Annotated in this window: 114 protein-coding genes, 1 tRNA gene and 1 pseudogene (2 of these 116 only partly in view); 57 read left to right on the top strand and 59 right to left on the bottom strand. The window is 67.6% G+C overall.

Annotated features, from left to right (window positions below; translation table 11 throughout):
* On the bottom strand, window positions 1-241 hold the 5' portion of the coding sequence (purF, locus tag V4U86_RS03605; protein ID WP_395309928.1) for an amidophosphoribosyltransferase. 1,310 nt of this gene lie to the left of the window's left edge; only the first 241 of its 1,551 coding nucleotides appear in the window; the start codon lies at window positions 239-241; the stop codon falls past the left edge of the window.
* Between the two features lie 160 nt (window positions 242-401).
* Entirely contained in the window at window positions 402-791 is a 390-nt protein-coding gene (locus tag V4U86_RS03600) for a sterol carrier family protein (RefSeq protein ID WP_395309927.1), read from the bottom strand.
* A 17-nt stretch (window positions 792-808) separates the two neighbouring features.
* Here V4U86_RS03600 and V4U86_RS03595 point away from each other — a divergent pair, with 17 nt between their 5' ends.
* Window positions 809-2,011 (top strand): MCE family protein, encoded by a 1,203-nt coding sequence (locus V4U86_RS03595; RefSeq protein WP_395309926.1) that lies wholly within the window; start codon window positions 809-811, stop codon window positions 2,009-2,011.
* A gap of 5 nt (window positions 2,012-2,016) precedes the next feature.
* Here V4U86_RS03595 and V4U86_RS03590 read toward each other — a convergent pair whose 3' ends face one another.
* The 3 genes from V4U86_RS03590 to V4U86_RS03580 all read right to left on the bottom strand — a co-directional run bounded on the left by V4U86_RS03590 (window position 2,017) and on the right by V4U86_RS03580 (window position 6,460).
* On the bottom strand, window positions 2,017-3,741 hold the full coding sequence (locus tag V4U86_RS03590) for an alpha/beta hydrolase (protein ID WP_395309925.1): 1,725 nt from the start codon (window positions 3,739-3,741) through the stop codon (window positions 2,017-2,019).
* On the bottom strand, window positions 3,738-6,035 hold the full coding sequence (gene purL / locus V4U86_RS03585; RefSeq protein WP_395309924.1) for a phosphoribosylformylglycinamidine synthase subunit PurL: 2,298 nt from the start codon (window positions 6,033-6,035) through the stop codon (window positions 3,738-3,740). The genes V4U86_RS03590 and purL overlap by 4 nt, the downstream gene beginning before the upstream one ends.
* An 83-nt stretch (window positions 6,036-6,118) precedes the next feature.
* Window positions 6,119-6,460, bottom strand: coding sequence for a VOC family protein (locus tag V4U86_RS03580; protein ID WP_395309923.1), 342 nt, complete (start codon window positions 6,458-6,460; stop codon window positions 6,119-6,121).
* Window positions 6,461-6,535: 75 nt separating this feature from the next.
* Between V4U86_RS03580 and V4U86_RS03575 the strand changes: the two genes are divergently transcribed.
* Window positions 6,536-6,916: a nuclear transport factor 2 family protein gene (locus V4U86_RS03575; protein WP_395309922.1), complete on the top strand. Its 381-nt coding sequence runs from the start codon at window positions 6,536-6,538 to the stop codon at window positions 6,914-6,916.
* Window positions 6,917-6,955: 39 nt separating this feature from the next.
* Here V4U86_RS03575 and V4U86_RS03570 read toward each other — a convergent pair whose 3' ends face one another.
* Window positions 6,956-8,206 (bottom strand): M18 family aminopeptidase, encoded by a 1,251-nt coding sequence (locus tag V4U86_RS03570; protein ID WP_395309921.1) that lies wholly within the window; start codon window positions 8,204-8,206, stop codon window positions 6,956-6,958.
* A 52-nt stretch (window positions 8,207-8,258) separates the two neighbouring features.
* Between V4U86_RS03570 and V4U86_RS03565 the strand changes: the two genes are divergently transcribed.
* Window positions 8,259-9,269: a Dyp-type peroxidase gene (locus tag V4U86_RS03565; RefSeq protein ID WP_395309920.1), complete on the top strand. Its 1,011-nt coding sequence runs from the start codon at window positions 8,259-8,261 to the stop codon at window positions 9,267-9,269.
* Entirely contained in the window at window positions 9,266-10,063 is a 798-nt protein-coding gene (locus V4U86_RS03560) for a family 1 encapsulin nanocompartment shell protein (protein ID WP_395309919.1), read from the top strand. The genes V4U86_RS03565 and V4U86_RS03560 overlap by 4 nt, the downstream gene beginning before the upstream one ends.
* A 78-nt stretch (window positions 10,064-10,141) precedes the next feature.
* On the opposite strand, the gene V4U86_RS03555 is transcribed toward V4U86_RS03560, so the two are convergent.
* From V4U86_RS03555 to purS, 6 genes are all read right to left on the bottom strand, one after another.
* The gene (locus tag V4U86_RS03555) at window positions 10,142-11,467 is read right to left on the bottom strand and encodes a hypothetical protein (protein WP_395309918.1); all 1,326 of its coding nucleotides are present in this window, start codon (window positions 11,465-11,467) and stop codon (window positions 10,142-10,144) included.
* On the bottom strand, window positions 11,464-12,201 hold the full coding sequence (locus V4U86_RS03550; RefSeq protein WP_395309917.1) for a hypothetical protein: 738 nt from the start codon (window positions 12,199-12,201) through the stop codon (window positions 11,464-11,466). Before V4U86_RS03550 ends, V4U86_RS03555 begins: the two co-directional genes overlap by 4 nt.
* Window positions 12,198-13,355 carry a hypothetical protein gene (locus tag V4U86_RS03545; RefSeq protein WP_395309916.1) on the bottom strand — a complete coding sequence of 386 codons (1,158 nt, stop codon included), beginning with the start codon at window positions 13,353-13,355 and terminating at the stop codon, window positions 12,198-12,200. The genes V4U86_RS03550 and V4U86_RS03545 overlap by 4 nt, the downstream gene beginning before the upstream one ends.
* A 182-nt stretch (window positions 13,356-13,537) precedes the next feature.
* Window positions 13,538-13,822 (bottom strand): type VII secretion target, encoded by a 285-nt coding sequence (locus V4U86_RS03540; RefSeq protein WP_395309915.1) that lies wholly within the window; start codon window positions 13,820-13,822, stop codon window positions 13,538-13,540.
* Between the two features lie 167 nt (window positions 13,823-13,989).
* A complete protein-coding gene (gene purQ, locus V4U86_RS03535) occupies window positions 13,990-14,670 on the bottom strand; it encodes a phosphoribosylformylglycinamidine synthase subunit PurQ (RefSeq protein WP_395309914.1) in 681 nt (226 codons plus the stop codon).
* Window positions 14,667-14,906, bottom strand: a complete 240-nt coding sequence (gene purS, locus V4U86_RS03530) for a phosphoribosylformylglycinamidine synthase subunit PurS (protein ID WP_395309913.1) — start codon at window positions 14,904-14,906, stop codon at window positions 14,667-14,669. Before purS ends, purQ begins: the two co-directional genes overlap by 4 nt.
* A 74-nt stretch (window positions 14,907-14,980) precedes the next feature.
* Between purS and V4U86_RS03525 the strand changes: the two genes are divergently transcribed.
* Both V4U86_RS03525 and V4U86_RS03520 read left to right on the top strand, forming a co-directional pair.
* Window positions 14,981-15,631: an MBL fold metallo-hydrolase gene (locus V4U86_RS03525; RefSeq protein ID WP_395309912.1), complete on the top strand. Its 651-nt coding sequence runs from the start codon at window positions 14,981-14,983 to the stop codon at window positions 15,629-15,631.
* Window positions 15,632-15,678: 47 nt separating this feature from the next.
* A complete protein-coding gene (locus tag V4U86_RS03520) occupies window positions 15,679-16,260 on the top strand; it encodes a phosphatase PAP2 family protein (protein WP_395309911.1) in 582 nt (193 codons plus the stop codon).
* On the opposite strand, the gene V4U86_RS03515 is transcribed toward V4U86_RS03520, so the two are convergent.
* From V4U86_RS03515 to V4U86_RS03490, 6 genes are all read right to left on the bottom strand, one after another.
* Window positions 16,173-17,816 carry an FAD-binding dehydrogenase gene (locus V4U86_RS03515; protein WP_395309910.1) on the bottom strand — a complete coding sequence of 548 codons (1,644 nt, stop codon included), beginning with the start codon at window positions 17,814-17,816 and terminating at the stop codon, window positions 16,173-16,175. The genes V4U86_RS03520 and V4U86_RS03515 overlap by 88 nt on opposite strands.
* 15 nt (window positions 17,817-17,831) lie before the next feature.
* Complete coding sequence (locus V4U86_RS03510; protein WP_395309909.1) at window positions 17,832-18,536, bottom strand: DUF2334 domain-containing protein; 705 nt, start codon at window positions 18,534-18,536, stop codon at window positions 17,832-17,834.
* A 61-nt stretch (window positions 18,537-18,597) separates the two neighbouring features.
* Entirely contained in the window at window positions 18,598-19,086 is a 489-nt protein-coding gene (locus V4U86_RS03505) for a glutathione peroxidase (RefSeq protein WP_395309908.1), read from the bottom strand.
* A gap of 10 nt (window positions 19,087-19,096) precedes the next feature.
* The gene (locus tag V4U86_RS03500) at window positions 19,097-19,651 is read right to left on the bottom strand and encodes a TetR/AcrR family transcriptional regulator (RefSeq protein WP_395309907.1); all 555 of its coding nucleotides are present in this window, start codon (window positions 19,649-19,651) and stop codon (window positions 19,097-19,099) included.
* A 45-nt stretch (window positions 19,652-19,696) separates the two neighbouring features.
* Window positions 19,697-21,850 carry a S9 family peptidase gene (locus tag V4U86_RS03495; protein ID WP_395309906.1) on the bottom strand — a complete coding sequence of 718 codons (2,154 nt, stop codon included), beginning with the start codon at window positions 21,848-21,850 and terminating at the stop codon, window positions 19,697-19,699.
* The gene (locus tag V4U86_RS03490; RefSeq protein ID WP_395309905.1) at window positions 21,847-22,734 is read right to left on the bottom strand and encodes a phosphoribosylaminoimidazolesuccinocarboxamide synthase; all 888 of its coding nucleotides are present in this window, start codon (window positions 22,732-22,734) and stop codon (window positions 21,847-21,849) included. Before V4U86_RS03490 ends, V4U86_RS03495 begins: the two co-directional genes overlap by 4 nt.
* Window positions 22,735-22,764: 30 nt before the next feature.
* On the opposite strand from V4U86_RS03490, the gene V4U86_RS03485 reads away from it, so the two are divergent.
* Both V4U86_RS03485 and V4U86_RS03480 read left to right on the top strand, forming a co-directional pair.
* Entirely contained in the window at window positions 22,765-23,376 is a 612-nt protein-coding gene (locus V4U86_RS03485; protein ID WP_395309904.1) for a hypothetical protein, read from the top strand.
* A 94-nt stretch (window positions 23,377-23,470) separates the two neighbouring features.
* Window positions 23,471-24,373, top strand: a complete 903-nt coding sequence (locus V4U86_RS03480) for a DUF559 domain-containing protein (RefSeq protein ID WP_395309903.1) — start codon at window positions 23,471-23,473, stop codon at window positions 24,371-24,373.
* Here V4U86_RS03480 and V4U86_RS03475 read toward each other — a convergent pair.
* From V4U86_RS03475 to V4U86_RS03455, 5 genes are all read right to left on the bottom strand, one after another.
* On the bottom strand, window positions 24,318-24,917 hold the full coding sequence (locus V4U86_RS03475; protein ID WP_395309902.1) for a DUF1707 SHOCT-like domain-containing protein: 600 nt from the start codon (window positions 24,915-24,917) through the stop codon (window positions 24,318-24,320). The two genes, V4U86_RS03480 and V4U86_RS03475, sit on opposite strands and share 56 nt — an antisense overlap.
* Window positions 24,918-24,934: 17 nt before the next feature.
* The gene (locus V4U86_RS03470; protein ID WP_395309901.1) at window positions 24,935-26,152 is read right to left on the bottom strand and encodes a cytochrome P450; all 1,218 of its coding nucleotides are present in this window, start codon (window positions 26,150-26,152) and stop codon (window positions 24,935-24,937) included.
* A complete protein-coding gene (purB, locus tag V4U86_RS03465) occupies window positions 26,149-27,567 on the bottom strand; it encodes an adenylosuccinate lyase (protein ID WP_395309900.1) in 1,419 nt (472 codons plus the stop codon). Before purB ends, V4U86_RS03470 begins: the two co-directional genes overlap by 4 nt.
* 11 nt (window positions 27,568-27,578) lie before the next feature.
* The gene (locus V4U86_RS03460) at window positions 27,579-28,955 is read right to left on the bottom strand and encodes an APC family permease (protein ID WP_395311903.1); all 1,377 of its coding nucleotides are present in this window, start codon (window positions 28,953-28,955) and stop codon (window positions 27,579-27,581) included.
* A 76-nt stretch (window positions 28,956-29,031) separates the two neighbouring features.
* Window positions 29,032-29,661 carry a TetR/AcrR family transcriptional regulator gene (locus tag V4U86_RS03455; RefSeq protein WP_395311902.1) on the bottom strand — a complete coding sequence of 210 codons (630 nt, stop codon included), beginning with the start codon at window positions 29,659-29,661 and terminating at the stop codon, window positions 29,032-29,034.
* A gap of 84 nt (window positions 29,662-29,745) precedes the next feature.
* Between V4U86_RS03455 and V4U86_RS03450 the strand changes: the two genes are divergently transcribed.
* Entirely contained in the window at window positions 29,746-30,582 is an 837-nt protein-coding gene (locus V4U86_RS03450; RefSeq protein WP_395309899.1) for an alpha/beta hydrolase, read from the top strand.
* Between the two features lie 3 nt (window positions 30,583-30,585).
* Here V4U86_RS03450 and purD read toward each other — a convergent pair whose 3' ends face one another.
* A complete protein-coding gene (gene purD / locus V4U86_RS03445; protein ID WP_395309898.1) occupies window positions 30,586-31,854 on the bottom strand; it encodes a phosphoribosylamine--glycine ligase in 1,269 nt (422 codons plus the stop codon).
* A gap of 99 nt (window positions 31,855-31,953) precedes the next feature.
* On the opposite strand from purD, the gene V4U86_RS03440 reads away from it, so the two are divergent.
* The 3 genes from V4U86_RS03440 to V4U86_RS03430 are packed head-to-tail and all read left to right on the top strand — an operon-like array spanning window position 31,954 to window position 34,308.
* Window positions 31,954-33,153 (top strand): cytochrome P450, encoded by a 1,200-nt coding sequence (locus V4U86_RS03440; protein WP_395309897.1) that lies wholly within the window; start codon window positions 31,954-31,956, stop codon window positions 33,151-33,153.
* Window positions 33,154-33,170: 17 nt separating this feature from the next.
* A complete protein-coding gene (locus V4U86_RS03435) occupies window positions 33,171-33,770 on the top strand; it encodes a TetR/AcrR family transcriptional regulator (RefSeq protein ID WP_395309896.1) in 600 nt (199 codons plus the stop codon).
* Window positions 33,771-33,801: 31 nt separating this feature from the next.
* Window positions 33,802-34,308 (top strand): EspA/EspE family type VII secretion system effector, encoded by a 507-nt coding sequence (locus V4U86_RS03430; RefSeq protein ID WP_395309895.1) that lies wholly within the window; start codon window positions 33,802-33,804, stop codon window positions 34,306-34,308.
* Window positions 34,309-34,347: 39 nt separating this feature from the next.
* Here V4U86_RS03430 and V4U86_RS03425 read toward each other — a convergent pair whose 3' ends face one another.
* The 5 genes from V4U86_RS03425 to V4U86_RS03405 are packed head-to-tail and all read right to left on the bottom strand — an operon-like array spanning window position 34,348 to window position 39,097.
* The gene (locus V4U86_RS03425) at window positions 34,348-35,574 is read right to left on the bottom strand and encodes a hypothetical protein (protein WP_395309894.1); all 1,227 of its coding nucleotides are present in this window, start codon (window positions 35,572-35,574) and stop codon (window positions 34,348-34,350) included.
* A complete protein-coding gene (locus V4U86_RS03420; protein WP_395309893.1) occupies window positions 35,564-36,007 on the bottom strand; it encodes a carboxymuconolactone decarboxylase family protein in 444 nt (147 codons plus the stop codon). The genes V4U86_RS03425 and V4U86_RS03420 overlap by 11 nt, the downstream gene beginning before the upstream one ends.
* A 2-nt stretch (window positions 36,008-36,009) precedes the next feature.
* Window positions 36,010-36,867, bottom strand: a complete 858-nt coding sequence (locus V4U86_RS03415) for an NAD(P)-dependent oxidoreductase (protein ID WP_395309892.1) — start codon at window positions 36,865-36,867, stop codon at window positions 36,010-36,012.
* Entirely contained in the window at window positions 36,864-37,616 is a 753-nt protein-coding gene (locus tag V4U86_RS03410; RefSeq protein ID WP_395309891.1) for an SDR family oxidoreductase, read from the bottom strand. The genes V4U86_RS03415 and V4U86_RS03410 overlap by 4 nt, the downstream gene beginning before the upstream one ends.
* A gap of 11 nt (window positions 37,617-37,627) precedes the next feature.
* Window positions 37,628-39,097: an aldehyde dehydrogenase gene (locus tag V4U86_RS03405; RefSeq protein ID WP_395309890.1), complete on the bottom strand. Its 1,470-nt coding sequence runs from the start codon at window positions 39,095-39,097 to the stop codon at window positions 37,628-37,630.
* A 198-nt stretch (window positions 39,098-39,295) separates the two neighbouring features.
* On the opposite strand from V4U86_RS03405, the gene V4U86_RS03400 reads away from it, so the two are divergent.
* From V4U86_RS03400 to V4U86_RS03360, 9 genes are all read left to right on the top strand, one after another.
* On the top strand, window positions 39,296-39,910 hold the full coding sequence (locus V4U86_RS03400) for a TetR family transcriptional regulator (protein WP_395309889.1): 615 nt from the start codon (window positions 39,296-39,298) through the stop codon (window positions 39,908-39,910).
* Window positions 39,907-41,109, top strand: coding sequence for a cytochrome P450 (locus V4U86_RS03395; RefSeq protein ID WP_395309888.1), 1,203 nt, complete (start codon window positions 39,907-39,909; stop codon window positions 41,107-41,109). Before V4U86_RS03400 ends, V4U86_RS03395 begins: the two co-directional genes overlap by 4 nt.
* 19 nt (window positions 41,110-41,128) lie before the next feature.
* Window positions 41,129-41,956, top strand: coding sequence for an SDR family oxidoreductase (locus tag V4U86_RS03390; protein ID WP_395309887.1), 828 nt, complete (start codon window positions 41,129-41,131; stop codon window positions 41,954-41,956).
* The gene (locus V4U86_RS03385; protein ID WP_395309886.1) at window positions 41,953-43,314 is read left to right on the top strand and encodes a cytochrome P450; all 1,362 of its coding nucleotides are present in this window, start codon (window positions 41,953-41,955) and stop codon (window positions 43,312-43,314) included. The genes V4U86_RS03390 and V4U86_RS03385 overlap by 4 nt, the downstream gene beginning before the upstream one ends.
* Before the next feature lie 5 nt (window positions 43,315-43,319).
* On the top strand, window positions 43,320-43,526 hold the full coding sequence (locus V4U86_RS03380; protein ID WP_395309885.1) for a ferredoxin: 207 nt from the start codon (window positions 43,320-43,322) through the stop codon (window positions 43,524-43,526).
* A 2-nt stretch (window positions 43,527-43,528) separates the two neighbouring features.
* On the top strand, window positions 43,529-44,068 hold the full coding sequence (locus V4U86_RS03375; protein ID WP_395309884.1) for a nuclear transport factor 2 family protein: 540 nt from the start codon (window positions 43,529-43,531) through the stop codon (window positions 44,066-44,068).
* A gap of 92 nt (window positions 44,069-44,160) precedes the next feature.
* Entirely contained in the window at window positions 44,161-45,291 is a 1,131-nt protein-coding gene (locus V4U86_RS03370) for an NDMA-dependent alcohol dehydrogenase (RefSeq protein WP_395309883.1), read from the top strand.
* Window positions 45,292-45,357: 66 nt separating this feature from the next.
* Window positions 45,358-45,777 carry a nuclear transport factor 2 family protein gene (locus V4U86_RS03365; RefSeq protein WP_395309882.1) on the top strand — a complete coding sequence of 140 codons (420 nt, stop codon included), beginning with the start codon at window positions 45,358-45,360 and terminating at the stop codon, window positions 45,775-45,777.
* Window positions 45,778-45,781: 4 nt separating this feature from the next.
* Entirely contained in the window at window positions 45,782-46,630 is an 849-nt protein-coding gene (locus V4U86_RS03360; protein WP_395309881.1) for an SDR family NAD(P)-dependent oxidoreductase, read from the top strand.
* Here V4U86_RS03360 and V4U86_RS03355 read toward each other — a convergent pair.
* On the bottom strand, window positions 46,618-47,586 hold the full coding sequence (locus tag V4U86_RS03355; RefSeq protein WP_395309880.1) for an acyl-ACP desaturase: 969 nt from the start codon (window positions 47,584-47,586) through the stop codon (window positions 46,618-46,620). The genes V4U86_RS03360 and V4U86_RS03355 overlap by 13 nt on opposite strands.
* A gap of 169 nt (window positions 47,587-47,755) precedes the next feature.
* On the opposite strand from V4U86_RS03355, the gene V4U86_RS03350 reads away from it, so the two are divergent.
* Window positions 47,756-48,160: an HIT family protein gene (locus tag V4U86_RS03350; protein WP_395309879.1), complete on the top strand. Its 405-nt coding sequence runs from the start codon at window positions 47,756-47,758 to the stop codon at window positions 48,158-48,160.
* Here the strand turns inward: V4U86_RS03350 and V4U86_RS03345 are convergent.
* Entirely contained in the window at window positions 48,148-49,596 is a 1,449-nt protein-coding gene (locus V4U86_RS03345) for a sensor histidine kinase (RefSeq protein ID WP_395309878.1), read from the bottom strand. The genes V4U86_RS03350 and V4U86_RS03345 overlap by 13 nt on opposite strands.
* Window positions 49,597-49,604: 8 nt before the next feature.
* On the bottom strand, window positions 49,605-50,333 hold the full coding sequence (locus tag V4U86_RS03340; protein WP_395309877.1) for a response regulator transcription factor: 729 nt from the start codon (window positions 50,331-50,333) through the stop codon (window positions 49,605-49,607).
* Window positions 50,334-50,425: 92 nt separating this feature from the next.
* Here V4U86_RS03340 and V4U86_RS03335 point away from each other — a divergent pair, with 92 nt between their 5' ends.
* The 4 genes and pseudogenes from V4U86_RS03335 (at window position 50,426) to V4U86_RS03320 (ending at window position 52,361) form a co-directional block, all read left to right on the top strand.
* Window positions 50,426-51,367: a hypothetical protein gene (locus tag V4U86_RS03335; protein ID WP_395309876.1), complete on the top strand. Its 942-nt coding sequence runs from the start codon at window positions 50,426-50,428 to the stop codon at window positions 51,365-51,367.
* 19 nt (window positions 51,368-51,386) lie between these two features.
* Window positions 51,387-51,461, top strand: a tRNA-Thr gene (locus tag V4U86_RS03330).
* A gap of 42 nt (window positions 51,462-51,503) precedes the next feature.
* Entirely contained in the window at window positions 51,504-51,908 is a 405-nt protein-coding gene (locus V4U86_RS03325) for an HNH endonuclease (RefSeq protein ID WP_395309875.1), read from the top strand.
* A 52-nt stretch (window positions 51,909-51,960) separates the two neighbouring features.
* Window positions 51,961-52,361, top strand: a pseudogene (locus V4U86_RS03320) (HNH endonuclease).
* Window positions 52,362-52,368: 7 nt separating this feature from the next.
* On the opposite strand, the gene V4U86_RS03315 reads toward V4U86_RS03320, so the two are convergent.
* Entirely contained in the window at window positions 52,369-53,853 is a 1,485-nt protein-coding gene (locus V4U86_RS03315; protein WP_395309874.1) for a hypothetical protein, read from the bottom strand.
* Window positions 53,854-54,221: 368 nt separating this feature from the next.
* Window positions 54,222-54,935 (bottom strand): GntR family transcriptional regulator, encoded by a 714-nt coding sequence (locus V4U86_RS03310; protein ID WP_395309873.1) that lies wholly within the window; start codon window positions 54,933-54,935, stop codon window positions 54,222-54,224.
* A gap of 124 nt (window positions 54,936-55,059) precedes the next feature.
* Here V4U86_RS03310 and V4U86_RS03305 point away from each other — a divergent pair, with 124 nt between their 5' ends.
* The 8 genes from V4U86_RS03305 to V4U86_RS03270 all read left to right on the top strand — a co-directional run bounded on the left by V4U86_RS03305 (window position 55,060) and on the right by V4U86_RS03270 (window position 63,152).
* The gene (locus tag V4U86_RS03305; RefSeq protein ID WP_395309872.1) at window positions 55,060-55,734 is read left to right on the top strand and encodes a phosphonatase-like hydrolase; all 675 of its coding nucleotides are present in this window, start codon (window positions 55,060-55,062) and stop codon (window positions 55,732-55,734) included.
* Between the two features lie 21 nt (window positions 55,735-55,755).
* Entirely contained in the window at window positions 55,756-56,721 is a 966-nt protein-coding gene (locus V4U86_RS03300; protein WP_395309871.1) for a phosphate/phosphite/phosphonate ABC transporter substrate-binding protein, read from the top strand.
* A gap of 5 nt (window positions 56,722-56,726) precedes the next feature.
* Window positions 56,727-57,545, top strand: coding sequence for a phosphonate ABC transporter ATP-binding protein (gene phnC, locus V4U86_RS03295; RefSeq protein ID WP_395309870.1), 819 nt, complete (start codon window positions 56,727-56,729; stop codon window positions 57,543-57,545).
* A complete protein-coding gene (phnE, locus tag V4U86_RS03290) occupies window positions 57,542-59,128 on the top strand; it encodes a phosphonate ABC transporter, permease protein PhnE (RefSeq protein WP_395309869.1) in 1,587 nt (528 codons plus the stop codon). Before phnC ends, phnE begins: the two co-directional genes overlap by 4 nt.
* Complete coding sequence (locus tag V4U86_RS03285; RefSeq protein ID WP_395309868.1) at window positions 59,104-60,120, top strand: zinc-binding dehydrogenase; 1,017 nt, start codon at window positions 59,104-59,106, stop codon at window positions 60,118-60,120. Before phnE ends, V4U86_RS03285 begins: the two co-directional genes overlap by 25 nt.
* A gap of 20 nt (window positions 60,121-60,140) precedes the next feature.
* Window positions 60,141-60,506 carry a hypothetical protein gene (locus tag V4U86_RS03280; protein ID WP_395309867.1) on the top strand — a complete coding sequence of 122 codons (366 nt, stop codon included), beginning with the start codon at window positions 60,141-60,143 and terminating at the stop codon, window positions 60,504-60,506.
* 121 nt (window positions 60,507-60,627) lie between these two features.
* Window positions 60,628-62,682 carry a DUF4185 domain-containing protein gene (locus V4U86_RS03275; protein WP_395309866.1) on the top strand — a complete coding sequence of 685 codons (2,055 nt, stop codon included), beginning with the start codon at window positions 60,628-60,630 and terminating at the stop codon, window positions 62,680-62,682.
* A gap of 2 nt (window positions 62,683-62,684) precedes the next feature.
* Complete coding sequence (locus tag V4U86_RS03270; RefSeq protein ID WP_395309865.1) at window positions 62,685-63,152, top strand: hypothetical protein; 468 nt, start codon at window positions 62,685-62,687, stop codon at window positions 63,150-63,152.
* Here V4U86_RS03270 and V4U86_RS03265 read toward each other — a convergent pair.
* Window positions 63,149-63,430, bottom strand: a complete 282-nt coding sequence (locus V4U86_RS03265; RefSeq protein ID WP_395309864.1) for a hypothetical protein — start codon at window positions 63,428-63,430, stop codon at window positions 63,149-63,151. The genes V4U86_RS03270 and V4U86_RS03265 overlap by 4 nt on opposite strands.
* A 158-nt stretch (window positions 63,431-63,588) precedes the next feature.
* On the opposite strand from V4U86_RS03265, the gene V4U86_RS03260 reads away from it, so the two are divergent.
* From V4U86_RS03260 to V4U86_RS03235, 6 genes are all read left to right on the top strand, one after another.
* Complete coding sequence (locus tag V4U86_RS03260; protein ID WP_395309863.1) at window positions 63,589-64,767, top strand: XdhC family protein; 1,179 nt, start codon at window positions 63,589-63,591, stop codon at window positions 64,765-64,767.
* 112 nt (window positions 64,768-64,879) lie between these two features.
* A complete protein-coding gene (locus V4U86_RS03255) occupies window positions 64,880-67,255 on the top strand; it encodes a xanthine dehydrogenase family protein molybdopterin-binding subunit (protein WP_395309862.1) in 2,376 nt (791 codons plus the stop codon).
* A 3-nt stretch (window positions 67,256-67,258) separates the two neighbouring features.
* Window positions 67,259-67,951, top strand: coding sequence for an SRPBCC family protein (locus V4U86_RS03250; RefSeq protein ID WP_395309861.1), 693 nt, complete (start codon window positions 67,259-67,261; stop codon window positions 67,949-67,951).
* Window positions 67,948-68,823: an FAD binding domain-containing protein gene (locus V4U86_RS03245; protein ID WP_395309860.1), complete on the top strand. Its 876-nt coding sequence runs from the start codon at window positions 67,948-67,950 to the stop codon at window positions 68,821-68,823. Before V4U86_RS03250 ends, V4U86_RS03245 begins: the two co-directional genes overlap by 4 nt.
* Window positions 68,816-69,289, top strand: coding sequence for a (2Fe-2S)-binding protein (locus V4U86_RS03240; protein WP_395309859.1), 474 nt, complete (start codon window positions 68,816-68,818; stop codon window positions 69,287-69,289). Before V4U86_RS03245 ends, V4U86_RS03240 begins: the two co-directional genes overlap by 8 nt.
* Before the next feature lie 28 nt (window positions 69,290-69,317).
* Window positions 69,318-69,659, top strand: coding sequence for a DUF732 domain-containing protein (locus V4U86_RS03235; RefSeq protein ID WP_395309858.1), 342 nt, complete (start codon window positions 69,318-69,320; stop codon window positions 69,657-69,659).
* On the opposite strand, the gene V4U86_RS03230 is transcribed toward V4U86_RS03235, so the two are convergent.
* Window positions 69,656-70,492 (bottom strand): SDR family oxidoreductase, encoded by an 837-nt coding sequence (locus V4U86_RS03230; RefSeq protein WP_395309857.1) that lies wholly within the window; start codon window positions 70,490-70,492, stop codon window positions 69,656-69,658. The genes V4U86_RS03235 and V4U86_RS03230 overlap by 4 nt on opposite strands.
* Before the next feature lie 59 nt (window positions 70,493-70,551).
* On the opposite strand from V4U86_RS03230, the gene V4U86_RS03225 reads away from it, so the two are divergent.
* Together V4U86_RS03225 and V4U86_RS03220 are read left to right on the top strand one after the other, a co-directional pair.
* Window positions 70,552-70,719: a hypothetical protein gene (locus V4U86_RS03225; protein WP_395309856.1), complete on the top strand. Its 168-nt coding sequence runs from the start codon at window positions 70,552-70,554 to the stop codon at window positions 70,717-70,719.
* The gene (locus V4U86_RS03220) at window positions 70,720-72,183 is read left to right on the top strand and encodes an alpha,alpha-trehalose-phosphate synthase (UDP-forming) (RefSeq protein WP_395309855.1); all 1,464 of its coding nucleotides are present in this window, start codon (window positions 70,720-70,722) and stop codon (window positions 72,181-72,183) included.
* A 79-nt stretch (window positions 72,184-72,262) separates the two neighbouring features.
* On the opposite strand, the gene V4U86_RS03215 is transcribed toward V4U86_RS03220, so the two are convergent.
* The 12 genes from V4U86_RS03215 to V4U86_RS03160 form a co-directional block, all read right to left on the bottom strand.
* Entirely contained in the window at window positions 72,263-72,748 is a 486-nt protein-coding gene (locus V4U86_RS03215) for a mammalian cell entry protein (protein WP_395309854.1), read from the bottom strand.
* On the bottom strand, window positions 72,748-73,443 hold the full coding sequence (locus V4U86_RS03210) for a mammalian cell entry protein (RefSeq protein ID WP_395309853.1): 696 nt from the start codon (window positions 73,441-73,443) through the stop codon (window positions 72,748-72,750). Before V4U86_RS03210 ends, V4U86_RS03215 begins: the two co-directional genes overlap by 1 nt.
* Entirely contained in the window at window positions 73,444-75,222 is a 1,779-nt protein-coding gene (locus V4U86_RS03205; RefSeq protein WP_395309852.1) for a virulence factor Mce family protein, read from the bottom strand.
* Complete coding sequence (locus tag V4U86_RS03200) at window positions 75,222-76,385, bottom strand: MCE family protein (protein WP_395309851.1); 1,164 nt, start codon at window positions 76,383-76,385, stop codon at window positions 75,222-75,224. Before V4U86_RS03200 ends, V4U86_RS03205 begins: the two co-directional genes overlap by 1 nt.
* A complete protein-coding gene (locus V4U86_RS03195) occupies window positions 76,382-77,782 on the bottom strand; it encodes an MCE family protein (protein ID WP_395309850.1) in 1,401 nt (466 codons plus the stop codon). Before V4U86_RS03195 ends, V4U86_RS03200 begins: the two co-directional genes overlap by 4 nt.
* Entirely contained in the window at window positions 77,779-78,837 is a 1,059-nt protein-coding gene (locus tag V4U86_RS03190; RefSeq protein ID WP_395309849.1) for an MCE family protein, read from the bottom strand. Before V4U86_RS03190 ends, V4U86_RS03195 begins: the two co-directional genes overlap by 4 nt.
* The gene (locus tag V4U86_RS03185) at window positions 78,830-79,867 is read right to left on the bottom strand and encodes an MCE family protein (RefSeq protein ID WP_395309848.1); all 1,038 of its coding nucleotides are present in this window, start codon (window positions 79,865-79,867) and stop codon (window positions 78,830-78,832) included. The genes V4U86_RS03190 and V4U86_RS03185 overlap by 8 nt, the downstream gene beginning before the upstream one ends.
* A gap of 37 nt (window positions 79,868-79,904) precedes the next feature.
* The gene (locus V4U86_RS03180; RefSeq protein WP_395309847.1) at window positions 79,905-81,107 is read right to left on the bottom strand and encodes an MCE family protein; all 1,203 of its coding nucleotides are present in this window, start codon (window positions 81,105-81,107) and stop codon (window positions 79,905-79,907) included.
* A gap of 6 nt (window positions 81,108-81,113) precedes the next feature.
* A complete protein-coding gene (locus V4U86_RS03175; RefSeq protein ID WP_395309846.1) occupies window positions 81,114-81,956 on the bottom strand; it encodes an MlaE family ABC transporter permease in 843 nt (280 codons plus the stop codon).
* 6 nt (window positions 81,957-81,962) lie between these two features.
* Complete coding sequence (locus tag V4U86_RS03170; protein ID WP_395309845.1) at window positions 81,963-82,727, bottom strand: MlaE family ABC transporter permease; 765 nt, start codon at window positions 82,725-82,727, stop codon at window positions 81,963-81,965.
* A 273-nt stretch (window positions 82,728-83,000) separates the two neighbouring features.
* Window positions 83,001-83,927: a 3-oxoacyl-ACP reductase gene (locus V4U86_RS03165; RefSeq protein ID WP_395309844.1), complete on the bottom strand. Its 927-nt coding sequence runs from the start codon at window positions 83,925-83,927 to the stop codon at window positions 83,001-83,003.
* 14 nt (window positions 83,928-83,941) lie between these two features.
* A complete protein-coding gene (locus tag V4U86_RS03160; RefSeq protein ID WP_395309843.1) occupies window positions 83,942-84,133 on the bottom strand; it encodes a ferredoxin in 192 nt (63 codons plus the stop codon).
* 161 nt (window positions 84,134-84,294) lie between these two features.
* Between V4U86_RS03160 and V4U86_RS03155 the strand changes: the two genes are divergently transcribed.
* From V4U86_RS03155 to V4U86_RS03130, 6 genes are all read left to right on the top strand, one after another.
* Entirely contained in the window at window positions 84,295-85,476 is a 1,182-nt protein-coding gene (locus V4U86_RS03155) for an acyl-CoA dehydrogenase family protein (RefSeq protein ID WP_395311901.1), read from the top strand.
* Between the two features lie 13 nt (window positions 85,477-85,489).
* The gene (locus V4U86_RS03150) at window positions 85,490-86,587 is read left to right on the top strand and encodes an acyl-CoA dehydrogenase family protein (protein WP_395309842.1); all 1,098 of its coding nucleotides are present in this window, start codon (window positions 85,490-85,492) and stop codon (window positions 86,585-86,587) included.
* A 3-nt stretch (window positions 86,588-86,590) separates the two neighbouring features.
* Window positions 86,591-88,102 carry a long-chain-fatty-acid--CoA ligase FadD17 gene (gene fadD17 / locus V4U86_RS03145; RefSeq protein WP_395309841.1) on the top strand — a complete coding sequence of 504 codons (1,512 nt, stop codon included), beginning with the start codon at window positions 86,591-86,593 and terminating at the stop codon, window positions 88,100-88,102.
* Window positions 88,102-88,920 (top strand): SDR family NAD(P)-dependent oxidoreductase, encoded by an 819-nt coding sequence (locus V4U86_RS03140; RefSeq protein WP_395309840.1) that lies wholly within the window; start codon window positions 88,102-88,104, stop codon window positions 88,918-88,920. The genes fadD17 and V4U86_RS03140 overlap by 1 nt, the downstream gene beginning before the upstream one ends.
* 103 nt (window positions 88,921-89,023) lie before the next feature.
* Window positions 89,024-89,737 (top strand): LpqN/LpqT family lipoprotein, encoded by a 714-nt coding sequence (locus V4U86_RS03135; RefSeq protein WP_395309839.1) that lies wholly within the window; start codon window positions 89,024-89,026, stop codon window positions 89,735-89,737.
* Between the two features lie 249 nt (window positions 89,738-89,986).
* Window positions 89,987-90,955, top strand: a complete 969-nt coding sequence (locus V4U86_RS03130; protein ID WP_395309838.1) for an NAD-dependent epimerase/dehydratase family protein — start codon at window positions 89,987-89,989, stop codon at window positions 90,953-90,955.
* Here the strand turns inward: V4U86_RS03130 and V4U86_RS03125 are convergent.
* The 3 genes from V4U86_RS03125 to V4U86_RS03115 all read right to left on the bottom strand — a co-directional run bounded on the left by V4U86_RS03125 (window position 90,941) and on the right by V4U86_RS03115 (window position 94,424).
* Window positions 90,941-91,495, bottom strand: coding sequence for a helix-turn-helix domain-containing protein (locus V4U86_RS03125; RefSeq protein WP_395309837.1), 555 nt, complete (start codon window positions 91,493-91,495; stop codon window positions 90,941-90,943). The genes V4U86_RS03130 and V4U86_RS03125 overlap by 15 nt on opposite strands.
* An 85-nt stretch (window positions 91,496-91,580) precedes the next feature.
* Entirely contained in the window at window positions 91,581-92,702 is a 1,122-nt protein-coding gene (locus tag V4U86_RS03120) for an NAD(P)H-dependent flavin oxidoreductase (protein WP_395309836.1), read from the bottom strand.
* A gap of 36 nt (window positions 92,703-92,738) precedes the next feature.
* Window positions 92,739-94,424 carry an acyl-CoA synthetase gene (locus V4U86_RS03115; RefSeq protein WP_395311900.1) on the bottom strand — a complete coding sequence of 562 codons (1,686 nt, stop codon included), beginning with the start codon at window positions 94,422-94,424 and terminating at the stop codon, window positions 92,739-92,741.
* 34 nt (window positions 94,425-94,458) lie between these two features.
* Here V4U86_RS03115 and V4U86_RS03110 point away from each other — a divergent pair, with 34 nt between their 5' ends.
* Window positions 94,459-95,268: a crotonase/enoyl-CoA hydratase family protein gene (locus V4U86_RS03110; protein ID WP_395309835.1), complete on the top strand. Its 810-nt coding sequence runs from the start codon at window positions 94,459-94,461 to the stop codon at window positions 95,266-95,268.
* A gap of 48 nt (window positions 95,269-95,316) precedes the next feature.
* Here V4U86_RS03110 and V4U86_RS03105 read toward each other — a convergent pair whose 3' ends face one another.
* The 4 genes from V4U86_RS03105 to V4U86_RS03090 form a co-directional block, all read right to left on the bottom strand.
* The gene (locus V4U86_RS03105; protein ID WP_395309834.1) at window positions 95,317-96,651 is read right to left on the bottom strand and encodes an MFS transporter; all 1,335 of its coding nucleotides are present in this window, start codon (window positions 96,649-96,651) and stop codon (window positions 95,317-95,319) included.
* A gap of 27 nt (window positions 96,652-96,678) precedes the next feature.
* Window positions 96,679-97,890 (bottom strand): cytochrome P450, encoded by a 1,212-nt coding sequence (locus V4U86_RS03100; RefSeq protein WP_395309833.1) that lies wholly within the window; start codon window positions 97,888-97,890, stop codon window positions 96,679-96,681.
* Complete coding sequence (locus tag V4U86_RS03095; protein WP_395311899.1) at window positions 97,887-98,594, bottom strand: acetoacetate decarboxylase family protein; 708 nt, start codon at window positions 98,592-98,594, stop codon at window positions 97,887-97,889. Before V4U86_RS03095 ends, V4U86_RS03100 begins: the two co-directional genes overlap by 4 nt.
* A 105-nt stretch (window positions 98,595-98,699) precedes the next feature.
* Entirely contained in the window at window positions 98,700-99,731 is a 1,032-nt protein-coding gene (locus V4U86_RS03090; RefSeq protein ID WP_395309832.1) for an LLM class F420-dependent oxidoreductase, read from the bottom strand.
* Window positions 99,732-99,789: 58 nt separating this feature from the next.
* Here V4U86_RS03090 and V4U86_RS03085 point away from each other — a divergent pair, with 58 nt between their 5' ends.
* The 6 genes from V4U86_RS03085 to V4U86_RS03060 all read left to right on the top strand — a co-directional run bounded on the left by V4U86_RS03085 (window position 99,790) and on the right by V4U86_RS03060 (window position 105,678).
* A complete protein-coding gene (locus tag V4U86_RS03085) occupies window positions 99,790-100,803 on the top strand; it encodes a Zn-ribbon domain-containing OB-fold protein (RefSeq protein WP_395309831.1) in 1,014 nt (337 codons plus the stop codon).
* Between the two features lie 15 nt (window positions 100,804-100,818).
* Window positions 100,819-101,874, top strand: coding sequence for a thiolase domain-containing protein (locus V4U86_RS03080; protein ID WP_395309830.1), 1,056 nt, complete (start codon window positions 100,819-100,821; stop codon window positions 101,872-101,874).
* 4 nt (window positions 101,875-101,878) lie between these two features.
* Window positions 101,879-103,072 (top strand): thiolase domain-containing protein, encoded by a 1,194-nt coding sequence (locus V4U86_RS03075; protein WP_395309829.1) that lies wholly within the window; start codon window positions 101,879-101,881, stop codon window positions 103,070-103,072.
* Between the two features lie 121 nt (window positions 103,073-103,193).
* On the top strand, window positions 103,194-103,820 hold the full coding sequence (locus V4U86_RS03070) for a hypothetical protein (protein WP_395309828.1): 627 nt from the start codon (window positions 103,194-103,196) through the stop codon (window positions 103,818-103,820).
* A gap of 236 nt (window positions 103,821-104,056) precedes the next feature.
* Window positions 104,057-105,208 carry a Rieske 2Fe-2S domain-containing protein gene (locus V4U86_RS03065; RefSeq protein WP_395309827.1) on the top strand — a complete coding sequence of 384 codons (1,152 nt, stop codon included), beginning with the start codon at window positions 104,057-104,059 and terminating at the stop codon, window positions 105,206-105,208.
* On the top strand, window positions 105,208-105,678 hold the full coding sequence (locus V4U86_RS03060) for a hypothetical protein (RefSeq protein ID WP_395309826.1): 471 nt from the start codon (window positions 105,208-105,210) through the stop codon (window positions 105,676-105,678). Before V4U86_RS03065 ends, V4U86_RS03060 begins: the two co-directional genes overlap by 1 nt.
* 15 nt (window positions 105,679-105,693) lie before the next feature.
* Here the strand turns inward: V4U86_RS03060 and V4U86_RS03055 are convergent, their stop codons facing one another.
* The 3 genes from V4U86_RS03055 to V4U86_RS03045 form a co-directional block, all read right to left on the bottom strand.
* A complete protein-coding gene (locus V4U86_RS03055) occupies window positions 105,694-106,842 on the bottom strand; it encodes a sulfotransferase family protein (protein ID WP_395309825.1) in 1,149 nt (382 codons plus the stop codon).
* Window positions 106,843-106,921: 79 nt separating this feature from the next.
* On the bottom strand, window positions 106,922-107,701 hold the full coding sequence (locus V4U86_RS03050; RefSeq protein ID WP_395309824.1) for an SDR family oxidoreductase: 780 nt from the start codon (window positions 107,699-107,701) through the stop codon (window positions 106,922-106,924).
* Window positions 107,702-107,703: 2 nt separating this feature from the next.
* Window positions 107,704-108,831 (bottom strand): hypothetical protein, encoded by a 1,128-nt coding sequence (locus tag V4U86_RS03045; protein WP_395309823.1) that lies wholly within the window; start codon window positions 108,829-108,831, stop codon window positions 107,704-107,706.
* Window positions 108,832-108,914: 83 nt separating this feature from the next.
* Between V4U86_RS03045 and V4U86_RS03040 the strand changes: the two genes are divergently transcribed.
* Entirely contained in the window at window positions 108,915-109,844 is a 930-nt protein-coding gene (locus tag V4U86_RS03040) for an IclR family transcriptional regulator (RefSeq protein WP_395309822.1), read from the top strand.
* A gap of 160 nt (window positions 109,845-110,004) precedes the next feature.
* Here the strand turns inward: V4U86_RS03040 and V4U86_RS03035 are convergent, their stop codons facing one another.
* Complete coding sequence (locus V4U86_RS03035) at window positions 110,005-112,092, bottom strand: RecQ family ATP-dependent DNA helicase (protein WP_395309821.1); 2,088 nt, start codon at window positions 112,090-112,092, stop codon at window positions 110,005-110,007.
* A 66-nt stretch (window positions 112,093-112,158) separates the two neighbouring features.
* Between V4U86_RS03035 and V4U86_RS03030 the strand changes: the two genes are divergently transcribed.
* A protein-coding gene (locus V4U86_RS03030) for a class I SAM-dependent methyltransferase (protein ID WP_395309820.1) crosses the window boundary here: on the top strand, window positions 112,159-112,562 show its start. Its footprint extends 418 nt past the window's final position; the window shows 404 of its 822 coding nt (coding positions 1-404); it begins with the start codon at window positions 112,159-112,161; the stop codon falls past the right edge of the window.

Here is a 112,562-nt window from a genome sequence, read left to right as displayed (position 1 = left end):
CGTGCATGGCGGCCAGCGTCTGCTCGTCGAAAACCTGGCTCACCAGACCGAGATCTTTGAAGACGAGGATCTGGGAGCCGTCGGCAACCGCGATACCTGCGGCTTCCTGGCCACGGTGTTGCAGCGCATAGAGGCCGTAGTACGTGAGCTTGGCCACATCCTCCCCGGGTGACCAGACGCCGAAGACGCCGCATTCCTCTTTCGGCTCTGTCTCTTCAGGCTCGACCGGCGAGAAGGTCACGATGGCTGCTCCCTGGGGGCTGGGGGTGACGCGGCCCAGTCTACGGTGATCCGGCCCCGATAATTCAATACGCGAGCCGGATTTCGTTGTATCTCACACTTCGCCCGGCACCGATTGCGCATGCCGTGAACGGCATTTGGCACCCGCTGACAGCATGGTTCTAGGAGCGCCGATCGTCGAGTGTCAGCAGTGGAAGCCACTGCGCGATCTCGGGCGCGCGCGATCCCGACATGTGCAGGGCCGGCGCCTCGATCCCGATCAGACCGGTGACCAGGAGCAGCCAGCTGCGCGGATCGGTCTCCACCACGTTGGGCGGTGTCCCCCGGGTGTGCTTGGGCCCGGTGATGCACTGCACCGCGACGAATGGCGGCACCCGCACCTCGACACTCGCTCCCGGCGCCATCGCCGCCAGGGTGCGCGCGGTCAGCCGGACGGCGGCGGCCAGTTCGTCCCGAGCCGGTTCGGGCCGTGACCCGTCCTGCAGCCAGTCGGCCACCGCGAGCACCGCGGCGCGCGTCGCTGCCGGATCAGCGGTTCGACGAGCCATCATCGGTTTAGTGTCGCAAAGTGACCGTCCTCGACCGTCCGGCACCGCCGTACAAGACCGCCGGCGCCGTCGCCCTGGTACTGCTCGCAGTCGGCGCGGTCCTGATCTACCAGCAGTTCCGCGGCGAATTCGCCTCCCGGGTGGACCTGCATCTGGTGGCTCCGCGGGCCGGGCTGGTGGTCGATCCCGGGACCAAGGTCACCCTCAACGGGGTGGAGATCGGCCGGGTGTCCACCATCGTGGCCGAGCCGGCCGGAGCCCGGCTGACGCTGCGGGTCGACCCGAAGTATCTGGGCCTCATCCCGGCGAACGTAGCGGCCGACATCAACGCCAGCACCGTCTTCGGCAACAAGTACGTCGCGCTGCGCGCACCAGAAGACCCTGTGGCACAACGCTTGTCGCCGGGCGACGAGATCACCGCGGGGTGGGTCAGCACCGAATTCAACACGCTCTTCGAAACCGTGCTGGCCATCTCCGACCAGGTGGACCCGGTGCGCCTGAACCAGACGCTGACCGCCGCGGCCCAGGCGTTGGACGGCAACGGCGCCCGGTTCGGCGAATCGTTGGCCGATGGCAACACCATCCTGGCGAGCCTCAATGCCCAGATGCCGCAGTTCCTGCGGGATGTGCGCGGCGTGGATGCCCTTGCCGACGTCTACGCCGACGCGGCACCGGAGCTGTTCGACGGTCTCACCGCGGCATCGGTGACCGCGACGACCCTGCACGCCCGGCGCGGTGCGGTGGATGCGGCGCTGATGGCGGCCGTCGGGTTCGGCGGCACCGCCGGGGATGTCCTCGATCGCGGGGGCCGCTATCTGGTGCGCGGAGCGCAAGATCTGCTGCCCACCGCGAAACTCTTCGACTCCTACAGCCCGCAGTTGTTGTGCACCATCCGTAACTACCACGACGCGGCCCCGTTGATGGCGCAGGTATTCGGCGGCGACAACGGGTACTCACTGGCCATCGCGGGCACCATCTTCGGCATGGGCGTGCCGAATCCTTATGTGTATCCGGACAATCTTCCCCGGGTGAACGCACGAGGCGGGCCGGGCGGGCGGCCGGGTTGTTGGCAGAAGATCACCCGCGACCTCTGGCCGGCACCGTATCTGGTGATGGACACCGGCCTGTCGATCGCGCCCTACAACCACTTCGAGTTGGGCTCGCCGATCTTCTCCGAGTACGTATGGGGCCGGCAGATCGGGGCGCCCACCATCAACCCGTGACCGAATCAGACGGGCGGCCCGTCGACGCCGGCCTTGGCCTCCAGGTCCGCCCGAATCCGCTCGGTGTCATCCGGTGTCCAGCCAGCCGGCGGGGCGACGGCCACCCACCCGTCCAGCACGGAATCCCCGTAGTTGTGCCCATGTCCCTCGGGCATCCCGGACGCATTCGTGATGTCGGCGCTGACCTGCCAGAACGTCACGATCGGATACCAGCGCATGGATTCTGTCCGGCCGGCGCCGGGCGGCTCCCTGAGCCAATCGGGCCGGGAGAACAGCAGATTCGGCGACCACCAGACGATCGGATCGGAGGCGTGCTGCAGGAACAGCACCCGGGTGCCCTCCCAGGGCGGGGCGGCGACCCGCTGGACGTCGGCCGGGCCGGCGGCCTGCGAGAACCGCACCGTACGGCCGTTGTCGTAGCGGGGTTCCACCTCCGGGGTTCCCGGGTCACGGCGCACCACCAGCCCACTCCACAGCGAACTCTCGTGCGGCGGGCCCACCCAGAGCACCCCCGAGAAACCCATCTCCGCGATATCGGGCAACCAGCCGAACGCGCCCTGGCCGGCGAAGGAACCCAAACTCTCGCCGTAGAGCGCCAATTCGGGCCGGTCGGCCTCCGGCAGCGCCGCCCACCGCCGATGGATCCCGTCGATCATCAGGCGGGCCGCATCGACGGACTTCTCCCGGTCGCCGAGGAACGAAATCCAGCTCGGCAGATAGGAGTACTGCATGCCGACCAACGCGGTGTCCCCGTTGTACATGGACTCCACCGCGCGGGCCGCCACCGGGTTCACCCAGCCCGTGCCGGTGGTGGGGATGATGACGAGCAGTTCGCGCTCGAAGGCCCCGGTGCGCTCCAGCTCGCTGAGCAGGACCGCCATCCGGGCCTCGTCGGTGTCGGCGGTCTGCAGTCCGGCGTACACCCGGATCGGCTCCCGGGCCGGCCGGCCGTTCAGCCGGGTCAGTTCGGCGGCGTCCGGTCCGCCCGACACGAAATTGCGGCCCTGGTAACCGAGCGAATCCCAGGGCGCGAACGAGGTTGGGCTGCCGGATTTCTCGGGTTCCATGGGCTGGGCCACGCCGGCCGCACTGGTCGAATTCTGGGGCTGGAAGACCTGGCTGGCGCCGAGCAGGAAGCCGCGGTAGAGCACCCCGTTGACGAGCATCACGATCAGGACCGCGGTGATGGCGGTGCCGATGAAGAACGCCACCTCGCTCTGCAGTCGCCACCGCCGGATCAGGATCCGGGCGATCAGCTTGACCAGGTCCACCAGCACCCGCCAGCCCGCGATGCACGCCGCGCCCACCAGAACCGCGAGCACCAGGGTGCGCATGTGGGTCAGCGTGTCGGGGCCGTCGATACCCATCAGCGCCGAGACCTGACGCTGCCAGCGGGCCGCCGGGATCATCATCAGCACCGGGACCGTCAGCGCGCCGGCCACCACGACGATCTTGGCGGTGCGCAGCAGCGCGGGTTTCGGCGGCCACCAGGACCGGCCGCGTAACACGAACCGCTGCAGGAACTTACGGATCAGGACGCCGATCCCGTAGCCGATGGCGGCGTTGATGCCACCGATCAGCCCGGCGAACAGCCAGTCCCTGGGCAGCAGGGACGGGGTCAGCGACAGACAGAAGAACAGCGCGCCGAACGGTATCCCGACGAAGTCGAGCCGGACCAGGCTCCAGGCCCACTGCAGTAGCGGATGCCCGAGCCTGGTCCGATCGATCACCCGAACAACCCGGGCAACACGCCCTCGGAGGTGGCTCGCAGTTCGGCGAGCGTGACGGTGAACTGGCCCTGCACTTCCAGCGCCTGGCTGCCGTCGTCGGACACGCCCACCCGGGTCACCGGCAGGTCGCGGGCCTCGCACATGGACCGGAACCGGCTCTCCTCGGTGCGCGGCACCGCCACCAGCACCCGGCCGGCCGACTCGGAGAACAGGAACACGAACGGGTCGACACCTTCGGGCAGCACCAGACGGGCACCGGTCTCACCGGCCAGCGACGCCTCGATGACGGCCTGGATCAGCCCGCCCTCGCTGAGATCGTGTGCGGCCGAGACCAGTCCGTCGCGCGACGCCGCGGTCAGCACCTCGGCAAGCAGCTTCTCCCGGGCCAGGTCCACCTTCGGTGGCACACCGCCGAGGTGGTCACCGGTGACCTGTGCCCAGATCGATCCGTCGAACTCGTCGTGGGTGTCGCCGAGCAGCAGCAGCGTCTCGCCGGGTTCGTTGCCCAGTCCGGTCGGGATCCGGCGGGCCACATCGTCGATCACACCGAGCACGCCGACCACCGGGGTCGGCAGGATCGGGGTGCTGCCGGTCTGGTTGTAGAAGCTGACGTTGCCACCGGTGACCGGGATGCCCAACTCCGCGCAGCCGTCGGCCAGTCCGCGGACCGCCTGGGAGAACTGCCACATGACGCCCGGATCCTCCGGGGAACCGAAGTTCAGGCAGTTGGTCACCGCGACCGGGGTGGCCCCGGTGACCGCCACGTTGCGGTAGGCCTCGGCCAGCGCGAGCCGGGCCCCGGTGTAGGGGTCGAGCTGGGTGTAGCGGCCCGACGCGTCGGTGGACACCGCGATGCCGCGGCCGGTCTCCTCGTCGATGCGCAGCACACCGCCGTCGGCGTGCTCGGCGAGCACGGTGTTGCCGCGCACATACCGGTCGTACTGCTCGGTGATGAACGCCCGGCTGCACAGGTGCGGGCTGCCCAGCAGCGCGAGTGCGGTGGCCTTGAGCTCGTCACCGGTCGCCGGTCGGGCGATCTTGGCCGAGGTGTCGGCGATCAGCGCGTCCTGGGTGTCCGGGCGGGCCAGCGGGCGCTGGTAGACGGGGCCCTCGTGGGCGACGGTGCGCGGCGGCACATCCACCACGGTCTCCCCGTGCCAGGTGATCTCCAGCCGGTCGCCGTCGGTGACCTCGCCGATCACGCTGGCCAGCACGTCCCACTTGCGGCACACCGCGAGGAACTTGTCCACGTTCTCCGGGGTGACCACCGCGCACATGCGTTCCTGCGACTCCGAGGACAGGATCTCCGCGGGGGTCATGTCGGCGGCGCGCTGCGGCACCGCATCCAACTCGACACGCATCCCGCCGTCACCTGCGGAGGCGAGTTCGGAAGTGGCGCAGGACAATCCGGCGCCACCGAGGTCCTGGATGCCCACCACCAGGTCGGCCGCATAGAGCTCCAGGCAGCATTCGATGAGCACCTTCTCCATGAAGGGGTCACCGACCTGCACCGAGGGCAGCTTCTTACGGCCGGGGCCGGAACCCTCGTCGCCGCCGAACGTCTCGCTCGCCAGCACCGACACACCGCCGATACCGTCCAGGCCGGTGCGCGCGCCGAACAGGATGATCTTGTTGCCGGTGCCGGACGCGAAGGCCAGGTGCAGGTCCTCCTTGCGCAGCACGCCGACGCACAGCGCGTTCACCAGCGGGTTGCCCGCATAGGAGGCGTCGAAGACGGTCTCGCCGCCGATGTTGGGCAGGCCCAGCGAGTTGCCGTAGCCGCCGATGCCGCGGACCACGCCGTCGAGCACCCGGCGGGTGTCCGGGGCATCGGCCGCGCCGAAGCGCAACTGATCCATGACCGCGACCGGGCGGGCGCCCATCGCCATGATGTCGCGCACGATGCCACCCACGCCGGTGGCCGCGCCCTGGTAGGGCTCCACGTAGGACGGGTGGTTGTGCGATTCCACCTTGAAGGTGACCGCCCAGCCGTCGCCGATGTCCACCACGCCCGCGTTCTCGCCGATGCCGGCGAGCATGCCCGCCCGCATCTCGTCGGTGGTGGTCTCACCGAAGTAGCGCAGGTGCACCTTGGAGGACTTGTACGAGCAGTGCTCGCTCCACATCACCGAATACATCGCCAGTTCGGCGTCGGTGGGGCGGCGGCCCAGGATCTCGCGGATGCGCTGGTACTCGTCGTCCTTCAGCCCCAATTCGCGATACGGCTGGGGATGATCGGGGGTGGCGGCTGCCCGCTCGACGGTATCTGTCTGATGAGTGAGCTCCGACGTCACGCAGACAGTCTAAGCGGGCCCGCAAAACGGATCCGACCAGCTAGCCCGGGTGTGCCAGGTCACCCTCGTCCAGGCTCCTCCGTTCAGGCGATGCAGAACGCGTTGCCCTCCGGGTCGGCCAGCACCACCCACTCGAACTCGGGGCCGAAGTTGTTGCGCGCGGTCTCCGTCGCACCGAGTCCGACCAGCCGGGCGACCTCGGCCTCCTTGTCCTCGGCGTGCAGGTCCACATGCACCTTGTTCTTGCCGGGCGTCGGGTCGGGCACCCGCTGGAAACCCAGCGCGGGACGCCCCTCGCCGGCGAGCATCACGAATTCCCCTGGAGCGACGGCGTTCAGCTCACCGCCGACGGCCTCGGCCCACCATGCGGCGAGGGCATCGGGGTCCACACAGTCGATCGTGATCATCTCGATTCGAAGAGTCATGGTTCGAGGCTAGGGCAGTCGGGCAACTACCTCAGGGGTAATTGATGCCACGACCGCACCGCCGCAGGGTGGGTCATGACCAACACACACATCGCACCGAAGTTCACCGCCGACCTCTGGGCCGCATTCTGGGCCGCACCCGATCCGTCCCGTATCGGGGCGCTGCTCGCCGAGGACATCGTGGGCCACTGGCCCGGCGATCCGGCGCCGGTCCGCGGACGGGCGGACTACCTCGGCAAGATCGCCGGCATCGTGGAGGCGATGCCAGATCTGACGCTGACGCTGGTGGACAGCGCCACCGTCGCCGGCCGCGCTTCCGGCGAGGAATTGATCTTCCTGCACTACACCGGCACCGCCGCGGACGGGGCGATCACCATCCGCGGCATGGACCGGGTGCGCACCCGCGAGGGCATCGTGGTGGAAAACGTGATCCGGTACGACTTCAGCGAGCTCTGAGCCGTCCGGCCGGCGGGCTGGAGCGCAGCGACCGGGGGATCAACCCGGGGACAGGAAGGCCCCCAGCGCCGCCGAGTAGGCGGCGACATCGTGCGCACCCATCACCTCGCGCGCGGAATGCATGGCCAGCTGGGCGGCGCCCACGTCGACGGTCGGGATGCCGGTGCCCGCCGCGGTCATCGGGCCGATGGTGGACCCGCACGGCAGATCGGCGCGGTGCTCGTAGCGCTGCAGCGGCACCCCGGCCTGGCGGCAGGCCAGCGCGAACGCCGCCGCGGTCCGCCCATCGGTGGCGTAGCGCAGGTTGGGTTGCACCTTGAGCACCGGGCCGCCGTTGACCTCGATCTGATGGCCGGGCTCGTGCCGCTCCGGGTAGTTCGGGTGGGTGGCGTGCGCCATGTCGCCCGAGGCGACCATCGAGGCCGACAGTCGGCGCAGGAAGTCCTCCCGGTCGCCGCCGGCCGCCAGCGTGATGCGCTCCAGCACGGTTAGCAGCAGATCCGACTGGGCCCCGTGATCGGACTGCGAACCGACCTCTTCGTGGTCGAACAGCGCCAGCACCGGCACCTGCCCGGCTGGGCGCGCGCCCAGCAGCGCTTCCAGACCGGCGTAGCAGGTGGCCTGGTTGTCCAGCCGGGGCGCGCTGACGAACGCGCCGTCCACGCCGGTGACCGCGGACGGGGTGAGGTCGTGGGTCATCAGGTCGAAGCCGAGCACATCGTGCTCGGGCACCCCGGCCCGTTCGGCGACATACCCGAGGAAGGATCGCTGCTCCCCCACGCCCCAGACCGCGTTGACGTGACGCTGCGGGTCCAGGCTGACGCCCTTGCGGTCGTCGGAGAGATGGATGGCCAGCTGCGGGACGCGCAGGATCGGGTCGTCGATGCGGATCAGGCGATGCACGATGGAACGGCCGGTGGCGACCGAGAGCCGGCCGCTGATCCCCAGATCGCGGTCCAGCCAGGAGTTCAGCCACGCCCCGCCGTAGGGCTGCAGGGCCACCACCTGCCAGCCGGCGACGACCCGGTCCGGATGTTGTTTGACCCTCAGGTTCGGGCTGTCGGTGTGCGCGCCCACGATCCGGAACGGCACATCGCCCGGGCTGGAATCCCAGGCCACCAGCGAGCCGGCCCGGACGGTGAAGAACTTGCCCGCCGCCGGCCAGGCATCTGCCTCGGACAGTTCGGTGTAGCCCGCGGCGACCAGTCGCTGCGCCGCGGTGGCGCACACATGGAACGGCGACGGAGACGCATCGATGAACTCACACAGACTCTGGGGGCTAGCTGCCATCTTTCCATCTTGACCTGCGGATCCGTCGCTCGTGACGCTAGGGTCTGGATCTGTGACCGGTCCGGTGCCCCAGCAGGTGGTAGACCCGTTGACCGCTGCCGCCATTTTCCTGGTCGCCACCATCGACGAGGGCGGCGAACAGACGGTGCACGACGCGCTGCCCGACATCGGAGGACTGGTCAGCGCCATCGGGTTTCGGGACCCGACGAAGAAGCTGTCGGTGGTGACCGCGATCGGCTCGGATGCCTGGGACCGGTTGTTCGACGGACCGCGTCCGGCCGAGTTGCATCCCTTCATCCCGTTGGACGGGCCGGTGCATCGCGCGCCGGCCACACCCGGAGATCTGTTGTTCCACATCCGCGCCGAGACGATGGACGTCTGCTTCGAGTTGGCGGGGCGGCTGATGGAGGCAATGGACGGTGCGATCACCGTCGTCGACGAGGTGCACGGATTCAACTACTTCGACAACCGCGACCTGCTCGGGTTCGTCGACGGCACCGAGAACCCGAACGGCCAAGCGGCGTTGAACGCCACCGTGATCGGCGCCGAGGATCCCGACTTCGCGGGTGGCTGCTACGTGCACATCCAACGGTATGTGCACGACATGTCGTCGTGGCGTTCACTTCCTGTCGACGAGCAGCAGAAGGTGATCGGGCGCACCAAGTTCGACGACATCGAGATGGATGACGATGTGAAGCCCGCGAATTCGCACATCGCGCTCAACGTCATCACCGATGCGGACGGTAACGAGCTGAAGATCGTGCGGCGCAACATGCCCTACGGCACCGTCGGCAACGGCGAGTACGGCACCTACTTCATCGGCTACTCCCGCACCCCCGGGGTGACCGAGCAGATGCTGTCCAACATGTTCATCGGCAGCCCGCCCGGGAACACCGACCGGATCCTGGATTTCTCCATCGCCGTCACCGGCGGCATGTTCTTCGTCCCCACCGTCGACTTCCTCGACGACCCGGCGCCGCTTCCCGCACCGGCGGTCGCCGAGGAGGTCCGGGTGCCCGACACATCACTGGCGATCGGCAGTCTGAAAGGAATCCCGCAATGAACAACCTCTACCGCGAACTGGCCCCGATCACCGATGTGGCCTGGGCCGAGATCGAGTTGGAGGCGGGCCGAACCTTCAAGCGGCACATCGCCGGGCGGCGGGTGGTCGACGTCAGCGATCCCGGCGGGCCGGTGACCGCGGCGATCAGCACCGGCCATCTGATCGATGTCAGCGCTCCGGCCGAGGGAGTGGTCGCCCACTTGCGGGAGGCCCGGCCGCTGGTGCAGTTGCGGGTGCCGTTCACGGTGGCACGCCGCGATGTCGACGATGTGGAGCGCGGCTCGCAGGATTCGGACTGGGATCCGGTCAAGGACGCCGCCAAGAAGTTGGCCTTCGCCGAGGACCGGGCCATCTTCGAGGGGTACCCGGCGGCCTCGATCGAGGGCATCCGCGGATCCAGTTCCAACCCGGCGCTGGCGCTGCCGGAGGACCCCCGCGACTACCCCGACGTGATCGCCCAGGCGCTGTCCGAACTGCGGCTGGCCGGTGTGGACGGGCCGTACTCGGTGCTGTTGTCGGCCGACGCCTACACCCTGGTCAGTGAGACCACCGCACACGGCTACCCGCTGCGCGAGCACCTGGGCCGCCTGGTCGACGGGGAGATCATCTGGGCGCCGGCCATCGACGGGGCGTTCGTATTATCCACCCGCGGAGGCGATTTCGACCTCCAGATCGGCACCGACGTGTCGATCGGGTACCTGTCCCACGACGCCGCCAGCATTCAGCTGTACCTGCAGGAGACGTTCACGTTCCTGGCCTACACGGCCGAGGCCTCGGTGGCGCTCACCCGCTGAGGCTTATATCCGGCGAGCGTGCGTGTCTGCGGCCAGACACGCCACGCCAGTCCCGAGATTGCGCACGGTCGCCGGCGGTCAAGACGGGGCGACCAGCGATGAGAGCTCATGGCCTGCGCGTTGGATCAGCTGGTCGTGCACCTTCCAGACCCTGACCACTTCCTGAGCTCGCTGTGGCAACGTCCATAACGTCTCGCAGGACGACAGGTCCACGCCCTGGGCGACAGATGACTCTCCCATCGCAACGGCGACTTCTCCGTCGGAGCCGAGGTAATCGGTCCCAAGATGCGCGCCGGTGCAGGTTTTTCCAGCGACACCGTCGATCAGGTCGTACTGTTCCCAGGTCGTATCTGAATTCCGGGAAACGAACAGGCGCGATCCGATCAATCGCGATGCCGAACTGGGCAACGTCCTCGGCAATTCCAACAGCTGGCGCCCATCGATGGCCATGACGATTTCTTGACGCGGGGTGAGCACCGTCGGCACGCCCAGGGATCCAGATTCCAGCGTTCCTCGGTGATCCGGTTCGCTCAGTAGTCGACCCACCTCATCGAAGAAGGCAATGCGGTCGGACGTGAAATCGTCCTTGGGTGTGAATTCATATCCGAAGCCCCCTGGATACACCATCGCTCGGCCTAGCTGAACGTCTTGCGGCAGGGCGGGCTTCACCACGGTGCCGTCCGTAACCGAAAAGACGAGGTCTGCAATTCCACCGCTGCCTTGGCTCGCCAGATTGGGCGGTTCGGTGTCCTGCGCCGGCTCGGTGAACTGGGTGGGCAGGCTGCCGTCGCCCGGTACGAACCAGGTCAGCTCGCCTCGGGACCCTATACCGTGGACCCCCTTCCCCCTGACAGTTGCGATCGCATATTCGCCGACCTGCTCAAGCTGCGGCCGATCGGTCGACGCCGCGCGGACCTCGGTCGGCCCTTGGAAAGTCACCTCTCCGGAGTCGGTGGCGACCACGAACGCCTCCGACGGACCGTCAGGCCCCGGACCGCTCCGGATGCACAACACGTTGGGCGGCTTGTTGACCGCGCAACGGATATCCGAGTTCGCAGCAGACCCAATCGGCCGGGCATCCATGAACGGCTCGCCGTTCCCGACGTTCAAGCCGGCCAGCCACCAGTCCTTTTCGGTGACGCCAAGGAAGATGCCGCGCTCTCCGATATTCGCCAGAGGCAGCACTCCGGCATCCGCGGGCAGAGCGAGTTGTGCGATGTCCAGCCTCCATCCCGGCACGGGTTGCTGTCGCATCGGCGACGCGAGCAGCGTCGTGTGCGGAATGTCAGGCGGGGGCGGCGCAGCCTGACCTGCCACGTCGGTGCTGTTCCCGGAACATCCGACCAGACCGACCACGGCGGGGATGACAACCCACCATCGCCAGTTCTTCAGGTGGGAGATCATGTGCGCCCCCCGTAGAAATCGGCGAACCGATCGACTGCTCGGCCGTCTACCAGTTCTTCTCGCGCTCCCGGGTGCTTCCAATAGAAGCGGAGCAATTCGCGCACTGCACGACCGTTCGGGGCGTACCAGTCGGACGGCCATTCGGTAAAACGCCGGTCCGGTGTCGCAATGTACGTGGTTCCCGTACTGCGAGTGGCCTTTTGGGGTCTATCCAGAATATCGGTGACCGCAGCCCACGGCAGACGCACCGATGTCATCGTGTTCCCCACCTCGAGTTCGTCCGTCGTGAGTCGAAGGTAGCTCGTTCCGCTTCGCCGAAAGATCTGCCTCAGACCAAAAATGCCGACCACGACTCCTAAAGCGCAAGCAATCACGAAGTACCTCTCGTCGTTTCGCGGCACGACAATGACGATCAAACCGAACGGTGTACAGACCGCATATGTCAGCATTCCCATGAATGCGCCAACCATCGAAGCCATGAGAAGATGGTCCACCCGCCGGTCCGGGCGAAGCAGCAATCCACCGCTGTCAACAGTAATTCGCGGTTCGACCGTACGAGTTGCTACGACAGCCAACATGGCAACAAAGCCCAGTGCGAATATCGTGAAGCCGAATGACACAAGCGCCGACGGTAGTTCACCTCGCGAGACGAAAATTCCCGTCCACGCCAGACAAAACACTCCGAACGGCGCAAAGAGAATCGTAAGGAAAACCTTCGCAATCGAGGCCTTCACGGTCCGCACATCACGTTGCCGACCAACTTACCGACATATCCGAACACGAAGCCGCCAGCCACATTGGCGCCCATTGCGGCGAACGGCCCGACACCCGGGATCGCTCCGACCGCCACCGTAGTCGCCAGGCCACCGGCCAAACCGACGCCGCCGGACCACGCAGCGACGCACCGCTCGTAAACCGTTTCGGCGGTGTACATACCCAATACCGTCTGCGCAATTCCCATCGCGGGCCCACCCCACTTCGCGCCCGCTTTGAGTCCATCGAGGGCGGCAGGACTCAAACCCGCAATACCTCGCCCGGCTTGTACCTCCAATCCCGAAAGCGCACCGCCGGCCAGCGTAGGAATCGGATCCTGAAAGAAAGAGTCCGGCAGTACGGCATATCCGGTTGGGGTCGTGCAACTGCCAGTCTGCGTCCCGTCGGGGTTCTGCGAGATGGTTATGTGAGTTCCATCGGCCCAAGACACTTCAGTCAGCTTCCCCCCGTCTTCTCGCGGAGTCGTCATTGTGTCGGAGATCCACTTGCCGTTCTTGTCCACATGAAGAACCCGCAACGTGCCCGGTGGGTAAACCTGCTGGCTCGGTAGACCCTGATCAATATATTCAGTGGCGATGTGCTTACTGCCGTCCAGCATGGTGTACGTGGTGATCCGGTCGCCATTACGGTCGGTGGACTCCTCGACCGCACGGACTGTCGTCGCCATGTCCTGCGCGCTTGCCATCTCCTGAAACTGTTTGCCCTCTGGAGTAGCCGGATCAGGGACATCGTCGCCGGGGGCAGGCGGGGTCGGACCGGGCGGCCCGAACTCAAGATTCTCGAACACAGCGCCGTGTTCCCTTGCCAACATCAGTTTCGTCGAAGCGTGATCGTCTGCTAGTCCGACAGCAGTCAGAAGTTCATTTATCTCGGCCTGAGCCACTTTCGCTTCACCCTGGAGCTGCGCAGCCCGCTCCGCCGACATACTGGCGGGATCGATCAGAACGACCCATTGGTCGGTGACATTCAGTGGGCTTGCATCGATCGTCTCGGCCTCAGCCAGCAGCTGGCTCCTGGCGGATCCAATCCTTGCGCTACCGCTACGCAACGCATCTGCAAACGCCTCTGCGTAATTCTTGAAAGCCGACCCACGGTCCGTCGCGCGAGAGAACATGGTTTGAGCTGCGCTCTGAGCCCGACCCGCCCACGCTTGAGACTCTGGCATGGCATCGATTCGATCGTCGAGGCTGCGGACGGCCCCGTAGATCGTTTCTCCAGCGTTGCTGATCGTTGTTGCAGCAGGTAGTAACGACTCGGGATTCCAACTCTCAAGTCGAGATCGTGACGGCAACACGTTTAAAGCAAGTGTTTGAAGGTGCCTGCGAGATCCGCGTCCTCGACTTCATATCGATCGCCTGCGCCCCTGACCGCGGCGCCCATTGCCCGGATGTCACTGACGATATCGCTGGCAGCCTGACCCAGATGGCGGCCGACCTGCCGCGCCGCCCACTGTGTGGAAGAACCGGGTAAACCGTCAGCAGAACTGGTTGCCGTAGCGCCGACATCGAGACCGGTGAGTGACCGCGCGACCGCATCAACTTGGGCAGCGAACGCCTTCAAGACCTCCGGATCGACTAACACTGTTCCCCCTAAACAGTTTCGAATCGACGGCATCGCTTCAGCAACGCAGCCTCAGATCGAACCTAGCACTAGAAATGCAGGGGTTGACGCACGAAATGACGAACCGACTCTGCGCTGAGGTTGGACTCTTATCGCACTCTTGCGCCGTCAGCGCAGGGTGAACGGACCTACGCGGCCAGCACCGCATCCAGCGCGGAGTAGAACAGCCCCAGCCCATCATCGGAGGGACCGGTCAGCGGCTCGGTGGCGTGCTCGGGGTGCGGCATCAGCCCGACGACGCGGCCGTCGGCCGAGCTCACGCCCGCGATGCCGCGCATCGACCCGTTGAGGTTCTCCCGGTACCGGAACACCACGCGGCCCTCGCCCTCGAGCTCGTCGAGCACCGATTCGCCGGCCACGTAGCGGCCCTCACCCGACTTCAGCGGCACCAGCAGGTCCGCGCCGTCCTCGTAGCGGGTGGTCCAGGCCGTCTGGTTCGACGCGACCTGCAGCCAGACGTCGCGGCAGATGAAGTGCAGTCCCTCGTTGCGGGTCAGCGCACCGGGCAGCAGCCCGGCCTCGCACAGCACCTGAAAACCGTTGCAGATGCCCAACACCGGAAGACCGCCCTTGGCTGCATCCACGACCGACCGCATCACCGGGGCGAAGCTGGCGATGGCGCCGGCACGCAGATAGTCACCGTAGGAGAACCCACCGGGAACCACCACGGCGTCCACACTCCTGAGGTCGGCGTCGGCGTGCCACAGGCTGACCGCCTCGCCGCCGGCCAACCGCACCGCCCGAGCGGCGTCGACATCGTCGAGCGTGCCCGGGAAGGTGATGACACCGATCCGGCCGCCGGCGGTCACGCGTTCTCCCGGCTGACCGTGAACTCCTCGATCACGGTGTTGGCCAGCAGCGACTCGGCGATCTCGTTCAGTGCCTCGTCGGACACCGAGTCATCGATTTCGAGTTCGAACCGCTTGCCCTGACGGACGTCCGCGACACCGCCATGGCCGAGCCGGCCCAGCGCGCCGACGATTGCCTGACCCTGGGGGTCGAGGATCTCGGCCTTGGGCATCACGTGCACTACGACGCGGGCCACGGGCACTCCTTCATTTCGGACCGGTCTTGATCGGTGCTAACTCTACCGGCGCCGTCTCGGGCCACAATGTAGCCATGCACCTCACGCACTTCGGCCACTCGTGCCTCCTCGCGAGCTTCCCCGATAACGGCGCCGAGACCACCGTCCTGTTCGACCCGGGGACCTTCTCGCACGGCTTCGAAGGCATCACCGGACTGGACGCGATCCTGATCACCCATCAGCATCCCGACCATGCCGATACCGATCGGCTGCCCGCGCTTCTGGAGGCCAATCCGCAGGCCAAGCTGTATGCCGACCCGCAGACCGCCGCCCAGCTGGGTGCGCCGTGGACCGCCGTACATGCCGGGGACGCGTTCACCGTCGGGCACCTGTCGGTGCGCGGCGTGGGGGGCACCCACGCGGTGATCCACCCCGAGCTCCCGGTGATCGACAACACCTCCTACCTGATCGGCGATGCCGATCACCCCGCCCGGCTCATGCATCCCGGCGACGCGCTGTTCGTCCCGGACGAGCCGGTCGATGTGCTGGCCACCCCTGCGGCGGCACCGTGGATGAAGATCTCCGAGGCGGTGGACTACCTGCGCGCGGTGGCACCGACCCGGGCCGTGCCGATCCACCAGGGAATCATCGAGCCGAACGCCCGCGGCATCTACTACGGCCGGCTCTCGGAGATGACCACCACCGACTTCCAGGTGCTCGAACCCGAGAACGGGACGGCGTTCTGATCCCGCGCAGACTGCTGCTCTGGTGGCCACCGATCGGCCTCACGGCGATGGTGGTCCTGGGCATGGCGGTCGGCACCGGGACGACGGCTTTCGACGATTGGGCGCTGCGCGGTATGCACGCCGTATTCGGTCCCGACCCGGATTGGATGCTCTACTTCAGCTGGGCCGTGCCGATGGTGCTGACCCTCGCGGTCGCGGTGACGGTCGCCCTGGTGCGGCGCCGCCCGCGGTTGGCGCTGGTGGTGGCGTTGTGCCCGCTCGTCTCGGTGATGGCCTCCCGCGCGCTCAAGCCCCTCTTCGGCCGCTACAAGGGTGACGACCTGGCCTACCCGAGCGGCCACACCACCGTCGTCCTCACCGTGCTGGCCATGCTGGTCCTCGCGGTGGGCGTCTCGCTGTGGCTGGTGCTGCTCACCTCGGTATGGGCGGTGATCGGCGGGCTGAGCATGGCCACCAACGATCTGCACTACCTAACCGACAACATCGGTTCGGCGCTGCTGGCCAGCTCCACGATCTGCCTGGCGATCCTCGCCGCGGGCCCTCAGGCGGTCTCGCGCGCGGCTGCCCGGCCGGCCGCGCGGCCCGAGAACACACAACCGCCGAGGAACGTGCCCTCCAGCGACCGGTAACCGTGCACCCCGCCGCCGCCGAAACCGGCGGCCTCCCCGGCGGCGTACAGCCCACCGAATACGTTCCCGTCGGGTTTGAGCACCCGCGAATCCAGGTCGGTCTCCAGACCGCCCAACGATTTTCGGGTCAGAATGTGCAACTTGACCGCGATCAGCGGGCCGGCCTTCGGATCGGTGAGGCGGTGCGGCGCCACCACCCGGGCGATACGGTCGGGCAGATATTCGCGGGCGCCCCGGATCGCGGTGATCTGGCTGTCCTTGGTGAATTTGTTGACCACCTCGCGGTCCCGGGCGGTCACCTCCGCCTCGACGGTGGCGTAGTCCAGCGGGACCACATCCTCGACACCGTTCATCGCGGTCACCAGCTCGCGCAGGGTGTTGCCGGTGACGAAGTCGACGCCCTTGTCGACGAAGGCCCGTACCGGCGCCGGGCCGCCGCCGCGGCCGCGCCCCAGCACCTCCTTGACGCTGCGGCCGGTCAGGTCCGGATTCTGCTCCTGCCCGGACAGCCCGAACTCTTTCGCGATGATGCGGGCGTTGAGCACGAACCAGGTGTAGTCCTGGCGGGTGGTCGTGATGTATTCCAGCGTCCCCAGGGTGTCGAACCCGGGATACAGCGGCACCGGTAGCCGTCTACCGGTGGCATCGAGCCACAGCGAGGACGGGCCCGGCAGAATCCGGATGCCGTGCAGGGGCCACACCGGGTCGTAATTGGTGATGCCCTCGGTGTAGTGCCACATCCGGTCACTGTTGATGATGTTGGCGCCGGCGGATTGGCTGATCTGCATCATCCGTCCGTCGACGTGCGCGGGCACCCCGGAGAGCATTTGCTGCGGTACCCGCCCCATCCTCTTCGGCCAGTTCTTGCGCACCAGGTCGTGGTTGCCGCCGATGCCGCCACTGGCGACGATGACGGACTGGGCCCGGAATTCAAACTCCCCCAAGGTGTTCCGCGAGGACGCCACTCCGCGGGCGGCATCGCTGGGTTCGAGTACCGCGCCGCGCACCCCGGTCACCACGCCGCCCTCGACGATCAGTTCGTCGACACGGTGCCGGTGGGCGAACTTCGCCCGGGGCTGGCCCAGCAATCGGCGAGCGAACACGTCGACCAGGGCCGGTCCGGTGCCCCAGGTGATGTGGAACCGCGGCACCGAGTTGCCGTGTCCCAGTGCGCCGTAACCGCCACGTTCGGCCCAGCCGACCATGGCGAAGGTCTGCAACCCGCGCTCCCGCAGCCAACTGCGCTTCTCGCCGGCCGCGAAGTCGACGTAGGCGTGCGCCCACTGACGCGGCCAGTGGTCCTCCTCGCGGTCGAAACCGGCGCTGCCCAGCCAGTCCTGCAGGGCCAGTTCATGACTGTCCCGGATGCCGAGGCGGCGCTGCTCGGGGCTGTCGACCAGAAACAACCCACCGAAGGACCAGTACGCCTGGCCACCCAGATTGGCGGCGTTCTCCTGGTCCACGATCAGGACGCGCCGGCCCCGCTCGATCAGTTCCGCTGCGGCGACCAGTCCGGCCAGCCCAGCTCCTACGACGATGACGTCGGCGTCTGCCATGCCGACACGTTAGCCTCAGGCGGCGTCGGACAGGGCGGGATCGGGCTCCCAGCGGTAGACCTCCGGCACGCACCCGTGCATCAATGCCAGGTCGATGGCGTCGAAGGTCGCCTGTTGCGGACCAGTGTGCCGCAGCCGGCTCGCCGAAACCGCCAGCCGGACCGTCCCGCCGCGGCGCGCGGTGCGCTCGGCCGACAGCACCAGCGTGCGGCACCACCACGTGTCGCTGAGGAATCCGGCACCGATGCCCAGCACCCGTGCCGGCGTGGTGGTGTGGCGGACCAGATCGGTGACCCCGGACAGTCCGGCGAGCAGCCGGAAGCCGTTGCGCGGCAACGCCGTCACGGTGCCATCGGATACCGTCCAGCCGGGCGCGGCGAACAGCCGGGTACGCAGCCCCAGATGCTCCATCACCCGGTCGGCACCCATCAGCCGCAGGTTCGCCTCGTGCGCGGGCAGGGTGGCGAACTCGCTGCGCCGCTTCTTGGTTGCCGCCTCGTCGTAGCCGTGCAGCAGTACCGCGTCGCCGGCGGTCCGGCGTTCGGCCAGCCACAGCGCGGTCGCCGGGTCGCGGTCCAACCGGTAGCCGCCCCGCAGCCGCGGTGCGACGAGCAGCGACACCGGCACCCCGCGCGCGTCGAGCGCCTCACAGAACGCGTCGACGTCGGCGAGGGTGCGATCCCGGATCCCCGAGATCGAGACGATCAACTCTGCGGTCACACCAGCAGAGTGTGCCGACACCAGGTGTCTCGCCGGTTGCGAACACCCGGACGCGAGTTGGCTATTTCGCGACGACGGATTCGATGGCGCTGATCACCTCTGGGGCATCCGGTTCGGTGCGCGGTCGGAACCGGCTCACCACACTGCCGTCGGCGGCGAGCAGGAACTTCTCGAAATTCCACTGGATATCGCCGGCCTGCCCGTCGGCGTCGGCGGCCTGGGTGAGTTCGGCGTACAGCGGGTGCCGGTCCTCGCCGTTGACATCGGTCTTGGCCAGCAGAGGGAAGGTCACACCGTAGGTGGTGGAGCAGAACGTCTGGATCTCCTCGGCGGTGCCGGGTTCCTGGCCCATGAACTGGTTGCACGGCACCCCGACGACGGTCAGGCCGCGGTCGGCGTAGTCCTTGGCGATCTGCTCCAGCGCGGTGTACTGCGGCGTCAGACCGCATTTGGAGGCGACGTTCACCACCAGCGTTGCACCGCCGGACAATTCGCCGAGGGTGGTGGGTTTGCCGTCGAGCGTGGTCAGGGGAAGGTCTTTGAGGCTCACCGGCACGACGCTAGCCGTCGAACAGGATCGCCGCCAGCCTCTCGACGGTGGCGACCGGGTCGCCGGTCGTGTCGATGGCGTCGTTGAGCCACAGCTGGGCGAATCCGTGCACCATCGACCAGGCGGCCAGGGCGGCACCGGCCGGGTCGGCCTTGGCGTGCGGGTCGGCCAGGGTGCCGACGCCGGCGCGCAGTTCGGCGTCCGCCGCCGCGGAGGCCGCCAGCAGTTGCGGGTCGGCGTCGTCGTAGAGCGATTTGTCGAACATCACCTCGAAGTGGCCGGGATGCTCCAGCGCGAAGCGCACATAGGCCTTGGCGGCGTCGATGAACACCGGTCGGGCGCCCTCAAGTTCGGCCGCGAGGAGCCGGTATCCCTCGGTGGCCAGTGCGGTGAACAGGCCGCGCCGGTCCCCGAAGTGGTGGGCCGGGGCGGCATGTGACACCCCGGCCGTCCGGGCCAGTTCCCGCAGCGAGACGCCGTCGGCGCCGCGTTCGGCGACCAGGCCGGCGGCGTGCGCCAGGATGGTGGCACGCAGGTCGCCGTGGTGGTAGCTGGCCTTGCCCATCGGCCCATCATAGCCGCGATCTTGACAGCGGCTAGATAAACTCCGTCAGGTGCGGGGGCCGCCGAACAGGCTGTGCACCTGCCCGTTCCCGTGGTTCGCGGGGTCCGCGGTCGCCAGCAGCCAGGCGTACTGGAACGCGGCTTCCTTCCACCGTTCGTAACGGCCACTGATGCCGCCGTGCCCGGCCACCATCTCGGTCTTGAGCAATACCTTGCCGGCATCGGCCGCCGGGTCGAGCTGGGCGTACCGAAGTGCGGCAACCCATTTCGCCGGTTCCACGTAGTACACCCGGGTGTCGTTGAGCGAGGTCATCGCCAGCACCGCCGGATAGTCGAAGGACCCGACGTTCTCATACGGCGAGTACGACTTCATGTACTCGTAGACGTCCTTGTCCTCCAAAGGATTTCCCCACTCGTCCCATTCGGTGACGGTGAGCGGCAGCGAGGGGTCCAGGATGGTGGTCAGCGGATCGACGAACGGCACCTGGGCCAGCACACCGGCGAACAGGTGCGGGGCCAGGTTGAGCACCGCCCCGACGAGCAGCCCGCCGGCGCTGCCGCCGAGCGCGACCAGGTTGGCGGGACGGGTCAGATCGGTGGCCACCAGATGCTCGGCGACGGCGACGAAATCGGTGAAGCTGTTCCGTTTGCGCAGCATCTTGCCGTCCTCGTACCACGGCCGGCCCAGTTCGCCGCCGCCCCGCACGTGGGCCACCGCGAACACCATGCCGCGATCCAGCAGCGACAGCCGCGCGATCGAGAACCGCGGATCCTCACAGGATTCGTAGGCTCCGTAGCCGTACAGCAGGGTCGGCGCCGGGAACGCCAGCCCGGCCCGGTGCACGATGGAGATCGGGATCCGGGCCCCGTCCGCGGCGACCGCCCAATCCCGGCGCTCCACGTACTCCTCGGGCCGGTAGTCCCCGAGCACCGGCTGCTCACGCAGCAGGGTCCGTTCACCGGTCACCAGGTCCAGGTCGTAGATCCGGACCGGGATCACCCAGGACACCGCGCCCACCCGCAGCTTCGGCGAGGACCAGTTCGGGTTGCCGCTCAGCCCGGCCGACATCAGCTCGGATTCGAACTCGATCTCCTGCGGAGTCCCGTAGCTGCCGTCGGCTTCGATGGGCCACAACTGGATTCGGGGCAGCGCCTCCCGGCGATAGCTCACCACCAGTTGGCGTTCGAAGGCGTCGACCCCGTCGAGGCGGACGTCCTCGCGGTGCTCGATCAGCGTGCGCAGCGCGGTCGGGTCGCTCACCGGGGCCTCGGCCAGGGTGAAGTTGACCGCGCCGTCGTTGTGCAGGATCAGGAAGCGATCCTGCCCGCCGACCACGGCGTGCTCGATGGAGTACTCCACGTTGTCGCGACGCGGCCACACCACGGTGAACTCGGCGTCCGGGTCTGTTGCGTCCGCGTAGCGCACCTCGGAGGTGACCGCGCTGCCGGCGGCGATGATCACGTACTTGTCGCTGCGGGTGCGCCCGACGCCGAGCCAATACCGTTCGTCGGCTTCGTGATACACCTTCTGCGCGGGTAGCCCCGATGCCAGCCGGTGCCGCCACACGGTGTCCGGTCGCCACGCCTCGTCCACCGTGACGTAGTAGAGCGACTGGTTGTCGGCCGCCCAGGTCGCCCCGGCGCCGATCCCGGTGATGGTGTCCTCGTAGAACTCGCCGGTGCGCAGATCCTTGAACCGCAACGTGTAACGCTCGTCGCCCTTGACGTCCACCGAGAATGCCAGGATGTTGCCGTCGACGCTGACGCTGATCGCACCCAGGGAGAAGAACTCGTGACCGTCGGCCTCGATGTTCTCGTCGAGCAGGATCTGCTCGCCCGGGATCGCGGTGTTCTCGTCGAGTTCGGGCGGGGTCCAGTCACCCGGGTCGCTGATCGGGCACCGGCAATGCACGCCGTACTGCCGGCCCTCGAAACTACGTGCGTAGTACCACCAGTCGCCACGGCGTGTGGGGACCGACAGGTCGGTCTCCTTGGTGCGCGCCTTGATCTCGTCGAAGATCTTCTGCCGCAACGGCGCCAGCTGGGCGGTGGCAGCCTCGGTGTGCGCGTTCTCGGCTTCCAGGTGCGCGATCACCTCGGGGTTGGATTTCTCGCGGAGCCACTCGTAGTGGTCGATGAACACGTCACCGTGGTGCTCGCGGCGGTGCTCGACCCGCTTGGCAACCGGCGCGGCCGTCATGCACCGATCCAATCGGAGAAACTCAAACCGGAAATCCTCTCGTAGGCCTCGATATAACGCGCGCGGGTGGCCGCGGCGATCTCGGCGGGCAGCGGTGGCGGCGCGGTGTCGGAGTGCCGGTCCCATCCCGAGTCGGGACCGGTCAACCAGTTGCGCACGAACTGCTTGTCGTAGCTGGGCTGCACCTCGCCGGGATGGTAGGTGTCGGCAGGCCAGTAGCGCGACGAATCCGGGGTGAGCACCTCGTCAGCGAGCACGAGCTGCCCGGAGGCGTCCACGCCGAACTCGAACTTCGTGTCGGCGACGATGATGCCCTTGCTCAGCGCGTGCTCGGCCGCCTTGCGGTAGATCTGCAGGGTCGCGTCACGCAGTTGCGCGGCACGGTCGGCGCCGACCAGCGCCACCACCGCGTCGTAGGACACGTTCTCGTCGTGCTCGCCCAGCTCGGCCTTGGTCGCCGGGGTGAACAACGGCTCGTCGAACTTGCTGGCCTCACCGAGCCCGGCGGGCAACTCGATCCCGCACACCGCCCCGGTCTGTTGGTAGTCGATCAGCCCGGAACCGGTCAGGTAGCCGCGTGCCACGCACTCGACGGGCAGCATCTCCAGGGCACGCACCACCAGCGCGCGCCCCAGCACCTCCTCCGGTATGCGCTCATCGTCGGATGGGCCCGCGAGGTGGTTGGGCACCCCGAGGTGGTCGAAGAAGAAGACGCTCATCGCGGTGAGGATCCGGCCCTTGTCCGGGATCGTGGTCTCCAGGATGTGGTCATAGGCCGAGATGCGGTCGCTGGCCACAAACAGCAGGTGGCCGTCGTCGATGCGGTACAGCTCGCGAACTTTGCCACTGGCCAGATGCTGGTAGTCGGTCAGAGCGGGGCGCATTGACCCACCCTATGTGCTGGGATCGGTGCCATGAGATTGCGGTACCTGCCCTACGCCACCCGGCCTGGTCGTCTGGTGGCCCAGCTCGCCAGCGACATCATCGTCATCGCCTGGACGGTGGTGTGGGTGATGGTGGGCAGCGCGGTGTACGCCGCGGTCGCGACCATCGCCGAGGTCGGCCGTCAGGTGCAGAGCGGCGCCGACGGGGTGTCGGGCAGCCTGAACTCCGCCGGCGACAGCGCCGACGACGTACCGCTGATCGGCGGGGCGTTGAGCGGGCCGCTGCGCGCCGCCAGCGAGGCCGCCGGGGAGATCGCCGGCGCGGGTCAGAACCTGGACAGCACCGCGACCTGGCTGGCCTGGGTGTTGGCGCTGGCCGTGGCCGCCACCCCGATCCTGGCGGTCGCCATGCCCTGGCTGTTCCTGCGGCTGCGGTTCTTCCGCCGCAAGTTGACGGTGCTCACACTGGCCTCCACCCACGCCGGCCAGGAATTGTTGGCCATGCGCGCGCTGGCCAACCGTCCACTGGGCAAGCTGACCGCGATCCACCCGGACCCGATCGGAGCCTGGCGCCGCGATGACCGGCCGGCCATCCGGGGGCTCGCGCTGCTGGAGCTGCACGCCGCCGGAGTGCGTCTATAGCGATTTGCGCACATCCAGCGGCGGTGAGCGCCGGTGACTGTGCGCAAATCACGGCGCATGGAACCGCGGCGGCGGGCACCGCGTCCAACTCAGCATGTTGGACGATCTGCTGCGCGATCACGACGGGGTGCTCACCCTTGCGCAGGCCAAACTCGCCGGACTGAGCCAGGACGCGGTCAACCGCAGGGTGCGCTCCGGGCGCTGGCTGCGCTGTTCACCGGGGGTGTACTTCGTGACGGACCGGCACTTCACCGATCGCGCCCGGATCCGGGCCGCGGTCTGGGGTTACGGGCCCCGCGCCACCGCCAGCGGGACATCGGCCGCCTGGTGGCACGAGTTGACCAAGTACCCGCCCAAGATCGTGGAGGTGACGGTGCCCGCGGTCAGCAACCCGCGCCGACGCTACGAAATCCGCACCCGCCGCCGCGACCTGGACCCGGCCGATTGCGTGATCCGGCACGGGCTGCGGGTGACCGCGTTACCGCTGACGGTCATCGAAGCGGCGGTGCGCCGCGACGGCGGCATGAAAATCCTCGACGCGGCGCTGCAACGGCACCTGCTGGATCTGCGCGCAGTGTGGAACGCGCACCTGCGCAACACCGGTCGGCACGGCTCCCCCGCCGCCCGTCGCCTCCTGAAGACCGCCGACGACGGTGCGCATTCGGAAGCCGAACGGCTGCTCATCAGCCTGCTCAGACGGGAGCGGATCACCGGGTGGAAGGCCAACCAACGCGTCGGCCGCTGGGAGGTCGACGTGCTCTTCGCCGACCCGAAGACCGCGATCGAGGTCGACGGCCTGGCCTCGCACACCGACCCCGAGGCGTTCCAGAAGGACCGGGTCAAGCAGAACGAGCTGTCCCTGATGGGTTATCGGGTGCTGCGCTTCACCTGGCCGGACCTGACCGAGTACCCGGACCGGGTGATCGCCGAGATCGAACTGGCTAATGGCCGCCGTGCAGACGCCGCAGAAACGTCCCGAACGGGTGCCGCACGCTGAGCGACCCCATCCTGACCTTGCCGCGGACGACGACGTGCAGCTGATCGGGCTGCGCGAGGTTACGCACCTTGACCGTGGCGCTGCCGGCGATGGCATCCACACCGTTGAGATCGGCGGTGGCGCCGGCCGGCACGATCAGCTCGGTCGAACTCAGGTAGTCGTCGATGATCACCTCGACCACCGGACCGGGCAGCACCGCCGAGGTGAAGTCCAGCGTCGTGGAGCACATCCGGGTGTTCAGGCTGATCACCGGCGCCACCGTCCACGGTCCGCGTCGCACGATCGAGGTCATCCAGCCGCCCAGCGCCTCCGGCGGCGCCGCAGCACGCCGCTGCACCGGAGCGGCGCGCAGCTCCATGTCCGGCAGGTCGGCCAGCACCGCGCGCAGTTCACCGCGGGTGCGGGCGGCCAACGCCTGGTCGGTGCGTTCGGCGAACTCGTCGAGGGTGATCAGCCCGTCGCCGGCCGCGCGCTCGAGCAGTCCACTCACGTATGTGCGGTCGGCATGGGAGACCCGGAGATTGTCGTCGGGGCCTGAGTTCATGGTGTCGAGGGTAGCGATCAGTCGAACTCGACGAACAGATGCCGAATGCCGGTGTGCCGGTTGCTGCGCGCCCATTCGACCGGTTTGACCAGACGGGCGGTACCGAACCGGGACAGCAGCTCCTCGAAGAGCACCCGCAGTTCCAGACGCGCCAGGTTCGCACCGAGGCAGTAGTGCACGCCTTGCCCGAAACCCAAGTGCGGGTTCGGTTTACGGGAGATGTCGAAGACGTCCGGATCGGCGAACACCGCGCCGTCCCGGTTGGCCGAGCCCTCCCAGATCTGCACCTTCTGCCCGGCCTCGATGGTGTGCCCGCCCAGGGTGACCGCACGCGTCGCGGTGCGTCGCTTCGACGGGGACGGGGTGGTCCAGCGCACCATCTCCTCGATCGCCGATCCCAGCAGCTCGGGTTCATCGCGCAGCCTGCGCAGCTGGTCGGGGTGCTCGATGAGCGCCAGCAGCCCGCCGGCCACCGCGTTGCGGGTGGTCTCGGCCCCGGCGCTGAACAGCAGACTGAAGAACAGATAGAGCTCGAGGTCGGAGAGCTCCGCGGCGTCATCGTCGCGGAAGGCGTTGGCCACCACCGAGAGCATGTCGTCGGTCGGCTCGGCGCGTTTCGTCTCGATCAGCTGCCGGCCGTATTCGTACATCCGCGTCCCGGCCTCTTCCGCGGTGAGCTGCCTCATCTCGGCCGAGCGTGACCCCCCGAAGTCGAACTGCGGCTCGATGGCCTCGAACAACCAATGCCGTTCGGATTCCGGGACTCCCAGCAGAATGCAGATCATCTGCATGGGCAGCTCCGCGGCCACGTCGACCAGGAAGTCCAGTGCCACACCGGGTTCGACGGCGTCCAGCAGGGTCTGCGCCCGGGCCCGCAGATCGGCTTCGACACGGGCGATCATCCGCGGGGTCAGCCCCGAGCTGACCAGCCGGCGAATCTGGGCGTGCCGGGGGTCGTCCATCATGTTCAGTACCTGGCCCGCGACGGACAGGTCCTGCAACAAGGTCCCGCCGAACGGCCGCGAGCCACCCGTCACCGACGAGTAGGTCAGCGGGTCACGCAGCACCGCAAGGGTTTCCGCATAGGTGGCCACCGACCAGAAGCCTTCCCCGTCCGGGGTGTGCTCGGTCGGTTCGTGCCAGTGGACCGGCGCCTCACGGCGATGTGCCTCGAACAGGTCGTGCGGGAAACCGTTCGCGAAGTTATCGAGGTCCGTGAGGTCGGCCAGGGTCACAAGATGGCACCCGAGGTGTACTTGGCCGCCTCCGGGTACCGTCCGACCAGGTCCTCGACCGCCGAGACGACGGTGTCGACCTGGGCGCCGGCCGCGCCGGTGAACGCCGCCTTGTCCGCGAGTGCCGCGTCCAGGGCGACGCGGTCCAGCGGCAGTCGCGGGTCGGCGGCCAACCGGTCCAGCAGGTCGGGCTCTTGGCCCTTCTCCCGCATGGCCAGGGCGACCGCCACGGCGTGCTCCTTGATGACCTCGTGGGCGGCTTCACGTCCCACCCCGGCGCGCACCGCCGCGATGAGGATGCGGGTGGTGGCCAGGAACGGCAGGTAGCGGTCGAGTTCACGCTGGATCACCGCGGGGTAGGCGCCGAACTCGTCGAGCACGGTCAGGAAGGTCTCGGTCTGGCCGTCGATGGCGAAGAACGCGTCGGGCAGTGCGACCCGGCGGACCACCGAGCAGAACACGTCGCCCTCGTTCCACTGCGCACCGGCCAGTTCGGCGGCCATCGACGCGTAGCCACGCAGCACCACCTGCAGACCGTTGACCCGTTCGCAGGACCGGGTGTTCATCTTGTGCGGCATCGCCGAGGAACCGACCTGGCCCGGCGCGAACCCCTCGGTGACCAGTTCGTGTCCGGCCATCAGCCGGATGGTGTGGGCGAAGGAGGACGGGCCGGCGCCCACCTGCACCAGCGCCGACACCACGTCGTGGTCCAGGGAGCGCGGGTAGACCTGCCCGACGCTGGTGAAAACCTCTGCGAATCCCAGGAATTGCGCGACGCGGCGCTCCAGCTCGGCGAGCCGGGCGGTGTCCCCGTCGAACAGGTCCAGCATGTCCTGGGCGGTGCCCATCGGGCCCTTGATCCCGCGCAGCGGGTAGCGGTCGATCAGCTCACGCAGCCGGTTCAGCGCGACCAGGGACTCCTCGGCCGCCGAGGCGAACCGCTTGCCCAGGGTAGTGGCCTGCGCGGCGACGTTGTGGCTACGCCCGGCCATCACCACGTCGCGGTAGACGATCGCGCGTTCGGCCAGCCGCGCCACCACCGCCACCCCGTGCGAGAACACCAGCTCCAGCGACCGGCGGATCTGCAGCTGTTCGACGTTCTCGGTGAGGTCGCGGCTGGTCATGCCCTTGTGCACGTGTTCGTGCCCGGCGAGGGCGTTGAACTCCTCGATGCGGGCCTTCACGTCGTGACGGGTGATCCGCTCCCGCGCGGCGATCGAGCCCAGGTCGACGTTCTCCAGCACCCGCTCGTAGTCCTCGATGACGCCGTCGGGGACGGCGACCCCGAGCTCGGCCTGGGCGCGCAGCACCGCCAGCCACAGCCGGCGCTCGGCGATGATCTTCGCCTCCGGTGACCAGATGGCGGCCATCTCGTCGCTGGCGTAGCGGTTGGCGAGAACATTCGGGATCGTCACGGCAACACAGCTTAGGGTGCGTCCCCGAGGTGGGTCGGATCGGTGATGCCCTGTCCGCGGATGCCCAGCTGCCGGTTGATCAGGGTGGTGAGCCCGAACAGCAGGACGCCGGTCAGGATGAGCGCCCCGGCCAGCAGGTACTGCTGGGCAGGGCGACCGGAGAACGGCAGCACCAGATAGGCCGAGGCAAAGAAGCCGATGACGGGCAGCACGGTCGGCGTCCGGAAGTGCCCGCCGCCGGCGCGGACGTCGCGGCGCAGCACCAGTACCGCGATGTTCACCATCGCGAAGACCGCGAGCAGCAGCAGCGAGGTGGTGCCGCCCAGGACCGCGATGGCACTGCTGCCGGCCACGGCGGACACGTAGAAGATGAGCCCGAACGCGATCAGGGTGGTGAAGATGATGGCCACCCACGGGGTGTGACGCCTCGGGTGGACGATGCCCAGCACCGGTGGCAGCACATGCTGGCGGGCCATCCCGTAGATCAACCGACTCGCCATCAGCATGTTGATCAGCGCGGTGTTGGCGACCGCGAACATCGAGATGAACGGCAGGATCGCCTCGATCGGCAGGCCCGGGGCGCCGGCCTTGACCACCTCGACCAGCGGGGTCTCGCTGTCGGCCAGTACTCCGACCGGCACCAGCGCCACCGCGACGATGGCCACCACGATGTAGACGGCACCGGCGATGCCCAGACCGGTCAGCAGCACCTTCGGGAAGATCCGGACCGGGTCCTTGGTCTCCTCGGCCATGTTGACCGAGTCCTCGAAACCGACCATGGCGAAGAAGGCCAGCGAGGTCGCGGTGGTGACCGCCAGGAAGGTGCCCTTCTCGGCCGGGGTGTCGAAGGCGACGACGCGGGCGAAGTCGACGTCGGCACCGCCGCCGGTGAACGCCCACAACCCGACCAGGATGACGATCGCCAGACCGGTGATCTCGACGAAGGTGAGTGCCACGTTGAGCTTGACGCTCTCGCCCACGCCGCGGAAGTTGACCACCGCGAGCAGCGCCATGAACAGCAGCGCCAGCAGCACCACGCCGGCCTTGCCCCAGCTGAAGTCGAAAGCGGTGAAGAAGTTCGCCGCGAAGAATCGGGAAGCCGTTGAGGCCGAGGTGATTCCGGAGCACATGACGACGAAGGCGACCAGGAAGGTGACGAACTGGACGCCGAACGCCTTGTGCACGTACAGCGCCGCACCGGCGGCCTGCGGGTACTTGGTGACCAGTTCCAGATAGCTGAAGGCGGTGATGGTGGCGATCGCGAACGCCAGCAGGAACGGCAGCCAGGCCGCACCGCCGACCTCCTTGGCGACCTGTCCGGTCAGCGCGTAGACACCCGTCCCGAGGATGTCGCCGACCACGAAGAGCAGCAGCAGGCCGGGCCCCATCACCCGCCTCAGCTGCGGTTCCTGCGCGGTCTCGGACTTCTCGGTCCCCGACTCTGTCAATCCGCCTCCCCTCGGCTCAGACGTGCACGGCCCTGTCGTCGACCGGGGCGAGCACGTCGATCACATCGATCAGGGTCGCGCGGGCGGTGGCCCGCGGTCCCTCCCCCTCGTCCACCAACGAGGCAACCACAGCTCCGTCCACCGCGCAGACCAGAGCGGAAACGAGTTCCGAGCGCACCGCGCGCCCGGACCGTTCCACCACTTCGAGAACGGCGTCGGTGCGCTGCCGCAGGATCCGTCGTTGGATGTCGCGCAGTTCGGGTTGCCGGGCACAGGCGATGTAGCGCTCGTACCGCGAGATCAGCTGTTCGGACACCCGCACTCCGGGGTTGTCCCCGACCAGCAGGTCCACCAGCAGATCCGCGGTGGATTCGGCGCCGCGGCGCCGGCGGGACAGACTGGCCACCTGCAGCTGCAACTCGGCGGCCTCCCGCTCACCGATGTGCTCGACGGCCTTGGCGATCAGATCGTCCAATGAAGAGAAGTAGTACGTCGTCGAGGCCAGCGGCAGTCCGGCCCGCCGGGCCACCGCGCGATGCCGCACCGCGTCGATACCGCCTTCGCACAGCAGATCGGCGGCGGCGCTCACGAGGGCGCCCCGCCGACGCTCCCCCTTCGGAGTCACCGCCGCTGTCACGTTGAGCAATGCTGCCAGCAAAATCCCAGTTGTATCGGGGTTTTCAACAAACGCACGAAGTTGACAGCGAGCGCCATTTCAGGCGGTGGCAAGATGTCCGGCATGCCCGCTCCGAACCGTCGAGCCGTCCTGCGCATGGGCCTGGGCCTGGGTCTGGGTACGGCCCTGGGCGCGGTCGCTGCGGAAGCTGCCGGACTGCCCCGCGCGGTCGCCGAACCCGCCCCGACGTACCAGTCCGGGTCCTTCGTCTCCGCGGCGCGCGGCGGCATCCGCACCAACTGGGCCATTGCCCGGCCGCCGGGCCAAAGCGCGGCACTGCGCCCGGTGATCGCTCTGCACGGCAAGGGCAGTGATGCCGCGACGGTGATGGCCGGCGGCGTCGAGCAAGGCCTGGCCGACGCCGTCGCGGCGGGCCTTCCACCGTTTGCTGTGGTCGCCGTGGACGGCGGCGGAGGGTACTGGCACAAACGCGCTTCGGGCGATGACGCCAGCGCGATGGTGCTGGATGAGTTGCTTCCGATGCTGTCCGATCAGGGCCTGGACACCTCCCGGGTGGGTTTCCTCGGCTGGTCGATGGGCGGCTACGGCGCTTTGCTGCTCGGGTCCCGTCTGGGTCCCGCCCGAACCGCGGCGATCTGCGCGGTCAGCCCGGCCCTGTGGACCTCCGCGGGCGCCGCCGCCCCCGGCGCGTTCGACGATGCCGCCGACTACGCCGCCAACAGCGTGTGGGGGCAGCCCGCGTTGGACGGGATCCCGATCCGCATCGACTGCGGCAACGGCGACCCGTTCGCGGCCGCCACCAGGCAATTCATCGCCCAGTTACCGTCGCCGCCGGCCGGCGGGTTCTCCCCGGGTGGGCACGACGGCGGGTTCTGGAGCGCCCAGCTGCCCGCCGAGATCGCTTGGCTGGCACCGATACTGGTGGCCTGAACGTCAGAGCGAGATACGCCCCTGCGCGGCCGCCAGGCCGATGTCGGTGCGGAAATGACTGCCGGGCAGTCGAATCGACTTGATGGTCTGGTACGCCGCTGCGCGGGCCGCATCCAGGTCGGGGCCGGTACCCACGACCGAGAGCACCCGCCCGCCGGTGGAGACGACGGCGCCGTCCTCGCGCCGGGCGGTGCCCGCATGCAGCACCCCGTCCGTCTCGGATCCGGTGATGACGTCCCCGACCCGCGGCCGGCCCGGGTAGTTCTCGGCCGCGACCACCACGGTGACCGCCGCCCCGTCGCGCCACTGCAGAGCGTCGTGCGACGCCAGCGTTCCGGTGGCCGCCGCGTTCAGCAGTTGCCCGAGCGGCGATTCCAGCAGCGCCAGCACCGCCTGGGTCTCCGGGTCGCCGAATCGGCAGTTGAACTCCACCACCGCGGGCCCCACGGAGGTGATGGCGAGCCCGGCGTAGAGCAGGCCGGAGAACGAACTGCCACGCGAAACCATTTCCGCAGCAACAGGTTTGACAACCTCGTCGACGATCTGGTCGAGCACCTCGGCGGGCAACCAGGGCAGCGGGGTGTAGGCACCCATGCCGCCGGTGTTCGGGCCGCTGTCGTTGTCGCCGACGCGTTTGAAGTCCTGGGCCGGCAACAGCGGGACCACGGTTTCACCGTCGACCACGCAGAACAGCGAGACCTCGGGCCCGTCCAGGAAGGACTCCAGCAGCACCGGATGCCCGGTTTCGAGCAGTCCGGCGGCGTGCGCGCGGGCCGCCTCACGGTCCGCAGTGACCACCACGCCCTTGCCGGCGGCCAGCCCGTCATCCTTGACCACCCAGGCGGCCTGCCCCGCCGACGGGCCGAAGCGGTCCAGTGCCGCGTCGAGGTGGCCTGGATTGTCGACGATCTCACTGGCGGCGGTCCGCACCCCGGCGGCGGCCATCACGTCCTTGGCGAACGCCTTGGAGCCCTCGATGCGGGCGGCATCCTTGGACGGCCCGAAGCAGGCGATACCGGCGGCACGCAGCGCGTCGGCGACACCGAGCACCAGCGGAACCTCGGGACCCACCACCACCAGGTCGACCTCGAGGCGCTGCGCCAGGGCGACCACCGCGGGACCGGAACTGACGTCGACGTCGTGCTGTTCGGCGACGGTGCCGGTACCGGCATTGCCGGGCGCCACCGCCAGAAATTCGACCTGCGGGTCGCGCCGAAGGGCGAGCAGCAGGGCGTGTTCACGGGCTCCGGATCCGATGACGAGGACGCGCACGGTAAGCACCCTAGCCGCCCGGCGCTGGCCATACACCCAACGGAACGGTGTATGGTCTTGAGCACGCGTGTGCCACATCACATCAGGAGGCTTCCCGGGATGGACTTCACCGACCCCGACGTGCTGCTGCAGGGCGTTCCGCTCACCGAATTCGCCGGACGCCGCAAGACCGCACCGGTCTGGTGGGCCGAACAGAAGGACTCGATCTTCGACGACGGCGGCTACTGGGTGGTCAGCCGCCATGAGGACATCAAGGCGGTCTCCCGCAACGGCGAGCTGTGGTCGGCCAATGCCAAGGGCTCGGTGATGCGGCTGCCCGACGGGGTCACCGCCGATCAGCTGGACCTGACCAAGGCCCTGCTGCTGAATCAGGACGCCCCGGAGCACACCCGGCTGCGCAAGCTGGTGTCCCGGCTGTTCACCCCGCGCGCGGTGGCCGCCCTGGAGGAAAAGCTCGCGGTGGCGGCCCACGACATCGTGGCCGCGGCCGCCCGTCAGGACACCGGGAACTTCGTCGAGGACGTATCGGTCAGCCTGCCGCTGCAGGCGATCGCGGACCTGATCGGCGTGCCAGAGGCGGATCGCGAGAAGCTCTACCACTGGAGCAACGCGATCCTGAACACCGACGACCCGGACTTCGCCGGCGATCCCACGACGGCGAACGCCGAGCTGATGGGCTACGCCTACACGATGGCCGAGGAGCGCCGGCGCTGCCCGGCCGACGACATCGTCACCCGGCTGGTCCAGGCCGATGCCGACTCCGACGGCGAGGCGATCTCGGAAGTGGAGTTCGCCTTCTTCGTGATCCTGCTGGCCGTCGCCGGCAACGAGACCACCCGCAATGCGATCACCCACGGGATGAACGCCTTCCTCGACCACCCCGAGCAGTGGGAGCTGTTCAAACGGGAGCGCCCGGAGACCGCCGTGGACGAGATCATCCGGTGGGCCACCCCGGTGCACTGTTTCCAGCGCACCGCGCTGGCCGACACCGAACTCGGCGGGGTGCAGATCAGCAAGGGTCAGCGCGTCGGATTGTTCTACAGCTCAGCGAATTACGACGACGAGGTGTTCACCGACCCGTTCAGCTTCGACATCCTGCGCAACCCGAATCCGCACCTGGCGTTCGGCGGCAACGGCGCCCACTTCTGTATCGGCGCCAACCTGGCCCGGATGGAGATCCGGCTGATGTTCAACGAGATCGCCGATCAGATCCCGGACATCACCAAGCTGGCCGAGCCGCTCCGGCTGCGTTCCGGATGGATCAACGGCGTGAAAGACCTTCAGGTCTCCTACCGATAGCTCGCTAGACTTTCGGCGTGCGTACCCACGGGTGGTCCGGCGACGCGCCGGCCAGCGACGAGGAGGCCGTCGCCCGGATCCTCGCCGCCGCCGGGAAGGCCATCGACGAGCGCGGCGCGGACTTCTCCATCGCCGACGTCGCCCGCACGCTGGGTGTCACCCGCCAGACCGTGTACCGCTACTTCCCGAGTACCGAGGCCCTGCTGATCCAGGCCGGTACGGTCGCCGCCACCGATTTCCTGGAGCGGTTGGCCACCCACCTGCAGGGCATCACCGACCCCGCGGACGCCGCCACCGAGGCCATCGCCACCGCGCTGGAATGGCTACCCAAGGACAAGCACATCGGGCTGCTGCTGGCCCCCGGGCGCGCTCCGGCACTGACCGAGTCGGTGACCTCCGATATCGCCCTGCAGTTCGCCCAGTCGGTGGTGCGCCATTTCGATGTCGATTGGGCGGCAGTGGGATTCGGCGATGACGACCTCGACGAACTGGCCGAACACCTGCTGCGCATCATCCAGTCGTTCGTCATCGACCCGGGACGACCCCCGCGCACCGGGAGGCGGTTGCGCGATTACCTGCGCCGATGGGTGGCCCCGGCGTTGCGAATTGGTGTCTGAGGGCGCCCGTCACCGCCCATAGACTGGCCGAGTGGGGGTGGTCCAGGGGTTCATGACCGTGTGGTCGAATGCGCGCGCCACGTTCGGTGAGGGTGTTCCCGAGCCCGGCGCGCGGTTCGACGCGAGTGTCGCGCTACAGGAGATGCAGAACGCGGTGCGCTCCGCGGCGCCGGGCGCCGCCTGGACCGGCCGTAGTGCCGACGCGTATGCCGAGGCGAACGAGATGCAGGCACGCACGCTCGGAGCCCTCGCCGATCTCGACAAGCGGCTCGGATCCGAAGTCGACCGCTCCGCCGACGTGGTGGCCGCCGGACGCCGGGACCTCGATTCCGTCCGGCAGTGGGTGGCCGACGCCGCTGCCACGGTGCCCGACAACGCGGCCGGAGAACGCGCACTGCTGCCGATCGTCAGCCGGGGTGCCGGCGCGATCGCGAGCATCGTCGAGCGTGCCAACTCTGATCTCGCCGTGATCGCGGGCAGGATTCAACACCTGGACGGGGAGTACCGCGCCCTCGTCGGCAGCGCGCGCAGCTCGTAGCAGCCGTGCTAGGCCTGCCGATCCCGGAGACCGACCGACTCACACCACCGTCAGCGGCAACGACTTTCGCTCCTCGAAAACCCAGGACGCGCCTTGGCTGAACTCGCACACCTCGACTTCGGAGAGCTTCTCGGCAGGCGTGTCGGTCTTGATCACCCGCACCGTCCAGTCGGTCTCGGTACCGGAGAGTTCGGCCCGCAGGTACGGATCCACCGCGGCCACGATGGCTTGCACCGGGAGGTCCGCGACCGGTGAGATGAGCGAAATCCAGGCCCCGTCCTCGTGGGCCGGGGAACGCCGCACGTGCACGAACTCCGGGTCCACGTCGGCGGACACGTAGGCGGCCGGGTTGAGCAGCGGGTGCAGTTCCAGTACCCGCAGCGCCCCGTGGGCGTCACCACTGAGCTTGAGCGCCTTGTGGATCCGGGACGCGGCCACCCCGGCGATGCCGATCAGCTGTTTGGTCCGGATGGAACGCGCCAGCGCCACATCACCGGCGGCGCGCTTGTCCACGGCGATGGTGAAGGCCTTGACCAGCAGGTGCATCTGCAGGCACACCTCGTCGGCGATCCGGACCAGCGCCGAATGGGAGAACGCGCCGAAGTCGACATCGGCGAGCAGGTCACCCGAGTAGTCGGACATGCCTTCGTCGTTCGGGTCGATGGGATCGAGTTCACACGCATGGGCGTGCGTGGCCGCGACGATGTCCATCTCCGGGATGAAGGGCACCTCCGGGTAGGACTCGTCGATGATGACGGTCCACCTGCAGTGTGGGTGCCGGTCCGCCGGCGTACGCGGAGGCCGGTGGATCGGCCGGACCTGCGCCTTGCGGTTGGTGGCCAGTGCGGTGGCGTCGAAGGTGGGATCTTCGATGTCGTGGCACATCCCGCGCACGTAATCCTCGCCCATGGGCTCCACGTCGAGCAGCGCGCCGCAGTGGTCGAGGTAGAACTCGCCGTGCCAACGGTCGTGCACGACGTAGCGGAAGTCCATGAACTGCGGCGGTGCACCGATGTCGAGCTGCAGGCCCTTGAACAGGGTGAAGATGTCGATGCCCTCGTACTTGAGCGCCTTCTGCATCCGCCTGGTGTAGAGCGGGCTGGACGCGGCCCACTCCTCGATGGCGATCTGCAGCATCTCCTCGCGACCGAATGACGATATGCACCAGGCCATTCCGGACCGGTCGATCAGCTGCCCGATCAGCAGCAGTTCAGGGACCAGGGTGGCCAACTCCTCGCGTGACAGCGCGGCGTACCTACTCATCATCGAGCGACTTCCCCGAATGCATCTTCACCGCGGCGTTGACGTTGCCCTTCTTGTCCTCGCCCGCACCCTTCTCGGCGGCCTTCTTCCGGTTGCGCACCACCTTGCTCACCGCGCCGTCGAGCTTGGAACCCAGCGGGAAACCGAGGTAGTGGGTCAGGAAGACCGCCACCTCCTTGAGTTCCTCGGCGGTGATCTCCTCGTTGTGCAGCGCCGCGTTGACCTGGATCTCGGCCAGGTCGCTGTTGCCGACCGCGGTGACCGCCGCCAGCGTCAGCAGGCGCTTGTCCCGCATGGAGAGTCCGGGGCGGGTCCAGATGGTGCCGAACAGATGCTCGACGGTCAGATCGAAGTACGGGTCGCCCTCGATATCGGGCATCTCCCAGCCGTAGACCTCGTTCATCTTCTGCAGGCCCTGCTTGCGCCGATCGGTCATACTCACTGCTCCTTTGCGTGCGGTACTCCGAGGCCGTCGGCCAGGCGCTGCAACGCCACCTTCGCCAACGGAAGATCCACTCCCACCGACTCGCCCAGGCCCAGCGCCAGGGTCAGATCCTTCTCCCCCAGGCCGCGGGTGTGGGAGAACATGTCGAACAGCCAATGATCCGGCGCCAGCGGTGACATGTCGTCACGCAGGATGATGGCGCCGGGCCCGCCGCTCTGCGCATCGCTGTGCCGGACCACCCGCCCGAGCTTCTGCAGGTCGATGCCGGCGGCCTCGGCCAGGTACTGGGCCTCGTTGGCCGCGGCGAAACCGATGAACGTCAGCATGTTGCGGGCCAGCTTCATCCGGGTTCCGGCGCCCGGTTCACCGGCCCGCACGACGAGCGAGGCCCACTTCTTGAAGACCGGTTTGACGGTGTTGTAGGCCTCTTCGTCGGCGCCCACCATGACCGCCAGCTCACCCTTGTCGGCGGCACCGGCGCCGCCGCTGACCGGGGCGTCCACCACGTGGATGCCCTTGGGGCGCAGTTGCTCGGCCAGCTGCGCCGCGGTATCCGGCTCGATCGTCGAGTGGATGGCGATGACGGTGCCCGCCGCGGCATGCTCGGCCAGCTGGCCGACCACGTCGCGCACCTGGGCATCGTTGAGCACGGTGACGCTGATGACATCGGCCTTCGCGACGTCGGCGATGCTGTCCGCCAGTTCGGCACCCAGTTCGGCCAGCGGCGTCATCGCCTCGAGGCGTACGTCGTAGACGACCAGTCCACCGTCCCAGTCGGCCAGTCGTTTCGCCATCGGGGCGCCCTGGTTGCCCAGCCCGATGTATCCCAGCTTCGGCGCGGTGTCACTCATGAGCGGATGATCTGTCCGCCGTCGACATTGAATATCTGCCCGGTGATCCACTTGGCCTCATCCGAGAGCAGGAACAGGCACATCCCGACCAGATCCTCGGGCTGTCCCATCCGCGACAGCGGGATGTTCTTCACGATGTCGGCCACCATCTCCTGCGGGGTGGTGGTGCGGTTGGCCTCGGTGTCGATCGGGCCCGGGGCGATGGCGTTGATCCGGATGTTCTGCCCGCCGAGTTCGCGGGACAGCTGCTGGGTGAGGCCATTGATGCCGACCTTGGCGAGACCGTAGAAGTTCGCGTACAGCCATGCGGCGGTGGAGGATTGGTTGACGATCGCGCCGCCACCACGTTTGGCCATCTTCTTGTAGACCGCGCGGGTGCACCACAGCGCACCGTCGAGGTTCACGCTCATGAACTTCTTGTAGTACTCCGGATCCACCGTGACCAGGAAGTCCAGCTTCATCCCGCCGAAGATGGCCGCGTTGTTCACCAGGTAGTCGATGCCGCCGAACTCCGCAAGCGTGGCCGCGGCCATCTCCTTGGCCGACTCCGGGTCGGAGACGTCGACCCGCACGGCCAGCGCGTTGCCGCCCTCACCCAAGATAGCGTCGGCGACCTTCTGCGCGCCCTCGAGGTTGATGTCGGCGACCACCACGGCCGCACCCTGGCGCGCCAGCGCCTCGGCATACGCCTGGCCGATACCGCCACCGGCGCCGGTGACGATGCCCACCTTGTTGTCGAACTGTCCCATCGAAAATCTCCTCAGTTGGCCAGCGTTGCAATGAGCTTGGTTTCCAGGTACTCCTCGAAGCCGGCCACGCCCATCTCGCGGCCGACCCCGGACTGCTTGTATCCACCGAACGGCGCGTCGGCGGAGTACCAGATGCCGCCGTTGACGTTGACCGTGCCGACCCGCATCCGCGCCGCGACCGCCTGTGCGCGGCCGTCGTCGCCGGAGAACACCGTGCCGGACAGCCCGTAGGGCGAGTCGTTGGCGATGCGGACCGCATCGTCGTCACCGTCGTGGGCGATGACGGTCAGCACCGGCCCGAAGATCTCCTCGCGGGACACCTTGGCCGAATTGTCCAGCCCGGCAATGACGGTCGGCTCGATGAAGAAACCGCGGTCCAGATCGGCGGGCCGGCCGCCGCCGCACGCGAACCGGCCTCCCTCGGCGATCGCGGAGTCGAGGTAGCCCTGGATGCGGTCACGTTGACGGGCCGAGATCACCGGACCACACACGGTGCGCTTGCTGTTCGGGTCGCCCGGCTTGATCCCGCCGAGCGTGGCCGCCGCGGCATCCACGGCGTCGTCGTACTTCGCTCTGGGCACCACCAGGCGGGTGGTGATGGCGCACCCCTGTCCGGCGTGCATGGCCACGGTGAACGCCGCCATCGCGCAGGCGCCGCCCAGGTCGGCGTCATCGAGTACCAGGAAGGCGGATTTGCCGCCGAGTTCCAGGAAGACCTTCTTGATGGTCACCGCCGCGTCGGTCATCACCGCGCGGCCGGTCGCGGTGGACCCGGTGAACGAAACCATGTCCACCCGCGGGTCTTTGGACAGCAGCGCACCCACGCTGTGATCGTCGGAGGTGACGATGTTGATCACGCCCGCCGGGAAATCGGTGTGCTCGGCAATGATCTCACCGAGCACGGCGGCTGCCCACGGGGTGTCCGGAGCGGGCTTGAGCACCAGCGTGTTGCCCGCGGCCAGGGCCGGGCCGACCTTGGCCAGGTTGATCTGATGCGGAAAGTTCCACGGCGTGATCGCCCCGACGACGCCGACGGCCTCCCGGGCGATCGTGCGGTTGGTCGGAATCCCCTGCGGCGTCGCGTGCCCGAGATCGGTTCGCCACGCGTAGTTCTCCGCGGTGTCGGCGGCGAACGCGAGATCGTCGACCGGCCCTTCCAACTGGGCCCCGGAGGTCAGCATCCGCGGAGCGCCCACCTCGGCGATGGTCAGATCCCGCAGTTCTTCGACGTGGCCCTGCAACGCTTCCCGCAACTGGCGCAGGCAGCGCACCCGGAGCTCGGTGTTGGTCGACCAGTCGGTGTCGTCAAAGGCCGCCCGCGCGGCACCGATGGCCGAACTCATATCCGCCTCATCGGCATTGGCCGCCACACCGAGCACCTCTTCGGTGGCCGGGTTGACCGTCTGGAAGGTTCCCGCGCTTCCGGCGACCAGCTTGCCGTCGATGAACAATCGGCTCTCGCGATCCGCCAGAATCGACATCCCACTCCTCGTGTCTTGGTGCTTCACATTCTCTGGACAAGTGTCCGACATCAGTCCACCGAACCTTAACCTCAGGTCCGCGGCAGAGGCAAGGCTCCACCGCATGCGGAGCCTTCTCCACCCCCAAGATAGCGCGCTGTACTGGGAATTCGATCCAGCCGCTTGCCCGGGAGCGACTTCATCGGATAACTTGGACATGTGTCCAGCGACCCGGTGGCGACCGTCACAAGCAAGGCCGACGGCAAGCCTGGTGAGGCGCCGCGCAACCGACGCCAGGAGGAGACCTTCCGCAAGGTCGTCACCGCCGGCATGGAGATGCTGCGCGAATCGTCCTATGCGGACCTGACGGTGCGCGCCGTCGCGGCCCGCGCCAAGGTCGCACCCGCCACCGCGTACACCTACTTCTCGTCGAAGAACCATCTGATCGCCGAGGTGTATCTGGATCTGGTCAGGCAGGTCCCGTACTTCACCGATGTCAACGATTCGATGACCGCCCGCGTCGACAAGGCCCTGCGCGCCCTGACCCTCGTCGTCGCCGACGAGCCGGAGGTCGCCGCGGCCTGCACCACCGCGCTGATGAGCGGCAGCAGCGACCCGGCGGTCCGTACGGTCCGCGACCGGATCGGCGGTGAGATCCACAAGCGCATCCGTTCCGCGGTCGGCCCCGACGCCGACCCCCGCATCGTCTCCGCGCTGGAGATGACATTCTTCGGCGCACTCGTCAACGCCGGCAGCGGCGTGTTCACCTACCACCAGATCGCGGACCGACTCACCTACGTCGTCGGGCTGATCCTGGGCGAGGAGTCCAAATGAGCTCACCCACCGTCGACCTGATCCTCGACCCGTACAGCTACGACTTCCACGAGGATCCGTACCCGTACTACAAGCGGCTGCGCGACGAGGCCCCGATCTACCGCAACGACGAGCTGAAGTTCTGGGCGCTGTCCCGGCATGCGGACGTGGTGGCGGGCTTCCGGAACAGCATCAGCCTGTCCAACAAGCACGGGGTGTCCCTGGACCCGATTTCACGCAACGACGAGGCGCACCGGGTGATGTCGTTTCTGGCCCTCGACGATCCCGGCCATCTGCGTCTGCGCACGCTGGTGTCCAAGGGCTTCACCCCGCGGCGGATCCGCGAACTGGAAAGCCGGGTCACCGAGATCGCCCACCAGCATCTGGACACCGCCTTGCAGAACACCACCTTCGATTACGTGGACGAGTTCGCGGGCAAGCTCCCGATGGACGTGATCTCGGAGTTGATGGGGGTGCCCGACGAGGACCGGGTCCGCATCCGCGCCCAGGCCGATGCGGTGATGCACCGCGAGGACGGCGTCGCCGACGTGCCCACCTCGGCCATCGAGGCCTCGGGAGAGCTGCTGGTCTACTACGCCGACATGGTCAAACAGCGACGCAAGCGGCCCACCGACGACCTGACCTCGGCGCTGGTCGCGGCCGAGATCGACGGGGACAAGCTCACCGACGACGAGATCATGGCGTTCCTGTTCCTGATGGTTGTCGCCGGTAACGAGACCACCACCAAACTCCTTGCCAACGCCGCCTTCTGGGGTTACAAGAACCCGGACCAGCTCGCTCCGGTCTTCGACAACCATGACCTGGTGACCCCATGGGTCGAAGAGACGCTGCGCTACGACGCCTCCAGCCAGATCCTGGCCCGTGCGGTGGTCGAGGACATCACCTTCTATGACACCACCGTCCCCGCCGGCGATGTGCTCGTCCTGCTGATCGGCTCCGCCAACCGCGACGAGCGGGTGTTCGCAGATCCCGACGCGTACCGGATCGACCGGGAGATCGGGCCGAAACTGGTGAGTTTCGGTAGTGGCGCGCACTTCTGTCTCGGCGCGCACCTGGCGCGGATGGAGGCCCGGGTGGCGCTGACCGAACTGTTCAAGAGGATCCGCGGGTACGAGGTCGACGAGGCCAACTCCGTCCGGGTCCACTCCAGCAGCGTCCGCGGCTTTGCCCACCTCCCGATGACCGTCCAGCTCCGCTGAGCCCGAAAGGCCCTCTTCGATGCCCAGATTCGACCCCCTGCCCGATCGCCGTCCCGCGCTGGTCGCCGGCGCGTCCTCCGGAATCGGCGAGGCGACCGCGATCAAGCTCGCCGCCAACGGTTTCCCGGTCGCCCTCGGTGCCCGACGCGTGGAGAAGCTCACCGAGATCGTCGGCAGGATCCGCGCCGACGGCGGCGAAGCGATCGCGGTGCACCTCGATGTCACCGACCCCGACTCGGTGAAGGCGGCCGTCGAGCAGACCGTCTCCGAACTCGGCGAGATCGAGGTGTTGGTGGCCGGTGCCGGCGACACCAACTTCGGCAAGTTGCCCGAGATGAGCACCGACGAGTTCGCCGACCAGCTACAGATACATCTGGTGGGGGCCAATCGGCTCGCCACCGCCGTGCTGCCCGGCATGATCGAACGACGGCGTGGCGACCTCATCTTCGTCGGATCCGATGTGGCGCTGCGGCAACGGCCGCACATGGGCGCCTATGGCGCCGCCAAGGCCGGCCTGGTCGCCATGGTGACCAACCTGCAGATGGAACTGGAAGGCACCGGGGTGCGGGCCTCGATCGTGCACCCGGGCCCGACCATGACCTCGATGGGCTGGAGCCTGCCCGCCGAGAAGATCGGCCCCGCGCTGGAGGATTGGGCCAAATGGGGCCAGGCGCGCCACGACTACTTCATGCGCGCCGCCGATCTGGCCCGTGCGATCACCTTTGTGGCCGAGACCCCGCGGGGCCACTACGTCGCGAACATGGAACTGCAGCCCGAGGCTCCGCTCGCCGATGTGAAGGACCGCCAAAAGCTCGCGCTGGGCGAGGAAGGGATGCCGAATCAGTGACCGATCTCAAGGAAGTAGCACGCGTTTCCGGTGGCGAAGGTGAAGAACACGGCCACCTCGAGGAGTTCCGCACCGACCCGATCGGGCTGATGCAGCGTATCCGCTCCGAATGCGGCGACGCGGGCTGGTTCCAGCTCGCGGACAAGCAGGTGGTGCTGCTGTCCGGCGCGGAGGCCAACGAGTTCTTCTTCCGTTCCAGCGACAGCGAACTCAACCAGGCCGAGGCTTATCCGTTCATGACGCCGATCTTCGGTGAGGGCGTGGTGTTCGACGCCGATCCCGAACGCCGGGCGGAGATGCTGCACAACACCGCGCTGCGCGGTGAGCAGATGAAGGGCCACGCAGCCACCATCGAGAACGAGGTCAAGAAGATCATCGCCGACTGGGGCGAGGAAGGCGAGATCGAACTTCTCGACTTCTTCTCCGAGCTGACGATCTACACCTCGACGGCCTGCCTGATCGGTCTGAAGTTCCGCGAACAGCTCGACAGCCGCTTCGCGCACTACTACCACCAGCTGGAGCGCGGCACCGACCCGCTCTGCTACGTCGACCCGTACCTGGACATCGAGAGCTTCCGGATCCGCGACGAGTCCCGGGTCAAACTCGTGGCGCTCGTGCAGGAGATCATGAACGGCCGGATCGCCAATCCTCCCAAGGGCAAAGAGGATCGCGACCTGCTCGACGTGCTGGTGTCCATCAGGGACGAGGAGGGCAACCCCCGCTTCACCGCCAACGAGGTCACCGGCATGTTCATCTCGCTGATGTTCGCCGGCCACCACACCAGCTCGGGCACCTCCTCGTGGACGCTGATCGAGTTGTTGCGCCACCCCGAGTTCTACGCCAAGGTCCAGCAGGAGCTCGACGACCTGTACTCCGATGGCCAGGAGGTGAGTTTCCATGCGCTGCGCCAGATCCCGAATCTGGACAATGCGCTCAAGGAGACCCTGCGCCTGCACCCGCCGCTGATCATCCTGATGCGGGTCGCCCAGGACGAGTTCGAGGTCGCCGGCCACCCGATCCACAAGGGTCAGATGGTGGCCGCCTCGCCGGCGATCTCCAACCGCATCCCCGAGGACTTCCCCGACCCGGATGCGTTCGATCCCGGCCGCTACGAGAAGCCGCGGCAGGAAGATCTGATCAACCGGTGGACCTGGATCCCGTTCGGTGCCGGTAAGCACCGCTGCGTGGGCGCAGCGTTCGCGCAGATGCAGATCAAGGCGATCTTCTCGGTGCTCCTTCGCGAGTACGAGTTCGAGATGTCACAGCCCTCGGAGAGCTACCGCAACGACCACTCCAAGATGGTCGTGCAGCTGGCCCAGCCGGCCAAGGTCCGCTACCGCAAGCGAATCAAGGGTTGACGCCCGTGGGCTGTTACCGCATCGAACTCGACGAAGACCTCTGCCAGGGGCACGCCATGTGCGAGCTGGAGGCACCGGATGTCTTCTCCGTGCCCAAGCGCGGCGTCGTCGAGATCCTCGACCACGAGCCGCCCGACGAACTACGCGATGCCGTCGAGCTCGCCGTCGAAATGTGTCCCACCCGAGCACTGACCCTCATAGAAAAGGACTGACAATGGCCTCACGCGACGCACTGGAAGACTGGGTCCAACGCTGGCTGCAGGCCAACAAGGACGCCGAGGCGGCCGGTGACTGGAAACCGCTGGCGGACTTCTACACCGAGGACGCGACCTACGGCTGGAACATCGGCCCCAAGGAAGACGTCATGTGCGTCGGCAAAAAAGAAATAGCCGAGATCGCCTTGGGGTTGGAGATGCTCGGCCTGGAGAACTGGTACTACGAGTACCAGCGCACGCTCATCGACGACAAGCAGAACGAGATCGTCGGCTTCTGGAAGCAGATCGCCAAGCGCAGCGACGGCACCGAGAGCGAGATCTACGGCATCGGTGGCAGCTGGTTCCGGCTCAACGATCAGCTGCTCATCGAGTGGCAGCGGGACTTCTTCGACTTCGGCCACGTCGCCAAGGGCTACGCGAAGCTCATCGAGTCCGGTGACCTCACCCCGACCATGCAGCAGCGCATCGAACGGTCGCTGGCCGGAGAGAAGCTGCCCGGCTACTACCCGCTCGGACAGGCACCTGTTCCAATTTGGTGACGTGCCAACCACCCGGTTGGTCGTGATGTGACTTAGGTTACTAAGCTATCTTCTGACAAGTTAGTCACAGTCTCCACGAAAGCAAGGATCCGATGAAGACAAAAGGCGCCATCATCCGGGAGTTCAATCAGCCGTGGTCGATCGAGGAGATCGAGATCGGTGACCCGGTAAAAGATGAGGTCAAGATCCAGATGGAGGCCTCCGGGATGTGCCATTCCGACCACCATCTGGTGACCGGAGACATCCCGATGTTCGGGTTCCCGGTGCTGGGCGGGCACGAGGGTGCCGGCATCGTCACCGAGGTCGGTCCCGGCGTGGAGAACGTCAAGCCCGGCGATCACGTCGTGCTCTCGTTCATCCCGTCCTGTGGTGAATGCCCGTCGTGTCAGGCCGGTCTGCGTAACCTCTGCGATCTGGGCGCGGGTCTGCTCGCCGGCGTCGCCGTCTCCGACGGCACCCACCGCATCCACACCGCCTCGGGTGACCCGGTGTTCCCGATGACGCTGCTGGGCACCTTCAGCCCGTACATGGTCGTGCACAAGAGCTCGGTCGTGAAGATCGACGAGTCCATCCCGTTCGAGGTCGCCTGCCTCGTCGGCTGCGGCGTCACCACCGGATACGGCTCCGCCGTCCGCAGCGGCGACATCCGACCCGGCGAGGACGTCGCGATCGTCGGTATCGGTGGCGTCGGCATGGGCGCCCTGCAGGGCGCGGTCAACGCCGGTGCCCGCAACATCTTCGCCATCGACCCGATCGAATGGAAGCGGGACCAGGCCCTCAAGTTCGGTGCCACGCACGTCTACCCGGACATCGAGTCGGCGATGGGCGGCATCGCCGAGGTCACCGCGGGCGGCATGGCCCGCAAGACGATCGTGACCGTCGGTGAACTCAAGGGCAAGGACGTCGACAGCTACCTGAGCATCACCAGCAAGGGCGGCACCTGCGTGCTGACCGCGGTCGGCAGCATGTCCGACACCAACGTCACGCTGAACCTGTCGATGCTGACCCTGCTGCAGAAGAACCTGCAGGGCACCATCTTCGGTGGTGGCAACCCCCATCACGACATCCCGCTGCTGCTGTCGATGTACAAGGCCGGGCGCCTGAACCTCGATGACATGGTCACCCGGCAGTACCAGCTGGAGCAGATCAACGACGGCTACTCCGACATGCTCGAAGGCCGCAACATCCGCGGCGTCATCCGCTACACCGACGCCGACCGCTGACCTACACTCGCCGGCACCGTGTTCGTCACCGGACACGGTGCCGGCGAGCGAGCGTGAAAGGAAACCATGACCGACTCACCCGTCGTCCTCGCCTCCCAGGCATCCTGGCGCTGTGTGCAGGCCGGTGACGGCGAAGGCTGGCTCGCGCTGATGTCCGAGGACATCGTCATCGAGGACCCGATCGGCACGGCCGTCACCAACCCGGACGGCAGCGGGGTGCGCGGCAAGGAGGCCGTGCGGGCCTTCTTCGACACCAACATCGGCCCCAACAAGCTCACGGTCACCTGCCAGGAGACGTTCCCGTCCTCCTCGCCGACCGAGATCGCCTACATCCTGGTGCTGCGCACCGAGTTTCCGAACGGCTTCGTGGCCACCGTCCGCGGCGTGTTCACCTACCGGGTGGACGACGAGGGCCTCATCACCAACCTGCGCGGCTACTGGAACATGGATGCGATGACGTTCTCCGAGGTGGAGAAGGCAGATTAGCGGCGTGCTCGCCGACCGCGCGGCCGTCGTGGTCGGGGGCACCCGCGGTATCGGGCTGGCGGTCGCCGAACTGCTGGCTGCCGAGGGCGCCCGGGTGCTGGTCAACGGCCGCGATCCGGAAGCGGTAGCGCAAGCTGCACAACAGGTTTCAGGTGTCGGGTACAGCGGTTCGCCGGCCGACCCGGCGGTGGCCGACGGACTGGTCGAGGCGTGTGTCGCCGAGTTCGGCCGCATCGACATCCTGATCAACTGCGCGGGCACCGCGGAACCACCCGGCTCCTCGATCCTGTCCATCACCAGCGCACAGTTCCACGATCTCCTCGACGCCCACCTGGTCACCGCGTTCGAGACGGCCCGCGCGGCCGCGCCGCACATGGTGCGGCAGGGCTCCGGCGCCATCGTCAACACCAGTTCGTTCGCCTACCTGGGCGACTACGGAGGCACCGGTTACCCGGCCGGCAAGGGCGGGGTCAACGGCCTCACCCTGGCGATCGCCGCAGAACTGAAAGACCAAGGGGTACGGGCGAATGTGGTGTGCCCGGGCGCGAAGACCCGGTTGTCCACCGGCGCCGACTACGAGCAGCACATCACCGAACTCAACCGGCGGGGCCTGCTCGACGACGCCAGTTTCCAGGGTGCGCTGGACGCCGGGCCCGCCGGGCACGTGGCGCCCACCTACGCCTATCTCGTCAGCGATCTGGCCAAGGACGTCACCGGCCGGATCTTCATCGCCGCAGGCGGTTTCATCGGTGAGTTCGCCCGACCCGCGCCGGGGTTCATCGGGTACCGCGATCACCACGACGCCCCGCCCTACACCCTGGACGAAGTGCATGCGCTGATTCAGGACGCCTGAAGCTCCCGCCTGCTCGCCTCGCGGGCCAGCAGCCGGTCACGCTGTTCCTCGAACCGCTCGACCTTGGCCGCCAGGTCCTGCAAGAACACCGCCAGTTGTTCGCGACGTGCCTCACCCCGCGCGCTGAAATCATTGCGCTCGAAGATGTTCCACTTACGTAGGGTCGGCATGACCACCTCGTCCAGGTGCTGGCGCAGATCGTAGATCCCGTGCTTGGCCATCAGCACGCCGTTGCGCCGGAAGTCGGGCATGCCCTGGCCCGGCATCCGGAAGTTCTCCACCACGGCGGCCACCGCGTCCAGGGTCTGGTCCGGAGCCAGCTCCAACGCGGCGGCACAGACGTTTCGGTAGAAGATCATGTGCAGGTTCTCGTCGGCGGCGATGCGCTGCAGCAACCGGTCGGCGATCGGGTCGTCACAGACCTTGCCGGTGTTGCGGTGACTCACCCGGGTGGCGAGTTCCTGGAACGTCACATAGGAGACCGACATCAGGAATTCCGAGTCGTGTTTGGCCCGCTCCTCCTCGGTGGCGGCGAAGCCGTTGGTGACGTGCTCCATCCGGGCCCGCTCGAGCGCCTGCACATCGACGGCGCGGGTCACCACCAGGTAATCGCGGAGCGCGATACCGTGCCGGTTCTCCTCGGCGGTCCACCGGTTCACCCAGGCACCCCACGGGCCGTCCTGCGAGAAGCTGCCGGCAGCCTCCCGGTGGTAGGACGGCAGATTGTCCTCGGTCAGCAGGTTGGTGATCATCGCGGCGCGTGCGACCTCGCCCAGCTGCGATTGTTCGATACGCCAGTCGGCGCCGTCTGTGCCCGCGTAGTTCCGTCCGTCCTGCCACGGCACATAGTCGTGCGGGTACCAATTTTTCGTGGTGGACAGATGCCGGTTGACGTTGTCCGCGGCGATCGACTCGAGCTCGCGCAGCAGCACGGCATCGGTCATCAACTTCTGCATGGGAGTGGTGGCCTTTCATTCGGCAGTCGTGGCCACGTGAACCGCGGCCACCGCGCACCGAATGGACCCAACACCCGGAGTGTTGCGTATTTGCATACACAACATCAGCGCCTCGCACAGTACTGGCAGCCGGTCCCCCGCGCCGAAACCGACACATATGCTCGTACCCATGGCGACCGTCTTCAGCATGATCATCAACGGGGATCTGCCCGGCCGATTCGTCTACGAGGACGACGAGATCGTGGCGTTCCTGACCATCGAGCCGATGACGCAGGGCCACACCCTGGTGGTGCCGCGCGCCGAGGTGGACAACTGGCAGGACCTCGACCCGGATCTGTTCGGCCGGGTGATGGCGGTCTCGCAGAAGATCGGCAAGGCCGTCTGCGCGGCGTTCGAGACGGAACGGTCCGGCGTGATCATCGCCGGTCTGGAGGTCCCGCACCTGCACGTGCACGTGTTCCCGGCCCGCAACCTCAGCGATTTCGGGTTCGCGAATGTGGACCGCAACCCCTCGCCGGAGTCGCTCGACGAGGCGCAGGCCAAGATCAAGGCAGCGCTCGCTCAGCTGGGCTGAGCGGTCTCCGAGGCCGCCGGGACGGCTCCGGCCACGTCCAGGGTGCGGGGCAGGCTGACCCGGAACCGGGACCCGCGCCCGGGGGCCGTCTGCACCGACACCCTGCCGCCGTGCGCGGCCACCAGCGAGTCGACGATCGACAGGCCGAGGCCGAACCCGCCGCTGGCGCGCGTCCGCGACGTGTCCGCGCGGTAGAACCGCTCGAATACACGCTGCGCGTCCTCGGGTTTCATGCCCGGACCCCGATCGCACACCTCCAGCACGGCGTCGTCGTCGTCGGTGCCCACCCGCACGGTGATGTCCGCGTCCTGCGGGGTGTGCTGCAGGGCGTTGGACATCAGGTTGCTGAACACCTGGCGCAGTCTTGCCTCGTCGCCCAGCACCTCGGGGATGCCCGGACCGTCGAACACCTCCATCCGGATCCGTCGCCCGGGGGCCACCGTCTGCGCGTCGTGCACCGCATCGGTGGCCAGCGCCAGCAGATCCACCCGGCCCTGGTCCAGCGGTCGCTGTTCGTCGAGGCGGGCCAGCAGCAGCAGGTCCTCGACGAGCAGGCCCATCCGGCCTGCCTCGCTCTCGATGCGCCCCATCAACATGTCCGTGTCGCGGGTGGCGCCCTGGCGGTACAGCTCGGCATAGCCGCGGATGGTGGTCAGCGGGGTGCGCAAGTCATGGCTGGCGTCGCCGATGAACCGGCGCATCCGCTCCTCGGATTCGCGGGCCAGTTCCGCCGACTGCTCCGAGGACGCCAGCGCCCGCTGGATCTGGGCCAGCATGCCGTTCAACGCCAGCGACAGGCGTCCCACCTCGGTGCGTGGATCACGTTGCGGGACACGGCGGTCCAGCTCACCTCCGGCGATCGCCGCGGCCGTCTCCTCCACCTCGGCCAGTGGCCGCAGGCTGCGGTGCACCACCGCATAGCCGACCACCCCGAGCACCAGCAACACCGCCGCGCCGATCGCGAACTGCGACCAGATGAGCGCACGCATGGTGGACTCGACCTCGTTGAGGTCCATCGCCACGGTGGTCAGTTCCCCGGTGGGTCCGCGGACCGTCACCGCCCGCCACTTCACCTCCGAGTTGTCCTGCGAGCTCACGGTCACCGGGTCCGGGCCGACGTCGTTGTTCGCGGGCAGCACCGGATCGTCGGCACCGTTCTTCACGGCCAATCGCACACTGCCGTCCGCATCGGTGCCGCGCACGTAGAAGCTCGACGGCGGATAGGCGGGACTGGGATCGGGTACCGGGACCGCGGTCATCATCGGCGCCCGCGCCCACCCGCCGGAAGCCTCGAGCAGCGTCTGGTCGATGCGCTGGATCTCGGTGTGCCGCATCAACGAGGTGACCGCGATGCCGGAGGCCAGCAGGCCCAGGCCTACCAAAACCAGGGTGGCCGCGACCAGCCCGACCCGTAGCGGAATCCCGCGTCTGCCCACCGGCGCGCCTAGCGCGGCTCGCGCAGTACGTAGCCGACCCCGCGCAATGTGTGCAGCAGCCGTTTCTCCCCGGTGTCGATCTTGCGGCGCAGATAGGACACATAGGACTCGACGACGTTGACGTCGCCACCGAAGTCGTAGCGCCACACGTGGTCGAGGATCTTCGGTTTGCTCAGCACGGTGCCGGCATTGATCACGAAGTAACGAAGCAGGGTGAACTCGGTGGGCGACAACGAGACCGGTTCACCGGCCTTCCACACCTCGTGGGTCTCCTCGTCGAGTTCGATGTCGGCGAAGGTGAGCCGGGCGTTGCGTGGCTCCTCGACACCGCGGCCGACCCGGCGCAGGATGACCCGCAGCCGCGCCACCACCTCCTCCAGGCTGAACGGCTTGGTGACGTAGTCGTCGCCACCGAGGGTCAGCCCGGTGATCTTGTCCTGCAGGTTGTCGCGGGCGGTGAGGAACAGCGCCGGGGCGTCTATACCGTCGGCGCGCATCCGGCGCAGCACTCCGAACCCGTCCATGCCGGGCATCATCACGTCCAGGATGACCGCGTCGGGTCGGATCTCCCGGGCCTTGTCCAGCGCATCGGTGCCGCTGGAGGCGGTATGCACCTCGAAGCCCTGAAACTTCAGGCTCACCGAGAGCAACTCGACGATGTTGGTCTCATCGTCGACGACCAGCACCCGCGCCTCCGGGATGCTGTGCGCGGATTCCGATATTGCTGCCATGGCCATGTGACCACGTTCCTCCCCGGACTTGAAGCGAAGCTGCGTAGTTGTTGTGAACTTGCTGAGAATGCGGCTCGGTGCCGTCCTAGACTGGGCTGATGAACCTGGTCGGCACCGTCGTGCAGTTTGCCACCGCGCCCGTCCGGGCCGGCTTGGCCGTCGCCGACCTGGGCCTCAACATCGCCGCCGGCTCACTGAAGGTGGTCCGGCGTTCGCTCGACGATCCCGGTGCGGTGGGCAACCCGACGTCCTTCGCCTCGATGCTCGGCATCGACGACGCGGTGGACCGCGCGAACCGGCTGGCCCGGCTGATGGACGACGACGCGCCGCTGGGCCGCGCACTCGCCCCGGAAGGCCCGCTCAACCAGCTGCTGCGACCGGGTGGGCTGGTGGATCAACTGACCGCCCCGGGGGGATTACTGGACCGGCTGAACAACGAGAACGGGCCGGTCGCCCGGGCGCTGGCCGAGGGCGGGCTGATCGACCAGGTCACCGCCGAGGGCGGCCTGGTGGATCGGCTGACCGCCGACAACGGCGTGGTGACCCGGGTGATCGCGCCCGGCGGCCTGGCCGACCGGTTGCTGGCCGAGGACGGCGTGGTGGACCAGGTGACAGCCGAGGGCGGGCTGATCGACCGGCTGACCACCGACAGCGGGGCGCTGTCGCGGGTGATCGCCCCCGGCGGCCTGGCCGACCAGCTGCTCGCCGACGACGGGCTGATCGAGCGGATCCTGCGCGAGGACGGCGTGGTGGACACCCTGCTGTCCGAGGGCGGGCTGCTGGACACCCTGACCGACCCGGACGGGCCGCTGCTCAAGCTCGCCGACGTGGCCGACACCCTCAACCGGCTCACCCCCGGACTGGAAGCGCTGGCTCCGACGATCGACGCGCTGCACGAGGCCGTGATCACGCTGTCCCAGGTGGTGAACCCGCTGAGCAACATCGCCGGGCGCATCCCGCTGCCGCGTCAGCGCGGCCGGCGCAGCAGCACCGGGCCGCGGGCGGTGGTCTCCGAACGGATCATCGACGAGGAAGGCTAAGCTGTCCGGCGTAGTACATGCCTCCGTAGCTCAGTGGTAGAGCGGCGCTCTTGTAAAGCGTAGGCCGTCGGTTCAATCCCGACCGGGGGCTCCACACGGCATCTGACTTGTCAGTGCTGACTCGTAGCTTCGTTTCATGAGGCTCTGTCAGGGCTGCGGAGCGGAACTCACCAAGCGCAGCCAAAAGCTCTTCTGCAGCAATCCATGTCAGATTGCCTACCGCCGCGCCGCACGAATCAATCTCTGGCTGAAATCCGGCGAGGGCCGAACGGGTTCACTTCGCGGCCACTACATCCGGGCTTATATCGAGGCAGAGCAAGCCGGGTGCTGCGCGATCTGCGGCGGCACGAACAACTGGCAAGGGCACCCGCTGACGCTGATCCTGGACCACATCGACGGCGACCCGACTGACAACCGCCGGGAGAATCTGCGCCTGGTCTGCCCGAACTGCGACTCCCAACTACCCACCTATAAGAGCCGCAACCGGGGCAGCGGCCGGGCCTTCCGTCGAAAACGCTATGCCGACGGCAAGTCCTACTAGCGCCATGACGCCGGCGAACGACTTGTCGGTACCCGCCCATAGCGTCAGGCCCATGAGACTCTGCCTAGGATGCGGCGCAGCACTTTCCAAGCGCAGCCAAAAGATCTACTGCGGTAATGCCTGCCAGGCCGCCACACGGCGAAATGCACAGCACTGTGGTTGGAGTCCGGCGAAGCCAAGATCCGCGGCGAACGTGGCAACTACATCCGGCGGCACATCGAGGCCGAGCAAGCCGGCTGCTGCGCGCTCTGTCGCAATGCGAGCACCTGGCAGGGCCTACCCCTGACGCTGGTCCTCGACCACATCGACGTCAACCCCGAGAACAACCGCCGGGAGAACCTGCGCCTGGTCTGCCCGAACTGCGACTCACAGTTGCCGACCTACAAGAGCCGCAACCGGGGCAGCGGGCGCGCCTTCCGCCGGCAGCGCTACGCCGACGGGAAGTCGTATTAGCGGCATCTCAGTTGTATCGGTCCAGTGTTTTGAGAATCTTCTGAGCCTCTGGATCAAGGTTGTTCGGCAGAAGCCCCCGCTTGGGACCCACTGCACCCCATTGCATGAGCCGGTCGATCGCCTTTCCAGCCAGCACAGCGGTGCGCTGCCATTGCATGCGATTGGCGTGCACGACGTCGTCCGGGGGCGTGCCATCGTCGTCCCAGCCGATCGGAAAGTCGACGTCCAAGACAACTCCGCGCCGGAGGGGCTCGATGCCGCTGACGGCGGTTCGGAGCTCATCTCGCCATGCGATCCATTGGTCCGCCGTGAATCGTGATTCCTTGGTGTCAAATCGCCTCACTTTCAGCGCCTGATGCCGCATCATCGCGTCCGACTCACTCAGCAGAACAACGAATGGCGCTCGCTCACTTAGCATTTCATCATTCAGCATCGAAATCAGGGCGTGTTGCTCGATCTCTTCACCATCGTCATCGACGACCCCGCGGCCGGAGTGATGCACTACGGTCCTCGATTTGCAGTCAGCTAGCAGCGACCGAAGACTGTCGTTCTTGATCTTGTTCACGGCTTCGATATAGCGGTCCCGTTCCGGCTCAAGTATCGGAGCGACCGCTCGGCCGACGGACGCGCTGTTCTCCAGACCCCAACCCAGTGCCCTCGCGGCAACCGCAGCCACATTGGGACACCACGCAACCTGACTGACTGCCACAAAAAGGACACTCTCACGGTGCAGATGTGGCAACGGCACCGCAATCTGAGACGGCATACGGTCCCGCGCGAACATCGGCACTTGCAGATAGACCACATCTTCTGGACGCGATGGCGTGGCCGGAGCCGGAAGGGGGCGGACCGACGGCGCGAGGAACCACGCACGGTCTTGGATCACCCGGCCGAACTCAGCCACGAACAATGACCGTGCAGATGCGTCTGGAGGCATCGTTTCTGGGTGCGTAAGTGTCACAGCAAGGCGTATGCCAGTGACGACCTCCGCTTCTTGCGTGGGGCCCGATACATGCGGCAGCACGCTCACCGCCCACCGAGTGGACCCGGCGATCTCGCGGAGCAGACTCACGTCCAGACCTCCTGCACGCATCGCCGCGAGTTCCGATTCAAACTGCAATGCTCGGAGTTCAGCATTTCTCTGCTGCAAAATCAGCGAACGATCGTTGGGCAAATCCGGAAACAAGGCGCGCATCAAGGCGTCCGGAGAAATGCGAAGAGTCTTTGAAATTTGAACTAGTTCTTCCAGGCTCAACACCTTCGCTTCGAGTCGCTCCCGAACTCTCTTTATCGAGGATTCATCATCCCCACCGCGGATGCTTATCGCCAGTTCCCTGATAGTCATGCCAGATTCCTCGAAAGCACTCGTTAGCAACTCCGCCAGCCGATCCCGCACTTCGCCCTCCTGTAGTCGTTCAGAAGTATCAATGCCGGGAACAGGCAGCGCAAGTCCGCTTTCTGGCCGATCCATCCGATTTTTGGCGGCCGCCAAGTCCGCCAGAAGTCGGACGCCGGAACCGCCAAAATTCGATCAAATTCGATGGACCTCTGTCACTTAAGGCCGAACCCCGATCGCCATATTCTGACGCGAGAAGTCAGTAAGCCATACATCGTAGACCACCGTTCAGAAGGGGATCTAAGTGTTGGAACTTCGAATTGCGCTGCTGCTGTCGATTTCTTCGTTCGTGGCAATCGCAGTGGCCATACTCACCGTCGCGTGCGGCAAGTCATTGCCTGCTGCAATTCTCGCGGGAGGGGCAGCGTTCGGACCCGCGCTGCTTTGGTGCGACCAGGTCGTCGGGGGCGCCTGAGTCGCCCGCGGCACCCGCAGCGGTCCACATCGCCGCGCGAAGACGACCACTAGCGGTCCTCCATGGTGATCGTGAACGTCATCCGGTCGCCGCGGTAGAGCGAGCGCCGCTGCTCGATGGGCACGCCGTGCTGGTCGTAGGACACCCGGTTCAGCAGGAACATCGGGGTGCGGGCGTCGACAGTCAACAGCGCCGACTCCCGCGCATCCGGCAACGCGGTGTCGATGGTATCGACGGTGCGCTCGAATTTGAGTCCCCTGCTGCGGATCTCGGCGTACAGCGAGGTTCGGTAATCGAACCGGTCCTCGAGTCCGGGATGGCGGTGGGCAGGCAGCCGGGTGGTTTCCAGCCCCACCCGCACACCGTCGGTGGTGAAGACCCGCTCCAGCTGGATCACCGGGGCGCCCACCTCCACGGCGAGCGTGCCGGCCAGAGCCTCGTCGGCCGCCAGCCGGGTCCAGCCGACCAGGAAGCGGTCGACGTTGTGCCCCTCGTCCCGGGCGGCCTCGGTATAGGAACCCATGCCCAGCGGCTGCAGCAGCTTGGGGGCGGCCACCACGGTGGTGCGCCCCCGGCGCTCGATCCGTCCGGCCAGCAGCAGCTCGCGCATCGCCTGGCGTACGGTCTCGCGGGCGACGTCGAACTGCTCGGCGATCTCACGTTCGGCGGGAAACGGGTCCCCGACCTGCAATCCATCCAGCAGGCGGTCGAGCTGCCCCCGCACGACCTGATGCTTGAGCACCCGTGGTTGTGCACCGCTCATCACCTGGCCGACGGTAGCAAAAAGATGGCATAGACCATGGTCTAGACCTGCCGGTCGCGGACTGTTCACCAGCCGTTCGCCATCGGTATACGACTTGGTATAGACCAACTGTCAGGGTGTCGGCATGCACCCGATCGAACTCACAGTCCTGGACATGGCGGGCACCACCGTCGCCGACGACGGCTTGGTCCTGCACGCCTTCGACGAAGCGGCCTCCGCAGTCGGCGTCCCCGCCACCGGCGCGGAACGCGACACCGCCCGCACGTATGTGCTCGACACCATGGGCCAATCCAAGATCGAGGTCTTCCGCCACCTGTTCGGATCCGAAGACCGTGCCCAACAGGCCAACTCGACGTTCGAACGGGTCTACGCGGACTCCATCGAGGGTGGGGTCTCGGCGATTCCGGGTGCCGCCGAGGCGATCACGCGCCTGCGCGACGCCGGCCTCAAGGTGGCACTGACCACCGGGTTCAGCCCGTCCACCCAGCAGCGCATCATCGACGAACTCGGTTGGGCCGAGATCGCCGATGTGGTGCTCGCGCCGGGCCAAGGCGGGCGGGGGCGCCCCTACCCGGACCTCGTCCTGAATTCCCTGCTGCGCACCGGCATCGACGACGTCGCCAAGGTGGCCGTCCTCGGCGACACCTCCAGCGACATCCTGTCCGGCCTGCGGGCCGGCGCCTCGATCGTCGCGGGCACCCTCACCGGCGCGCACGATGCCGAGACCCTGAGCGGCGCCGGAGCTACCCACGTGGTGGCCACCGTCGCCGACTTCGCCGATCTCTGTCTCTCCCACTGAAACGCGAAAGGAACCACCCTCATGAAGTTTCACAAAGTAGCGTCCACTGCCGCCGCTGCCGGGCTCGCGCTGGCGATGGCCGCCTGCTCCGGCGGTGACTCCGAATCCGAATCCACCAATGCACAGGGCTTCCCCGACACGATCACCCTGGCGGCTATCCCGGCCGAGAACTCCTCGGACCTCAAGGCCAGCTACGACCCGCTGATCAAGATGCTGGAACAGGAAACCGGATCCACGGTCGAATTCGTGCAGGCCTCCGACTACGCCGGAGTCGTCGAGGGCATGATCGCCGACAACGTCGACCTCGCCTTCTTCGGGCCGTTCGCCTATGTGGTGGCCGGAATCAACGGTGCCAAGATCACCCCGCTCGGAGCCGTCATCCAGGACGAGGGCACCCCGCCCGGCTACCAGTCCTACGGACTTACCCGCGCCGACTCCACCGACATCAACGGCCTCAAGGACTTCGCCGGCAAGAAGGTCTGCTTCGTCGATCCCGGGTCCACCTCCGGATTCCTCTACCCCACAGCCGGTCTGATCGAGGAGGGCGTGATCCGGTCCGGATCTGAGGCCGACGTCTCGGCCGCCATGTCCCCGGTGTTCGCCGGCGGTCACGACTCCTCCGCGCTGTCCATCGCCAATGGCGACTGCGACGCGGGCTTCGCCTTCGACACCATGGTCGACAGGACGATGATCGAGAAGGGTGACCTGCAGCCGGGCCAACTCCGGACGGTGTGGAAGTCGGAGATGATCGCCGGTTCGGTGTTCGCCGCCAACGATTCACTGGGCACCGAGGCCATCGACAAACTCAAGGGCATCTTCACCGAGAAGATCAACGTGCAGGCCCTGGAAGCCGCGGGCTTCTGCGAGGGCGACGACTGCCGTGTCACCGACGAACGCGCGTGGGGCGTGGTGCCGGCCTCCGACTCCGTCTACGACGGTGTGCGCCATGTCTGTGATGTGACCGGATCCGAGAAGTGCAAGGGCTGATCTCCATGACCGCGGTCGACTCCGACCATCCCGTCGCGGGCGACGACGTCGTCGTCGCCGCCCGCGACGTCACCAAGCGATTCGGTGACACCCTGGCACTGGACAATGTCTCGCTCGACGTGCGGCGCAGCGAATTGCTGGTGCTGCTGGGGCTTTCCGGGTCGGGCAAGTCGACGTTGCTGCGCTGTTTCAACGGACTGCACCCGGTCACCTCCGGCCAGATCAACGTGGGCGGCACCCGGGTGGACCGGGCGTCCCCGGCCCAGTTGCGCGCGCTGCGTACCCGGGTCGGCTTCGTGTTCCAGCATTTCAACCTCGTCGGCCGGCTCAGCTGTCTGGAGAACGTCCTCATCGGCGGCCTCGGCACGCTCAGGCTCCCCCGGTACGGCGCACTGACCTACCCGAAGCACATGCGCGCCGCCGCGCTGAGCTACCTGGACCGCGTCGGTCTCGCCGATTTCGCCGACCGGCGCGCCGACACCCTCTCGGGCGGCCAGCAGCAGCGGGTGGCCATCGCCCGCACCCTGATGCAGCGTCCGGCCCTGCTGCTCGCCGACGAACCGGTCGCCTCGCTGGATCCCGAGAATGCCGGCGTGGTCATGGATCTGCTGTTCCGGGTCTGCATCGAGGAGAAGCTCACCGTGGTGTGCACCCTGCACCAGGTCGACCTCGCGCTGGGCTGGGCCCACCGCCTGATCGGTCTGCGCAACGGCAGGAAGGTCCTCGACCGGCCCGCGGTCGGCATGACCCGCGACGAGGTCATGTCCATCTATCAGCGGGTCGACCCCTCCGGCGAGCCGACCGCGGCGAACCGGAAGCGATGACCACCCCCGTCGCAGTACGGCCCCCGACCGGCCACGGCCCCCGACCGCCCCGGCCCGACCTGCTGCATCTGGTGACCGCGGCGGCGCTGGTCGCCACCTTGGTATCGGCCTGGTCCATCGGCTTCTCCCCTGCCGAGCTCACCGACGGATTCGATCATGTGCTGCGCCTGATCGACCGGATGCTGCCGCCACGCCTCGACGACCCGGCGCGTATCGGGGTGCTCGCCGCCGAGACCCTGCTGATGGCGGTGCTGGGCACCGTGCTCGCCGCCATCGTGTCGGTTCCGTTGGCGTTCCTGGCCGCCCGTAACACCACCCCGCACCCGGCCGTCTACGCCGTCGCACGGGCCGTCATCACGTTCTGCCGGGCCATGCCGGATCTACTGTTCGCGGTGCTGTTCGTACGCGCGCTCGGCATCGGGGTGCTGCCCGGTATTCTCGCGCTGGCCCTGCACTCCATCGGCATGCTCGGCAAACTCTTCGCCGACGCCATCGAACAGTCCGATTCCGGCCCACGGGAGGCCGTCCGGAGCACAGGCGCCGGATATCTCCGTGAGATGATCAATGCTGTTGTGCCCCAGGTTATTCCGTCTTGGATAGGCACCTTCGTCTATCGCATCGACATCAACCTGCGGATGTCGGTGGTGCTGGGCTTCGTCGGCGCGGGCGGCATCGGCTTCGCGCTGCAGGATGCGCTGCGCGGTCTGATCTACCCCCGCGCACTCGGCATCGTCTGCGTCATCCTGGTCATCATCGTCGCGATGGAACTGTTGTCCATCGCGATCCGCCGGATGCTGTTGGCACCGGGGCGTTCCGATCCGCGACGCGACAGGATCATGCGGTTCACGTTCTCCGGCCTGCTCGCCGGCACCGTCATCGCGGCGCTGGTGGTGCTACGGATCAACCCGCTGTCCTTGCTCACCTGGGTCGTCCCGTCGGTCGAGGTGTTCACCAGGATGGTCCCGCCGAACTTCAGTGCCCTGGGCGCCGACCTGTTCGAAGCAGCGGCCCAGACCGTCGCCATCGGGGTGGTGTCCACCGCGATCGGCGTGGTGCTGTCCATCCCGGTCGGAATCCTGGCCGCGCGCAACATCTCTCCCGGCCCGATCGTCTACTGGCTGGCCCGCGGCTGGATCCTGGCGGTGCGCGCGGTCCCGGAGCTCATCCTTGCCGTCATCTTCGTTGCCGCCCTGGGGCTGGGGCCCATCGCGGGTACCTTTGCGCTGGCCATCGGTTCGGTCGGATTCCTGGCCAAGCTGGTCGCCGACGCGGTGGAGGAGATCGATCCCGGGCCGCTGGAAGCGGTGCGCTCGGTCGGCGGAGGATGGTGGAAGACGTTGTTCGCGGCGGTGATCCCGCAGACGATGCCGGCGCTGGTCGGATCGAGCCTGTACCTGTTCGACGTCAACGTCCGCACCTCGACGGTGCTGGGCATCGTCGGCGCCGGTGGCATCGGATTCCTGCTATTCGAATCCATTCGCACGCTGAACTTCGACGTCGCCGGCGCGATCGTGATCGTCATCTTCGTCATCGTCTACTCGATCGAGAGGTTGTCCGGATGGATCCGCTCACGCCTGGTATGACCACCGCCGCGGTGTGGACCGGTGGCGCGTCCATCATGCTGGAGCAGGTCGCGGTGCCGCCGCTGCGCGAGGGTGAGACGCTGGTCCGGGTCCGGCTGGCCACCGTGTGCGGCAGCGACCTGCACACCGTCACGGGCCGCCGACCGGCGCCGTGTCCATCGGTGCTCGGTCACGAGGCGGTCGGCGACGTCATCGCCGTCGGCCCGGGCGCACCGGCCGAACCCGGCCAACGGATCGTCTGGTCCGTCACCGTCAGCTGTGGGGAATGCCCGCGCTGCCGGTCGGGCCGCAGCGCCAAGTGCACGGCGGTACGCAAGACCGGCCATGAGCCGTTCGACGGGCAGTGGCCGCTGTCGGGTTCCTACGCCCGCCACATCGTCCTGCCGCGCGGGACCACCATCTCGGTGGTACCCACCCGGATGCCGGACGCGGTGGCCGCACCGGCCGCCTGCGCGACGGCCACGGTGATGGCGACGATGGAAGCCGCCGGTTCGCTCGCCGGCAAGCGCGTGCTGATCGGCGGGGCGGGCATGCTCGGGCTCACCGCCGTGGCGGCCTGCCTGGACGCCGGCGCTCACGTCGAGGCAATCGACAGCGACCCCGACCGGCTGGCGCTGGCCGTCGAGTTCGGGGCGGTATCCGGCACCGACGAACCGGTCGACGTGGCCATCGATTACACCGGGTCGAGCGATGCGGTGGGTGCGGCGCTGGCCCGGCTCGACATCGGCGGGGTGCTGGTGCTGGCCGGGTCGGTGACACCCGGCCCTCCCCTGCCGGTGGATCCGGAGTCGGTGGTCCGGTGCTGGCTGACGATCACCGGGGTGCACAACTACGAACCGCGGCATCTGCACCAGGCGGTCCGATTCCTGGACCGCACCCTCGCCAGGCATCCCTGGCATCGGCTGGTCGCACCCCCGGTCCCACTGGCCGAACTCGCGGCGGCGCTGCGCCCACCGCCGACACGGACGCTGCGCACCGCGGTGGCACCCTGACCGCTGTGTAGGTTCTCCCTATGTCGGACGCCGGTTTCTGGATCGCGTGGGGTCTGCCGACCCAGGGCCGCGAGCCACACGCCCTCGAAACCCTCAAACGGTCCCGCTCGTTCCTGGTCGAACTGACCGAGAGCGGACGCATCGAACGCCACGACGTGGTGATCCTGCGACCACAGACCAGCGAACTCGGCGGCTTCTTCCTGGTGCAGGGCAGCACCGAGCAGATCGACGCGCTGCGGCGCGACGCCGACTTCGAGCGGTGGGTCAACCAGGTGCAGATCGTCGCCGATCGGGTCGCCATCGTCGACGCCTGGGTCAACGACGGCATCGACGAGGCCACCGACCTCTACACCGAAGCCCTGCGCGAAGCCGGACTGATCGACTGAAAGCCCACGTCACGTGCAACCCATGTGACCGCTGAGGTATTTGCCTCTTCCACAATCACGCGGATTGTTGTTGGATGTCAGTACTTGTTGGGCCGGGGGCGGACAGCACGGAGGCACCTGCATGGGCTCAGCGGCGTATTTCGGGCGGGGCAGTGGGTTGGCGGTCGGCCGGGTCGGAGGACTTGCGGTCGCATTGGGAGTCGGCACCGCGATCGCCACCGGAGGCGGTATCGCCGTCGCCGACACCACCGATTCGTCGACGAGCTCCTCGGCCAAGGACTCCTCCTCGAGTCCGGCCGGGTCGGACTCGCCCTCCGGAGCCGGCTCCTCCGACAGCAAGACCGACACCGGGAGTTCGTCGCCCGAGAAGGCTGACGACCCAGACACCGGATCGGACACCGGCACCGGTAAAGACACCGGGACCGAATCCGCCGGGGATGCCGAACCCGAGGCTTCGGAGCAGAAGAGCACCAAACGGGCCCGGCCGACGCTGCGCTCGGCGGACCGGAAACCGTTCGGTGTGCGCAAGGCGGCTCGCCCGCAGGCGGCGCCCCCAACCGAGGACGCAAGCTCCGGCGACGCCACGGCACCCGCATCGGTCGCCGGCACCGCGGCTTCCGCACCGGCCGTCACCGCCGGTGCACCCGCCGACCCCACCGATACCCTCGAAAAGGCGGACAAGGTGGCGGTTTTCGCCACCGCGCAGGCACTGGCATCGACCGTCACGGCCACCGTCGAACGCCGGTCGACCCCGATCGCGGTGGCACCACCCAACCCGGTGACCGCTGTGGTCAAGGTGGTGTCCAAGGTGCTGGACTGGGCGGCCGGTGTGGTCCCCGGTTCCCCGTCGAACCCGACGCTGGCCTGGACCCTGCTGGCCTTCGCCCGGCGTGAGGTCGACAACCTGCTGTCCCGGCTCAGTCCGTCCCACGCCGCGAGCACCGGCGGCGTTGCCGCCGACAACATCTCGCTCGCCCTGGCCGCCGCCAACGCCCGCCCTGGCTTCCCCCGCCCGGGGGCGCAGGTCAGCGGTTCGACCACCTTCATCGACTGGGTGACCGGGAACTTCCCGCCGAACGACACCTTCAACCGGTACGGCATCTGGGGTACCGACATCGGCACCATGTGGGACAACGGGATTCCCGACGACCCGAACACCCCGATCAACGAGAACCAGGTGCTGATCGCCTTCGGCGACACCTTCGGCGGGCCGAACATGACCGGAACCTGGCGGCTGAACACCCTGTTCCGCAGCTCGGACCGCGACCTCGGCAACGGGATGACCGTCCCGGGCGGACAATGGCTGAACGGCAACATGTTCGGCGGTTCACCGCTGTGGGAGGAAACGTACGCCCGGCAGATCATCCTGCCCGAACGGCTGCCCCGTGGCCTGCCCACCGGGGTCACCCTCATCCCGACCGCCGGTATCTCGGTGCCCACCCCGGGAACCAAGTACGGCGCAACGCAGTACGTCAGCTTCATGTCGGTCAAGCAGTGGGGTGCGGCGGGGTCGTGGACGACGAACTATTCGGCGATCGCCTACTCCGAGGACAACGGCGAGAACTGGTACATCTCACCGAAGAGCGTGCGGACCAACTCCCCGATCGGGGGTAACAAGAACTTCCAGCAGGCCGCGTTCGTCCGCCCCGGCGACGGGTTCGTCTACTCCTACGGCACCCCCAACGGCCGCCAGGGGCAGGCCTACCTGTCTCGGGTGGCCGAGGGCGACATCCTCGACGTCACCAAGTACGAGTACTACAGCAAGGGCAGCAAGGGCGGACTGTTCGGCATCGGCGCCTACAAGGCCGGCTGGTACCGCAACGACCCGTCCAAGGCCACCCCGATCTTCGGCAAGGAGAAGGGCGCCTGCGGCGTGAGCAAGGCCGGTAACCAGGTCAGCGAGATGTCGGTGCAGTACAACGCGACACTCGGCAAGTACGTGGCGATGCATGGCGATCAGTACAACAACATCATCCTGCGCACCTCGGACACCCCGGAGGGCGCCTGGTCCGGGCCGACCGTGGTGATGGGCCAGCAGAACGGCGGGATCTACGCACCGATGATGCACCCGTGGTCCCCGTCGACCTTGGGTACCGGTACCGACCTGTACTGGAACCTGTCGATCTGGAGCGAGTACAACGTCATGCTGATGAAGACCGACCTGACCAAGCTGTAGCCGTGCGCCGACTCGCCATCCCCCTGTTCGCCGCCGCCCTCCTGGCGGCGGCCCCGGCGCATGCCGATCCGGTTATACCGCAGCCTGATTCGACGTGTCCGGCGGAGCTCGAGGGAGCGGCCACCATGCCGCCGGGCCGCTCGCTGCCGATGATCTGCCAGAACCAGCGGTGGCAACCCGCCACCGCCCCCGGCGATCCCAGTGACCGCTGGGTCAGCTTCGGCTCGCCCATGGCCCTGCACGGCGGCGGCCTGCGCAACCCGAATCTGGAAGCCGGTTCCTGGACGGCCACACCGCTGGACCCGGGCACGGCGTGCGCGGCCACTCAGCAGACGGTGGTCAGCGCAGGCGTCCTCGGCAGTCCGGTCACCGCCGAAGGCGCTCCCGGACAACGGCTTTCACTGCAGGTATTGCCCAGCCTGTTCGATATCTCGATGACCGGGCACTGCCTGTGGGTCCGGTCCCCCTAGGGGCACCAGGTCACGACGCCATAGGGGCCGGTCACACACGGAAGGTTGATGTGCAGTCCGGAACCCGGGCGATGATCGCGGTCGTTGCGCCAGCCGCGGTCGTCGCGCCGGTCGTTGCCCCATCCGCGATCCTGCGCGAAGTCCATTCCGCTACCGGCGTAAACCGGCGGCGCCGCGCTCGCAGTGCCGGTGCCGACACCCAGCACCACTCCGAGCCATGCGGCGCCGACCGCGCCCGCGATGCCCGCACGGCGTACGAATTCGTTCCATCCACTCATGATGGTGTCCCCTCTTCACAACCCAGCAGTCGATGATCGAGTCCCCCGACCCGTCACCGATGAACCCATTCGGGGGGCACATCGCACTCGAACACAAATTAGCACAGCTAATCGACACCGGGCCGACCGCCTCGGCGGTACTACATAGACTCCAGAATGTGCGCGAGGTTCTCGACGACCTGATGACCACCTGGCGGAGCGGCGGGACCGCCGGTCTGGCCACCGTCGTGCGCACCATCAAATCCGCGCCCCGCCCGGCCGGCGCCGCACTGGTGGTCGCCCCCGACGGGAGCGTGGCGGGGTCGGTGTCCGGTGGATGCGTCGAAGGGGCGGTCTACGAACTGGCCACCGAGGTGGTCGCGACCGGGGCCCCAGCCCTGCAGCGCTACGGGATCAGCGACGATGACGCCTTCGCGGTCGGACTGACCTGCGGGGGCATCCTCGACGTGTTCGTCGAACCGGTGTCCCAGCAGACGTTCCCGCAGCTCGGCGAGGTGGCCGCGGCGATTGCCGAGCACCGCCCGGTCGCGGTGGCCACGGTGATCGCGCATCCCGACCCGGCCCGGCGGGGCCGCCGACTCGTCGTGCAACCCGATACCCAGGCGGGCAGCCTGGGTTCCGAGCGCGCCGACGCCGCGGTGGCCGACGACACCCGCGGGCTGTTGTTGGCCGGCCGCACCGCCGTGCTGTCCTACGGACCCGACGGGGAACGCGTGGACGAGACCTCCGGCGAATCCGACACCGGCATGGAGGTGTTCGTCGCCAGTTACGCGCCGCCGCCACGCATGGTGATCATCGGCGCCATCGACTTCGCCGCCGCCCTGGCCCAGCAGGCCTCCTTTCTCGGCTACCGCGTCACCGTCTGCGATGCCCGGCCGGTTTTCGCCACGCCGGCCCGTTTCCCGTCCGCCGACGAGGTCGTGGTGGATTGGCCGGACCGCTATCTGCGCGGCCAGCAGGCCCTCGATGCGATCGACGGCCGCACCGCCATCTGCGTGCTGACCCACGACCCCAAGTTCGACGTGCCCGCGCTCGAGGTGGCGCTGCGGTTGCCCGAGGTCGGCTACATCGGGGCGATGGGCTCCCGGCGCACCCACACCGACCGGCTGGCCCGGCTACGCGAGGCCGGGCTGACCGAGTCCGACCTGGTCCGGCTGTCCAGCCCGATCGGTCTGGATCTGGGCGCCCGCACGCCCGAGGAGACCGCCGTCTCGATCGTCGCGGAGATCATCGCCCGGCGCTGGGGCGGCGGGGGCCGCCCACTCACCGCCGTGGATGGCCGGATTCACCACGACATGGCCGGACAGCCCGCCGCCACCAGTGTCGACGTGCGGTAACGGGACTCTCTTCTTTTGCAATTCTCGCTCTCGGGGTAGGCTAACGCCCGTCTCAAAGTGGTGTGACACAGCCCACTTACACGCGCAAGCGATCGATGGACAGGAGCCACCCGTGACGGGAACCGTCGCCGCCCGCTACGCAGGCACCCGGGTACCACGCATCGAAGACTCCCGCCTTCTGACGGGCAGCGGAACCTTCGTCGACGATGTGCAGCGGCCCGGCATGCTGCATGCCTGCTTCGTGCGCAGCCCGTTCGCCCACGCCACCATCAACGGCATCGACACCGCAGCCGCCCTCGCCCTGCCTGGCGTGCACGCGGTCTTCACCGCCGCCGACATCAACCCCGATGTCCGCGAGTCCTGGCATGCGGTGGCCGGCAAGGACGTGCCGGACACCCCGCGCCCGCCGCTGGCCGAGGGCGAGGTGAAGTTCGTCGGCGATCCGGTCGCCATCGTCGTCGCCAACAGCCGACGGCTGGCCGAGGACGCCGTGGACCTGGTCGACGTCGATTACACCCAGCTGCCCGCCGTCGCCGATTTCCGCAAGGCGATCGGCGGGGCCGAGGCCGACGTCCCGGTCGTGCACGAGGCCTACCCCGACAACGTCGCCGGCGGCATGGGCGGCATGCCGCCGGACGAGGAGGTGTTCGCTAACGCCGCCCATGTGGTGAAAGAGCGCATCTACCAACAGATGTACGTCCCGGTGCCGATGGAGACCCGCGGCATCGTGGTGGAATGGGTGGCCAGCACCTCCGAGCTCACCATCTGGGGCTCCACCCAGACCCCGCACGAGCTGCGCGCGTTCGCGGCGCGACTGCTCGGCATCCCCGCCCAGGGTGTACGTGTCATCGTGCGCGATACCGGCGGCGGCTTCGGGCAGAAGGTGGTGCCGATGCGCGAGGACATGTGCATCATGCTGGCCGCGCGCAAGGTGTCCGGCCCGCTCAAGTGGATCGAGGACCGCCGGGAGAACCTGATGTCGGCCGGTCAGTCCCGGCACGTCGACGGCACCGTCCGGATGGCCTTCGACGCCGACGGCAAGATCCTGGCCGCCGACATCGATTTCATCCAGGACATCGGCGCCTACCCGACGCCGTACCCGGTGCTCACCACCGCGGCGATCGGCATGTTCTTTCCGGGCCCGTACCGAGTGCCGAAGTCCAGCTTCAACTACAAGACGGTGTTCTCCAACACCCCGGGTCTGCACGCCTACCGCGGTCCGTGGCAGTACGAAACCCTCACTCGGGAAATGCTGCTCGACATCGCGGCCCGCAAGATCGGCATGGACCCGGCCGAACTGCGCCGGATCAACATCCTGCGCGGTGACGAGATGCCGTTCTTCAACCCCAACGGCATGCCGTACGACAACTGCGCACCCGCCGACACCTTCGAGCAGGCCGTCAAGATCCTGGACCTGGAGGGCTTCCGCAAGGAGCAGGCCGACGCGCTGGCCCAGGGCCGCTACATCGGGTTGGGCTTCTCGGCCTACATCGAGCCCACCGGCGCGGCGACCGGGAACCTGGCCACCGAGGGTGCCACCATCCGGATGGAGTCGACCGGCAAGATCAACGTCTACGTCAACGGCGGTTCCAGCGGCAACAGCATCGAGACCACCGTCGTCCAGCTGACCGCAGATGTGCTGGGCGCCAACATCAACGATGTGGCCACCATCCAGGGCGACACCGCGGTGACCCCGTACGGCGCGGGCACCCAGGGCAGCCGCAGCGGACCGATGACCGCGGGCGCGGTCAACGAGGCCGGCACCATCCTGCGCGGCCAGATCGTGGCGATCGCGGCCCAGATGCTCGGGGCCGAGGCCGACGCGATCGAGCTCACCGACTCGCGGGCCGTGCTCCGCGACGACCCCGAGACCAGCGTCAGCTTTGCCGACATCGCCTACCGGTCCTACTACGACCCCGCTCAACTCGGTGGTGTCTCCCCCACCCTGGAGGCGACCGCACGGTTCAACTCCCAGGCGATGATCCACTGGGCCAACGCCACTCACGCCTGCACCTGCGAGGTCGACATCGTCACCGGCCAGGTCACGCTGACCCGGTACATCGTCAGCGAGGACGTCGGCCCGATGATCAACCCGAACGTGGTGGAAGGTCAGGTCGCCGGCGGCACCGTGCAGGGCATCGGCGGAGCGCTGCTCGAACACCTCGCCTACGACGACGCCGGTAACCCGATCGCCTCCACGTTCGTGGACTATCTGCTGCCCACCGCCACCGAGGTGCCACCCATCGAGTTCGGGCACGTCGAGATTCCCGGACCCGGCGTCGGCGGCTACAAGGGCGCCGGCGAGGGCGGGGCCATCGGCTCCCCGCCCGCGGTGATCAACGCCATCAACGACGCCCTCGCGCCGCTGGGCGTCACGGTCACCTCGATGCCGGCCACCCCAGCGACCATCATCGAACTCATCGAGCAAGCTGCTTCCGGAGGGCTGGAGCGAAGCGACTCGGGAATCACTACAGGAAAGGACCGCTGAAACGTGGAACTCAACAACGAATTCCGGGTCGCGGTCCCGGCCGCCACGGTCTGGGAAGTGTTCACCGATGTGGAGCGGGTGGCCCCGTGCCTGCCCGGCGCCACACTGCTCAGTGTCGACGGTGACGACTTCACCGGCGCGGTGAAGGTCAAGGTCGGCCCGATCACCGTGTCCTACAAGGGTGTAGCCAGCTATCAGGAGAAGGACGCCGCCGCCCAGCGGTTGGTGCTCAAGGCCGAGGGCAAGGAGACCCGGGGCAACGGAACCGCCGCGGCCACCGTCACCGCCCAGCTCAAGCCCGAAGGCGACGCCACCCACGTGGTGATCACCACCGACCTGGCGATCTCCGGCAAGGCCGCGCAGTTCGGCCGGGGGGTGCTGGCCGACGTCTCCGGCAACCTCATCGCCCAGTTCGCCCGCAGCCTGGAGGCCGAACTGCTCGGTGACACACCGGCATCGGCGACCGCGGCGCCGACCGCCGAGACGGCCGCGGTCGCGGCCCAGCCCGCCGCCGATTCGGTGGATCTGCTCAAGGTCGTCGCGGTGCCGATGGCCAAGCGGTTCGCGCCGGTCCTCGCCGCCGCAGCCGCCGCGGGAGCCGTCGGGTTCCTGGTCGGCCGCAAGCGCAAGACTGTCCATCCCGCGGCCGCCAAGACCGATGAGGTGCTCGCCGCGCTGTCGAAGCTGCTCGCGTGAAAGCCGCCCCGTTCGACTACCACCGCCCCGCCACCGTGGCCGAGGCGGTGCAGACGCTCGCCGAGTTCGGTGACGAGGCCAAGGTGCTCGCCGGCGGTCAGAGCCTGATCCCGCTGCTGGCCATGCGGCTCACGCATTTCGAGAATCTGGTGGACATCTCCCGGGTCCCGGAACTGCAAGGTATCGACCTGGTGGGCGACGAGGTCGTCATCGCCGCCGGCACGTCGCACGCGCTGGTCGGGATGGACGATGAGGTGGCCGAATCGGTGCCGCTGCTGTCGCTGGCCGCCCCGCATATCGGACACTTCCAGATCCGCAACCGGGGCACCCTCGGCGGTGCCATCGCCCACGCGGACCCGGCGGCCGAGTTCGCGGCCGTGGCTTTGACTCTCGATGCCACCATGGTCGCCGCCTCGGCCCGTGGCGACCGGCAGATCGCGGCCGCCGACTTCTTCACCGGACTGTGGGAGAACTCGCTGGCCGCCGATGAGCTGCTGCGTGCGGTCCGATTCCCGGTGTGGTCCGGGCGGGTCGGGTTCGGCGTGCACGAATTCGCGCGCCGGCACGGCGATTTCGCGATCGCCGGGGCCACCGTGGCGGTCGAGTTGGACGACGACGATCGGGTGCTGCGCTGCGGTGTGGGCTTGCTCGGGTTGGGCTCCACCCCGGAACGTGGCACGCCCGCCGAACGGGCCATCACGGGTCGGCCGGTCACCGAGATCACCGCCGAGGAATTCGGCCGGCTGGCACTGTCCGAGCTCCAGGACGTACCGACCGATCTGCAGGGCTCACCGTCCTACCGCCGACGCGTCGGCGCGGCGATGGTGGCCCGGGCCTGGACCGACGCAACCACGGAGGCGCTCGATGCCTGAAATACCCGTCAACCTATCGGTGAACGGTCGCGAGTACACCGGCACCGTCGAGCCGCGGGTCACGCTGGCCGACCACCTGCGGGAGAACTGCGGGCTGACCGGCACCCACCTGGGCTGCGAGCACGGCGCGTGCGGCGCCTGCACGGTGCTGCTGGACGGTCAGGCCGTGCGGTCCTGCCTGGTGCTCGCCGTGCAGGCCGACGGCCAGGAGGTGACCACAGTGGAGGGCATCGCCTCGCCCGACGGTGAGCTGTCCCCGGTGCAGGCCGCCATGCGTGAATGCCACGGACTGCAATGTGGCTTCTGCACACCGGGATTCGTCACCAGTATCACCGCGTTGCTGCGCGACAACCCGGATCCCAGCGACGAGGAGATCCGGGAGGGGCTGTCCGGGAACTTCTGCCGCTGCACCGGCTATCAGGGGATCGTCAACGCTGTGAAGCGCGCCGCCGAACTGATGAACTGACCGCGCCGGCACCGGTACTGTGCGCCTGATGAGGCGAACAGCAGAGTTCATCGGGACCCGGACGATCGGCGCCGTCGCCGCAGTCCTGCTCACCGTCTCCACCGCGTCGGCCGCACCGGCCGTCGCCGACGAGCAGACCGACCAACAGTTCCTCTCGGTCATCGCCGAGCACGGCGTGCAGGCCGGCGACGATCCGGTCGGGCTGGCCCAGACGATGTGCCGCAAGCTGGGCAACGGCGGTAAGAAGGGCGTGCAGACCGCATTGACCTACATCCAGGACAACACCGACCTGGACAGCGAGGGGATCAGCACGTTCGCCGGCATCGCCGCCCAGGTGTACTGCCCGGACAAGGTCAAGAACGACGGTTAGTCGGGGATCACCCCGCGCAGCCCGTCGGCACCGAAGACCGGCTCCAGCATCGCCGACAGGTCCGGTCCGCGGCGCAGACCGTGCCCACCGTCGATGTTGATGACCTGACCGGTGATCCAGCCCGCGGCATCACTGAGCAGGAACACCGCGGCGTTGGCGATGTCCTCCACCTCCCCGTGCCGCGGCAGCGGGGTGTTGACCGCATAGTCGCCGCTGATCTCCGGTGAGGAGAGGATCGGCGCGACCATGTCGGTGGCGATCAGCCCCGGCCGGATCGAGTTGACCCGCACCCAGGACGGTCCGAGCTCATCGGCGGCCAGCATCATCAGATGGTCCAGCGCCGCTTTGGTGACACCGTAGGCGCCGAACCAGCGATGGGTGTTGCTCGCGGCGATCGACGAGATCCCGATGAAGGAGCCGCCGCCGCCCCGGACCAGTTCGCGCGCCGAATGTTTGAGCACGTACATGCTCCCGTTGACGTTCAGGTCGACCGCGCGGCGCCAGCCCTCGGAGTCCACCTGCGTCAGCGGTCCGATGGTCTCGGTGCCGCCTGCGCAGTGCACGACCCCGTGCAGCCGGCCGGTCCAGGCCGTCGCCACATCGACCGCCCGGGCCACCTCGTCTTCGTTGGTCACGTCGGCGGGTTCGAAGCGCACCTCGCCGTCCCCGCCGGCGGCGGTGATCTCCTCGGCAGCGGCAGCGAGTTTGTCGGCGTTGCGCCCGACCAGCAGCGCTTGCCCGCCGCTGGCTACCACGGCCGCCGCCACTCCCTTTCCGATACCGCTTCCGCCACCGGTCACCAGGACTGTCTGCCCCGCCAAAGAGATTTGCACGGCTACACATTTACACGGGCGCCGACCTCGGCGACCCGAACTTCGCCTAGAATCATCAGATGCCCGCTAAAACTGCTGATAGCGCCGAGATCGGCGACGTCGAGCCGCTGGCCGACGACACGGCCAACCAGGCCCGTCGCGTGGTCGCCGCCTATGCCACCGACGCCGAAGAATGTCGGACCTTCATGGCCATGCTCGGTATCGGACCGGCGAAGCCCGAGGCGTAGGTGACCTCCGGAGGCGGCCCGTCGACCGACTCCACCACACCCCAGGGCCTGGCTGACTTCGTCGTCGTGGCCAACCGGCTGCCGGTCGACCAGGTCGTACTGCCCGACGGTTCCACCACCTGGAAGCGCAGCCCTGGCGGCTTGGTCACCGCGCTGGAGCCGATCCTGCGCAAACAGCGCGGAGCCTGGATCGGCTGGCCCGGTGTCGCCGACGGTGACGAGGACCCGATCGTCCAGGACGATCTGCAACTGTTCCCGGTGCGGCTGTCCGCCGAGGACGTCGCGCTGTACTACGAGGGATTCTCGAACGCCACGCTGTGGCCGCTGTACCACGACGTCATCGTCAAACCGCAGTATCACCGGGAATGGTGGGACCGCTACGTCGAGGTGAACCGGCGCTTCGCCGAGGCCACCTCCCGGGCGGCCGCGCCCGGGGCCACCGTCTGGATCCAGGACTACCAGCTGCAGTTGGTGCCGAAGATGCTGCGCATGCTGCGTCCCGACCTGACCATCGGGTTCTTCCTGCACATCCCGTTCCCGCCCGTCGAGCTGTTCATGCAGATGCCGTGGCGCACCGAGATCATCGAGGGGCTGCTCGGCGCCGATCTGGTGGGCTTCCACCTGGCCGGCGGGGCCCAGAACTTCCTGATCCTGGCCCGCCGGCTGATCGGCGCCCACACCTCCCGCGGGACCGTCGGCGTGCGTGCCCGCTTCGGCGAGGTACAGGTCGGGTTCCGCACCGTCAAGGTCGGCGCCTTCCCGATCTCCATCGATTCGGGCGACCTGGACCGCAAGGCCCGGGCCAGGAGCATCCGCCAGCGCGCCCGCCAGATCCGTGCCGAGCTGGGCAACCCCCGCAAGCTGTTGCTCGGTGTGGACCGGCTCGACTACACCAAGGGCATCGACGTCCGGCTCAAGGCCTTCTCCGAACTGCTGGAGCAGGACCGCGCCGACCGCACCGACACCGTGCTGGTGCAGCTGGCCACCCCCAGCCGGGAGCGGGTGGAGAGCTACATCGAGATGCGGGAGGACATCGAGCGCCAGGTCGGCCACATCAACGGCGAGTACGGCGAGGTCGGCCACCCGGTCGTGCACTATCTGCACCGGCCGGTCCCGCGCGACGACCTGATCGCGTTCTTCGTCGCCGCCGACGTCATGCTGGTGACCCCGCTGCGCGACGGCATGAATCTGGTCGCCAAGGAGTACGTCGCCTGCCGCAGTGACCTCGGCGGCGCACTGGTGCTCTCCGAGTTCACCGGCGCCGCAGCCGAACTCCGGCAGGCCTACCTGTGCAATCCGCACCACACCGATGGCGTCCGGGACGCCATCGAGGAGGCGCTGAACCAGACCGTGGAGGAGGGCAAGCGCCGGATGCGCGCCCTGCGCCGCCAGGTACTGGCACACGACGTGGACCGGTGGGCGCGGTCCTTCCTGGACGCGTTGGCCGCCGCGAAGTCGGACTAGCCGCAGCGCGGGGGCCGAGATCGACGAAATGGCGTCGCCGTCTCGGCCTTTCGCGCCGGTTTGTTCGGTTGGGCGGGGATCAGATCGGGGTGATGTAGCTGATCAGCCACTTGCCGTCGACCTTCTGGTAGTCGACGCGCAGGCGGCTGCCGTCGTAGACCGGTTGCTTCGCCTTGTCGGTGACGGTGCGGTTCATGAACACCAGCACCGAGGCGGACTCCCGCGTCGCGTCCAGCAGTCCGGCGCCGACCGCGTGAGCCTGGCTGATGACCTGGCGTTCGCGGGCCTGCGGGATGATGTCGCGGGCCGCGCGGTCCTCGAACTCGCGGCGGTACTCCGGCGTCAGCAGCGTCGCGGCCTCGGTGAGGCTGCGCTCGACGGTCTGGAAGTCGTAGCCGAACACCTGCGGAATCTGCGCGATGGCCAGCGCGGGCAGTTCGGCGTTGGCAGCCGCCTGGGCGCGGGCCTGCACCCGGTCCCAATACAGCGTCCCGGCAAGCGCACTCAACGCGATCAGGCCGACGGAGAACACCGCGACGGCCAATTGGAGCAGTCTGGCGCGCATCAGTTTCCACCCTCGGGGTACTTCAGGTCGTAGCCGGTCATGTGACCGTTGTCGTCCTCGTGCACGATCACGCGCATGCGGTAGGGCTGCGACGGTTTGTTGACCCCGTCGATGTCGGTCACAGTCACCCGCACCGAGACGAGAACCGCGGCGTTGCCCCCGGTTTCGTCGATCTTCTCCAGCGCGGCACCGCTGATGACCGCCTCCGAGGTGGCATTGGTGTCCCGGAAGATCGCCTTCAGGTTGTCGACGTTGTTGTTCTGGCTCAACATGTCCCGCAGCGGACCGCTGGTGCCGTCGACGAACCGGTTGACGCTCTCGTCGATGGTGTTCTGGTCGTAGCTGAACATGTTCATCACGGTCTGTGACGCGGTGTCCACGAAGCGCTGCTGGCGTGCCTGTACGGCCTCGGACTCGGCGTGCTGAACCCACAGCACGGCCACCAGCGTCACCAGTGCGACCGCGGCGACCAGCGCCGCGGCTACCCCGACCTGCGCCACCCTGGTCAGGTGCGGCCGCCGCGGCGGCAACGGACCCAGCGCTGCCGGTGCCGGCGGCGGGGCGGGCTTGGTTACCGGGGTATCGACTTGTAGTACCGACTGCGCGGGCATCTCGGCGGCCGCCGCGGCCGGGCCTGCCGCACGGGACGCACGCCTGCGAGCCGGCCTACTCGTGGCCGGTTCCTGCTCAACCATTTACACCCGTCCTGGCGCCATCATCAGATCCACCCAATTCTCCGCGGGGGTGAACTCGTCGCTACCGGGGGCGAACACCCCGGTACCGCCGCTCGCCGGGTCGGCGAACTCACCCGTCTTCGGATCGTAGGTGGTCGTCAACGAAGCACTGGCCAGGGGCTGCTCGGCCGGCAACGGAGCCGGTGCGGGCGCCGGAGCGGGCGCCGGTGCGGGTGCCGCCGGAGGCAGCAGCCCGCCGGGCGGCGGCTCGATGCCCGGGGACGCCGAACCCGGCGGCCGGTAGATCGGCGTATTGGGCGGCAACGGCGGTGCCGGGGTCGTCCGGCCGTAGGGCGGCAGCACCTGGTCCGGCGGTGCCCGGAACGGCCACGGCGGGGCCGGAGCGTTGTCGTTCGGCGGCACCGGCAGCGGGAACGGCGCGTGCGGGGCCGGACCGGGACCCGGCTGCACACCCGGGGGCAGGTGCACCGCGGGCGGTCCCGGGTCGTAATCGGCGGCCGGCGGGATGTTCGGGAACTTGTTCGGCGGCGTGATGTTGCGCGGATCGGTGACCGGGGTGTCATACGGCACCGGCGGTCCCCGCCAGGGGTTGCTGCCGATCGGCACATAGCCGGCCGGGTCGCGGCACAGCTGCACGGTCGGTGCCCGCTTGCCCGGAAACTCCTGGCACGGGTAGTTGCGCGCACCGCGCACGACGCTCGGGTCGTTCTGTGCGGTCTTGCAGTACAGATCGGTGGGCAGCTCGCGCAGCGTGGTGTCGGCCGGCGAACGGATCTCGGTGGCCGGGATGAACCCGACGCTACACGGCGGCGGATCCCCCAGGGTCAGCTTGAAATCGAGCTTGCCGCCCTCGTCGGCAGGCAGGCCGCCACCGACGGTGATGAGCGCGGCCAGCAGCGCCGGGAAGATCACCAGGGCTTGCTCAAGCGACTTGTTGTAGATGACGCCGATCCGGCCGAAGTTGGCCAGGTTGGCCGCGAGCACCGGGAAGCTGGGGCGAATGCCGGCGAAGGTCGTGCTGGCCTCCGCGGCGGCGCCGGGCGCGGTCTGCAGCACCGACCGGAACTGCGGATCGGCGTTGGCAAGCTCGGAGGTGAGCCGGGCCAAACCATCGGCGGCGGACCGGATGTCGTCACCGGAGCGGATCTGGGCGTCCAGCAGCGGCCCGGCCTGATCGATCAGGGCGAGGGTCTCCGGCGAGCTGGCGTTGGCCTCGTCGACCAGCTGCCGTGCCGACTGGATCAGGCGGGCCAGCTCGGGCCCGGATCCGTTGAAGGCCTTGAACGTTTCGGAGAGAACATCCTGAATCCGGGTGTCCCCGAGGCTGCTCACCAGATCGTCGGCCTCGCGCAGCAGGCCGGCGATGTCCTGACCGATCGCGGTGTGGCCGACCCCGATGTTGGAGCCGTCCCGCAACAGGTCCGGACTCGGATCCCCGGGCGGCACCAGGTCGACGTACTGCTCGCCGACCGCCGACACACTCTTGACGGTCGCGGTGACGTTGGCCGGCACGTCGGTATCGGTGTTCAGTCGCATGTTCGCGACCACCCCGGCATCGGTGAGGCCCACCGACTCGACCCGCCCGATGGTGACGCCGCGGTAGGTGACGTTGGCGTTCTGGTACAGACCGCCACCGGCCACGAAATCGGCGGTCACGTTGTAGGTTCCGATGCCCAGCTTGGCGGGCACGTGCAGGTAGAACGCCGAGATCGCGGTCACGGTGAGCACCGTGACGAGCGCGAAGATCGACAGCTGTATCCGTGTCAAGCGGTCCCGCATTACGGCGTCCCCTCATGCTGCGTCGCCGTGCCGGGCGGGATCTTGAACGGGTCGGCGGCCTGTCCGGACAGGTTCGCCAGCGATCCGGTCAGGAAGTCCGGTGGGGTGATGATCTCGTTCATGTGCTTCATGTTCGGATCGAAGAACGAGGTACCGAAGATCGATTCGCCGAAGCGCCGCACCGTGAGGTCGAAGGTGGCGAATACGTTCAGATAGTCGCCGCGCACCGCGTTGCGCAGGTACTTGTAGTGGAACGGGAAGGTCGGCAGCAACTCCAGGCCCTTGATGAGGTCGTCACCGTTGTCGTTGAGCGCCTTGATCACCGGGTAAAGATCCTTGAGATCTGCGGCGAAATCCGCCTTCGTCTCGGTCAGGATCCGGGAGCCGACGACGGCGAACTTCTGCAAGGCGGAGAACGCGGAGACGATGTTGTCCCGGTTGTCGTTGAGCACCTTCAGCGCGTTGGGCAGGCTGTCCAGGGTGCGGCCCACATTGTCCTTGCTGCGGGCCAGCATTCCGGCGAACCGGTTCAGTCCCTCGGCGGCGGTGATGATGTCGTCGGTCTGCTGATCCAGCGATGCGGTCAGCTCGGCGAGCCTGGGCAGCAGGCCGGCGAAGCTCTCGGTGCGGCCGGCCACCGCCAGATGCGCCTCGTCCATGATGTCCTGCAGCGCACCGAGGTTGCCCTTGTTGACCACCACACCGAGCGAGGACAACACCTCTTCGGTGGTCGGGTACCGGCCGATGCTGCCCAACGGGATGTGCGAACCCTGCTTCAGTTGGCCGACCGGCTTGTCCAGCGGCTCGGCGAGCTGGACATGCTGGGATCCCAGCAGCGAGGTCTGGGCGACGGTGGCGGTGGCGTTCTGCGGGAGCTCGACATTGCCGTCCAGCGACAGCTGTACCGCGGCGTAGAAGGTGCCGTCGGGTCGCTGGACGGCCTCGATCCCGGACACGCTGCCGACGGTGACGTCGTCGAGCATGACCGGCGAGTTCTGCGGCAGGGTCGCCACATCGGGCAGTTCCACGGTGATCTGGTAGGACCCCGTGCCGTGCCCGGCGGTGCCCGGCATGTTCAGCGAGTTCAGCCCGCCGAACTGACAACCGGCCAGCATCAGCGCACCGGTCCCCAGTGCGGCGCTACGCAACAGGACGCGGGTCATCCCCCTGCCCCTTCCGTCGGAGCCGCTCCGGCCGGCGGCATCGGGCCCGGAGCCGCTCCGGCCGGCGACATCGGACCCGGAGCCGGCCCGGCCGGCGAGATCTGTCCGACCACCGCGGGCGGCGGCAGGATCAGCTGGCTCAGGTTGCCTTCGGGGCCCACCGTCGGCGGGGTGACGCCGGGTGCGGGCTGCCACTGCAGATACGGCACCGGCGTCTTGGCCTTGGCCTCGGTCTCCGGGGTGTCGTAGATGATCTGGCCCTTGTACGCGGTGATGGTCTCGACCGGGTGGAGCAAGATGGGCGGGTAATTCATCGTGATGCGCTTGAGCACCGGGCCCATCCGCTGCCGGCAGATCTCGGCGCGCTTGTAGTTGTCCGGCGACGCGCCCGCGTCGAAGGTGCCGCCGCAGATGAACTGCACCGGGTTGGCGAAGTTGGGCAGCGAGAGCAGACCACCGACGGTGCCCTGGGCCGGGTTGTAGATGTTGTAGAAGTTGGCCAGGCCGTTGGGCGTGATGTGCAGGACCTGCTCGATGTCGTCGCTGTGGTCGGTGAGGATCTGCGTGAAATCGGCGAGTTTCCCGACGGATTCGATCAGCTCCCCGTTCGACTCGCCGAGCAGTCCCTTCACGTCGCCGAGCGCCTGGTTCAGCACGCCGAGGGTGTTGTCCAGATCCTCGGTGCTCGATGCCAGCACCTGCGACACCGAGGACACGTGGTTGGTGAACTGCACGATCTGCTCGTTGCTGTTGGCCAGCGCGTCGACCAGCACCTGCAGGTTGCGCACGGTGCCGAACAGGTCGGTGCGGGAGTCCCCGAGACGGCCCGCGGTCTGGGACAGTTCGCGCAGCGCCTGCCGGAAGGAGTCACCGTTGCCGTCGAAGGTGTCGGCGGCCTGGTTGACGAAGGCGGTCAGCGGCCCCTGGACGCCGCCCTCCTTGGGCCCGAGTTGCGCGCTGAGCGCGGTCAGCTGTTCCTTGACCTCGTCCCATTCCACCGGGACGGCGGTGCGGTCCATCCCGATCTCCGCACCCGAGGCCATCACATCGCCCTCGGTGTAGGCCGGGGTGAGCTGGATGAACCGGGCGGACACCAGGTTCGGCGCGATGATCAGGGCCCGTGCATCGGCTGGGATGCGCACGTCGTCCTGCACGGTCATCTTGATCTTGACGTCGGTGGCCCGCGGCTCGATGGCGTCGATCCGCCCGACCGGGACCCCGACCACGCGCACCTCGTCACCCGGGTACAGCCCGACCGCGGTCGGGAAGTAGGCGACGATCTTGTTACCGCCGCGGTTCGGCCACACCAGGTACACACCGACGGCCAGCAGCACCGCCAGCGCGACCGCGAGGACGCCGCGCAGCCACTTGGATTTCTTCGGATCGGTTTGGGTCACGGCGACTTCGGCCTCACCAGGAGTCGTTCGGCGATCATGCCGCGCAGGTAGTCCGCGAGGCTGTCGGGTAGCTTGCCCGGCTGGAAGTAGGAATCCAGCAGGACCTCGGCGATGGCGGCCGGGGGCAGGCCGTACAGGTTGATCTGGAAGCCCGGCCCGGACCCGACCACCTCACCGAGTGCGGTCGCATACGGCGGCAGCCGGCGCAGCGCCTCACCGATGTGCTCGCGGCGCTCGAGCAGGTTGTCCATCACCTTGTTCAGGTTCTGCAGGGCGGGCAGGAACTCCCGCTTGTTGTCGGCGACGAAGCCCGAAAGCTGCTGGGAGACATCGTCGATACCGGCGATCAGGGTGCTCAGCGCCTGCCTGCGCTCGTCCAGGGCGGCGAACAGCAGGTTGCCGTCGGTGATCAACTGGTTGACCTGGTCGGCGCGCTGGGCCAACGTGTCGGACACCCGCTTGGCGTGCAGGAGCAGTTGCTCCAGTGCCTCGTCGCGCTTGTTCAGGCTGCGGCTCAGATCGGCCACCCCGTCCAGGGCGCCGCGCAGTTGCGGAGTGGCGTCCTTGAGGGTGTCGGTCAGCGTCTGCAGGGCCTGCTCGAAGCGCGGCTTGTCCAGCGCGGCGACATTGCTGCCGAGGTCCTGTAGTGCCGTGTTGAGCGTGTACGGAGTCGTGGTGCGGCCCACCGGAATCGACGTGGATTCACCGCTGCCGCCCGGCGTCACGGCCAGCAGCTTCTGGCCCAGCACGGTGTCGGTCTTGATCGCGACCAGTGTCTGGTTGCCGATCTTGATGTCCCGCGACACGGTGAAGTCGACCTTGGCCTGATCCCCGGCCAGCGACACCTCGGTGACCGAGCCGACCTTCACGCCGGAGACGGCCACGTCGTTGCCCGGGGTGATGCCGCCCGCGTCGGTGAAATATGCGGCGTAGGTGCGGCCCTGCGGATACCAGGGCAGCCCGGCGTACCCGAACGAGACCAGCACCAGGCAGGCCACCACGAAGATGCCCAGGATCCCGGTGCGGAGCGGATTGCTGCGGTCTGGACTAGCCATTCTCCGAGCACCTCCCCTTCGACGGGTCCGGCGGTCCGCCGAACGGGATCAGAATGTCGCTGCCTGCCGGCCCGTTGACCTTCAGCCGCACCGAGCAGTAGTAGACGTTGAAGAACGCTCCGTAGGCGCCGAGCGAGTTGAGCCGCATGTAGTTCTCGGCCAGCGGCTCGATCACCTTGTTCACGTCGCCCTTGCGCGCGTCGAGCAGTTGCATCAGCGGACGGGTGTTCTCCAGCACGCCCTGCAGCGGTCGGCGCGACGCCTCCAGCATCTCGGTCAGGTCGTTCTCTGCCGAGGCCAGCGGTGCGATGGCGCCGGCGATAGGGTCGCGGTTCTCGGCCAGTCCGGTGATGAGTCGCTGCAGTTCATCGACGCTGGCGTCGAACTGGGCGCCCTTCTCGTCGATGGTGCCGAGCACGGTGTTGAGATTGGTGATCACCTCACCGATGAGCTCATCGCGGGAGGCGAGGTTCTGACTGAACGCGCTGGTACTCGCGAGCAGGCTCTGCACCGCACCGCCCTGGCCCTGCAGCAGTTCGATCACCGCGTTGCTGACCTCGTTGACCTTGTTGCCGTCGAGGCCCTTGAGCACCGGGCGCAGCCCGCCCAGCAGGGCGTCGAGATCCAGTGCGGGCTGGGTGTTGTCCTTGGAGATCGTCGCCCCTGGCGGGAGCTTTTTGAGCTCTCCCGGCCCGGAGGTGATCTCCATGTACCGGTCACCCACCAGGTTCTCGTAGCGCACCACGGCCCGGGTGGAGGTGTAGAGCTGATAGCGCTTGTCGACGTCGAAGGCGACGTCGACAGTGTTGTCCGGGTTGAGCGTCACGGCGTTGACGGTGCCGACCGGGACACCGGCGATGCGGACATCCTGACCGGATTTCAGCCGGGACGCCTCGGCGAACGTCGCGTGGAACGAGTTGCTCGCGGAGAACCGGAACTGGCCGAATACCACGATCAGCCCAGCGGCGACCAGCACCATCGCAAGGCTGAAGACGGTGACATTGACCAGAGTGCGCTTGTGACTGTCCATCAGCAGATGACCTCGATCTTCTTCGCGCAAGCGCTCATCAGAAATCATCCCGTTCCGCATACGCGCCGTTGAACAGAAACTGGAGCGTCGAGGGTGCGTTGAATTGCAGCTCGGTGTTCGGCTGGAACGGCACATAGGCGTTGTCGGTGACCAGGAACTGCGAGCGGAACCACGAGCCGCCGTACTGCTTGGACGGCATGTCCGGCAAGCCCCGGCAGTTCGGTCCGCCGGTGGCGTTCACGATGGGCAGGCTTTCCGGATAGGTGTAGACCGGGGAGCCGGGCAGGAAGTTCGAGTTCACGTACAGACCGGGTCGGGTCCCGCCGATGACCGGCGCGAACGTGTCGATCGCCTTGCTGGTGCCCTTCAGAGTGCAACCGATCATCGGGGAGTACTCGCCGGCCACCTTCAGCGGGGCGCGCAGCCGCTGGATCGCGGCGATGTAATCGTCGGCGCCGGGTTCCAGTGTGGCGGTGCCGTTCTCGGCCAGACCGGTGGCGGCGAGCAGGGTGGCATTGAGGTTGTCCTGCTGGTCGATCAGCGTGTTCGACAGGCTGGGCGCGTTGTCGAAGACGGTGGCCAGGTCCGCCCCGGCGTCACCGTAGATGCCGGCAACGACGGCCGCCTTGCGGAAGTCGTCCTGCAGGGTCGGCAGTTTGGGGTTGATCTGCTGCAGGTAACCGTTGAGCCCGGACAGCATGACGCCCAGGTCCTCACCGTTGCCGCGCAGTCCCTCGGCCAAGGCGGTGACGGTGGCGTTCAGGTTGATCGGATCGACCTTCGCCAGCACATCGGTCAGCGTCTGGAACAGGGTGTTGACCTCGAGCTGCACGCCCTGGGCCTGGATGTGGGTGCCCGGCCGCAGCGAGCTGCCGGTCGGCTCCTCCGGTGGCAGGAACTCCACCGACTTGGCGCCGAAGATGGTGGTGCCGCCGATCTTCACCACGGCGTTGGACGGGATGTAGCGCATCTGGCCCCGGTCGATGCCCAGCGTCAGCTTGGCCTGATCGCCGGCGTACTCGATCTTGCTGACCTTGCCGATCTGGATGCCGCGGTACTTCACCTTGGCGTCGGTCTCCATCACCAGGCCGGCCCGCTGGGACGTCACCGTCACGGTCTCGGTCGGCGTGAACGCGGCCGTATAGAAGAGGTAGGTGAACACCACCGCGGCCGCCACCACAACCGCCATGATCGCGGCGGCGATCCTGACGTGACTGCGTTTGGCTGCTCCGTCTGACATCTGGCCTTACCCCGAGAGATTGAAGTTGCCGGACGCGCCGTAGACGGCGAGCGAGATCAACAGGGTGATGGTGACGACGACGATCAGCGAGGTGCGCACGGCCTGGCCGACGGCGATGCCCACGCCGACCGGTCCGCCGGAGGCGGTGTAGCCGTAGTAGGTATGCACCAGCATCACCGCGATCGCCATGACGATCGCCTGCAGGAATGACCACAGCAGGTCGCTCGGGATCAGGAAGGTGTTGAAGTAGTGGTCGTACAGACCCGCGGACTGCCCGTTGATGAACACCGTGGTGAATCGGGCGGCGAAGAACGCCGCCAGCACCGACAGCGAGTACAGCGGGACGATCGCGATGAGCCCGGCGACGATCCGGGTGGACACCAGGTACGACACCGCATGTACGGCCATCGCTTCGACGGCATCGATCTCCTCGGCGACCCGCATCGCGCCCAGCTGCGCGGTGGTGCCGGCGCCGATGGTGGCGGCCAGGGCGATGCCGGCGATCACCGGTGCGACGATGCGGACGTTGAGGAAGGCGGACAGGAAGCCGGTCAACGCCTCGATGCCGATGTTGCCCAGCGACGAGTAGCCCTGCACGGCGATGACGCCGCCCGACGCCAGGGTCAGGAAGGCCGCGACGCCGACGGTCCCGCCGATCATGACCAGTGCGCCTGCGCCCATGGTCATCTCGGCCACCAGCCGGATGGTCTCCTTGCGGTAGCGGGTGATCGCGTTGGGGATGTACCGCACCGACTCGCCGTAGAACAGGGCCTGCTCGCCCACGGTGTCCACGGCGCGGGGTACGCCCCTGAAGAATCTGCGCAGCCGCAGTGTCGCGTCATAACTCATGCTTGCCTACTGATCCAGGATCCGGACGCCGACGGCGGTCATGATGACGTTGATGACGAACAGGCAGATGAAGGCGTAGACCACGGTCTCGTTGACGGCGATGCCCACACCCTTGGGCCCGCCCTGCACGGTCAGTCCGCGGTAGCAGCCGACCAGGCCGGCGACCACACCGAAGAGCATCGCCTTCACCTCGGCGAGCAGGAGTTCACCCAAACCGGTCAGCACGGTGAGCCCGTTGATGAATGCGCCCGGGTTGACGCCCTGCAGGAAGACCGAGAAGACATAGCCGCCGGCCAGACCGATCGCGCAGACCAGTCCGTTGAGCAGCAGTGCCACGAAGGTGGAGGCGAGGACGCGGGGAACCACCAGGCGCTGGATCGGGTCGATGCCCAGCACCCGCATCGCGTCGATCTCCTCGCGGATGGTGCGGGCACCGAGATCGGCGCAGATCGCGGTGGCGCCGGCGCCGGCGACCACCAGCACGGTGACCACCGGGCCCAGCTGGGTGACGGTGCCGAATGCGGTGCCCGCGCCGGAGAGGTCGGCCGCGCCGAGCTCCCGCAAGAGGATGTTGAGCGTGAAGGCGACCAGCACGGTGAACGGGATCGAGACCAACAGCGTCGGGATCAAGGAGACGCGGGCGATCATCCAGGTCTGGTCGAGGAATTCGCGGAACTGGAACGGCCGCCGGAACATCTTGACGAACGTGTCGATGGTCATCTCGACGAACCCACCCACGGCCCGAGCCGGAGCCGCAAGCTGTTCGATCAACCTCGACTCCATTCTCGAACGGGGCTGCCATCCCGGACTGGCGAAGAACCCGACAATATCGGTAATCCGTCCGGCCCGGCGGTCTTTCCGCCCCACGTCTGCATACTGCGGTTAGTGAGCGGGCTCATACTAACTAGAACACGTTCACAGTGTCAAAGAACGGCAATCTTCGTGGTGAACCGGCATTTATGCTGGTCACGGCGCATCTATTTACCACTCTTTTAGAACGTGTTCTAGCCAGTCCGAGCCGCCCGGTAAAGCGGTTCTCTCAGATTAAGAACCCATTAGAGCGGTGGCGGAGAATCCCGTTTCCGGGTCCCTCGCAGCAAAGTACTCACTCAGCGTCGCGCTCAACGCGGCCGGCTCCCAGGCGTCCGCACCGGCGTCGAAGCGCTCGGCGACCACCGGGGCGGCGACCAATGTGACCGTCGGCCCGTACACGATGAACAGCTGGCCGTTGACCGCGTCGGCAGCCGGCGAGGACAGGTACGCGACCAGCGTGACGACGTGCTCGGGCGACAGCGCATCGATCTGCCCGTCGGACAGTTCCGGCGCGTCACCGAAGACGCCCGCGGTCATCGCGGTCCGCGCCCGGGGGGCGATGGCGTTGGCGCGCACCCCGTAACGGCTCAGCCCGCGCGCCGCCGACAGCGTCAGCGCGGTGATCCCCGCCTTGGCGGCGCCGTAGTTGGCCTGCCCCACCGGTCCGGCCAACCCGGCCTCCGAGGAGGTGTTCACGATCCGGCCGTACACCTGACCGTCGGCCGAGTCCTTGGCCTTGGCCTTCCAGTACGCCGCGGCGTTGCGGGTCAGCAGGAAGTGCCCGCGCAGGTGCACGGCGATGACCGCGTCCCAGTCCTCGTCGGACATGTTGAACAGCATCTTGTCCCGGGTGATGCCGGCATTGTTGACCACAATGCCCAGACCGCCGAGCCGGTCCGCGGTCTCCACGAGTTCGTCCGCCGTGCTGCGCGCGCTGATGTCACCGGGCACCGCGATGCCCTTGGACCCGGCCGCCTCGATCTCGGCCAGCACGTCGGACTTGTCGAGTGCCCCCGCCATGTCGTTGACCACGACCGTCGCACCGGCGCGGGCCAATCCGATGGCTTCGGCCCGGCCGAGGCCGGCGGCCGCGCCGGTGACCACCGCGACCTTTCCGGACAGGTCGATCGCGTTCTCGTTCGCTGCTGTTGGGGACACGGTTATGAATACCTCTAGTCTCTGCGGATCAGGGCTGCCCGGGGGCATTCGGCTACGGACTGTTCGGCCAGGGCCTCTTGGTCGGCGGGCACCGGGTCGATTTTCACGACGGCGTAGTCGTCGTCGTCGAGATCGAACAGGTCGGGGGCGATGCCGAGACAGACTGCGTTTCCTTCGCAGCGGTCACGGTCGACTTCGATATGCATCAGAACCTCCTCGCGAACCGGGCACGGGCTGTGTGCCCATGTGCAGGCTATCGCTACCGTCCTGGACCGCAAGACTAGAACGTGTTACAACGAGAGTCATGGCCGGGTGGCCCCACGCATTGCCGGCGCCCGGAAACACCCTCGACAGACAGGACGTCGCCATGCGGATCGGTTACACCGCCGAGCAGGAGGAGTTGCGCCGCGAGCTGCGGTCCTACTTCACCGAACTGATGACGCCCGAGCGGGCCGAGGCACTGGCGGCCAGCGACGGTGAGATGGGCCGGGGGAACGTCTACCGCGAGACGGTCGAGCAGATGGGCAAGGACGGCTGGCTCACCCTGTCCTGGCCCAAGGAGTACGGCGGCCAGGCCCGCCCGCCGATGGACGGGCTGATCTTCAACGACGAAGCCGCCATTGCCAACGTGCCGGTGCCCTTCCTGACCATCAACAGCGTGGCGCCGACGATCATGCATTTCGGCACCGAGGAACAGAAGTCGTTCTTCCTGCCCAAGATCGCCGCCGGCCAACTGCATTTCTCCATCGGTTACTCGGAGCCGGGCGCGGGCACCGACCTCGCCTCGCTGCGCACCACGGCGGTACGCGACGGGGACGACTACGTCATCAACGGTCAGAAGATGTGGACCTCGCTGATCGCCTACGCGGATTACGTGTGGTTGGCGGTGCGCACCAACCAAGAGGCCAAGAAGCACCGCGGCATCTCCATGCTCATCGTCCCGACCAGCGCCGAGGGCTTCTCCTGGACCCCGGTGCACACCGTGTCCGGGGTGGACACCAGCGCGACCTACTACCAAGACGTCCGGGTGCCCAAGACAGCACTGGTCGGCGAGGAGAACGCCGGCTGGAAGCTGGTCACCAACCAGCTCAACCACGAACGTGTCGCCCTGGTATCCGCACAGCCGATCTTCGTCGCCCTCAACGGGGTTCGCGAATGGGCGCAGAACACCAAGGACGTGCACGGCAAGCGGGTCATCGACTCCGAATGGGTCCAGCTCAACCTGGCCCGGGTGCACGCCAAGGCCGAGGTACTCAAGCTCATCAACTGGGAACTGGCCTCCACCGAGGACGCCGCCCCGTCCCCGGCCGACGCGTCCGCGGCCAAGGTGTTCGGCACCGAGTTGGCCACCGAGGCCTACCGCCTGCTGATGGAGGTGCTGGGCACCTCGGCCACCCTGCGGGCCGGCACGCCCGGCGCGCTGCTGCGTGGACGGATCGAGCGGATGCACCGCTCCTGCCTGATCCTGACTTTCGGCGGCGGCACCAACGAGATCCAGCGCGACATCATCGGCATGGTTGCGCTCGGCCTGCCCCGAGTGAACCGGTAAGAGGAGACTTCACATGGACTTCACCCCCACCGAGGCGTCCGTCGATCTGGGCGGCCTGGTCCGCACCATCACCGAATCGATCGTCACCCCCGAACACCAGCGCGTGCTCGACGGGCTCGACGAGCGATTCGACCGCGACCTGTGGGCCAAGCTGAGCGAGGCCGACATCCTGTCCACCGCGGCACCGGAGGCCCTGGGCGGCGGCGGTTTCGGCGTACTGGAGCAGACCGCGGTGCTCACCGCGCTGGGTCGCCAACTCGCAGCGGTCCCGTATCTGGAGTCCGCGGTGCTCGCCGCCGGGGCGCTGGCCGAATTCGGCTCCGAAGCGCTGCAACAGGAATGGGCGGTCCCGGCGGTCAACGGAACCACCGTCCTGGCGGTGGCCCTGGATGGCGAGATGGGCCAGGGTCCGGTTCAGGCCCAGCAGGATGCCGGGGGGTTCAAGCTGACCGGCACCCGCACCCAGATCGCCTACGGCCCGGTGGCCGACGCCTATCTGGTGCCGGCCGACACCGAGAACGGCACCCAGGTCTTCCTGGTGACCAAGGACGATCCCGGCGTCACACTGAGCACCCTGGACACCACCGGCCACGGCACCGTCGGGCACCTGGAACTCAGCGGGACCACGGTCGACGCCGCCCGGGTCGTCGGCGGCGCGGAAGTAGCAGACTGGCTGACCCTCCATCATGCCTTGGGCCGCAGCGCTTTCCAGCTCGGCGTACTGGAGCGCGCCCTGGAACTGACCGCCCTGTACGCGCGCGAGCGCGAACAGTTCGACCGACCCATCGGTAGCTTCCAGGCGGTGTCCGCGCGGCTGGCCGACGGCTACATCGACGTCAAGGCGCTGCGGTCCACGCTGACCCAGGCCGCCTGGCGGTTGTCCGAGAACTTGCCCGCCGATGTCGATGTGGCCAGTGCCGCCTTCTGGGCGGCCGACGCCGGCCACCGGATCGCCCACACCGCGGTGCACGTGCACGGCGGCGTCGGCATCGACATGGACCACCCGATCCACCGGTACTTCCTGGCCGCCAAGCAGACCGAGTTCGCGCTCGGGTCGGCCACCGGGCAGCTGCTGCGCATCGGTCGCGAACTGGCCGACACGCCCGTCTGATCGATGACCGAACCCGGCGGGCCCACCGTCACCGAGTTGTTGGCACCGTTGGTCGACGTCACCGACCGCGGTGTGCACGAAGAAGGTTCGTTCACCAGCTGGCGTGACCACATCGCGGACGGAGCTGCGCTGGCGGCCGCGCTGAGCGCCCGGCTGGATCCGTCACGGCCGCCGCATATCGGCGCACTGCTGGGCAACACCGCCTTCTTTTCCACGTTGTTGGTGGCGGCGGGTCTGCGGGGGCTGGTTCCGGTCGGACTCAACCCGACCCGGCGTGGCGGCGCGCTGGCCTCCGACATCGGCCGCGCCGATTGCCAGTTGGTCCTCACCGACGACCCGAGCGTGGTGCCCGACGGTGTCGAGTTCATCGACGTCGGGTCTGCGCAGTGGGCGGCGGAGTTGGCCGCGCACGCCGGTGCGCCGGTGCGCTTCGCCGACATCGCCCCCGACGATCTGTTCATGCTGATCTTCACCTCGGGCACCAGCGGTGAACCCAAGGCGGTCCGGGTGACCCACGACAAGGTGGCCTTCCCCGGACGGATGCTGGCGCAGCGCTTCGGGCTCGGCCCCGCGGACACCTGCTATCTGGCCATGCCGTTGTTCCACTCGAACGCGATCATGGCCGGCTGGGCGGTGGCCGCCGCGGCGGGAGCCTCGATCGCATTGCGGCGCAAGTTCTCCGCATCCCAGTTCATCCCGGACGTGCGCCGCTACAACGCCACCTACGCCAACTACGTCGGCAAGCCGCTGTCCTACATCCTGGCCACACCCGAACTCCCCGACGACGCGGACAACCCGCTGAAATTCCTGTACGGCAACGAGGGCGCACCCCGCGATCTGACCCGCTTCGCCGCCCGGTTCGACGTCCGGGTGGTGGACGGGTTCGGGTCCACCGAGGGCGGTGTGGCCATCGCCCGCACCCCCGACACCCCGGACGGATCGCTGGGACCGTTGACCGACGAGGTGGCCATCCTGGATGTGGCGACCGGCCAACCGTGCCCGCCCGGGGTTGTCGGCGAACTGGTCAATCCGACTGGTCCCGGTTGGTTTCGTGGCTACTACAACTCCCCCGGCGCCGAGGCCGAGCGGATGGCCGGCGGCGTCTACCACACCGGGGACCTGGCCTACCGCGACGAGGCCGGTTACATCTACTTCGCCGGCCGCCTCGGCGACTGGATGCGGGTGGACGGCGAAAACCTGGGCACCGCTCCGATCGAGCGGATCCTGCTGCGGCACAATGACATCGCCGAGGTGGCCGTCTACCCGATCCCGGACCCCACGGTGGGCGATCAGGTGATGGCCGCGGTGGTACCGGCCGGTGGTGCGGTGTTCGACATCGACGGCTTCCGGGATTTCCTGGCCGGGCAGCCCGACCTGGGCCCCAAGCAGTGGCCGTCGTTCGTGCGGGTGTGTACCACCCTGCCCCGCACGGAGACGTTCAAGGTGCTCAAACGCGAACTGTCCGCGCAGGGAACCGACTGCGCAGATCCGGTGTACCCGGTTACAGTTCGCTGATGCCGCTCGACCCGTCCGCGATATCCCTGCAGGGACGGGTCGCCGTCGTCACCGGCGGCGGCGCCGGTATCGGCCGCGGTATCGCCGCGGGACTGGCAGCATTCGGCGCCCGGGTGGCCGTCTGGGAACGCGATGAGACGACCTGCGCCGCGGCGGCGGCGGACATCGACGGGCTGGGTCTGGTCACCGACGTCCGGGACGCGACTGCTGTGGACGCGGCGCTGGCTCGCACCGTGGAGCAACTCGGGCCGGTGCAGATCCTGGTGAACAATGCCGGCGGCACCTTCGCCTCCCCGCTGTTGGAGACCTCGGAGAACGGCTGGGATGCGTTGTACCGGAGCAACCTCCGGCATGTCCTGCTGTGCACGCAACGGGTCGCCCGGGTGATGGTCGCGGCCGGTCACGGCGGCAGCATCATCAACGTGACCTCGATCGAAGGCGTCCGCGCCGCGCCCGGGTATGCCGCCTACGCCGCGGCGAAGGCGGGCGTCATCAACTACACCCAGACCGCGGCGCTGGAACTGGCCGAACACGGCATCCGGGTCAACGGCCTGGCGCCGGATTTCACCGTGACCGAGGGATTGGCGCAGATGTCCGGGCCGCAGGCCCTGAGCCGGGCCGGTCGGATGGTCCCGCTGGGCCGGGGCGGGCACGTCGACGAGATGGCCGGTGCGGCCGTCTTCCTGGCCTCGGATCTGTCGAGTTACGTGACGGGGCAGACCATCCACGTCGACGGTGGCACGCACGCCGCGGGCGGCTGGTACCGCCATCCCGAGTCCGGCCGGTACACCCTGGGCCCGGGTGGCCCGTCTGGGTAGTTCTACCCACGACGTGAGGGGTTCACGTCGGATACGCTTCCGGACAGGTTTGATCACGAAAGTGTTTGCCATCAGCGACACTGTCCCGGCCGGAGGAGTGACGATGAGAATATCCGTGATTGCCGGGGTCGCGGCGCTGGCCATGGGTCTGGCACTGTCCGGCTGCGGAGCAGACACCAGGACCATCGAGGGCACCCCGAAGGCGGGCGCCCCGGCTCAGACCTCGCAGGCACGTGAATCCACGCCACCGACGAGCAGGCCCAAAGTCGCTCCGCGGGAAGAGGATACGGCGGGCCCGCATGACACCATCGCCAGCTATATCCAGGCGAACGGGATCCAGGAGACCCCCGTCAAGCGCGGCGACCCGGGTGCACCGACCATCGACCTACCGTTCCCCGACGGCTGGACGGATGCCGGCGCGGACACGCCCGAATGGGCCTACGGCGCAATGGTCTACACCGGGCCGGAGGCCGCCGAGTACCCGCCGAGCATCGTCGCTCTGGTGTCGCGACTGGACGGCGACGTCGACCCGCAGGTGATCCTCGAACTGGCCGGCGGGGAACTGCAGAATCTGCCCGGGTACGAGGGTTGGAGCGACGGGACGTTCAGCACGCTGGGCGAGTTCCCGGCCTTTCAGCTCGGCGGCACCTGGAGCCAAGACGGTCTGACCAAGATCGTCGCCCAGAAGACCGTCGTGATCGAGGGCGGCGACGGTCTCTACGTGCTGCAACTCAACGCCGACGGGACCGAGGAACAGGCCGATATCGTCAGTGCCGCAACCGATGTCATCGACGCCGAGACCGTCATCACGCCCTGACTGGGCCGTGCTGGAAGGGCCTCTGCCACGGCTGCGGACGGGGCCTGCGGACTGCGGCTTTCGCGGGGGCGCCGGCTTCGTTGTACGGCGACACGGTGTATCGGTAGCAGCCGGCCGACCGTCCCGGCACCGGTGAGCCGCTCCATCTGACCAACACGATGCGCTCGGCGTCCATCACCGGGCGGCAACCGCAGCGGATCCTTTCGATACCATTGGCACCGTAATCAGGTCCGGACTCGAAAGGCGACCATGCGCATCGCAATGACCGGCGGGACCGGCTATCTCGGCGCCCACACCGTCAAGGGACTGCTGGAGGCCGGCCACCAGGTCCATCTGCTCGTCGCCCCCGGAGAGGATGCGGTCATCCCGCACCTGCAGGCCCTCGGCGACCTGAGCATCCTGGCCGGCGACATCCGTGACGCGGCGACCATCACCGCTCTGCTCGACGGCTGCGATGCCGTGATCCACGCCGCCGGGGTGGTCGGCACCGACCGACGCCGGGAAGCCCTGATGTGGGAGATCAATGCCCACGCCACCGAGGCGGTGCTGACTCGGGCCGCCGAGGCCGGGCTGGACCCGATCGTCTCGGTGAGCAGCTACAGCGCGCTGTTCCCGCCGCCGGACGGCGTCATCACCGCAGATACCCCGCCCGCCCCGGGCCGCAGCCCGTACGCCCAGACCAAGGCCTACGCCGACCGCGCGGCACGCACGCTGCAGACCCGGGGCGCGCCGGTGGTCGTGACGTACCCATCCAGTGTCGTCGGCCCGGCGTTCCACACCGCCGCCGGAGTCACCGAACGCGGCTGGGCGCCGATCGTGGCCGGCGGAGCAGCGCCCCGGATGCCCGGCGGCATGCAGATGGTCGACGTGCGCGACGTCGCCGAAGTGCACAGCCGGCTGATGCGGCCCGGCCGCGGACCCCGGCGCTACGTGTGCGGCGGCGTGATGGTGTCCTTCAACGAGATGATCGACACGCTGGAACGCGGATCCGGTAAGCGCATCAGGCGAATCCCGCTCTCCCCCGGGCTCTTCCGGGGTATCGGGTGGATCTCCGATGTCGCGGGCCGGGTTCTTCCGCTGGGCGACGGGATCAGCTACGAGGCGGCCATGCTGCTCACCGCGGCCACCCCGACCGACGATGCGGCCACGCTCACCGACCTGGGCATGGACGGCTGGCGGTCACCGCAGCAGGCCATCCTGGAGTCATTCCGACGCTGAACCGCCCACCGCCGCGGTCAGCAATGCGACCAGTCGGTCCCGAAGTTCGGGGGAATCGGCCTCGACGGCCACGGTGTGGATCAGCAGTGCCGAACCGGCCGCCATGGCCAGTGCCGCCCGGGCGTCCAACTCGGCGCCGTACCCCTGTTCGGCGAACAACCCGATCGCCGGGCCACTGAACCCGGCCCACAACGATCTGCGCAGCGCCTCGTTCTCCTGCAGTGCCAGCAGCAGACCCGGCACCGCCGCCCGGACGTCGGGACGGCCGAACAACTGATGACTGCCCCGGACCACCCACTCGATCCAGCCGGTCAGATCGGTGCCGGAAAACGGTGACATGTCCGGGGATTCACCGAGAATGGCGTGCAGCACCAGTTCGGCCTTCGACGACCAGCGACGGTTCAGGCTGGCCCGGCCCACCCCGGCCCGGGCCGCCACCACCCGAAGGCTGAGACCATCCCAGCCCACTTCGACGAGGAGTTCGCGCGTCACCGCGAGCACCCGCTCGTCGATCGAGGTGTCGCGCGGCCGCCCGGTCATCACACCGATTCAACACCACCGCCCGAACGAACAAACGGGCGGGAAACTGCCCAGGACAGTCCCGCCCGTTCGTCGATCTCGGCGTCTAGCTTTCGGCGATTCCGTCCAGGCGCTTGGTGGCCGACTCGAAGCCGCTGACCAGATCGGCGATGATGTCGGCGACCGGGCGGATCTCGTTCATCCGGCCCACGATCTGGCCCACCGGCATGGCGACGGCGGTCGGATCGACGGACTGGTTCATCCGCTGATGCGCCTCGCTGACGAGGATGTTCTGCAGCGGCATCGGCAGCGGCTCGGGGGCACCCTCGGCGTCCCAGGCATCGGTCCAGCGGCTCTTGAGCAGTCGGGCCGGCTTACCGGTGTAGATCTTGCGCCGCACGGTGTCTGCGGAGGTGGCGTCCAGCATGGCCTGTTGGATGGTGGAGACGCCGGAGGCCTGCCGCACACCGAGGTCGTACTCGGCCGAGGTCAGGAACGCCGAGCCCATCCACACGCCCTGCGCACCGAGGGCGAGCGCGGCGGCCACCTGGCGGCCGGTGCCGATCCCGCCGGCGGCGAGCACCGGGGCCCTGCCGTCGAGGGCGTCCACGATCTCCGGCCACAGGACCACCGAGCCGATCTCCCCGGTGTGCCCGCCGGCCTCGTGGCCCTGTGCGACGACGATGTCGACGCCGTTCTCGACGTGGCGCAGCGCATGTTTGGCGCTACCGGCCAGCGCGGCGACCGGGACGCCGGCGGCGTGCGCCTGATCGATGACGTCCTTCGGCGGCGAACCCAGCGCATTGGCGATCAGCTTGATCGGGTGTTGCAGCGCCACCTCGACGTGGCTGCGAGCCACCGAATGCAGCCAGCCCAGCACACCTTCGGACTTCTCGTCGTCCTCGGGCAACGGCGGGACACCCAGATCGGCAAGGGTTTTCGCAACGAAGTCGCGATGCGTCTGCGGAATCAGCTTGTCGATGTCGACGCTGGTCCCCTCGGTGGGCACCTTGGCGGGCATCACGATGTCGACACCGTAGGGCTTACCGTCGGTGTTGTTGTCCATCCACTGCAGGACGTTCTCCAGGTCATCGGCGTCGTTGAACCGCACGCAGCCGAGCACGCCGAGACCGCCGGCCTTGCTGACCGCGGCGGCCACCTTCTCCGACGGGGTGAACACGAAGATCGGGTATTCGATCCCGAATCGTTCGCACAGTTCGGTCTTCATGGTTGTTTATCCCGTCGCTTTCGCTAGCCCTGACAACTACCTGGCTCCTGCATGGTTGGCGTGCACGTCATCGGCGGCCCGCTCTTCGGTGGTGTCCTTGGCCCAGCGGTAGTCGGGCTTGCCGGCGGGTGAGCGCTTCACCTCGTCGACCAGCCAGAGGCTGCGGGGCACCTTGTATCCGGCGATCTCGGTACGGACGTGGGCATCCAACTCGGCCAGCGTCGGGCGGGTACCCTCGCGGGGCTGCACGACCGCGGCGACATGCTGGCCGAAACGCTCGTCCGGCACGCCGACGACCAGCGCGTCGAACACGTCAGGGTGGCCCTTGAGCGCAGCCTCGACCTCTTCGGGGTAGATCTTCTCGCCACCGGAGTTGATCGACACCGACCCGCGGCCCAGCATGGTCACGCTGCCGTCGGCCTCGACCTCGGCGTAGTCACCCGGGATCGCGTACCGAATACCGTTGAAGGTCTTGAAGGTTTCCGCGGTCTTCTTCTCGTCCTTGAAGTAGCCCACCGGGATGTGCCCGCACTTGGCGATGATGCCGCGCACCCCCGAGCCGGGCACGACCTCGTTGCCGTCCTCGTCGAGGACCTTGGTGTTCTTGTCGATGGTCACCCGCGGGCCGCCGGTGTGCGACTGGCCCTTGGCCACGATGCTGGTGCCGCCGAACCCGGTCTCCGAGGAGCCGATCGAGTCGGTGATGACGCGGTTGGGCAGCAGCTCGAGGAACTTCTCCTTGAGGCTGGTGGAGAACAGCGCGGCGGTGCTGGCAAGCAGGAAGAGGCTGGACAGGTCGAATTCCTTGCCCTTGTCCTGGTGGGCCAGCAGCGAGTCCAGCAAGGGCCGGGCCATCGCGTCGCCGGTGAAGAACAGCAGGTTGACCTTGTGTTCGTGGATCAGTTGCCAGACCTCGTCGGCGTTGAATTCCGGTGTCAGCACGGTGGTCTGGCCGGAGAACAGCGCCATCCAGGTGGCCGACTGGGTGGCGCCATGGATCATCGGCGGGATGGGCAGCCGCACCATCGGCGCGTTTTCCTTGGCCTGCCGGGACAGGTCGTACTCGTCGGCGATGGGCTCGCCGGTGGCGAAATCGGTGCCGCCGAAGAGCACCCGGTAGATGTCCTCGTGGCGCCACATGACGCCCTTGGGGAACCCGGTGGTGCCGCCGGTGTAGAGCAGGTAGATGTCGTCCTCGCTGCGCGGTCCGAAGTCGCGTTCCGGGGACCCCTGGGCCAGCGCCTCCTCGAACGGCACGCCGCCGTAGCGGGCGAAGTCGTCGTCGCTGCCGTCCTCGACGACCAGGACGGTCTTGACGTTCGGGGTTTCGGGCAGCACGTTGTCCACCCGGTCGGCGTAGCGCCGCTCGTGGATCAGCGCGACCATGTCCGAGTTGTCGAACAGGTACTTCAGTTCGCCCTCGACATAGCGGAAGTTGACGTTGACCAGGATCGCGCCGGCCTTGATGATGCCGAGCATGCCGATCACGATCTCGATCCGGTTGCGGCAGTACAGACCGACCTTGTCGTCCTTCTTGACGCCCTGGTCCAGTAGGTAGTGAGCCAGCCGGTTGGCCTTCTCCTCCAACTGCGCATAGGTGATGGTTTCGTCGCCGCAGATGAGGGCGACACGGTCAGGCACGGCGTCGATGGCGTGCTCGGCAAGGTCCGCAATATTCAGAGCCACAGAACCTAAACTAGAACGTGTTACATTTCGTGACAAGTCCGGGTCGAGAACGCATGGAGGCAGACGGTCTGTGAGCGAGGAAAAAGACACCGAAAAAGGGCCCGACGCCCTCATTGAGCAGCGCGGACACACCCTGATCCTGACGCTGAACCGGCCGGAGCGGCGCAACGCGCTCTCCAGCGAGATGCTCTCGATAATGGTCGAGGCCTGGGACCGCGTCGACAACGACCCGGAGATCCGCACCTGCATCCTCACCGGCGCCGGCGGCTACTTCTGCGCGGGCATGGATCTCAAGGGCGCGACCAAGAAGCCGCCGGGTGATTCGTTCAAGGACGGCAGCTACGACCCGTCGCGCATCGACGGGTTGCTGAAGGGGCGTCGCCTGACCAAGCCGCTGATCGCCGCGGTCGAGGGACCGGCCATCGCCGGCGGCACCGAGATCCTGCAGGGCACCGACATCCGGGTGGCCGGCGAGAGCGCCAAGTTCGGCATCTCCGAGGCCAAGTGGAGCCTGTACCCGATGGGCGGCTCGGCGGTCCGGCTGGTGCGCCAGATCCCGTACACCATCGCCTGCGACATGCTGCTGACCGGACGGCACATCACCGCCGCCCAGGCCCTGGAGTATGGGCTGATCGGCCACGTGGTGCCCGACGGCACCGCGCTGGACAAGGCGCTGGAGATCGCCGAGGTGATCAACAACAACGGTCCACTGGCCGTGCAGGCCATCCTGAAGACCATCCGCGAGACCGAGGGCATGCACGAGAACGACGCGTTCAAGCCCGACACCGCCAACGGCATCCCGGTGTTCCTCTCCGATGACGCCAAGGAAGGCCCGCGGGCGTTCGCCGAGAAGCGATCGCCCAACTTCCAGATGAAGTAGCGATTTGCGGAGTCTCAACCGTCATCAGGACGGTTGGGACTCCGCGCATCACCGGAGAAACGCCTCGCCCTTCTCCCGGTCGAGGTAGGTGCTCGACTTGTTCTTCAGGAAGAACAGGTACACCACCAGCGACACCGCGATGCACACGGTGACATAGCCGATGAACAGCGGCACCTGGTCGCGTGCCTTGAGCGCCTGGTAGATCAGCGGCGCGGTGCCACCGAACATCGAATTCGCCAGCGCGTAACCGACTCCCACGCCGAGCGCGCGCACGTGCGCGGGGAAGAGCTCCGATTTCACCAGGGCGTTGATCGAGGTGTACCCGGTCAGGATGACGTAGCCGACCGCCACCAGCAGGAACGACATGAACGGTGAATGTGTCTGCGGCAGGTAGGTGATCAGCACGTACGTGTAGACCAGGCCACCGAACCCGAACCACAGCAGCAACGGTTTGCGACCCACCCGGTCGCTGATCATGCCGCCGACCGGCTGCAGCAACATCAGGAAGATCAGCCCGATCAGGTTGATCCAGGTGGCCGTCATCGCCGCATCCTTGTACGTGGCCTTGACGATGGCCGGGGCGTTGACGCTGTAGGTGTAGAACGCGACGGTGCCGCCGAGGGTGATCAGGAAGCACAGCAGCAGCGGCCGCCAGTAGCGGGTGAGCAGTTCCCGCATCGAGCCCGAACTGGTGTCCTGTCCCGCCGCCACCGCCGCCAGCTGGTCCTCGGACAGCGACTCGTCCATCGAACGGCGCAGCCAGAACACCACCACGGCGGCCACACCGCCGATGGCAAAGCCGATGCGCCAACCGAATTCGTGCAACTGCTCGTCGGTGAGCAGAGTGTCCAGCACGAGCAGGGTGAATTGCGCGAGCACATGCCCACCCACCAGCGTCACGTACTGGAAGGACGAGAAGAAACCACGGCGCTCCCGCGTGGCGGCCTCCGACATGTAGGTGGCCGACGTCCCGTACTCACCGCCGGTCGCGAAACCCTGGAGCAGGCGCGCCAGGATCAGGATGACGGGCGCGGCGACGCCGATGCTGGTTTGGGACGGGACCAGTGCGATCACCATCGAACAGGCCGCCATCAGCGACACACTGACGGTGAGCGCCGCGCGCCGGCCGCGCCGGTCGGCGTACCGGCCGAAGAACCAGGAGCCGACGGGCCGCATCAGGAAGGTGATCGCGAAGATCGCCCACACATAGATCAACGAATTCTCGTCGGACTCATCGAAGAACTGCTTCTCGATGTAGGTGGCGAAGACGGAGTAGATGTAGACGTCGTACCACTCGACCAGGTTGCCCGAGGACCCCCTGATGGTGTTCCAGATGGCGCGGCGGGTCTGCGCCGCCGACGAGGTCGCTGCTGGTGCGGACATCACCTCATCTTGGGCCATCCGCGGCCGCTAGCCGAGCACTTTCGGTGTCGGAGTGAAGATCACCGGCATGGTCTCCAGGCCGCTGACGAAGTTGGCCGGCCGCAGCGGCAGCATATTCTCGTCAGCCAGTCGCAGGTCGGGCAGCCGCCGCAGCACCCTGTCGAGCATGATCTTCAGTTCCAGGCGGGCGAGCTGGTTACCCAGGCAGAAGTGCGTGCCGAAACCGAACGCGACGTGGTTGTTGGGGTTGCGGTCGATGCGGAAAGTCTCCGGGTCGCCGAACACCTCCTCGTCGAAGTTCGCGGACTCGAACATCAGCATGATCTTCTCGTCCTTGCGCAGCCGGGCCCCGTGGAACTCGGTGTCGGCAGTCAGCGTGCGACACATGTTCTTCACCGGCGAGGTCCAGCGCAGCATCTCCTCGATGGCGCCGGGGAGCTTCTCGCCGTCGTCGACAAGCTGGGCCCACTGATCCTGATGCCGGAGCAGCTGCTCGGTGCCGCCGGAGAGGGTGTGCCGGGTGGTCTCGTCACCGCCGATGAGGATCAGCAGAGTCTCGAAGACGATCTCCTGATCGTCCATCCGCTGCCCCTCGACCTCGGAGTTCACCAATACCGAGAACAGGTCATCGGTCGGGTCGGCCCGCCGCTTGGTGATCACGTCCATGGTGAATGCGGTGTACGCGGCAAAGGTGTCCATCAGCTTCGCGATGGCAGTCTCGTCCAGGTGCGAGGACAGCCCGCACACCAGATCATCCGACCACGTCAGCAGCATCTCGCGTTCCTCGGGCAGGACTCCGAGCATGTCGCCGATCACGGCCATCGGCAGCGGCGCGGCGATGTCGCGGACGAAGTCGGCCTCACCCTTCTCGCACACCGCGTCGATCAGGGTGTCGCACAGGTTCCCGATCGATTCCAGCTTGTCCATCACCCGCTTGCGCGTGAAGCCGGCGTTGACGAGCTTGCGCCGCAACAGATGTGCCGGGTCGTCCATGTCGATCATGTAGGGCATACCGGGCTGGTCGGGCCGGATACCGCCGGCGCTGGAGAACAGCTCGGGGTTGCGCTCCGCGTCGAGCACCGCGGCGTGGCTGGCGGCGGCGGCCTGTCCGTTGCGGTCCCGGAACACCGGTTCGTGGGCGCGCATCCAGGCGTACGCCGCCCGGGCGTTGCCGTCGGCGTAGAACCGGCCGTCGGCGAGATCCACATCCGGTTTGGTGTCGGGCAGAACCTGGGTCACCGGATCTCCTTGGCGTCACCGAATGTCATTTCGACGTTCTCGGCGGAACTCGAGAACAGCGCGCGTTTGGGCAATCCGAGCGCTGCGAGATCGCGACCGATCGGATGCGCACCCAGCCGTATCCGCACCCCACCCGGGCGATACCGCACCCCCGAGAGCGTCATCTGCCCGGCGGTCTCGCGGGTGACCCCGTCCAGATGTGAGTAGGTGGGGTGGACCTGCGGTTTGGACGTCAGCGCCGACGGAGCCGGCAGGCCCTTGCTGAACTCCATGCTCACCGCATGCTCACCGTCGATGGCGACGTCGAAACCGAAATTCTGCCCATCTCGAACCCCGGCTGGATTGCTCGCACCGCGAACGGTGAAGTCCGCCAACACTTTCGGGTATCCCCAGATCTTGCGCCCGGCCGCCATGGTGAACTCACCGTCGACCGGCAGGTGATGGATGAACGCCGCGGCGTCGCGCAGCGCGCGCACACCCGAGGCGTCCGATCCCGGCGGGTTCACCATGACGTTGGTGCCGTACTCCAGGTAGGGCCCGAGATCGCCGTCGATGTAGTGCATCAGCATCAGGATCACGGCGGCGCGGCGCGGCCGGAACCGGCACACCTGCAACCCGCTGTAGTCGATCATCCGCTGCGCGGCATCGGCGTCCACCGAGAACATCGCCATGTGCTGGCTGGCCCGGCGGATCCGCACGGGCATGGTCACGGTCTCGCCCGCGATCGCGTATTGAGATGTGGCGTCGGTCACGCCGCCCAATCTAGGACCCGCGGTAGACACCTGGCAAGGAAGTGTCTACCCAGGGCCTCAGACCAGCGCGGCGAGGTCCTTGATCTGCTGGGTGGACCGCGCGCCGACCACCATCATGGTCACGCCCGACGCCTCCCAGGCCTTGATCTGTTCCTTGACGTAGTCCAGGTTGCCCACGATCGCCGAATCGTCGACCAGCTCGTCCGGGATGACTGTGGCCGCTTCGTCTTTGCGGTCGCTGCGGAACAGCTTGGTGACGTCGTCGACCACCTCGCCGTAACCCATCCGGCGGTAGACGTCGGCGTGGAAGTTGGTGTCCTCGGCGCCCATACCGCCCATGTAGAGGGCCAGGTGCGGCTTCATCAGCTCCATGATCGCCGGCCGGTCGTCGGTCACCACGACCTGCGCGGTCGCGCAGATCTCGAACGTCTCCCGGGTGCGACGCGCGCCCGGGCGGGCGAAGCCCTCGTCGAGCCATTCGTTGTACATCCCCGCGATCCGCGGCGAATAGAAGATCGGCAGCCAGCCGTCGCAGATCTCGGCGGCCAGCGCGACGTTCTTCGGTCCTTCGGCACCCAGCATCACCGGGATGTCGGCACGCAGTGGGTGGGTGATCGGCTTGAGGTTCTTGCCCAGCCCGGTGGTGCCCTCTCCGGTCAGCGGCAGCGGGTAGTGCGGGCCGTCGCTGTGCACCGGCGCCTCCCGGGCCCACACCTGGCGCAGGATGTCGACGTACTCGCGGGTGCGCGCCAGCGGTTTCGGGAATTTCGCGCCGTACCAGCCCTCCACGACCTGTGGGCCGGACACTCCGAGGCCCAGGATGTGCCGGCCGCCGGAGAGGTGATCGAGCGTCAGGGCCGCCATCGCGCAGGCGGTGGGTGTGCGCGCCGAGAGCTGGACCACCGAGGTGCCCAGACGCAGGCGTGTGGTTTCCCGACCCCACCAGGCCAGCGGCGTGTACGCGTCCGATCCCCACGCCTCGGCGGTGAACACGGTGTCGAAACCCTCGGCCTCGGCCGTGGCGACGAGTTCGGCGTGGTCGGTCGGAGGCTTGGCCCCCCAGTATCCGAGTTGCAGACCCAACTTCATTTGCCGTCCTCCAGACCCGTGGTTGAAACCATTCTTAGAACCTGTTCTACTCGATGCTGTGACCACAGGCCAAAGCAGCCCGGTGCAGATCGACGAGCATGAGCGGCCCCTCTCGGCGCCACTGAAGCTCGCTTTCGACTACACCCGTTCAGTCGGACCGCTCCTGTCCCAGTTCTTCACCGCCCTGCGCGAGCGACGCATCCTCGGCGTACGCGGCTCGGATGGCCGGGTGCACGTACCCCCCGCAGAGTATGACCCCGTCACCTACCAGGCGTTGACCGAGGTGGTGCCGGTCAGCGCGGTCGGCACCGTGCAGTCCTGGACGTGGCAGTCGACCCCGCTGCCGGGCCAGCCGTTGGACCGGCCGTTCGCCTGGGCGCTGATCCTGCTGGACGGCGCCGACACCCCGCTGCTGCACGCCGTCAAGGTCGAAGCCGCCGCCGACATCAAGACCGGCGACCGGGTACATGCGCACTGGGTCGACGAGCCGGTGGGTGCGATCACCGATATCGCGTACTTCCTGCTGGGTGACCAGGAGGAATCGGTAGAGCCGTCCTCCGGTTCCGATGACCGGGACCCGGTCACCGTGCAGGTGACGCCGAGCTTCATCGAGATCCAGCACACCGCATCCCTGCCGGAGACGACATTCCTCAAGGCGCTGCAGGAGGGCAAGCTGTTGGGCGGGCGGACCGGCAAGGGCCGGGACGGACAGCCCGGCAAGGTGTACTTCCCGCCCAAGGAGGCCGATCCGGCCACCGGCCTGGCGCTCGACGAGTTCATCGAGCTGCCGGACAAGGGCACCGTCACCACCTTCGCGGTGATCAACATCCCGTTCCCGGGGCAGCGGATCAAGCCGCCCTACGTGGCGGCCTACGTGCTGCTCGACGGCGCCGACATCCCGTTCCTGCACCTGGTCACCGAGATCGACGCGGCCGACGTGCGGATGGGGATGCGGGTGCAGGCGGTGTGGAAACCGCGCGAAGAGTGGGGTCTGGGTATCGACAACATCGACTACTTCAAGCCCACCGGCGAACCGGATGCCGACTACGACTCCTACAAGCACCACCTGTAAAGGGCTTGCACTGAAATGACTGATATCGCAGTCGTGGGCTTCGCGCACGCGCCCCACGTCCGTCGCACCGACGGGACCACCAACGGCGTCGAGATGCTGATGCCGTGTTTCCACAAGCTCTATGACGAGCTGGGCATCAAACAGACCGATATCGGATTCTGGTGCTCGGGGTCTTCGGATTACCTTGCCGGGCGGGCCTTCTCGTTCATCTCGGCGATCGACTCGATCGGCGCGATCCCGCCGATCAACGAGAGCCACGTGGAGATGGATGCGGCCTGGGCCCTGTACGAGGCCTACATCAAGCTGCTCACCGGCCAGGTCGAGACCGCGCTGGTCTACGGGTTCGGCAAGTCCTCGGCGGGCATCCTGCGCCGCGTGCTCGCACTGCAGACCGACCCGTATACGGTGGCTCCGCTGTGGCCGGATTCGGTGTCGATGGCGGGGTTGCAGGCCCGGGCCGGGTTGGATGCCGGGAAGTGGACCGCCGAGCAGATGGCCCAGGTTGCGCTGGATTCCTACGCCGCGGGCGGTCGCACCGACAGGGTTGAGGTCACCGGGTCCATCAGTGACCTGCTGTCCCAACCGTTCTTCGCCGACCCGCTGCGTCGCCATGACATCGCCCCCATCACCGACGGTGCGTCGGCGATCGTGCTGGCCGCCGGGGACAGAGCCAGGGAACTGCGCGAAAACCCGGCCTGGATAACGGGAATCGAGCATCGCATCGAGACCCCGATCCTGGGTGCCCGCGACCTGACCACGTCACCGTCGACCGCAGCCTCGGCGGCCGCGGCCACCGGAGGCGATGTCGGCTCCATCGACGTCGCCGAGATCTACGCGCCGTTCACCCATCAGCAGTTGATCCTCACCGAGGCGATCGGGCTGCCGTCGTCGACGAAGATCAACCCCTCCGGTGGCGTGCTCGCCGCGAACCCGATGTTCTCGGCCGGGCTGGAGCGCATCGGCTTCGCCGCGCAGCACATCTTCGACGGTTCGGCGCGGCGCGTGCTCGCGCACGCCACCAGCGGCCCTGCGCTGCAACAGAACATCGTCGCCGTCCTGGAAGGGAAATGACCTGATGGCGGGATCAACCAAGAAGTTGGCAGCGGTGCTGGGCACCGGGCAGACCAAGTACGTCGCCAAGCGCCACGACGTGTCGATGAACGGCCTGGTCCGCGAGGCCATCGACCGGGCGCTGGCCGATGCCGGCTCCACCATGGACGACATCGACGCCGTGGTGGTCGGCAAGGCGCCCGACTTCTTCGAGGGCGTGATGATGCCCGAGTTGTTCCTGGCCGACGCCACCGGCGCCACCAACAAGCCGTTGATCCGCGTGCACACCGCAGGGTCGGTGGGTGGCTCGACCGCGATCGTTGCGGCCAGCCTGGTGCAATCGGGCAAGTACAAGCGCGTGCTGACCATGGCCTGGGAGAAGCAGTCGGAATCGAATGCCATGTGGGCGTTGAGCATTCCGGTTCCGTTCACCAAGCCGGTCGGCGCGGGCGCGGGCGGGTACTTCGCCCCGCATGTGCGCGCCTACATCCGCCGTTCCGGCGCCCCGAACCACATCGGTGCGCTGGTCGCGGTCAAGGACCGGCTCAACGGGGCCAAGAACCCGTTGGCGCATCTGCACCAGCCCGACATCACCCTGGAGAAGGTGATGGCCTCGCCGATGCTGTGGGACCCGATCCGGTACGACGAGACCTGCCCCTCCTCCGACGGTGCCGCGGCCATGGTGATCGGTGACGAACAAGCCGCCGAAGCTCATCTGGCCGACGGCCATCCGGTGGCGTGGATCCACGCGACCGCGCTGCGCACCGAACCGCTGGCCTACGCCGGTCGCGACCAGGTGAACCCGCAGGCCAGCCGCGATGCCGCCGCCGCCCTGTGGCGCGATGCCGGAATCACCTCCCCCATCGACGAGATCGACGCCGCCGAGGTGTACGTCCCGTTCTCCTGGTATGAGCCGATGTGGTTGGAGAGCTTGGGTTTTGCGCCCGAGGGTGAGGGCTGGAAGCTCACCGAGGCCGGTGAGACGGCGATCGGCGGGCGTATCCCGTTCAACGCCTCCGGTGGGGTGTTGTCGTCGAATCCGATCGGCGCTTCGGGCATGATCCGGTTCGCCGAATCGGCGATCCAGGTGATGGGCAAGGGCGGCGATCACCAGGTGCCCGGGGCCCGCAAGGCGCTCGGCCATGCCTACGGCGGCGGTGCCCAGTACTTCTCGATGTGGGTGGTCTCCAGCGACAAACCGGCGGACAAGCCGGCCTGAGTCGGGCTGAGCCGCCGGTCACACCGACCGGCGGCCAGGCCGTAGGTTTCCCTCCGGTCGCGTACGGTGGAAAGCGATTCCGCCCCCCGAACCGAACGCCTGGATTTTGTCTCGCTCACACTTGCCTGCCCGCCCGCTACGCGCCTTCGCGGCCGTCGCCCTGCTGACCGTCGGGGTCAGTGCCTGTGCGCCCGTCGAACAGGACGGCGCCACCACGTCGCCGCCGACGTTGCCCGCCTTCACCACGACGAGCCCCAGCCCCACGGCACCGAGTCCGACCGCAGCACCCGGCGATTACAGCGATCTGCTGCTCACCGCGGCTGATCTCACCGACGCCGACGACACCTTTGTCGAGCGGTCCCGCAAAGGCGCCCCCGACGGCCATCCCGGCGCCACCGCATTCTTCGTCAATGAGCCGGACACCCGGGCAATCAGCAACACGGTGCTGATCTACCCCGACGACGCCACCGCCGCGGCCGCGCTGCAACAGGCCATCCGCACCACCAAGGTCACCGGGGAACCCCGGCCGGTCGGGGTCGGCCAGGGTGGGGTCGTCATCAGGGGCAGCCGACCGGACGAGGGTAAGGCAGTGACGCTGCTGCTGTTCACCGAGGGCCCGGCCCTGGTGCGGCTGGAGTTCCAGAGCGCCGACGGTGACGTCACGACCGACCAGTTCGTCACCGCCATCGGCAAGATGCAGCAGATCGCCCTGCGGGTGGGTCTGCCCACCGATCGCAGCAGCGGCTAGTCCACGCACCCGCGGCGAGTGTGCCGCGCAGCACCGACGGCCACCTCGGTCTGGGGGTGGTCGTCGGTGCCATGAGTGTTTCCGGGCCGATTCCGGGTATACGGGCCTTCGACGCAAAGTCGGCCTCGTCCTCGAATGCCGCGTAGTCCATGCAGGTAGCCGAGCTTGCGTTGCGCAAAGGCAGGGCAAAACTGTAACGTGTTCTAGTTAGAGAGACCAGATACGGGAGGCCCACCGTGACTACCGAGACTGCCGGCATTCGCGAAATCGACACCGGCGACTTGCCCGACCGCTACGCCCGCGGGTGGCACTGCCTGGGGCCGGTGAAGAACTTCCTGGACGGCAAGCCGCACGGCGTGGAGATCTTCGGCACCATGCTCGTGGTGTTCGCGGACTCCGAGGGTGAACTGAAGGTGCTGGACGGCTACTGCCGGCACATGGGTGGCAACCTCTCCCAGGGCACCATCAAGGGTGACACGGTGGCGTGCCCGTTCCATGACTGGCGCTGGGGCGGTGACGGCAAGTGCAAGCTGGTGCCCTACGCCAAGCGCACCCCGCGGCTCGCGCGCACCCGTGCGTGGCACACCGACGTCCGCGGTGGCCTGCTCTTCGTGTGGCATGACCACGAGGGCAACCCGCCCCAGCCCGAGGTTCGCATCCCGGAGATCCCGGAGTTCGCCAGTGACGACTGGACCGACTGGCGCTGGAACACGATGCTCATCGAGGGCTCCAACTGCCGCGAGATCATCGACAACGTCACCGATATGGCGCACTTCTTCTACATCCATTACGGACTGCCGACGTACTTCAAGAACGTCTTCGAAGGCCACATCGCCAGCCAGTACCTGCACAATGTGGGCCGGCCGGACGTCAATGATCTCGGCACCACCTACGGTGAGGCACACCTGGATTCGGAGGCCAGCTACTTCGGCCCGTCCTTCATGATCAACTGGCTACACAACAACTACGGCGGTTTCAAGGCCGAGTCGATCCTGATAAACTGCCACTACCCGGTCTCCCAGAACAGCTTCGTGCTGCAGTGGGGTGTCATCGTCGAAAAGCCCAAGGGCCTCGATGAGAAGACCACCGACAAGCTGGCCCGGGTGTTCACCGAGGGCGTGTCCAAGGGCTTCCTGCAGGATGTGGAGATCTGGAAGCACAAGACCCGCATCGACAATCCGCTGCTGGTCGAGGAGGACGGCGCTGTCTACCAGATGCGCCGCTGGTACCAGCAGTTCTACGTCGACGCCGCCGATGTCACAGCGGAGATGACGGATCGGTTCGAGATGGAGGTCGACACCACGGCCGCTGTCGAGAAGTGGAACGTCGAGGTGCAGGAGAACCTGAAGAACCAGGCCGCCGAGCAGGAAGCGGCTCAGCCGAACTGATGGCAACCCACGACGAGCGGGCGCAGACGCCAGACGTTGACCGTCTGGCCCGCTCGATGTTGGAGTTGCTCGGTCACGACGACCACGACGATCACCTGACCGGGAGTCGTCCGTCGTCCGGTTCCTGGTCCAAGGCACCAGATTTCGGTTCCGACCCGCAACGTGCCGCTGCGGTCCGGGAAGACACCGAACGGGACAAGCAGCGCTATCTGACATCAGGGCTGGCCTCGGTCGACTGCCGGTTCTGCCATGTCACCGTTGCGGTGAAGAAGCTGGGGCCCGAACATACCTCGGTGCAGTGGAGCACCGAGGCCACCCGCCGCTGCGCGGTGTTCGCCGAAATGCGGGCCTCCGGTGAGGATCCGGCCCGCGCCCGGTCCTGCCCCCGGCTCACCGACAGCATCAAGCATGCCGTCGCGGAAGGGTGCCTGGAGGAATTCTCCTCGGCGCCCTCCCCCGGCGACGGCTAGTTCTTCGCTTGCGGGTCACAGACCGGCGAAGCGCTCCTTCACCTGCTCGGCGGTCAGGCCGTAGTCACTCAGCGAGTAGGTGTGCTTGGGTGCGCGCGGGCCCTCCTGGCTGGCCGCGTGACTGGCTTCGATGGCCTGGCGCGCGGCGTCGGTGAACTCGATGCCGAACGTGCGGTAGATGCCCTCGACCGCACCGACCGGGTCCTTGATGAATTCGAAGTAGTCGACGTCGCAGAATTGGGCCGGGTCGTGTTTGACGCGCTCGGCGTTGAACAGTTCCAGACCGCGCGACCAGGTCTCCAGGGAGTCCTCACCGATCACCTTGCCGGAGAAGGTGTTCGACCACCCCTGCGTGGTGTGCTGGGCCAGCGAGCACATCGAGGCCATGATCGTCTCCGCCGGCCGGTGGCACTGCACCACCAGTGCGTCAGGATAAGTGGCGAACAGCGCGTCGAGTGCGAACAGGTGGCTGGGATTCTTGAGCACCCAACGCTTCTCGGGTTCGTTGAGGCCGATCAGCTGCAGATTGCGCCGGTGCCGCTGATAGGACCGGGTCCAGTCCTGCCGGGCCAGCCACCGCGAATAGGTGGGGATGTGTGCCAGCGTCTCGTAGGACACCGAGTGCAGTGATTGGCGCAGCAGCTGCCAGCACTCCTCCACCTCGTCGGCGGTCATATAGTGCAGGCCCGTGTAGTCCGGGTTCTCCTCGTGCGCCTTGGTGAACTGCGCATCCAGCTGCTGGAAGACCGGGTTCTGGGACCAGGTTTCGCGCGGCGGGCGGGGCTGCGGGAACTCGGCCAACCACAGCTCGAGGCCCTGATGCGCCGGGTCCGCGGTCAACAGGCGGTGGATCACGGTGGTGCCGGTCCGCGGCAGGCCGGTGACGAAGATCGGCCGCTCGATCGGCACCTCGGCGTGCTGCGGGTACTGCTTGAACGCCGCCTCGGAGACCAGCCGGGCCACCAGCGCATTGCGGGCGAAGAAGCGCTGCATCTTGCTGCCCAACTCGGTCAGATCGGCGTCCCGCCGATAGGCCTCCAGCAGGACGCCGAGCGCCTCCTTGTAGTTGTCGCTGTCGTCGCCGAAGTCATCCAGCCCGCAGGCCTTGGTCGCCGAGGCATGCAAATCCTCGACGGTGCCGACATTCGTACGCGCGTTACTCACTGCTCGACTCCCACTCGCTCCGGTCCTCGCTCGTCCCTCGCTGCGATCCTCACTCGCGCTCGTCTTCGCGGACCGCTCATCAGTACTTGTACTCCCCGCAGTTGACGTCCAACGTCTGCCCGGTGATCCCGCTGGCCAGGTCGCTGGCCATGAACAGGATCGCCGAGGCGACCTCGTCCTCGGTGGGCAGCTTCTTGAGATCGCTGTTGGCCGCGGCGGCCTGGTAGATCTGCTCCACCGTGGTGCCGTACTTGCTGGCCTGGTGCTCGAAATAGCCCTGCAGCGTGCCGCCCCAGATGTACCCCGGCAGAACGGAGTTCACCCGGATGCCGGCACCGCCGAGCTCACTGGCCAGCGACTGTGACATCGCCAGCAACGCCGACTTCGCCAGTTTGTAGGCGCCCTGCTTCGGGTCGGAATGCCGGACCACCATCGAGTTGACGTTCACCACCGACCCCTTGGACTCGGTGAGCGCCGGGGTGAATCCCTGGATCAGCCGCAGCGCCCCGAGCACGGTCAGCTCGACCGTCTCACGGATGTGCTCGAAGGAGGTGTTGGCGAACGGTTTCATCGACGGAACCCGGAAGGCGTTGTTGATCAACACATCGACCTTGCCGAACTCCGCCATCGAGGTCGACACCAGATCGGCAACCTGCTGGTCATCGGTGATGTCGGTACCGACCGCGAGGGCACGGCGGCCCAGCGCGCGTACCTGCCCGGCGACGTCCTCCAGCCGCTCGACGGTGCGGGCCGCCAGCACGAGATCGGCTCCCTCCTCGGCACAGCGGCGTGCCAGCGTGGTACCCAGTGCCGGACCCACACCACTGATGACGACCACCTTGTCGGTCAGCAACCCCATGATCAACCCACCATCCTCTCGCCGATCAGCTTCTGGCGCAGTGCGATCCGCGCGCGCCAGTCCTCTTCGGAGATCCTGTTCGATTCGTAGTACGGCAGCACGCCGGCGACATCCGCCACGTCGACGATCTCGACCGTCGGACCGTCGGCCTCGGTGAGCTCACGCGACACCCGCTGCCAGCGGAACTGCAGATATCCCCTGCCGTGGCCGAGGGTCTCGCACCAGTTCGTCACACCGGGATTGGCATCGGAGACCACGATCCGGATCTTGCCGTCCGGATCCGCCTGCGCCTGTGTGCCGTTCAGCGAGGTTTGGTGGTTGATGTAATCGAGCGAGATGTACCACAGGCTGCCCAGTTGGAAGCCCAGATAGGGCGCATCGCTGACGGGCAGCGTGATGACCATGGCCTGCTGCGGCGTGAGATCGAAGTGCCCGACCGAGGAGTACTGGGTGGCCAGACCCCCGGGCGTCAGCCGCGGCGCGGTCAGGGTGTTGACCGGCAGGTTGTCGTAGAACCATTTGGGGAACTGCAGCCAGGTCTTGACCCGCTGCACCAGTTGTTTACCCGCGACGGCATAACGCTTCTCGATCAGTTCCCTGGTCAACGCCGGCGGCGCGGTGCCCGCGGTGTCGGTCCGCGCGATGGCGAACGTCCCGCGCTGCGCGGACCAGTCGTTGTAGACCTCGCGGATGACCAGCTGCGCGGGCTTGTCCGGCGTGAACCGCCATTCGAAGGTGCCGTCCGCGGCGATGTCGAGCTTGCGGTCGTCGAAGGCGGTCTCACTGTCGGGCACGACCTCGTCGGTGTACTCCCCGCCGACCAGCTGAAAGCTCACATCGGTGGTGGTGCCGCGCCTGCCGGTCACCACGTACTCATACCCGGGCTGCAGCCGGGTGCCGAAGTACATGGTGTCCGGATTGTCCAGCGCCATCTTGGTGAACGGCCCGGTTCCGCTGTGCAGGAAGGGATGATCCCGGTCGTAATCGAAGGCCACATGCGTACACGCCGCGATGCAACCGGCCAGGTACTGCAGACCTTCCAGCAGATCGGCCTCGGACTCGATGAACGGCGCCTCGGCCACCAGACGCTCGGCCTCCGCGATGGCTTCCGCCAGGGGCTGTGAATACATCGGCTTCCATTCTGTCGGTCCAATATTGGAACGAGGTGGTAGAGTTTCCGACCTGACACTAGAACGCGTTCTAATTCGCGTCAATGCCAAACGGAGGTCTTCGCGTGCCGGTTCCCGATCGGGCGTCCCCGCCTACCACCCGGGTGCTGGCCATTCTGGACTTCCTTGCACGTCATCCCCATGATCGGTTCGGGTTGTCCGAGCTGGCCCGCCGGGTGGATCTGAGCAAGCCGACCTGTCTGGGCATTCTCACCACCCTGACCGACGCCGGCTATCTGCTGCGGGACACCGACGCCAAGACCTACCGGCTGGGGCCCGCGCTCATCTCGCTCGGTCACCTTGCCCAGGAATCATTGCGGGTCAGCCCCGGCGCCCGTGACCAGTTGCGCAGGCTCTCCGAGCAGTTCGGGGCGACCGCGGCGCTGTCGGCCGTCGTAGACGATCGCATCACGCTGCTGGAACTGGTGGCGCCACCGGGCGCCCCGGTCGGCGTCCGGGTCGGGCAGAGCTACCCGTTCGCCCCACCGGTGGGGCTGATGTTCGTGCTGTGGGACGACGCCGCGGTCCGGCACTGGCTGCAGAAGGAGCCGACCATCCCGCTGCGCACCGACAGCGCCCGCCTGGACCGGGTGATCGCCGAATGCCGCAGGTCCGGGTACCTGGTCGAGCGAATGACCCCCGGGGGCCGGCGGCTGTACGCGCTGATGGCCGGCATGTCGAACACCTTGCCCGACGAACTGCGGGCCCTGTTGGGCGAACTGGTCTCCGACATCGGGGAGCGGGTCTACCTGCGCGGCGAAGACGATGCCGACCAGCGTCACGACGTCAGCGTCATCGCCGCACCTGTCTATGACCATCACCGACGACAGGTCATGGTCGCCACGCTGCAGATCGGCACGGCACTCACAGATGACGAGATCGATTCGCGTGCACACGAATTGGTGCAGACCGCCAACGCCGTGACCCAGCTGCTGGGCGGAAAGCCGGTTTCGCCCACCGGGCGACGGGGGTAGCCTCGACCTCGTCTGAGGAGCCCGTCATGAGGATGAAGACGTTCGCCGCCGCCGCGGCACTGGCCGTCGGCCTGGGAGCCGTCGCTTCGCCGGCCACCGTCGTGGCTGACCCATCACGATGATTGGTGGCTGCCCGGAGATCCACCGGGCCAGAATCCGTTCAGCTGACCGAGGCCAGCGCGAACGGTAGCACCTCGGCCGCGCCGGCGGACCGCACCATCCGGGCGGCCATCGTCATGGTCCAGCCGGTGTCGATCAGGTCGTCGACGAGCAGCACGGTGGCACCGTCGACGGCCGGTGCCGTCTCCCAGGCGCCGTGCAGCGCCGCCACCCGGTACGCCGAGTTCGCCGCGGTCACCGGCCGGTGTCCGGGCGAATAGTGCAGTACCCCGAGGTTGTCTAGTCTGCCGACCTCGGCCAGTCGCGCCGCCAGGGACCGGATCAGGATCGGGTGGGTGGCCGAGTCCAGGGCCAGCACGGCGGTGGGCCGGTGCGCCCAGTCCCAGGCCTTCAACACCGCGACCGCCGCACTCACGACGTCGTCGGATACCTCGGCGTCGGGTTCGGCCAACAGCTTGCGCAACCGCGCACCCCAGCCCAGGTCGGTCAGCCGCCCGATGACCCGGCCGGGCGCGGGACCGTCATTGATCTTCCCGGACAGTTCGATGCCCACCTTGCCCAGCCCGGTGGGCCACTGTTTGCGCGCGGTGATCTCGACACCGGGGCGCATCAACCGTTCCCGGGTGGTCTCGGCCTCCCCGGCGTCCACCTCGGCGCGGTACCGTGACCCGGCGCAGTTGTCACAACGGCCGCAGGGAAGTGGGCCGAGCTCCGGGTCGTCGAGTTGCTTGCGTAGGAACGACATCCGGCACTCGGTGGTGTTCTGGTAATCGATCATGGCCTGCTGTTCGCGGTTGCGGGCCTCCTCCAGGCGGCGGTAGCGGGGTTCGTCGTACACCCAGGGCTGGCCGGTCCCGATCCAGCCGCCCTTCACCCGGCGCACCGCACCATCGACGTCGAGCACCTTCAGCACCATCTCAAGCCGGGACCGGTTCAGGTCCACCAGCGGTTCCAGTGCGGCGGTCGATTGCGCGCGGTCGGTCTCCAGCGCCCCGATCACGTTGCGTACCATGGCTTCCGAAGGGAACGCCACCGACGCAAAGTAGCGCCACACCTCGGCGTCCTCACGGCCCGGTAGCAGGATCACCTCGGCGCTGTCGGTGGAGCGCCCGGCGCGACCGACCTGCTGGTAGTAGGCGATCGGCGAGGATGGCGCGCCCAGGTGGACCACGAAACCGAGGTCAGGTTTGTCGAACCCCATGCCCAGTGCCGAAGTGGCGATCAACGCCTTGACCCGGTTGTGGATGAGATCCTCTTCGAGTTGTTCCCGTTCGGCTGATTCCGTGCCGCCGGTGTACGCAGCGACGGTGTGCCCCCGGTCCCGCAGCAGCGCGGCGATGTCATTGGCCTGCGCGACGGTGAGGGTATAGACGATGCCCGATCCGGGCAGCGAATCCATATGCGCGGCAAGCCAGGCCGCACGTTGGGCCGGACCGCCGGCCTGCACGACCGACAGCCGCAGCGACTCCCGGTCCAGGCCACCGCGCAGCACCAGCGTGTCCGCACCCCCGACGCCCAACTGCGCCGCCACGTCGGCGACCACCCGGTCGTTGGCCGTCGCGGTCGTGGCCAGCACCGGGATGCCGTCGCCCAGTTCGGCGATGAGGGTGCGGATGCGCCGGTAATCGGGCCGGAAGTCATGCCCCCAGTCCGAGACGCAGTGCGCCTCGTCGACCACCACCAGCCCCGCATCGGCGGCCAGGGCGGGCAACACCGCATCCCGAAAGTCCGGATTGTTCAGACGTTCCGGGCTGACCAGCAGCACGTCCAGCTCACCGGTGCCGACCCGCTGGTGCACGGTGTCCCACTCGGTGACGTTGCTGGAGTTGATGGTCGCGGCATGCACACCCGCCCGCTCGGCGGCGGCCACCTGGTTTCGCATCAGCGCGAGCAACGGGGAGACGATGACGGTCGGCCCGCGCCCCGCCGCCCGTAACAGTTTCGCGGCGATGAAGTACACCGCGGATTTTCCCCAGCCGGTGCGCTGGACCACCAGGGCGCGTCGGCGCGCAACGACCAACGCCTCGATCGCAGCCCACTGGTCGTCGCGCAGTACCGCATGCGGGCCGGCCAGCTGTTCGAGAATCGCCTGTGCGTCGGCTCGCGTCACCGGGGCCAGTCTAGTCATGCACGTGGCGCGCGGGCCGCCCTCGGCGCGAGAGCCCGGCACGATCTGCCCGGTAGCCTCGCTGGTATGGACAAGATTGACGCCAGTGCACTCAAGGGCGTCTCCGAAACCGCGTTGCTGACGCTCAACGGACGGGCATACCAGGCCCGCCACTCCGACGCCATCATCGACGATCCCATGGCCATCCGCCTCGTCGACGCCATCGACTTCGATTTCGACAAGTTCGGCCGCCGGGGTCAGGAGATGGCGGTGCGCTCGCTGGCCTTCGACCGGGCCGCAAAGGCGTACCTGTCGACGCATCCTTCGGCCACCGTGGTCGCCCTGGCGGAGGGCTTCCAGACCAGTTTCTGGCGGCTCAGCAGCGCGCTACCGGAGGCAGACTTCCGCTGGCTCACCGTTGATTTCGAGCCCATCATCGAACTGCGGCAACGCCTGCTGCCACCATCGCCGCGGATCACCAACCTGGCGCA

This window comes from Mycobacterium sp. AMU20-3851 (genome assembly GCF_043974665.1).
Taxonomy (GTDB): Bacteria; Actinomycetota; Actinomycetes; order Mycobacteriales; family Mycobacteriaceae; genus Mycobacterium.
This window is presented reverse-complemented; position numbering and strand designations above follow the sequence as displayed.

Excerpts from the sequence above, each read along its gene's own strand:
- V4U86_RS03600 (WP_395309927.1), bottom strand. The coding sequence starts at position 791 with ATGATGGCTCGTCGAACCGCTGATCCGGCAGCGACGCGCGCCGCGGTG.
- V4U86_RS03580 (WP_395309923.1), bottom strand. The coding sequence starts at position 6,460 with ATGACTCTTCGAATCGAGATGATCACGATCGACTGTGTGGACCCCGAT.
- V4U86_RS03575 (WP_395309922.1), top strand. The coding sequence starts at position 6,536 with ATGACCAACACACACATCGCACCGAAGTTCACCGCCGACCTCTGGGCC.
- V4U86_RS03570 (WP_395309921.1), bottom strand. The coding sequence starts at position 8,206 with ATGGCAGCTAGCCCCCAGAGTCTGTGTGAGTTCATCGATGCGTCTCCG.
- V4U86_RS03560 (WP_395309919.1), top strand. The coding sequence starts at position 9,266 with ATGAACAACCTCTACCGCGAACTGGCCCCGATCACCGATGTGGCCTGG.
- V4U86_RS03555 (WP_395309918.1), bottom strand. The coding sequence starts at position 11,467 with ATGATCTCCCACCTGAAGAACTGGCGATGGTGGGTTGTCATCCCCGCC.
- V4U86_RS03545 (WP_395309916.1), bottom strand. The coding sequence starts at position 13,355 with ATGTTCTCTCGCGCGACGGACCGTGGGTCGGCTTTCAAGAATTACGCA.
- V4U86_RS03525 (WP_395309912.1), top strand. The coding sequence starts at position 14,981 with ATGCACCTCACGCACTTCGGCCACTCGTGCCTCCTCGCGAGCTTCCCC.
- V4U86_RS03520 (WP_395309911.1), top strand. The coding sequence starts at position 15,679 with ATGGTGGTCCTGGGCATGGCGGTCGGCACCGGGACGACGGCTTTCGAC.
- V4U86_RS03515 (WP_395309910.1), bottom strand. The coding sequence starts at position 17,816 with ATGGCAGACGCCGACGTCATCGTCGTAGGAGCTGGGCTGGCCGGACTG.
- V4U86_RS03500 (WP_395309907.1), bottom strand. The coding sequence starts at position 19,651 with ATGGGCAAGGCCAGCTACCACCACGGCGACCTGCGTGCCACCATCCTG.
- V4U86_RS03495 (WP_395309906.1), bottom strand. The coding sequence starts at position 21,850 with ATGACGGCCGCGCCGGTTGCCAAGCGGGTCGAGCACCGCCGCGAGCAC.
- V4U86_RS03490 (WP_395309905.1), bottom strand. The coding sequence starts at position 22,734 with ATGCGCCCCGCTCTGACCGACTACCAGCATCTGGCCAGTGGCAAAGTT.
- V4U86_RS03485 (WP_395309904.1), top strand. The coding sequence starts at position 22,765 with ATGAGATTGCGGTACCTGCCCTACGCCACCCGGCCTGGTCGTCTGGTG.
- V4U86_RS03480 (WP_395309903.1), top strand. The coding sequence starts at position 23,471 with ATGTTGGACGATCTGCTGCGCGATCACGACGGGGTGCTCACCCTTGCG.
- V4U86_RS03475 (WP_395309902.1), bottom strand. The coding sequence starts at position 24,917 with ATGAACTCAGGCCCCGACGACAATCTCCGGGTCTCCCATGCCGACCGC.
- V4U86_RS03460 (WP_395311903.1), bottom strand. The coding sequence starts at position 28,955 with ATGGGGCCCGGCCTGCTGCTGCTCTTCGTGGTCGGCGACATCCTCGGG.
- V4U86_RS03450 (WP_395309899.1), top strand. The coding sequence starts at position 29,746 with ATGTCCGGCATGCCCGCTCCGAACCGTCGAGCCGTCCTGCGCATGGGC.
- V4U86_RS03440 (WP_395309897.1), top strand. The coding sequence starts at position 31,954 with ATGGACTTCACCGACCCCGACGTGCTGCTGCAGGGCGTTCCGCTCACC.
- V4U86_RS03425 (WP_395309894.1), bottom strand. The coding sequence starts at position 35,574 with ATGATGAGTAGGTACGCCGCGCTGTCACGCGAGGAGTTGGCCACCCTG.
- V4U86_RS03420 (WP_395309893.1), bottom strand. The coding sequence starts at position 36,007 with ATGACCGATCGGCGCAAGCAGGGCCTGCAGAAGATGAACGAGGTCTAC.
- V4U86_RS03415 (WP_395309892.1), bottom strand. The coding sequence starts at position 36,867 with ATGAGTGACACCGCGCCGAAGCTGGGATACATCGGGCTGGGCAACCAG.
- V4U86_RS03410 (WP_395309891.1), bottom strand. The coding sequence starts at position 37,616 with ATGGGACAGTTCGACAACAAGGTGGGCATCGTCACCGGCGCCGGTGGC.
- V4U86_RS03405 (WP_395309890.1), bottom strand. The coding sequence starts at position 39,097 with ATGTCGATTCTGGCGGATCGCGAGAGCCGATTGTTCATCGACGGCAAG.
- V4U86_RS03395 (WP_395309888.1), top strand. The coding sequence starts at position 39,907 with ATGAGCTCACCCACCGTCGACCTGATCCTCGACCCGTACAGCTACGAC.
- V4U86_RS03390 (WP_395309887.1), top strand. The coding sequence starts at position 41,129 with ATGCCCAGATTCGACCCCCTGCCCGATCGCCGTCCCGCGCTGGTCGCC.
- V4U86_RS03375 (WP_395309884.1), top strand. The coding sequence starts at position 43,529 with ATGGCCTCACGCGACGCACTGGAAGACTGGGTCCAACGCTGGCTGCAG.
- V4U86_RS03370 (WP_395309883.1), top strand. The coding sequence starts at position 44,161 with ATGAAGACAAAAGGCGCCATCATCCGGGAGTTCAATCAGCCGTGGTCG.
- V4U86_RS03365 (WP_395309882.1), top strand. The coding sequence starts at position 45,358 with ATGACCGACTCACCCGTCGTCCTCGCCTCCCAGGCATCCTGGCGCTGT.
- V4U86_RS03355 (WP_395309880.1), bottom strand. The coding sequence starts at position 47,586 with ATGCAGAAGTTGATGACCGATGCCGTGCTGCTGCGCGAGCTCGAGTCG.
- V4U86_RS03350 (WP_395309879.1), top strand. The coding sequence starts at position 47,756 with ATGGCGACCGTCTTCAGCATGATCATCAACGGGGATCTGCCCGGCCGA.
- V4U86_RS03340 (WP_395309877.1), bottom strand. The coding sequence starts at position 50,333 with ATGGCCATGGCAGCAATATCGGAATCCGCGCACAGCATCCCGGAGGCG.
- V4U86_RS03335 (WP_395309876.1), top strand. The coding sequence starts at position 50,426 with ATGAACCTGGTCGGCACCGTCGTGCAGTTTGCCACCGCGCCCGTCCGG.
- V4U86_RS03325 (WP_395309875.1), top strand. The coding sequence starts at position 51,504 with ATGAGGCTCTGTCAGGGCTGCGGAGCGGAACTCACCAAGCGCAGCCAA.
- V4U86_RS03310 (WP_395309873.1), bottom strand. The coding sequence starts at position 54,935 with ATGAGCGGTGCACAACCACGGGTGCTCAAGCATCAGGTCGTGCGGGGG.
- V4U86_RS03305 (WP_395309872.1), top strand. The coding sequence starts at position 55,060 with ATGCACCCGATCGAACTCACAGTCCTGGACATGGCGGGCACCACCGTC.
- V4U86_RS03300 (WP_395309871.1), top strand. The coding sequence starts at position 55,756 with ATGAAGTTTCACAAAGTAGCGTCCACTGCCGCCGCTGCCGGGCTCGCG.
- phnC (WP_395309870.1), top strand. The coding sequence starts at position 56,727 with ATGACCGCGGTCGACTCCGACCATCCCGTCGCGGGCGACGACGTCGTC.
- phnE (WP_395309869.1), top strand. The coding sequence starts at position 57,542 with ATGACCACCCCCGTCGCAGTACGGCCCCCGACCGGCCACGGCCCCCGA.
- V4U86_RS03285 (WP_395309868.1), top strand. The coding sequence starts at position 59,104 with ATGGATCCGCTCACGCCTGGTATGACCACCGCCGCGGTGTGGACCGGT.
- V4U86_RS03280 (WP_395309867.1), top strand. The coding sequence starts at position 60,141 with ATGTCGGACGCCGGTTTCTGGATCGCGTGGGGTCTGCCGACCCAGGGC.
- V4U86_RS03275 (WP_395309866.1), top strand. The coding sequence starts at position 60,628 with ATGGGCTCAGCGGCGTATTTCGGGCGGGGCAGTGGGTTGGCGGTCGGC.
- V4U86_RS03265 (WP_395309864.1), bottom strand. The coding sequence starts at position 63,430 with ATGAGTGGATGGAACGAATTCGTACGCCGTGCGGGCATCGCGGGCGCG.
- V4U86_RS03240 (WP_395309859.1), top strand. The coding sequence starts at position 68,816 with ATGCCTGAAATACCCGTCAACCTATCGGTGAACGGTCGCGAGTACACC.
- V4U86_RS03235 (WP_395309858.1), top strand. The coding sequence starts at position 69,318 with ATGAGGCGAACAGCAGAGTTCATCGGGACCCGGACGATCGGCGCCGTC.
- V4U86_RS03225 (WP_395309856.1), top strand. The coding sequence starts at position 70,552 with ATGCCCGCTAAAACTGCTGATAGCGCCGAGATCGGCGACGTCGAGCCG.
- V4U86_RS03215 (WP_395309854.1), bottom strand. The coding sequence starts at position 72,748 with ATGCGCGCCAGACTGCTCCAATTGGCCGTCGCGGTGTTCTCCGTCGGC.
- V4U86_RS03210 (WP_395309853.1), bottom strand. The coding sequence starts at position 73,443 with ATGGTTGAGCAGGAACCGGCCACGAGTAGGCCGGCTCGCAGGCGTGCG.
- V4U86_RS03205 (WP_395309852.1), bottom strand. The coding sequence starts at position 75,222 with ATGCGGGACCGCTTGACACGGATACAGCTGTCGATCTTCGCGCTCGTC.
- V4U86_RS03200 (WP_395309851.1), bottom strand. The coding sequence starts at position 76,385 with ATGACCCGCGTCCTGTTGCGTAGCGCCGCACTGGGGACCGGTGCGCTG.
- V4U86_RS03190 (WP_395309849.1), bottom strand. The coding sequence starts at position 78,837 with ATGGCTAGTCCAGACCGCAGCAATCCGCTCCGCACCGGGATCCTGGGC.
- V4U86_RS03185 (WP_395309848.1), bottom strand. The coding sequence starts at position 79,867 with ATGGACAGTCACAAGCGCACTCTGGTCAATGTCACCGTCTTCAGCCTT.
- V4U86_RS03180 (WP_395309847.1), bottom strand. The coding sequence starts at position 81,107 with ATGTCAGACGGAGCAGCCAAACGCAGTCACGTCAGGATCGCCGCCGCG.
- V4U86_RS03175 (WP_395309846.1), bottom strand. The coding sequence starts at position 81,956 with ATGAGTTATGACGCGACACTGCGGCTGCGCAGATTCTTCAGGGGCGTA.
- V4U86_RS03160 (WP_395309843.1), bottom strand. The coding sequence starts at position 84,133 with ATGCATATCGAAGTCGACCGTGACCGCTGCGAAGGAAACGCAGTCTGT.
- V4U86_RS03155 (WP_395311901.1), top strand. The coding sequence starts at position 84,295 with ATGCGGATCGGTTACACCGCCGAGCAGGAGGAGTTGCGCCGCGAGCTG.
- V4U86_RS03150 (WP_395309842.1), top strand. The coding sequence starts at position 85,490 with ATGGACTTCACCCCCACCGAGGCGTCCGTCGATCTGGGCGGCCTGGTC.
- fadD17 (WP_395309841.1), top strand. The coding sequence starts at position 86,591 with ATGACCGAACCCGGCGGGCCCACCGTCACCGAGTTGTTGGCACCGTTG.
- V4U86_RS03140 (WP_395309840.1), top strand. The coding sequence starts at position 88,102 with ATGCCGCTCGACCCGTCCGCGATATCCCTGCAGGGACGGGTCGCCGTC.
- V4U86_RS03135 (WP_395309839.1), top strand. The coding sequence starts at position 89,024 with ATGAGAATATCCGTGATTGCCGGGGTCGCGGCGCTGGCCATGGGTCTG.
- V4U86_RS03130 (WP_395309838.1), top strand. The coding sequence starts at position 89,987 with ATGCGCATCGCAATGACCGGCGGGACCGGCTATCTCGGCGCCCACACC.
- V4U86_RS03125 (WP_395309837.1), bottom strand. The coding sequence starts at position 91,495 with ATGACCGGGCGGCCGCGCGACACCTCGATCGACGAGCGGGTGCTCGCG.
- V4U86_RS03120 (WP_395309836.1), bottom strand. The coding sequence starts at position 92,702 with ATGAAGACCGAACTGTGCGAACGATTCGGGATCGAATACCCGATCTTC.
- V4U86_RS03105 (WP_395309834.1), bottom strand. The coding sequence starts at position 96,651 with ATGTCCGCACCAGCAGCGACCTCGTCGGCGGCGCAGACCCGCCGCGCC.
- V4U86_RS03095 (WP_395311899.1), bottom strand. The coding sequence starts at position 98,594 with ATGCCCGTGCGGATCCGCCGGGCCAGCCAGCACATGGCGATGTTCTCG.
- V4U86_RS03090 (WP_395309832.1), bottom strand. The coding sequence starts at position 99,731 with ATGAAGTTGGGTCTGCAACTCGGATACTGGGGGGCCAAGCCTCCGACC.
- V4U86_RS03080 (WP_395309830.1), top strand. The coding sequence starts at position 100,819 with ATGACTGATATCGCAGTCGTGGGCTTCGCGCACGCGCCCCACGTCCGT.
- V4U86_RS03075 (WP_395309829.1), top strand. The coding sequence starts at position 101,879 with ATGGCGGGATCAACCAAGAAGTTGGCAGCGGTGCTGGGCACCGGGCAG.
- V4U86_RS03060 (WP_395309826.1), top strand. The coding sequence starts at position 105,208 with ATGGCAACCCACGACGAGCGGGCGCAGACGCCAGACGTTGACCGTCTG.
- V4U86_RS03050 (WP_395309824.1), bottom strand. The coding sequence starts at position 107,701 with ATGGGGTTGCTGACCGACAAGGTGGTCGTCATCAGTGGTGTGGGTCCG.
- V4U86_RS03045 (WP_395309823.1), bottom strand. The coding sequence starts at position 108,831 with ATGTATTCACAGCCCCTGGCGGAAGCCATCGCGGAGGCCGAGCGTCTG.
- V4U86_RS03040 (WP_395309822.1), top strand. The coding sequence starts at position 108,915 with ATGCCAAACGGAGGTCTTCGCGTGCCGGTTCCCGATCGGGCGTCCCCG.
- V4U86_RS03035 (WP_395309821.1), bottom strand. The coding sequence starts at position 112,092 with ATGACTAGACTGGCCCCGGTGACGCGAGCCGACGCACAGGCGATTCTC.